This window comes from Micromonospora sp. LOL_015 (assembly GCF_048060275.1).
GTDB lineage: Bacteria > Actinomycetota > Actinomycetes > Mycobacteriales > Micromonosporaceae > Micromonospora_E.
Window position 1 is genome coordinate 1 of sequence record NZ_JBHMIO010000016.1, and the last position, 111393, is coordinate 111393.

Consider the following 111393-nt stretch of genomic DNA (forward strand, 5'->3'; position numbering starts at 1 on the left):
CGGGCAGAACGTGCAGGTGGTCGCCAACCTCGCGGGACGGGTGGTCGACGTGGGTGATCCGCGTCCGGGGGGCACGCACGACCGGAAGGCATTCGACGTCTCCGGGATCGCCGCCCGGTGGGCCGGCCACCACGCCCCGGGCGGGCCCGGGATGATCGGTGACAAGGGCTACCAGGGTGCCGGCATCGCGAGTCCGTACAAGAAGCCCCGGGGTCGGGAGTTGACCGAGGTCCGACGTGCGTGCAACACCGCGCTCAACCGGCTCCGCGCCGCCGTCGAACGCACGATCGCCCACCTGAAGTGTTGGAAGGTTCTCAAGACCGGATTCCGCAGATCGCTGGAACAGTTCCCCGCCACATTACTTACGGTAACCAAGTTGGAGATCTTTCGCGTTTACGGATTACGTTAAACCGACCTGGAAATAGTTTTGGGTAGCCCTCACGGAACTCGCGCTCGACGCACTGAAGTCGGAATACCAGCTACTGTAGCCAACTCTCCATCAACCCGGGGCTTGACACCACGACAGTCAGACACCCGGCAGGAAGGCCACTGTACGGTCGTCGACGAGCACCGGCGTGCCGGACGAGTACTCCAGGCCGCCGGTGCCGGTGGCGTTCTCGACGCCGATGGTGGCACCGACGCCGCGCTCACCCGCGCTGGCCGGGTCGATCCCGGTGTAGTTGACCTGGATCACGCCCAGCTCACCGAGCACCACCTGGAACGTCATCCGCTCGTCGGGGTCGGCGGCGCGGCGTACGTCCCGCCATTCGACGACGAACTCGCGGAACGGCGCGAAGCCCCGCGTCGCCGTCACCACGCTGGCCTGCCCGTCAACGATCAGGTCGTCCCAGAACGCGGCGACCATCGCATCGGGTCCGCCGACGGTGGGGATGCCGGCCGGTGTCGGATGCGAGCCGCCGGGGTCGGCGAAGGTCAGGATCCCGTTGGTGTCCACCCAGGCCGAGTCGTAGGTCTGGCCGAAAAAGGTGACCGGGAACGGCAGTGCGGTCTCGGTGACCTCGTCGTCACCGGTGAGGGCGAGCGCCGTACCGGACACCGGCGTGAACGGCTGGGTCAGTTCCTGGCAGGAACTGCCGTCCGGGCTGGCCACCGGGGACAGGAACAGCACGACGTCGGCGATATCGGGGACGGTGACCTCCGTGCTGGCGACGGTTCCACAGTCACCACCGCCGGAGCTCGCGGTCACCGTGTACTGCCCCGGGTTGACGTCCGCGAAGCTGAAACCGCCGTCGGCGCCGGTGGATACCTGCCGACCACCCGGCTCCAGGGTGACCGTTACGCCGGCACCGACCGGCATGAAGTCCGTTCCGTACACGGTGCCGGTGACCGGCACGGGTGCGGGCAGCACCTGCAGGGTCACGCTCGTGAGCGGGCTGGTGAGGCCTTCGGCGGTCCGGCTGCCGACGAATACCGGCACGTCACCGAGTGCCGTCGGGGTGACGGACACGGTGACCGAGCCTCCGGGCACGTCCGGCACGGCGTTCTGGTTCAGAATGGCCGAGCCGACGCTGTAGCGGAACTGGGTCACGTTGGTGTCGCCGCCAGCGTCGAAGGTCACCGGGACGGAGGTGCCCAAATCGACACTGGCTCCGTCGGGCAGACTGACCTGGGGCGCGAACGGGCGGGCCTGCTCGCCGATCTCCGATGTGGAGAGCGCTCGCTGGTAGACGCGGACGTCGTCGAGCTGGCCGAAGAACTGGTCGGTGGCCGCGCCGGCCCGGAGCGCCTGCCCGACGGTCACCGGCCCGGTGGCGGCGACGCTGCCGGCGAGAGTGGCGGTCGCGTTCTGCCGAACGCCGTTGACGTGCAGCTGCATCGCGCCGGAGGGGTTGTGGTAGGTCGCCGCGAGGTGGGTCCACCGGCCGGGGACGGCTGCGGTGTCGGAGTCCACGCTGATCAGCGTGGCGGCGGCGGAGTCGCCGTCGGCCATCGTGAAGCGCCACCGGTCGGCGGTCGCGTCGTAGCCGATTGCGGCGACCGAGGTGGTGCTGCCGTCGACCGTGACGACGGTCTGTGCGGTGCCGGCCGCATCGAGTTTGGCCCACGCCGACAGGGTGAAGGTCAGGTCGGTACGCAGGGTGAGCGCGGCAGCGGTCGTCGGGTGCGGCCAGGTGACCGGTCCAGTGGTGGCCGCGTGGTCGCCGGCTGAGGTCAGTGACAGGGCGGGACTGCTCCGTCCTGGCGCGGTGGTGGCTCCGACGACGGTGAGGGGGTTACCGTTGCCGGTGTCGTCGTCGCCGACGGCACCACCGTCGTCGAAGCCCCAGTGCGCGGCCGGCGCGTTGCCGCTGGCGACCCGGAACTCATACTCCACCACCGTGGAAACCAGCCCTGCCTGGTCCTTCGACCAGACCCGCAAGGTGTTGAAGCCGTCTCTGCTCGGCTGGAGCTCGAGCGTGGCAGAGCCGTCGGCGGCGGCCGGCACCACCGGCGCGGAGCCGGGGCCGATGCCGCTGTCGAGGGTGTAGGCGTAGCCGACGATGCCGGTGGCGTCGGCCGGCGGGCTGATCGTGAAGATTCCCGGGATACCGACCCCGCCGACCGGCGGCTGGTTGGGTGCCATCGGCGGATAGTCGGCCGAGGTGACCGCCGACGGGGGCTGTGGTGCGACGACGTCCACGGTGAACCGGCACGGCGCCGACCAGCCCCCGGTCGACGTGCCGTCGCTGGTGCGCGCGCGGAGCAGGTAGGACGCGCCGTGCTCCAGCGCCGCTGCCGTCGGCACCGTAGCGGAGGCGAAGGACGGATTGCCGGTGCTCTGCTGCACCTGCTGCATGGTGTGCGGGGGCTGACCGACCCGCCGCCAGGAGAACGTGGTGGTGAGCGACTGCTGACCGGCGTCCGCGTCGCTGGCGCGGGCGGCGAACGTCGGTGTCGTCGTGAGCGTCCAGACTCTGCCGGCGCCCGGCTCGCAGGCGCGGCCGTGCACGGTGAGCTGTGTCGGGCGGTCTGGTGCCTGGTTGGCTGCGGCGACCGCTGGTGCGGCCGGCACCAGGGTGACCACCAGCAGGGTCGCCACGCCAGCAGCGAGGCGAGGCGGCCAACCCGACAGTCCCTTGAGTACCCGGTCTGCGTCGAACGTCAACTGGCGCCTGCCGTACGGCACGTCCACCCCCGCGATGTGTAAATGTGACTGCTGGAGCAGCCTAGCCACCGGACACCAGCTTCCGTCAATCCCGTTCTCCGCAGGATTTCACGTCAAGGATGACGATCGACACGCTGTGTAGTCAAGCTCGCGGTCGGCAGGTGTCCGCTCGTCAGGGTGCGCATTAGCCGTCTACGACGTCCGGTCGGGGTTCCGGTTGGGGCAGTTAGTTCGATACCATTGAACAAGAATCGGCGCGGCCCGGCGGGCGGTCCGCGCGGGGGTCACGGGAGGTCCGGTGCGCAGGTCTGATCGCGTCGTCGCCGACGGCGACGCACGCCAGGATCTGGTCGGCGCCCGGATGCGCCAGTTCCGCAAGGAGCAGGGGCTGACCCTGCGCGGTCTGGCCAGCCGCGCGAACCTGTCGATCGGGTTCCTGTCCCAGGTCGAGCGGGGTGTCTCGTCGATCGGGCTGACCGCGCTCAACAGCGTCGCCGCCGCCCTGGACCGGCCGGTCGCCGAGTTCTTCAGCGCGGAGCCGACCGAAACCGCCGAGGACCCGCAGGGCAGCCTGCCGGTGCACTTCACCCTCACCCGGGCCGACAACGGCGCCACCGAGTACGTCTCCGGTCAGCAGACCTACCGGATGCTCTCCGACCGTGGCCCCAACCTGGTGCTGGAGCCGATGCTGGTGCACATCGCGCCGGGCGGGCGCCGCGAGGAGGCGTACGGGCACTTCGGCGAGGAGTTCGCCTACGTGGTCAGCGGCGAGCTGCTGTACGAGGTCGACGGGGTGGAGCACCGGCTCTACCCGGGCGACAGTCTGCACCTGCGGTCCAGCACCCCGCACCGGTTGTACAACGACACCGACCAGGTGACCACCGTCGTGTCGGTGGTCACCCCGCGGCTGTTCTGACCGCCACACTGCCCACTGGTGGGCAACATGTTCACTGACACGTCATAATTTCGGGTCAGCTGACCGGGTCCGGCCCGTCACCGGCCCGGGACCCGGTCCAGGAAGCGGTCCACCTGCGTCATCGTCGCCTGCCAGATCGGCGCGGCCGGGTCGATCACCGAGAAGTGGTCGCCCGGCTGCTCCAGCCAGCCCGGGTCTTCACCGGCGGCCCGCGCCGCCGCCACGTACCGGCGGTTGAAGTCGATCAGGTCCAGGTCGTCGCCGGCACCCTGGACGATCAGCTGTGGCACCCCGACCGGCAGCCGGGCCATCGGATCCGAGGCGGCGTACACCTGCGGCACGGTGTCGCGGTCACCGCCGAGCGCGGCGGCTACCGCGCCGGTGCCGACCTGCCGCCGGTCCCCTTCGGCCAGGTCCAGCACCCCGGCCAGGGAGACCGCCAACGCCACCGGCACCGGACCGCCGTCGGCGGCCAGCCGCAGCGCCAACTGCCCGCCGGCGGAGTGGCCGAACACCGCGACCCGGTCCAGGTCGAGCAGACCGTCCGGCACCGCGCCACCGGTCAGCTCCGGCAGGTTGGCCAGCACCGCCAGACCGGTCGCCACGTCGGCGGTGGTGGCCGGCCAGCCGTGCCGGTCCGGCCGGCGGTACTCCAGGTTCCACGCCGCGTAACCCCGGTCGGCCAGGTCGACGGCGAGCGCGTCCATCAGGTCCGCCGCCCAGATCGACCGCCAGAAGCCGCCGTGCAGCAGCACCGCCACCGGCAGCGGCCCGGCGGACACACCAGGCGCATCGGCCGGTAGCCGCAACTCGCCCCACTGCTCCGGGTCCGGGCCGTACGCGATCCGTCGCGCCGGGCGGCGCAGCCGGTGCACGGCGTGCCGGATCGCCCAGGCCAGCCCCCACACTCCCCGGCCGGACAGGTGGACCGAGCCAGGACCGGTGGGCTGCGGGTCGGTCACCTGCGGGTCGTAGTGGACGGTGCGGCCTGCCCAGCGGCCGTCGGCGGTCAGCAGCGCCCGTACCGCCGGGTCCGGGCCGGGCAGCAGCACCACCGCGCGCCCGCCGACGCTGCCGACCTCGTCGAGCAGGCCGCGAACCTCGTCGGCGTCGGCGGCGACCACGAAGTCCCCGACCACGCCGAGGCCGGCTGCTTCGGCGACGACCAGGCCCCGCAGCAGTTCCGCATCGACGGTCAGTCCCGGGCCGGCGACGACGAGTACACCGTCGACTGTCATCGGCAAGCCTCCCTACGTAGCAGCGGCAGCACCTCGGTGCCGAGCAGCTCCACGCCACGGTCGTCGGTGAGCCCGTGCGGGGTGCCGAACTCGACCCGACGCACCCCGGCGTCGATCAGCGCCTGCGCCTGGGCGGCGACCTGCTCTGGGGTGCCGGAGAAGGCGAACCGGTCCAGCAGGTCGTCGGGCACCAGCCGGCCGGCGTCGACGTCGCGTCCGGCCGCCACCAGCGACTTGACCTGCGCCAGCAGCTCGTCCGGCACGGTGACGGTCGGATCCAGGTCGGCGACCACCGCCAGGTACATCGCCACCTCGGTGCGGGCCTTCGCCCGGGCCGCCGCGCCGTCGGTGTCCGCCACGGTCACCGCGCCGAACACGATGCCGACGTCGTCGACGGACCGACCGGCGGCGTCGGCGCCGGGACGCAGCCGGTCGCGGATCACCGGCACCATGTCCGGGTTGGCGCTGCCGCCGACCTTGATCTCGTCGGCGATCCGGCCGGCGAGCGCGGCACCCCGTGGCCCCCATGCGCCGAGCAGCAGCGGCGGGTCCGGGCGGTGCACCGCGTACCGCAGGGCGGTGTCCGGGGCCAGCCGGAACACCTTGCCGTCGAACCCGGACCGGTCGCCGCGCAGCAACCGGCGGATCACCTCGGCGGCCTCGGCGAGCACGGTCAGCGGGCGCGGCTGCTCGATGCCGACCGCGCCGAGCCAGGTGCCGCGGGCCAGCCCCAAATAGGCCCGCCCGTGCGAGGCCAGGTCGAGCGCGGCGAGCTGGCCGGCGATCTCGTACGGCGCCATCGAGTACGGGTTGAGGCAGGCGGTGCCGAGCCGGACCCGTCCGGTGGCGGCGGCCATCTCCAGCAGCGGGAAGATCGGCGGCTGGTACATCAGGTCACCGAAGACGCTCAGCACGTCGAAGCCGTGCGCCTCGGCAGCACGGGCCAGCCGGGCGTAGTCGCCGGCGCGTTTGTCGCTCTGCAGGCCGAGTCCGATTTCCACAGCCACGCGAACCTCCGATGCTTCAGGTCAGGTCGGCGGAGTTCATCCGCCGCTTGCAGGTCCGTTCGACCCGCATGACCAGGCCCTCCTCCGGGTCCGGGCAGGCGAACAGGGTGTCGCGTTCCAGCCAGTCCCCCGGCGGCATGTCGCGCTGCTTGGCGGCCAGGAACGGCAGTACCGACGCGAGCGCGTACACGCAGAAGTGTTTTCCTTCCGGGATCTTCAGGTGTGCGCTGTCGGTGAGGTCGAAGTGGTCGCCGACGGCCATCCCGCAGACCGACCGGCCGGTGATCCGGTCCACGCTGACCCGCAGGTCGTAGACCTCCATGTCGCCGCCGTCGGTCAGGTCGCCGCCGTCGGTGCCGACATTCTGATCGCTCATGACTGCTCCCTCGGGTCGATCCGGACGATGATCTTTCCGGTGGTGCGCCGGTCGGCCAGGTCGGCGAGCGCGGCCGGGGTGCCGGCCAGGTCGACGACCCGGTTCACCGGGGGCCGGACCGCGCCGGCCGCGATCAGATCGAAGATCCGCTGGTACGCCTGGGCGACCGCGTCCGGCCGGGTCCACGGGTACGTCGAGCCCCAGGAGAGCCCGATCAGAGTGTGGTTGCCGGCGATCAGCCGCATCGGGTCCACCGGTGGCGGGTTGCCGCCGGCCGCACCGACCGCGACGAGCCGGCCCTCGAACGCCAGGCAGTCCAGCGACCGGGTGAACACGTCACCGCCGACCGGGTCGACGATCACGTCCGCGCCGGCACCGCCGGTGGCGTCGCGGACCGCCGCGACGAAGTCGCCGGCCAGGTAGTCGACGGCGACGTCGGCGCCGTTGTCGCGGCACAGCGCGGTCTTCGCCGGCCCGCCGGCGGTGCAGATCACCCGGGCACCGCGGGCGGCGGCCAGCTGGGTGGCGGCGATGCCGACGCCACCGGCTCCGGCGTGCACCAGCACCGTCTCACCAGGTTGGACCGCGGCGCGGTCCAGTGCGAACCAGGCGGTCTGGTGGGTGACCGGGACGGCGGCGGCGACGACCGGGTCGATCTCCGCCGGACGCGGTACGGCGAGCGCCGCGTCGATGGTGACGGTCTCACCGAGCGCCCCGTGCGGCAGCGCCGGGCAGGCCACCACGTCGGTGTCGGCGAGCGCTTCGGCGCCGGTGCCGGTGGCCACGACCCGGCCGGCCAGTTCGACGCCGGGGGTGAACGGCGGCGCCGGGCGGACCGGGTAGCTGCCCCGGCAGAGCATCACGTCGAGGAAGTTCAGCCCGACAGCGGCGACGGCGATCCGGACCTGGCCGGGGCCGGGTGGTGGGTCGTCGGGCAGGTCGGCGACGGTGAGCACCTGGTCGGGTTCGCCGTACCCGGTGGCGACGAGGCGTCTCATGCCGGGCCGCCGGCCGGTTCGAGCGCCGGTTCGCGGGCCGGTCCCGCCGGGTGGCGGACCAGTTCGGAGTGGTGGTGCACGATCCGCCAGCCGTCGCCGGTGCGGCGCAGCACGTCGGTGACCCGGCTGTGTTCGGCCGGGCCGCCGCCGGCCGGCACCGCGACCAGCACGTAGCGGGCCACCGCGGCGTCGCCCCACACGTCGATCCGCAGGTCCTCGGGGGCCAGCCGGTCCAGCACCGGCCGGGCTCCGGCGGCGTCGCGCCGCTCCCGGTAGGCGTCCAGCTGGTCGCGGGTGCGCAGCGGGCCGGGCAGATGGGTCTCCCAGGTGGTCACGTCGGCGTGCAGGTGCCGGTCGAAGCGGACCCTGTCGCCGGCGAGGAACGCGTCGTACATGTCGCCGATCGCGGCCGCGATCTCGGCGGTCTCCTGCTCGGACATTCTGCTCCTCACGTCGTTCACCAGGCGGTCCAGCCGGCGCGGTCGTCGCGGACCACCCGGCCGCCGGACATCACCCAGCGCACCCCCCGGAACGCCGACGTGTCGGCGACCGGGTCGGCGTCCATCGCCACCAGGTCGGCGTACTTGCCGGTCTCGACGGTGCCGAGGTCGGCCTCGGCGCCGAGCCAGCGGACCGGGCCGAGAGTGCCGGCGTACAGGGCGCGGGCCGGGCCGATGCCGCTCTCCGACAGGTACTCCAGCTCCCGCACCGAGGCGTTGGTGCCCTCGAAGGACCAGAACGGCGGCATGTCGCTGCCGAGCAGTACCTCCACCCCGGCGGCCAGGGCCATCGCGTAGCTCTCCAGGTGCTGGGGTCCGGCACCGAGCGAACGGCACTGCATCCACTGCGGTACGCCGAGTTCGTCGAAGAACTCCTTGCACCGGGTGACCAACAGGGTCGGCACCAGGGCGGTTCCGCGCCGCGCCATCCGCGCGGCCACCTCCTCGGTGAGCTGGTAGCCGTGTTCGACGCAGTCCAGGCCCAGCTCGACAGCTTCACCGATGACCGGTGCCGGGCCGGCGTGCGCGGTGACCTTGCGGCCCCAGGCGTGCGCGGTGTCGATGACGGCGGCCATCTCGTCCGGGAACAGCTGCCGGGTGTGGATCGACTCGTGTTCGCCGGCGATCCCGCCGGAGATCATCACCTTGATCAGGTCGGCGCCGGCCCTGATCTGGCTGCGCACGCCGCGCCGGAACCCGTCGGCCCCGTCGCATTCCAGGGTGTCGGTGCTCTCGTGGCCGTGCCCGCCGGTGCAGACCAGCGCCCGGCCGGCGGTGAAGATCCGTGGCCCGGTGACCCGGCCGGCGGTGATCGCCCGGCGCAGCGCGAAGTCGGCATGGTCCTTCTCAGCCACGCAGCGGACCGTGGTCACCCCGCAGAGCAGGGTGCGCCGGGCCCCGTCGGCCATGTAGAGAGCCAGCTCGTGCGGGGTCAGGTCCTTGACGCTCTGCCCGCCGGCACCGGGCAGCGACAGCGACAGGTGGGTGTGCATGTTGGTCAGCCCGGGCGTAAGGTACGCACCGCCGAGGTCGACCTCGGTGACGTCGGCCTCGGCGCGGGCGGCGGCGGTCACCTCGGCGGCCGGGCCAACGGCGGCGATCCGGTCGCCGCGTACCCAGACGGCGGCGTCGGTGACCGGGCCGATGCCGTCGAGGATGCGGGCGTCGACGACGGTGCAGTTGGTCAGCACGGTGTCGACCGGTTCGCGGTGGGTGGCGGCGCTCATGCCGGCGTCCGGTCAGCGGGATTGGTCATCGCGGGCCTTTCTGCGGGTGCGGGGACGGGTACGCCGTAGACGTCGCGGGCGGCGGCCGGTGACACGTAGCCTTCGGCGACGTCTTCGCGTACCGCCTCGGGGTCGCGTCGGCGCGGGTCTCCGTGCCCGCCGCCACCGGCGGTGAGCAAGGTGACCCGGTCACCGGGGGCGACCAGCGTGCGTTTGGTGCTGACCCGCCGTTCCCGGTCGGTGCCGGGGTGGACGATCACCTGGATCGGGTCCGGCTGCCCGCCACCGGCCAACGCCCACGGCGCCGACCTGGTCTTCTTCACCACGGACAGGAATTCGCCGGCGGTGGCGAACCGGATGTCGCGGCGCAGCCCGGGTCCGCCCCGGTGCCGGCCGGCGCCGCCGGAGTCGGTGCGGATCTCCAGCCGTTCGAAGAACATCCCGGTGCGGGCCTCGAGCACCTCGACCGGGGTGTTGCGGGCCTGGGTCTGGCACAGGTGGTTGGCCGGGCCGATGCCGTCGTGGTCGGGCGAGGCGCCCCAGCCGACCGGGTCGTTGTTGCTGACCGCGTAGAGCTGCCCGGTGTCGGGGTGGGTGCCGACCATCATGAACCCGGGTACGTCGCCACCGGACGAGGCGGCCAGCCGGTCCGGCATGCCCTGGGCCAACGCCCGGTAGATCAGCTCCATCGCCACCGTGCCGGTCCACTGGGTGAACGTGGCGGCCGGGTAGACGGCGTGAAACAGGCTGCCTGGTTCGGCGACCACCCGCAGCGCGGTGAAGTGCCCGGCGTTGGTCTGCTCGGTCGGGGTGGTGAGCGCCTTGAACGCGACCCGGGCGGTGGCGATGGTCGATCCGTACGGCAGGTTCACCGGTCCGGCGACGGCGGGTGACGATCCGGTGAAGTCCACCGTGCAGGTGCCGTCGGCGATGGTGACGGTGACCTGCATCTTGATCGGCTCGTCGGTGATGCCGTCGTCGTCGAGCCAGTCGACGGCGGTCCAGCAGCCCTGCGGCAGCGCGGCGATCGCGTCGGCGGTGGATGCCTGCGCGGCGGCGATCGCGGTGTCGACGACCGTGGTCACGGTGGCCAGGCCGAACCGTTCGACCAGCTCGATCAGCCGGCGCTCACCGGTGCGCAGCGCCGCGACCTGGGCGTGCAGGTCGCCGATGACCAGTTCCGGCATCCGCGAGTTGAAGCGGATCAGCTCGATGATCTCGGGCACCGGCTCGCCCCGGCGGAACACCTTGGTGCCGGGGAAGATGACGCCTTCCTGGTGCATGTCGGTGGAGTCGAGCACGTAGCCCGGGTCCTTCGCGCCCAGGTCCATCCAGTGCGCCCGCACGCACAGGAACCCGATCAGCGTGCCGTCCCCGGCCGGCCCGTCGCCGCCGGCACCGGCCGGCTCCGGCAGGAAGACCGGGGCGAACAGGGTGGCGTCGTAGGCGTGCGCCGCGTTCCAGTACGGGTAGTTCAGCAGCACCACGTCACCGGGGTGCAGATTCTCCCGGCCGACGTACTCGACGCCCTTGCGGATCGAGTAGTCGTTGGCGCCGAGGAACCGGCTCAGCCCGGTCGACTCGGCGACCAGCCGCAGCCGGGCGTCGTAGATGGAGATGCCGAAGTCGTACACCTCGTAGATGACCGGGTTGAACGCGGTACGCACCAGCGCGGAGCGCATCTCCTCGGCGGCGGCCACCAGGTAGCTACGCACCACCTCGGTCGCCGCACCGTCCACCCTGGAAGTATCAGTCATCGACGTCGACCCCGTACACCTCACGGGCGGCGGCCGGCGACACGTAGCCTTCGGCGACGTCCTCACGGACCGCCTCGGGGTCGCGTCGGCGCGGGTCGCCGTGCCCGCCGCCACCGGCGGTCAGCAGAGTGACCCGGTCACCGGGCACCACCGGTGTCCGTTTCGTGCTGACCCGCCGCTCCCGGTCGGTGCCCGGGAAGACAACCACCTGGTTCGGGTCCGGCTGCGCGCCGCCGTCCAACGCCCACGGTGCCGACTTCGTTTTCTTGATCACCGACAGGAACTCGCCCGGGGTGACGAACCGGATGTCGCGCCGCAGTCCGGTGCCGCCCCGGTGCCGGCCGGCACCACCGGAGTCGGTGCGCATCTCCACCCGTTCGAAGAACATCCCGGTCCGGGCCTCGAGGACCTCGATCGGGGTGATCCGCCCGGTGCTGCCGGAGACGTGGGTGGCGGCGTTCATCCCGTCGTGTTCCCGGGTGCCGCCCCAGCCGACCGGGTCGTTGTTGCTGACCGCGAAGAGCTGCCCGGTGTCCGGGTGGATGCCGACCATCATGAACCCGGGCACGTCCCCACCGGACGAGGCCGGCAACCGGTCCGGCATGCCCTGGGCGAGCGCCTTGAGGATCAGCTCGACGGCGACGATGCCGGTCCACAGGGTGAACGTCGGCTGCGGGTAGACGGCGTGGAACAGGCTGCCCGGCTCGGCCTTGACCCGCAGCGGCGCGATGGTGCCGGCGTTCGACGGCTGGTCCGGCGAGGTCAACGACTTCAGGATCACCTTGCAGATCGCCTCGGTCGCCCCGTACGGCATGTTGATCGGGCCGGGCACCGCCGGCGACGAGCCGGCGAAGTCGACGGTGAAGGTGCCGTCGGCGATGGTGACGGTGACCTGCATCTTCACCGGTTTATCGGTGATGCCGTCGTCGTCGACCCAGTCGGTCGCGGTCCACGAGCCCTGCGGCAGGGCGGCGAGAGCGGCCCGACTGCGGGCCTCGCCGTCGGCGATGATCGCCTCGACGGCGGCGGCCACCGTGGGCCGGCCGAACTTCGCCAGGATCTCCAGGAACCGCCGCTCACCGGTGCGCAGCGCGGCGATCTGGGCGTGCAGGTCGCCGAGGACCTCGGCCGGCATCCGCGAGTTGAACCGGATCAGCTCGTGGATCTCGTGCACCGGCTCGCCCCGGGACACCACCTTGGTGCCGGGGAAGATCAACCCTTCCTGGTGCATGTCGGTGGAGTCGAGCACGTACCCCGGGTCCTTGGCACCCAGGTCCATCCAGTGTGCCCGCACGCAGAGGAACCCGACCAGGGTGCCGTCGGCGTCCGGGTCGGCGTCGGCCGGGTCCGGCATGAACACCGGGGCGAACAGGGTGGCGTCCGAGGCGTGCGCCGCGTTCCAGTACGGGTAGTTGAGCAGCACGATGTCGCCCCGGTGCAGGTTCTCCCGGCCGACGTACTCGACGCCCCTGGCGAGCGAGAAGTCGTTGGCGCCGAGGAAGAACGTCAACCCGGTCGCCTCGGCGATCAGCCGCAGGTCGGCGTCGTACATCGACATGCCGAAGTCGTGCACCTCGTAGATCACCGGGTTGAACGAGGTACGGATCAACGTGGCCCGCATCTCCTCGGCGGCGGAGATCAGGTAGCTGCGTACCACCTCGGCGGTGGCTCCGTCCAGCGTGGTCACTTCGCCTCCTCCAGGGTCACCAGCAGGTAGCCGTGCGGGTCGACCTCGACGCGCTGGCCGCTCGGCACCACCGTGGTGGAGGTGCCCTCGTCGACCAGGGCCGGGCCGGCGAACCGGTCCCCCGGCGCCAGCTTCGCCCGGTCGTAGACGGCGAACGACACCACCTTGCGGGTGCCGAAGTCGAACGCGTCGCGGCGGCCGAGCAGCGCCCGCGTCGGGTCGCCGTCGCCGGCCGGCGGGCGGACCAGCTCCGGGCGGGTGGTCCGACCGATACCGCGCACCCGCAGGTTGAGGATTTGCAGCCGGTTGCTCATCGCGTGGCCGTACCGGGTGCGGTGCAGCTGCTCGAACGCGGCGCGGATCGCGTCGCGGTCCAGCTCGGCGCCGACGGTGACGGTCAGGGTGTGTTCCTGACCGAGGTAGCGCAGCTCCAGTTGGCGTTCCAGCACCGCCGAGCCGGCGTCAACGCCCTGCTCCACCAGGGAGCCGACCGCCTCGGCCTCGACCTCGACGAACATCGCCTCCAACGCGGCCAGGTCGACGCTGCCCTCCGGCGCGTCGGCGTCCAGGGTGGCCAGCACGGTACGGGAGAAGTCGTCGACGATGTCGGCCGACAGCATCCCCCAGGCGGAGAAGCCGGACGGGGCGAACGGCACCACCACCTCCCGGATACCCATCTCGCGGGCCAGCAGCGGGGCCAGCAGCGGGCCGGCGCCGCCGAAGGCGAGCAGCGAGAAGACCCGGGGGTCGTGGCCGCGTTCCACGGTGATCTGCCGGACCGCGCCGACGGTGCGGGCCAGCAGCACGTCGTAGACGCCGGCCGCGGCGGCGGTCGGGCTCAGCCCGAGCGGGGTGGCGATCTGCTCGTCGAGCGCCGCCTGGGCCGCCTTGGCCTGCAGACCCATCGTGCCGGCGAGGAACCGGTCCGGGTCGACGTAGCCGAGCACCACCGAGGCGTCGGTGACGGTCGGCCGCTGCCCGCCCCGGCCGTAGCAGACCGGCCCCGGATCGGCGCCGGCGCTCTGCGGCCCCACCTTCAGCAGCCCCCGGTCCAGCCAGGCGATGGAGCCACCGCCGGCGCCGATGGTGCGGATGTCGTAGGTCGGGATCAGCAGCGGGAAGTGCTCCAGCTGCGCCTCGTACGCGGCGACCGGGCTGCCCGCCTCGATCACGCAGGCGTCCAGCGACGTCCCGCCGATGTCGAAGGTGAGCAGGTTGTCCCGGCCCAGCGCGCCAGCCAGGTAGGCGGCGCCGACGATGCCGCCGGCCGGGCCGGACAGCACGGTGTGCGTCGGCGACTTCTTGGCCGTCGTCGAGGTCATCGACCCGCCGCCGGAACGCATGATCAGGAACCGGCCGGTGAAGCCCCGGTCGGCCAGCCCGGACTCCAGTTCGTCGACGTAGCGTTCGAAGATCGGCCGGATGTACGCCTCCAGCACGGTGGTGCTGGTCCGCTCGTACTCGCGGTGTTCGCGCACGATGTCCGTCGACACCGAGACGCTGACCTGCGGGTACGCCTCGCGGATGAGCGCGGCGGCGGCGCGTTCGTGGCTGGGGTCGACAAACGAGTGCAGGAAGCAGACCGCGATCGACCCGACCCCGTGCTCCTCGACCAGGGTGCGGGCGGCCGCCTGGACACTGTCCGGGTCGAGTTCGGTCACCACCCGACCCCGGTAGTCCAGCCGGCCGGTCACCCCGGCGGTGTACCGCCGTTTGACCAGGCTCTCCGGCCGTTCGTACTGGAAGTCGTACATGTGGTCGGCGGGCACGTTGCCCCGGCCGAGCAGGAAGACGTCCCGGAAGCCCTCGTTGGTGATGATGCCGGTGGCCCCGCCCCGGCGCTCCAGCACCGCGTTGAGCCCGAGCGTGGTGCCGTGGATGAACAGCTCCACCTCGGACAGGTCGGTGCCGAGCGCGGTCACCGCGTCGAGCACCCCTTCCCAGGGGCGGGCCGGGGTGGTGGACGCCTTGCGGAACCGGACCTGGTTGGTACGGGTGTCCAGCTCCATCGCGTCGACGAAGGTGCCGCCGATGTCGACGGCGAGCCGGATGTGCGGTGCGGGCATCGTCTCAGGTCACCTTTCGGATGCGGTCAGCAGGTCGGGGATCTCCGGGGCCCGCCAGCAGGCCGCCCGGCTGCGCCCGTACGGCAGCAGCTGCTGTTCCTCTGTGCGGCACCGGCCGGTGACGAACGGGCAGCGGGCGGCGAGCGGACAGCCGGCGGCGGCGTCGGTCTCGTCGAGGTCCTTGAGCAGGTCGACCCGGCCGCCGCCGAACCCGGCGCCGAGACTCGGCGCGCTGGACAGCAACGCCCGGGTGTACGGGTGCGCCGGGCTGGTGAAGACTTCGTCGACCGGTCCTTCCTCGACGATCCGGCCCAGGTAGAGCACGATCACCCGGTCGGCGAAGCCGCGTACCGTGGCCAGGTCGTGGGAGATGAACACGCTGCCCCGGTCCCGGTCGGCGGCGACGTCGCGGATCACTTCGAGGATCTGCGCCTGCACGGTGACGTCCAGCGCCGACGTCGGCTCGTCGAAGACGATCAGGTCGGGGTCGCCGACCAGGGCACGGGCGATGCCGACCCGCTGCGCCTGCCCGCCGGAAAGTTCATGCGGGCGGCGGGCGAGGATCGACCGGTCCAGCTCCATCCGGTCCAGCGCGGCACCGACCCGTTCGGCCCGCTGCGGCGCCGGTACGCCGAGCGCGCGCAGCGGTTCGGCGATGGCGTCCGCGACGGTGCGGCGCGGGCTGAGCGCGCCGAACGGATCCTGGAACACCATCTGGGCGCGGGTCCGCAGGGTGCGCAGCGCCCGGCCGCGCAGCTCGGCCATCCGGGCGCCACCGATTTCCACGGTGCCGCTGGCCGGCTCGACCAGCCCGAGGATCAGCTTGGCCAGGGTCGACTTGCCGCAGCCGCTCTCCCCGACCACGCCGAGGGTTTCGCCGGCGGCGACGGTCAGGTCGACGCCGCGCAGCGCGTGGTGCCCGCCGCGGCCGAACCGGCTGCGGTAGACCACATGCGCGTCGTCGATGCGCAGGACCGTCCGCTCGGCGGCACCGGCCCGCTCGGCGTCGACCCGCGGTGCGGTGCCAGGCGACGCGGTGCCCACCGACGTGTCGACGACGGCCGGATCGGTGACCAACGGCCCGGTCTGCGGGTGGAAGCAGGCCAGCGTCCAACCGGCCGTACCGCCGACGGCAGTACGGTCCGACGCGACGCGGTCCGACGCTGCTGCCGGCACGGCGCCGGTCGGCGGACGCTGCGCGGCGCAGCGGTCGGTGGCATGCGCGCACCGGGAGACGAACGGGCAGTCGCCGGGCGGGGCGGTCAGCAGCGGCATCCCGCCGCCGGTGGCCCGGACCGGGCGGCCGTCCACGTCGGGCACCGAGGCGAGCAGCGCCCGGGTGTACGGGTGGGCCGGGGCCCGCAGCACCTGCGCCGCCGGCCCGCTCTCCACGACGGTGCCGGCGTAGAGCACCACCACCCGGTCGCAGACCTCGGCGATCGAGGCCAGGTCGTGCGAGATGAGCAGCACCCCGCGCCGGTCGGCGTCGGCCGCGTGGCGGAACTGGCGGAGGATCTCCCGGGCCAGGGTGACGTCCAGGCCGGTGGTCGGTTCGTCGGCGATCAGCAGGCCGGGCGCGCAGCCGGTGGCCAGGGAGATCATCACCCGCTGCGCCATCCCGCCGGACAGTTCGTGCGGGTACGCGTCGAGCCGCCGCTGCGGGCTGCGGATACCGACCGCCGCGAACAGTTCCCGGGCCGTCTGGCGGGCCTGCTGCCGGGTCATCCCCTGATGGGTGGTGAGCCGGTCGGTCAACTGCCGACCGACGGTACGGGTGGGGCTGAGCGCGCCGCGCGGGTTCTGGAAACAGATCGCCGCGCCGTGGCCGCGGTGGCGGCGCAGCTGCTCCGGGTCGAGCCGCAGCACGTCGACCGGGCCGCCGGTGTTGCCGGCACCGTCCCCCGGCCCGCCGCCGGGGTCGGCGGTGGCGTCACTGCTGACGTCGCCGCCGTGGAAGCGGACCCGGCCGGTGGCCTGCGCGCCGCCGGGCAGCAGGCCGACGATCGAGCGGGCCACCATGGACTTGCCGCCGCCGCTCTCGCCGACCAGGCCGACCACCTCGCCCCGGTCGACGTGCAGGCCGACCCCGCTGAGCGCGGCGACCTGCCGACCGGGCCGGCGGATCAGCACCGACAGGTTCTCGATGGCGAGCAGGTCCCGGGTGATCGTCGTCGGGTCCATCGCGGTCACCGCCGTTTCGCTTCCGCGCGTTCCTGCAGCCCTTCGCCGAGCAGGCTGAAGCCGAACACGCTGATCAGCAGGAACAGGCCGGGCGGCACCGAGGTCCACCAGCGGCCGGCGACCACGTCCGGTGAGCCGAGACTGATCATCGACCCCCATTCGGCGGTCGGCACCGAGATGCCCAGCCCGAGGAAGGACAGTCCGGCCAGGGTGAGCATCGCCCAGCCGCAGCCCAGCGGGGCGATCACCCGGACCGGGGTGAGGCTGTTCGGCAGCACGTGCCGCCAGAGCACGCCGAGGTGCGACGCGCCGGAGGTGACGGCGGCGTCAATGAACGGCAGTTCGCGTACCGAGCGGACCTCGGCCCGCACCAGCCGGGCGTAGCCGGGGGCGTTGACCAGGGCGATGGTCAGGATCAGGTTGACCGTGCCGCCGCCGAGCAGGGCGGCCACCGCCAGGGCCAGGATGAAGGTGGGAAACGCCTGGAAGATGTCGAGCAGCCGCATCAGCACGTCGTCGATCCAGCCGCCGAAGTAGCCGGCGACCAGGCCGAGGGTGGTGCCGGCGAGCACGGCGAGGGCGACCGCGGCGACCGCGATGCCCAGGTCGAGCCGGCCGGCGTGCAGCAGCCGGCTCCACACGTCCATCCCGTTGATGTCGGTGCCGAGCGGGTGGCTGCCGTCGGGCGGCAGCAGGGTGCCGGCCGGGTCGATTTCCTGCGGGCCCCAGGACGACAGCAGCGGCGCGGCGATCGCGGCCAGCGCCACCACGGCGAGGATCGTCGCGCCGACGGAGATCAGGACGGTGGCGAACCGGCCGCCCCGGGCGGTGCCGGTGGCCACCACCGGGGCGGCGGCGTCGGCGCTGTCCGCCGGTCCGCCGGCCGCGCGCAGGTCAACCATCAGATCTTCACTCTCGGGTCGAGGATCGCGTGCACCACGTCGGCGATCAGGAAGACGAGGACGTAGCAGACCGCGATGAGCAGCACGGAGGCCTGCACCACCGGGAAGTCGCGGTAGAGCAGCCCGCGCAGCGCCCACTGGCCGAAGCCCTGCCACGAGTAGACGTACTCGATCAGCACGGTCGACCCGATCGCGGTGCCGAAGACCAGGGCTGCCAGCGACGGCAGCCGAACCAGGGCGGAGCGCACCAGGTAGCCGCGGCGCAGCAGCCGGTCGCGCAACCCGTGCGCGGCGGCGGCGGTGTATGCCTCGGAGTGCAGCACCTCCAGCGCGGAGGCGCGCACACTGCGCAGCAGCGGAGCGACCACCACGATCGCCAGGGTGGCCACCGGCAGCGCCAGGTGGGCCAGCGCGGAGGTGAACGCCGGTCCGTTGGCGGTCAGCGCGGCGTCGACCAGCTCGGCGCCGGTGATCGGGGTGAGGTTGGTGTCCGGGGCGACCCGGCCGCTGGGGGCCGGGAACCAGCCGAGCATGCTGTATCCGACCAGCACCAGCACCAGGCCGAGCCAGAACTCCGGCACCGAGTTGCCGATCAGCGCCAGCACCCGGATGCCGTGGTCGGCTGCCCGGTCGGCGCGGCGCGCCGACCAGATGCCGCCGACCACGGCGATGAGCACCGCCACGGCGACCGCCAGCACCACCAGTTGCAGGGTGGGACCGACTCGCAGGGCCAGCTCACCGGCGACCGCGTTGCCGCTCTGGATCGACGTGCCGAGGTCGCCGGTGAGCAGCCCGCCCAGGTAGTCCAGAAACTGTTTCCACAGTGGCTGGTCCAGCCCGTAGCGGGCGCGTGCCGCCGCGGCCTCGACCTCGGTGGCGTTCGGGCCGAGGATGGTCCGGATCGGGTCCCCGGGGAGCACCCGGACCAGGACGAAGGTCGCGACGATCACGCCGAGCAGCACCGGTACGAGCTGCAGCAGCCGGCGGGCGACGAAACGGGCGATGCGCATGAGGGGTGGGTGCCGGGGTCGGTCAGGCCGAGGCGTGGAGGTAGCGCAGCCGGGCCAGTCCGTCCATGGGCTGGACCCAGCCGGCGACGTCCTCGCGTACCGGCAGGTTGAAGTTGGGTTGGCAGAGGATCGCCCAGGGCACGTCGGCGGCGAGGATCTCCTGCACCCGCAGCCAGAGTTCGTTGCGCTCGGCCGGGTCGACGACGGTGTGCGACCGCTCGTAGATTTCCTCCAGCTCCGGGTTGACGTAGTTGGAGTAGTTGAGGTTGGCACCCTCGACGAAGCTGGTGGCCAGCATGTACTCGACGTCGTTGACCCACAGCTGGCCGGCGGTGATCTGCAGCGGGATGTTCTTCTGCTGCCGCCGCTCGGCGAGGGTGGCCGGGTCCAGCGGGACCAGTTCCAGCTCGATGCCGACCTTGCGGGCCTCGCTCTGCACCAGGACCGCAATCTGCTGCTGGGTGTCGTTGTCGGTTGCGTAGACCAGCTCGGAGCTGATCTGGTCGACCCCGGCGGCGGCGAGCGCGGCGCGGGCGGCGTCCGGGTCGTAGCCGTACGGGTAGCCGCGCTCGTCGTAGCCGGGCATGTCCAGCGGCACCAGGCTCTTCGTCGGGCGGGCGTCGCCGCCGTACACGTTGTTGATGATCTGGTCGTACGGCACCGCGTGGGCGAGGGCCTTGCGAACGTCGACGTTGTCGAACGGCGCGGTGGTCACCGACATCTGGATGGCGACCTGCTCGTTGCTGGCCGCGGAGATGACCTTGACGCCGTCGGTGTTCTTCAGATCGGCGATGTCACGCTGGCCGATGCCCAGCGCCACGTCGATGTCGCCGGCTTCCAGCTGGAGCCGCTGGTTGGCGGCGGCCGGGACCACCGAGATCCGGATGGTCGTGGTCTGCGCCGGGTCGGGGCCCGGGTAGCCCTCGTTGGCGGTCAGCACGATCTCCTGGCCCTGCACGGCCCGCTCGACGTTGAAGTAGCCGCCGGTCGGGGCGTTGTTGGTGAACCACTCGGTGGCCCACGGGTCGGCGTCGGTGGCGTGCTTCTTCGCTTCCTCGGAGTCGAAGACGTACAGCGAGATCGCCTGGATCTGCCGGGTCAGCGCGCTGGGGAACGCCTGGGTGAACTGCACGGTGTAGTCGTCGACCACGGTGACCTGGTCCGGCTCGGTCAGGCCGATGGTCCGGTAGATGCCGGCGACGTTGGCCTGGGCGGCGAACGCCCGGTCCTTGGACCACTTGACGTCGGCGGCGGTCATCTCGTTGCCGCTGGCGAAGGTGACGCCCTGACGCAGCTTGAGGGTCCAGACGGTCTGGTCGGCGTTCGGCTCGAACGACTCGGCGAAGGTCGCCATGACGTTCTCGGTGTCGAGGATCCGGGAGCCGTCGACCTCGGTGACCCCGTAGTCGATCATGTACGGGAAGACGTTCTTGTACAGCATGAGCGCGACCGGGTCGAAGCCGACGAAGTCCTGGTCCCAGCTGCTCAGGTAGCTGGAGACGGCGATACGCAGGGTGTCGGCGGAGGTGCCCGGGGAGGCGTCGTCGGAGCCGTCGGTGCCCGATCCTGAGGCACAGGCGCCGGTGGCGAACAGGAACGCGCCGATGCCCCCGAACTGGAGCACCGACCGGCGGGAGAGGGCGGGCGAGGCGAAATCGCCCCGCGGAGAGGTACCAGCCATGGGAGAAGACCTCCGTCGTGAACGGCGAGGGTGACCTTGCATTCAGGTAGCTGTGCGTTCAGGTAGCGGGTCGAACGGCGAAGCGGGCCGCGAAGCACGACGCGCCCACCCCGTGTTCTATCAGGTTGAACGTTCGTGAACAAGAGGCGAAATCCGTTCACCGAGACTGTCCCGGCGTATGGCGAGGCAGAGAAGCCAAACAGCCGAGTCCACCCGCGCAACCTTGTTCACAGAGTTTCACACACCTGATACACAGCACCGCTCCGACCACCCGCGGGTGATCGACAAAAGTTGATGCTGGGCCTAAGCTGCCAGATTGACCTCTGGTAGCGCTCCCAAAGCCGTCCCCTGCCGGAGGCGCACCGAGAGGAGGAACAGTCATGCGCCGCTCTACCGCGAGCGTACTCGTCGGGGTGGCCGCCCTGACACTCGTCGCCGGCTGCACCCCGCCCCCGACGGGGTCCCCCGGCACCCCGTCGGTCCCGGGCGTCGACACGCCGACCGAGACCCGCGAGCCGATCCAGGTCAACGTCGCCGAGGCGCTCAATGTCGCTCAGCAGGAGTTCGACCTGATCGCTGGCGGCGACTGGTCGGGTGCCTGGCGGCTGTGGACCACCGAGGCCCAACAGTCGGTTCCGGAGGACGTGTTCGTCGAGACCAACGAGACGTGCCCGGTGCAGGACGGCGTCGAGTTCCAGCTGCAGGAGGTCACACCGGTCGACGAGACGGCCGTCGACCTGACCTGGCGCCGCGAGGACACCGTGGGCAACAGCTCACTGCGGCTGGTGCAGGACACCTGGCGGTTCGACCCGGGCGGCGGCGTGCTCGTCGAGTACGCCTCGGGCGCCGCCGACGCGATCGAGAAGCGCCGGGCGGCCGGCAGCTGCCCGGCCTGACCCTCGGGCCTCCGCCGGTCGTTCCCTGGGCCGGCGGGGGCCCGGCTTCGACCGGACGGTTGCCCGGTTCGGCAGCGACGGACCCAACCGCGCTGCGAACCGGGCAACCTGTCGCGGCTCGCCGCCGTTAGCGGTGCCGCTTGTTCCGGTGCAGCGCGTCCCCCGCCCGCCGCAGCAGGTTCGAGGTGCGCGACGGCCCCTTGCGGGACTCCACCACCGAGCTGAGCTTGCGCGCCCCGGCCGCCGCCAGCGGCACGGCGACCGCGACGACCGCCCAACGCTTGATCATCCTGCCGACCATGGTCGCCTCCTTCGGTCCGGCGTCGGCACCCGCACGTCGCGCCGACATCGACCCTGGCTGGTGCCGTATCAACGGTTCCGGCGCGTGCTGTCGGCAGACACATACCCAGCAGCCGGCTCCGCTAAGCCTGAGCTGGACACGATCCATCGGGTGGACCGTCCGCAGGTGGGCGGGCAGCTCGGATCAGCCGGTGGTGGGCAGGCGACGAACGGTCGCCGCCGCACCGGACCGGTCGTCATCGACCGGATCCGCCGGGTCGACGACCAGGAACAGCTCCAACTGGTTGGAGCCCGCGACGAACAGCCGCTCGTCCGGGATCAGCCCGACGAACCGGAGCTGCCCGGCACCGTCGCGCGCCGCCTGAACCACGGTGCCGACCCGCCCGTTCAGCGCGACCGCGAGCGGGGCGCCGACCGGCACCGACTCCGGCAGGGTGCCGTGCACCAGCGCCGGGATCTTGCCGCGCTCCGCCCGGACGTCCTGGTACTCGGACAGATTCGTCACGGTCGCCGGCGGGCCGGTGCCGACCACGGCCAGATCGTCGACCGCCGCGCCGATCAGGCCGGCCGCCGGCAGCGGCGGGAACACCGGCCGGGCGCTGGCACCCGCCCGTACGGCGGCGAAGTGGACCGGGCCGTCGATCGTCACCGGCTCGCCTGGTCGCGGGTCGAACCGCTTGTCGGTAGTCTCCCGTTCGCCGCGCAGCGCGGAGATGCCGTCGGTACGCCACGGCACCTGCACCCCGGCGTGGTCGGCGACGGTCGGCAGCAGGTCGACCTGCTCCCAGTTACGATCGTCAATCCGTCCAACCTGTTGGCCGGGTTCCTTGACGAACAGCGGCACCCAGGCGAGCTCGGCGGCGGCGGCGAACTGGTCGTCCATCTCCCGGCCGGCGATCCCCTCGCTGAAGCTGCCGCCGTGGTCGGAGGTCACCACGATCAGCGCGTCGTCGTAGAGGCCGTTCGCGCGCAGCGTGCGCAACGCCTCGCCGATCAGCAGATCCGTGTAGCCGACCTGCTGCAGATGCCGCTGATGGGTGAGCCGGGCCCACCAGGGTCCGTCGTACGGCAGCCCGCCCGGACCGTCGTACCGCATCCCACTCGGCAGATAGGTCCACGGCGAATGGGGCATCAGCAGGTGCAGAAAGTGCAGCGTCGGGGTGTCCCGGGGTTGCAGCGAATCGAGGAACCCGGTGAACCTGGCCGGCTGGTTCTCCTTCAACCGGCTCATCCGAAACCCGGGGCCGGCGTCCGGGGACTTGTCGTTGGCCCGAATGTCGTCGGCCACCGTCGGTTCGCGGAAACTCGCCGCCGGGTCGTCCAGCGAATCGTCCGGGGAGATCAACTGGCCGTACAGTGCCGCGGTTTCCCGCAGCATCACCGGCAGGCTGCCCCGGTCCTGCCCGGGACGTCCCCGACAGTGCTGCGGCGGGCAGAGCTGGGTGACGTTCTCCCAGGCCTCGATCTGGTAGGCCGGTCCGAGCAGGGTGAACAGGTTGTCCGGGTGCTGTGAGTAGTGCGGTGTCAACTCCCCGGTCGGGTACCGTCCGGTCAGCATCGCCGGCACCGCGTTGACGGTCTTGCCGCTCACCGTGGTGGCGTTGCGGTACCAGGTCGAGCCGGCCGCCAGCCGGGCAAAGTTCGGCACCAGCTCGGCGTCGATCTCACCCTGCTCGTCGAGCAGCGACACCAGCGGGAACTCATCGAGGATGATCATGACGACCGGCGGATGCGGACCGATGCTGCGCACCGGCGCGCCGGACGCCCCCCGGCCGAGCAGCACCGCCGACGACGGCGAGGCGAAGACGAACAGCAGCACGAACGCCAGCGGACCGACCGCGGCGACCCGCAGTACCTGCCGGGCGACCGTCGACCTGGCGAACCCCGCGAGCAACACCGTGGCGACGACGACGGCGAGCACCACCAGCAGCGGGCCCCGCACATCGATCAGCGTCTTTCCGATCTGCACGATGAACAACACGGTCAGACCGCCGAGCTGGGCCAGATGGGTCCACCGCCGGACCGTCGCCCCGGCCAGCCCGGCCAGCCAGCCGAGACCCCACAACAGCACCGGCGGAACCAGCACGATCACCGCGACCAGGGTGAGAACGGCGGCCGGTCCGGCACCGTGAAAGAAGAAGAAGTCCGGGCTGCGACCGATCACGTCGAGCAGCGGCTGGGCCACCACGAGCCCGCAGAGTGCGATCAACTCCACCAGATAGGGCCAGCCGGACGCCCGTCGGGGGCTCGGCTTCGGGTCGTCGGCACCGGTGCCGGGCTGCGTCTGGGTCACCGTGCACTCATACCACACCAGGCCATGTCGAATGCCGGCGCAGACGACCGGACGGCTGGCGCGCCGAAAAGTGTGCGCACCAAGGGAGAATTTAACATCTATGAACCTAGATTGGCCGTGTTCGTCATGGCATGATCAGCCGAACGTCGTCCTATGCTTTCAATCAGTCACTAGTCGACCCGGTGGACCCCTGCGGTCAGGTGGCGGAACGGAGATCGTGTGCAGGGTGACAGCATGACGGGTCGAACACCCCGACCGGGTGCCTCTTCCGCCCCGATGCGTCCGGTCGCGGCGCTACGCGTCCTGCCCGGGCTGGTCCGCGACCCGCTGCGGACCCTCGTCGGGCTCACCGCCGACGCCGACGGCGGCATCGTCCGGCTGTCCGCCGGACCGGCCCGGCTCTACCTGGTCAGTGATCCCGCTCAGGTGGCGCACGTGCTGCGGGACAACGCGACCAACTACCTGCGCGACGGCCGTGGCCTGCTCTGGCGGCCCATCCTGCGGTTGTTCGGCGACGGCATCCTCAGCGAAGGTCCGGTCTGGTCGGACAGCCGCCGTACGCTGCAGCCGCTGTTCACCGCACGACGGCTGGACGCCCTCACCGACGACCTGGCCACGGCGATCGCGGACGCGACCGGGCCGCTGGCCGACGCGGCCCGGCACGGACACACCGTCGACATCGGCGCCGAACTGGCCCGGCTGGTCTGCCGCGCCATCGTCCGGGTCATGTTCGCCGACCGGTTCACCACCGATCAGGCGCTGCGGATCGCCGCAGCCCAGGACACCATCGCCACCGCCGTACTGCCGAGGCTGCTCCTGCCATTCGTGCCCAACTCGGTCCCGCTGCCCCGCGACCGCGCGTTCCGTCAGGCCGTACGGACCATCGACGAGATCGTGCTGCCGGTGGTACGACAGGCCCGGGCCGACGGCGACGACACCGACGACGTCGTCGGGACCCTGGTCCGGGCCCGCGACCGTGACGGCCGGGCCTTCGACGAGGCGCAGATCCGCAACGACACGGTGGCCATGTTCGCCACCAGCACCGAAACCACCTACGGCGTACTGACCTGGCTCTGGCCGCTGCTGCACCGCCTCCCGGCGGTCGCCGACCGGCTGCAGCGGGAGATCGACGAGGTGGTCGGCGGCGGACCGGTCCGCCGCGACCACCTGCCCCGGCTGCGCTACACCCGGATGGTGCTGGACGAGTTGCTGCGGCTGTACCCGGTGGCCTGGCTGATCCCACGTACCGCGCTCGCCGCCGACGTGATCGACGGGGTCCGCATCGAGGCGGGCGCGCAACTGGTGGCGAGCCCGTACCTGACCCACCGGTTGCCCACGGTCTGGCCGGACCCGGAGCGGTTCGACCCCGACCGGTTCGACCCCGACGGTACGGAAGACCCCGGTACCGGTCCGTCGGCGGCGGCACGGCGCCGGCAGCGGTACGCTCACTTCCCGTTCGGCGGCGGGCCGCACCAGTGCCTCGGCCAGCACCTGTTCTACCTGGAGGCGTCGCTGATCGTCGCCACGGTCCTCAGCCGGTTCCGGGTGCGGGTGACGGACGGACGGCTGCCCACGCCGCAGGCCGGTGCGTCGGTACGGACCGACGCACCGGTACGGGTCCGGATGGAACCGGCCGCCCTCTCCCGGACGGTCTGATGCACTCGATGTCCTCATCGGCCGCAGCGAACCTGCACAGCGCGGCCGAGAACGGCCGGATCTGCGCGATCGCGATCCACGGTCAGCGTGACCTGGCTGAACACACCCGGGCCTACCCCGGTCTGTTCCCGGCCCGCCCGTTCGACCCGGCGGTCAGCGCCGCGATCTCGCTGGCCACCGCGTTCGCCGCGCCCTGGTGCACCCCGGAGCAGCTACGGCTGGCCAACCGGGCCGCGCTGTGGGTGTTCGCCGCCGACTGGTTGATCGACTACCGGGCCACGACTGACGACGAGATCGTCGCCCTCGTCGACCGGTGCCGTGCGGTGGCGCACGGCGCCGCGGCCGGACCCGACGACGAACTCGGCCGATTCCTCGCCGACCTCGTCGCCGAACTCGACCAGGCACCCGCCTTCGCCGCCCGACGGGACCGCTGGTGGGCCGAGCTGGACCGGACGCTCACCGCCATGCACCGGGAATGGCGGTGGAAGGCGGCCCGCCGCACCGCCCCGGCGGAAGCCGGCCCGACCTTCGCCGACTACCTCGACAACGCCGACAACTTTGGATCGACCTTCGTCAACGCGACGCACTGGCTGCGTCTGGGTGACGGCCCGACGCTCGCGCACCTGACCGAGCTGATCACCGTCAGTCGGGAGGTGCAGCGGGTGCTCCGACTGGTCAACGACCTCGCCTCGATCAGGCGGGACACCACCTGGGGTGACCTCAACGCGCTGCTGGTGACCGCCGACCGGGGTGTCGTGGAGGACCAGATCGGACATCTGGTGGACCGGTGTCGCGACCTGCTGCGGCCGTTGGAGATCCGCTGCCCCAACCAGGCCGCCTACCTGTCCCGGCAGCTGGGATACACCAGCGGCTTCTACCGGGTCACCGACTTCTGGGGCGAGCTGTGACGGTCACCGGAAGCCGGGCCGCGCCCAGTGGCGGGCCCGCCACGACCGGCCCGGTCCCAGGCCGTGCCCGATGGTACGCCGGCCCCGTCACAGACAGTTGGGACCGGGCCGCGCAGGAAGTCGTGGACCGGCTGCCCGGTCAGCCCTGGGGCCACACCGACGTCTCCGTCTACGAGACAGCCCGCCTGGTCAGCCTCGCCCCCTGGCTGACCGGGCACCGGACTCGGGTGCGACATCTGCTGGCCAGCCAGCAGCCGGACGGCAGCTGGGGCGGTCCGGGCGGCTACGCGCTGGTCCCGACGTTGAGCGCCGTCGAGGCGCTGCTCGGCGTCGCGGCCGTACCGGCGGCGGTCCGGTCCACCGCCACGCCGCTGCCCGACGCGACGATGCGGGGGCTGACCGCCGCGCACCGGATCCTCGCCGCGACGACCGGCGGGACACTGCCCGACACCCCCGCCGTCGACCTGATCGTGCCGGCGCTGGTCGACCGGATCAACCAACGGCTACGGCACCGCCCCGGCCCGCCCGCGAACGACCCGGCGCCCGACGCCCTACTACGGCTGCGGGGTGAACTCGACTCCGGCCGGCTGGACGCGGTACGCCGGCTGTCCGCCGGTGGCCGGCCGGTGCCGACAAAGCTGCTGCACGCGTACGAGACCTTCGCCCACCAGGCGGCGCCGCTGAGCCGTCCAGTGGTGGCGCCCGTGCCGGCACACCCGCTCACGGGATCCGGGACGGGCCGACGGGCCGGCACGGTCGGCGGTTCGCCGGCCGCCACCGCGGCCTGGCTCGCCACCATCGACCCGATCCGCACCGAAATCGACCCGGTGCCCGCGCGCCGCTACCTGGAAACGGTGGTACGCGAACACGACGGTCCGGTGCCGTGTGCCACGCCCGTCGCCGTGTTCGAGCGGGCTTGGGTCCTGACCACCCTGCTGCGCGCCGACGTCGCCATGCTGGTGCCGCCCGAACTGCCGGGATCCCTGCGTGCGGCGCTCACCCCGGCCGGTGCGGCGACCGGGGCGGGCCTGCCGCCGGACGCCGACACCACCGCCGTGGTCCTGCACTGTCTCGCGCTGCTCGGACAGCCAGCCGATCCGGCGGTGCTGCTCGATTTCCGGGCCGGCGACCACATTGCCACCTGGCCGGGTGAGGACGGCGCCTCGGTGACCACCAACGCGCACGCCCTCGACACCCTTCAGGCGGTCGGGGGTGGCCGGCGCGCCGCCGACCTGGATGTACTCCGCCGGTCGATCAGCACCTGGCTGTGCGACCAGCAGCAACCCGACGGCTCCTGGCAGGACCGCTGGCACGCCTCGCCGTACTACGCGACCGCCGCCTGCGCGTTGGCGTTGTCCGCCGCCGGCACCGGGGCCCGGCCGGCAGCCGCCGTGCTGCGGGCGGTGGACTGGGTGCTGCGTACCCAACGGCCGGACGGCTCCTGGGGGCGCTGGCACGGCACCGCCGAAGAGACCGCGTACGCGGTACGGATCCTGCTCGCCACCACCGACCCGCCCAGTGACCGGATGCTACGGGCCGCCCGCCGGGGTGCCGCCCATCTCGTACCGTCCACCGCCGACCAGGGGCCGGCCCTCTGGCACGACAAGGACCTCTACCAACCGATCACAGTGGTCGCGGCAGAGATCGTGGCCGCCGGCAAACTCGTTCACCGGGCACGCGTCACCGGCTCCAACAGGCACGCTTGAGCACCGGACCGCGACGCTGCTAGCGTGCGCCGTGCCCATGCGCTCATGAACAGGCGCGGCGCGGTCCGCGCATGTACGGCCAGGAGTAGCAGGCAGATGACGAGACATTCGCAGGTCAGGCCGGGGACGGTGTAATGGTGTCACGCGGATTTCACCTGCGTACCAAGATTGTCGCGCTGCTGCTGTCGCTCAGCGCGCTGTGGGCATTCGCCGCATGGGTGACCCTGCGCGACGGCCTGAATTTATTGTGGGTGCAGACCTACGACAGCCAGATCTACCAGCCGAGCGAGCCGCTGCTGCGCGGGCTGCAGTCCGAGCGGCGCCTGGCGATGGCATACCTGGCCGGGCCGACCGACGAACGCCGCAGCGAACTGGTCGAGCTGCGCGAGGCGAACGAACGGCTCGCGGACGAATTCCGGGCATCCGCCCAGCACTGGTGGGCGGACCTCGCGGCCGGCGCCGAGCTGGAACAGCAGGTCGCCGACACCGTGCAGTGGCTGACCGAGCTGCGTGTCACCCGCGACGCCGTCGAGGCACGGGAAGTCGACCGGGGCAGCGCACACGAGGACTACACCAACACGATCGCCGCGTTCTTCCAACTGTTCGGTGCGCTGGGCAATCTCGACGAACGCGACATCGCCGACGACACGGCGACCCTGACCGATCTCAACCGGAGTCAGGAACTGGTCGCCCAGCAGGATGCGCTGATCGCCGGTGTGATCGTCGCGAAGCGGTTCACCGCGGCCGAGCACACCCGGTTCGTACAGCTGGTCGGCGCACAGGAATTCCTCGTCAACGCCACCGTGGTGAACCTGCCGGAACCGGACCGGGCCCGGTACGCGGAACTGGTCGACAGCGACAGCTACAAACGTTTCCGGAACGCTCAGCAGCGGATCGTCGCGAGCGGGCCGTCCTCCTCGTCGGCACCGTTGACCGAGGCGCAGTGGCGGCCCGCGACCGACACGACCATGTCCGATCTACGCACGATCGTGCTGGCCGGCGGCGACGACCTCGTCGACCGAGCCGTGCCGGTGGCCCTGCTGGTACTGCTCCGGCTGCTACTCGCGGCCGGTCTCGGCATGCTCGCGGTCGTCGCGTCGATCATCATGTCGATCACCACCGCGCGGGCGATCGTCGCCCAGCTCGAACGGCTCCGAGACGCGGCGCACCGGCTGGCCGAGGATCGGCTGCCGGGCGTGGTCGACCGGCTCGGCCGGGGCGAGGAGGTCGACGTGGCGGCCGAGGCACCGCCGCTGGAGTTCGGCAACGACGAGATCGGGCAAGTGGGCCGCGCGTTCAACCGGGTGCAGGAAACCGCCGTGCGCACCGCCGTGGAACAGGCCGAGCTGCGGCGCAGCGTACGCGACGTGTTCCTCAGCCTGGCCCGCCGGACCCAGGCGCTGGTCCACCGGCAGCTCACCCTGCTCGACTCGATGGAACGCCGGGAGGAGGACGCGGACAAGTTGGAGGAGCTCTTCCGGGTCGACCACCTGGCCACCCGGATGCGGCGCAACGCAGAGAATCTGATCGTGCTCTCCGGCTCGACCCCCGGCCGGACCTGGCGCCGCGACGTGCCGATGGTGGACGTAGTCCGGGGTGCCATCGCCGAGGTCGAGGACTACACCCGGGTGACCGTCGCTCCGATCGGGCAGGTCTCGTTGGCCGGCCGGGCCGTCGCCGACGTGATCCACCTGCTCGCCGAACTCATCGAGAACGCGTTGTCGTTCTCCCCGCCGCACACCACCGTCCAGGTCAAGGGACAGTTCGTCGCCAACGGCTACGTGGTGGAGATCGAGGACCGCGGGCTGGGCATGAGCGACGACGAGCGAGCCGCCGCAAACGAACGGATCACCGAGCATCCGGAGTTCCGGTTGTCCAGCACGGTCCGGCTCGGCCTGTTCGTGGTCAGCCGGCTGACCGAACGCACCGGCATCCGGGTGCACCTGAAGGAGTCGCCGTACGGCGGATCCACCGCTGTCGTGCTGATCCCACGGGAACTGGTGGTGCCGGGCGACGAAGCCACCGACCCGGATCTGCGCTCCAGCGGCCGGCTCCCAGCGACGGTGCCTGCTACCTCCGACACCATCGATACGCTGCCCTTGGCGGCCGCAGCCGGCCCGGGTCGGGCCGCCGAGCGGCATTCCACCGTGCGGGCGGTCGCCCCGGTGGCCGCCACCGCCCGCTCCGAGCCCGGACCGGCACCGGACGGCGACACACCGGCGACGGCCGCACCGGCGGGACGTCCTGCCGGGCCGGTGGAGCCCGAGCCCCAGCCTGACCGCGTCCGGGCCGCCCCGCCAGCCGGGCCACACACCTCGACGTACACCCCGTCCGGGCTACCGGTCCGGGTACGCTCCGCAGCCGCCGGATCCGCCGGTGGACCGGGTGCGAACCGGCCCGACAGGTCGCAGCGGGACCGGCACCCGGACGGCGAGCCGGCCGATCCCCCTGCCCGCCCGGCCGAGCAGGTACTACGGATGATGAGCGCATACCAGAGCGGAACGAGGCAAGGTCGATCGGACGCGGCACGACTGCCCGACGCGCCGCCGCCCGAGGACTCTGCGACGGCGCCGCAAGGACAGTCACCGGCCACCGCACCGGTCAGCGACGACCGGAACCCACCATCGGCGTGAGCCTCAGCGCTAGGGCTGGCACGAACAGGAGAACCACTGATGCAGCAGACCGCCTCGATCGCGGACCTCACCTGGTTGCTCGACGATCTGGTCGGTCGGGTCAAGCAGGCCGAGCATGCGATCGTGCTTTCCGTGGACGGCCTGTTGATGGCCGCCTCGGCCGGCCTGGGACGCGACGACGGCGAGCACCTCGCAGCACTGGCCGCCGGAATCCAGAGCCTCGCCCGCGGCGCCGGCAAACGGTTCCATGGTGGACCGGTACGACAGACCATCATCGAGATGGAGTCCTCGTTCCTGTTCGTCACGGCGGCCGGGCATGGTGCCTGTCTCGCCGTACTGGCCAGCGAGGAGACCGACGTGGGACTGATCGCCTACGAGATGGCGATGCTGGTGACCAGGGCCGGCAAGTACCTGGCCTCCCGCACCCGCCCGGCCGAGAACCACACAGAGAAGTGACCCGGCGACGATGAGCCAGTCCGACGAATCCGGTGAGGACCGGTGGATCGACGACCACGCCGGGCCGGTGGTCCGGCCGTACGCGATGACCGGCGGCCGCACCCGGCCACGCCGCGGCCGGTTCGACCTCATCTCGTTGGTGCTGGCCAGGCCACGGACCCCACCGGGGGAAGCCGGTCTCGGCCCGGAGCACCTGGCGATCCTGGACCGCTGCCGCGAGCCGCTGTCGGTGGCCGAGGTCGCGGCCTACCTGGATCTGCCCCTCGGCACCGTCCGAGTCCTCCTCGGCGACCTGCTCGAACACGCACTGGTCGAGGTACAGGAACCCCGTTCGGCGTCGAACCCGACTGACGACAGCGTATTCGAGGCGGTTATCAATGGACTACGAGCGCTCTGATCCGGCCGGCACCAGGCCGATCGCGCCGACCGCGGTGAAGGTGCTCATCGCCGGCGGCTTCGGGGTGGGCAAGACGACCCTGGTCGGTTCGGTCAGCGAAACCCGGCCACTGCGCACCGAGGAACTGCTCACCGAGGTCGGGGTCGCCGTCGACGACGTCTCCGGCGTGGAGGAGAAGTCCACCACCACGGTGGCGATGGACTTCGGCCGAATCACCATCAGCGAGGACCTGGTTCTCTACCTGTTCGGCACCCCCGGCCAGGAGCGCTTCCTCTTCGTCTGGGACGAGCTCGCGACGGGCGCGCTCGGAGCAGTGGTTCTCGCCGATACCCGGCGGCTGGCCGACTGTTTTCCGTCCATCGACTACTTCGAGCAGCGGGGAACCCCGTTCATCGTCGCGGTCAACTGCTTCGACGGTGCCCGGCAGTACGCGCTCGGCGAGGTCCAGTTGGCGCTGAACCTCGATCCGGACGTGCCGGTGGTGCTCTGCGACGCCCGGCAACGGCAGTCCGGCAAGGAGGTCCTGGTGAAGCTGCTGGAACACGCCCGGGATTACTCGCGCCGGTCGGCTGCAGTCGGATAGCCGCCCCTGATAGCCGCCGGCCCGACCGACCTCCGGCACCGGCCGGCGGGACTTCCGGCCCTGCCGCCCTGCCGGGAAATCCCCTGACAATCGATGTGTCGGAGAGAGCGCCGGACACCGACACCGGTCAACGACAGGGGAGGGATCGAGATGGCAGGCACCACACACCCGGCACCAGCCACCACCGACAGGGGATTCGCCGCCACGCCAGCCGAGACCCGGTTCGGCGAGGTCGTCTGGGCAGTGACCAGACTGGCCCTCGGATTCGTCTTTCTCTGGGCTTTCCTCGACAAACTCGCCGGTCTTGGCAAGTCGACCCCCAGTGAGCGCGCCTGGATCAATGGCGGATCCCCGACCACCGGGTACCTCAGCAACGTGGAGGGCCCGTTCAGCGGATTCTTCAGCGGCATGGCCGGTCAGGCCTGGGCCGACTGGTTGTTCATGGTCGGCCTGCTCGGCATCGGCGTGGCGTTGATCCTCGGCGTCGGAATGTGGGTCGCCGCAGTATCCGGCTCGTTGTTGCTGACCCTGATGTGGCTGGCGTCGCTGCCGATCGCCACCAACCCGTTCCTGGACGACCACCTAGTCTACGGCCTGGTGCTGCTCGGTCTGGCCGCGACGGGCGCCGGTTTTCGGTACGGTCTTGCCAGCTGGTGGCGGAACCTGCCGCTGGTACGGCGCAACGCCTGGCTCCGCTGACCCACCCGGGTCGGTCGACCGTCACGGCCCCGCTGAGTGAACTCAGCGGGGCCGACCGCTGTCCGCGCAATTCGACGGCAGGGATCGCACATGAGCGCCGGCTGCGGTGATCACCGCAGCCGGCACCCACGTCCATCAAACGGCAGCTACCGAGCATCCGAACCGGATGCTCACCGCTCCTGCGGTCGTCGCCTGAACCAGGCGATCGTCACTGCTCCTCTATCCTAGAGAGCTGCCGTCGGTTCGGTAATGGATTGTGGGCCATCCCACGTGGTGTGGGCGGCCAGTGCCGGCGGACCAGATGATCAGTGACCCCGCCGGGCAGGCATTGACCCCCGCGCCCGGATGCCGGTTTTCCTCGACCGACCGCCCCCTGGCCAGCGCCAAATGGTGTCCGGATCGAGATCCGGAGCCGGCGAACGCCGACCGCCTGACCACCGACAATGGCCGAAGTGTTGCGGAATCGATGGCCAATGCGTCAGACTCAATTCCGAACACGGCCGTATCCCGAGGAGTGAGCATCTGTGGCCAAGAAAGTCATTACTCTGCTGACCGACGACCTCGACGGCAGCGAGGCCGACCGGACGGTCGAGTTCTCGCTGGACGGTGTCACTTACACCATAGATCTGTCCGAGAAGAACGCCGGCAAGCTGCGCAAAGCCCTGGACACGTACATCGCCGCCGGCACCCGGGTGAGCCGCAGCAGCGCCGGCGGCCGGGGCGGCCGCGGGAGCTACTCGGCCGCGCCGGCCCGCTCCGACCGCGAGCAGAACCGCGCCATCCGCGAATGGGCAGCTAAGAACGGCTACCCGGTCTCCGAACGCGGCCGCATCCCGGCAAACGTGATCGCCGCGTACCACAAGGGCTGACCACCCGTCGGTCACATTCCCGGCAGAGTTGCCCACGCGTCACTCGGGCAGCTAGGTTATCGGCGCCGGCGGCACCGCCGGACGATTTTGTCCAGCGGAAGGGCGGACATCCGCCGGCGCCACCGCCCCATCGGCCAGATGGCCGGGAGGCACGCGATCAGTCGAACGACACATGGTCGAACGCGAACTCGCCACTCATCTCGGCACGGCGGGACAGCAAGGCCCGCAACTCGCCGGCCAGCTCGTGACGCTTACACAACTGCGGCTCACTGAGCTCCAGTGTCGTCAACCGCTCCCCGACGGCCGCCGCCGCCAGGTCTTCAGCGAATCGTCCGGGCGCTATCCCGAAGTGCAGCCGGTGCGGCCAGATCCGTACCCTTTCGAACAGCAGCCCACCCTCGCCGGCAGTCAGCCAGGCCCAGCCCTCTGCGCCGCCGTCCTTCCATTCGAGGTGCAGGCCACGTAGGAGCGGATCGGACAGCTGCCGGCTGACGAAGGCCTCCACTGCCCGGACGCGGGCCACCGCGCCCAGATCATTGACCCGGCCGGTCCGACCGTCTGGCAACCGGCCGACGATGTCCCGGTAGCTGATTTCCCCGACGATCTCGCCGGACCACAACCCGGCCGCGCTCTGCTGGAACGTTCGTGCGTCGAGCACGTACTCCACCACCCGCCGGCCCGGACCGGTCGCCGTCAACGCCGCCGACTCGACCCGCAGCACCGCCAGGCCCACCGCTTCGCACACGGCGTCGGTCATTCGTTCGTCGCGTCGCTGCTCTGCGGTCCGGTCGGCGGGGTCGACGAAGTCGGCCACGAAGACCGGACGGTAGTCGTCGGCAGCACAGACCACGAAATCGAACCGCGCCCGAGTGGCCACACTCCATTGCCGGGTGGTAACACCCGGCGGACGTCCACCTACCAGCTGCCCGAGTCGCCGGCCCGGCACGATGACACAGCCGGCACGGTCGAACAGCTCGCCGCGCCGAACGCCCGCAGCGTGTTCCGCGAGGCTGAGAACCGGGCGCAGCCAGGGCTGCCGGACGTCGTCGTTGGTCATCAGATGCCTTCCGTGGATACTGCGGCCTTTCAGGCAGGGGAGGATACGGACTCCTGCGGAGCAGGGCAGGGAGAGTCGACTCGCCGCCGGAGCGCATCGACGTCCACGTTGCCTTTCCGGTGACGGCAGGAGATTCGACCCGTGAGAGTCGAATCTCCCCGCTTCAGCAGAGGAAGATGTCAAGGTCGTGTCCTTGGCTTGCTCGCCACGCCGCGACCGACGAGGCCTGCCCATGCTAGACGCCTGTCGACCAGGGAAGGACGGCGGCGGTACGTGTGGGTCAGCGCGGCGACAGCGGCACGCGGTCAGCGGCGCCGACGGCAGAACCGGTCAGGGTCGCCGACGCGCCGGCTGGGCGGAGGTCAACCGCAACGCGAGCTCCGGGCAGTTCGCCACGGCACGGTCGGCGTGCCGGCGCAGCTCCGCAGGCACCGCCGGCTCCCGGCTGCCGTCCCGGGAGATCGGAAAGCCCCAGTCGTCACGGATCAGCAGCTCGGGCAGCAGCTCGATGCAGAGACCCCGACCGTCACAGCGAGCCCAGTCAATCTGCAACCGTGCACCGTGCGGATCGTTCACCTGTCGTCACTCCTAACGACGTCACCCGGTGAGCCCGGGTGTGGATCCTCTTCACGCTGGCATCCTATCCGCCCTGAAGCTGAAGGACAGAGCTGCACGAGTTACACGTACCGTGTAGGTCTATGGCTGAACACGAAGGCATCCGTACCGGCAGACATTGCGTTTCGCGATGCATGCCCACTTGGTCTTCGTGACGGAGTTTCGCACGAGGTGTTCGGCGATCGGCACCCGGCCCGCATTGAGGCGATCATGCGGGACGTGTCCGGGCTCTCACCCCGCCCTGAGGGCCGGAACGCTGGCCCGCAATCCGATAGCCGTCGGAGTCACCGGACGGCGGGATGGCACCGGCCTCGGGTGGTCGCCGGGCGACGAAGTCACCATCGGCGTCAGCGTCGGGCAGCCAGCCCGGCGGGTCCGCCGGCTGGGAGACCGATCCCGGCTTGCGGTACATGTCCAGCAGGCTGGACGGTACGGAGGCGGCCCGGCCGCCTCCGTAGGAACCGACCGGGTGCTCTGCCTGACCTGCCGCCGCAGGCGGCCGGTCCCACATCGGCCCGGTCGGCTGGTACCCGGCAGGTTGGTAGCCGGCGGGTGGGTACCCGGCGAGAGCGGCAGGTGGGTACCAGACAGGCGCGCGGTCGCCTGGCGGATCGGCGGGCAGCCAGTCGGTCGGCGGGCGGACGGCTGCCTCGTCGGTTGTGGGTCCCGACCGCCGGTGCGATCCGCCGGGGGCCCGCCCCCCGGGTCGGGGAGCGTCGTCGGTGGCCCGCCGTCGCGACCGGGGCCGCACCCACAGCAGCAGGCGCCAACCGAGCGCGCCCAGCACAGCCGCCAGACATCCGGCGTTGACCGCCACCATCCAGGTCTGGCCGCTGTCCGTACCGGTTCCGACCGAGTGGCCGAGCGCCGCCGGCCAGGCGGCGTACGCCAGCCAGTGCAGCGCCCGCCACAACCGCACCTCGATCCGCCGACGCAGCAGACTGGTCACCACCAGCACCAGCATCACGTCACTGGCGAGCGTGCCCAGCCCCATGTACAGCGGACGGTACTCGGCGCCGAACGGCACGAACAGGTCGTACACCCGGAGCTTGGCGTACGGGTCGAAGAGCAATGTGACCACGTGGACCGTCAGCAGCCCAACCGCCAGCAGCGCCGCGTTGCGGTGGACCAGGCTCACCGCAAACCGGGGCAGCCCGAACACCGGCCGGCCCGACCGGCTGCCCACTCCCAGCACCACGACCACCGACAACAGGACGAGCGCCGTCACCCCGGTGCCGCGCGCGACGAACCACCCTGCCTCCGTCACTGTGTCTCCTCCTCCGCGGACCAGCCTCCGACGGTCCGCACCGTGCCGTCCCCGGCCACCAGCCGGGCCGGTGCCCCGAGACCTGCGAGCCACCGATCGGCGGCCGCACCGCGCACCAGCGCCGCGGTGCTCAGCGTGTTCGCCCGCACGCAGCTGTACGCCGCCACGGAGACGCTGCGCCACACCCGGCCCGTCGGCGTACCGGTGCGGGGGTTGACGATGTGGTGCATCGTGGCGTCTCCGGCGGTCCACTGCCGGCTCACCGTGCTCGAGGTGGCCACCGCGCCACCGGCCGGCAGACCGATCACGCACGCCGGATCCGACGGACGGTCCTGCACCCGGATCCGCCAACGCTCGTCCGGGGCCGGCCCCGCAGTGGCGATGTCGCCGCCGAGGGCGACCAGCACACCGACCCGGCACCGGCGGGCGACGTCCCGCGCACAGCGATCGGCTGCCCAGGCCTTTGCGGTCGCGCCCAGGTCCAGCTGCACCCCGTCCGGTACGGTCAGTTCGGTCCCGTCGAGCCGGACCTGACGCCAATCCGCGGCCGGCAGGACGGTCCGCGCCACGGCGGGCCGGCCATGCAGGGTCACCCAGCGCAGATCCTCGTCGTAGCCCAGCCGGCACAGCGTCGACCCGACGGTCGGGTCGACGTCGCCGTCGGTCTCGCGGGCCGCCCGCAGCGCCACCGACACCAGGCCGGCGAGCAGCGGGCTGATCCGTACCGGCGTTCCTCCGCTGCGGCATGCCCGGACCAGTTCGGAGTCGGCGCGGAACCGGCTGCAGGCGGTGTCGACGGCGGCCAGCACGTCGTCGACGATCGTTCGGGCCGCCGGCACCGCCGCAGGGTCGCTCACCACCACCCGGGCCAGCGTCCCCCACACCTGCCACTGCGCGCAGTCCGGCCCGACCGGGATGGTCTCCAGCAGCGGCATCGCCTCACGACCCGCCGGAGGTGGCCTGGCCGGGTTCGCCACCACCGCCGGTCACCGGCGGAAACTCCGCCGTCGGCGGGGCCTGGCCGACCGGCTGGTCCGGCTCGGTCGCGCCGTCCGGGGCAGGTTGTCCGTCGCCGGCCGTCGCCGCCGGATCGGTACCCGCCAGACCCGGGGCGGGTTGCCCGTCGACACCGGCCGGCTGCGGCGCGGTTTCGCCCTGCACGCTGTCCGCCGGAGTGTTCGCGTCCTGGTCCGCCGTGTGATCGGCGTGCGCCACCACAGCGACGCCGAGCGTGCCGGCGATGCTCGCCACGGCCAGCCCGCCGGTGATCATTGTTACCCGCCGCAGCCCCAGCTCCCGCTCCCCCACGTGGCCTCCCGAATCGCCGTACCCAGCGGACCGCCCGCCGTCAACCCGGGATACGGCTCCGACGGATGCCCGGTTCAACCGACCGGGCACACACCCCCGGCGGGTTCGTCAGGTTCTACCGGCGACGGATTTACAGCGCTGATAATCGATGACACTGTGTCCACAGCGGAGGGCGAACGCCCCTGCCACGGGTGGCTGACCGAACCGGCGACCACCTGTCGTCTATGGAGGGAAACTGAATGTCGACAAGGACAACGACGAGGTCCACAGCGGCAACCCTGACAGCGGCGGCGGCGGCACTACTGATGCTCGTCGCCGCGGCACCGGCCAGCCAGGCGGCGACGCCGCACTTCTCGCATCTTGATCCGGGCGGCGCGCCGGCGCTCACCGAGAAGGTTCCGGTGAACGTGGTCTTCCTCGGCTACAGCCGGACGCAGGTGGACCGGTCGGCGTACCTCGACGAACTGCCACAGCGCTACGAGCCGGTGGTCCGCTCCCGGCTGTGGTACGACCAGGTCGAGAAGCTGGGCCTGACCTACACCTACGACTACCACCTCCGGTACGCGAACAAGCGGTACGAGGACCGGTTCTTCGCCGAGTTGCAGCGGCTGGCCACGCCTGCACCGCTCACCGCCTACCAGGAGCTCTACAACGAGCAGCAGGGCAACGTCGCCACGATCACCGACAACCACCACATCGACGCACCGAGCGTGGAGCGGTGGCTGGCCCTCAACCCACCGGCCGGCGTCGACACCCGACGCAACACCATATTCTTCATCAACTGGTTCGGCCGGTCGGACTTCAAATTCCACGTCTACACCAAAACCGACGAACCTGATCCGGACACCGGGCACAACTTCGGCGCTGAGCGGGACAGCCGGAAGATCTCCGCGTGGGGCGGCACCACCGCCGACGACGAGGAGAACGGTCTCGGTTCCACCCGCCGGGTGTGGTTCCACGACCTGTCGGCCGGGCCGGAGTCGTGGACCGAGAACTGGAACGTCGACGCTCCCGATCTGGACGGCAACGGCATCGAGGACTACCGGATGCCGCCGGTCTGGGAGTACGCCGCCGCCGGCTACCGCTCCCCCGAAGCGCTCACCGGCGATCTCGCTCTGATCACCCGCTACGTGGCGATCAACCTGCTGTTCACCACGTCGCCGCTGTACCCGGCGGAGCTGCCGAGTGCCGCGCCGCCGAAGACGATCAACATCGACAGCAACGTCTACGAAGGCTGGGACGGCGTCAACGCCTCGGTCCGCTACATCGACGAGGAGCTACTGCAGCTGGAGTTGCGGGAACTGCGGTGGCGCAACGTGCTGGACTACGACGGACAGAACCTCGCGTTCGAAGGTGACGCCGAACGCTGCTACTACGCCGTGCTGCTCGACGACGAGTCCTGCTACCCGGAGCTGGGCTACCCGCCGTTCGCCAACTTCTATCTGCAGAACAGTTTTGAACTAGACCGGGTGCTCGACGATCAGAACCGGGTCGACTACGAACTACCGGTGTTCAGCTACGCGTTGCCGGCCGGCACCCCGGTGCCGGCGCTGGGCTTCGCCGACGACAACTACACCGACGGTACGCAGTCGTACGTCTTCGCGTTCGTCTCCCCGGAGATTGTCGACAGCGGCTACGGGCTGACCACCACGCTGATCCACGAGGTGGGACACCACCTGGGCATGAGTCATCCGCACGACGGTTACGACAGCGAAACTGGCATCGACTACGGCCCGGAGGACGACTTCTTCTTCGCCTGGTCCGGCGACCAGGTCAACTCGATGATGAGCTACATCGACCTGAACTGGGACTTCAGCCAGTTCGACCGGGACAACAGCGACCGGTTCCTCACCGCCACGTACAACGAGGCGGCAAACCGGCTCGCCGAGTCGGTGCTGGACGGTCCGCACCCCGGCCGGGCCCATCGGGACCTGCGGGCGGCCGACCGACTGATCGGTGCGGCCGAGCACGCGCTCGCCCGGCACGACTACCGGCGTGCGCTGGTCCTGGCCGAGCAGGCGTACGGGAAGGTCGTCGACGCTGCCGAGCGCGCCGGAGTGCCGGCGGGGACCGTGGCCGAGCGGATGTCTGCCCGGGCGCAGCAGGCCCGGACGGCGTCCGAGGTGACCGGACCGCACGAGTTCATCGACACGCTGGGCCCCGACAGCCCGCGTAGCCAGCCCTGACCAGCAGGTAACAGCAGATCAGGAGCCGGGCGGCCTGGGCCGCCCGGCTCCTGGTCTGCTCGCGGACCGCCGTTGCTCTCCCGGTGTCCGTCCGATGGGTGGGCCGGAGCCGGGCCGGGTGAACCGGCGCACTGCTGGACCATCGATTCGGAAGCCCCCGGTCAGCCAGCTCTACCCCGACGCCGGGCTCGCGTACGCCAGTTTGTCGGCCCGGCGCCGGCACCCGCCGGCCGGCCCGCAGCAGCAGTCCGACCAGCAGCCGGGTGGGTCGTCGTGGCAGGACCGTTCCTTGACGGTGACCGGAGTACGTACCGACGGCCCGGTAGGGGCCGTCGGGCTGGGCCGGTACGACGGCGCGGCCCCGGGGATGAACCCGGTCGAGGGTGGCCGGTCGCGCCGGCCACCCTCTGTCATCGGTTACGGGGGAGAGTCAGTTCACGGGCAGGGCTGCCAGGCCAGGTGGTACATCGTCTCGATGCTGCCGTCCGTCGAGTCCATGGTCAGGAAGCTAACGTCCGTCGACGATCCCTTGCTCAGGCGCAACTCGGTGTTGATGTTGAGGTTACGGATCTCGCCACACGGATGCCAGACCACGGAGGCGATCGGCACCTCGTCGCTCACCATCCAGTTGTCGTCCAGCGGAGCCGGAATCGGATGGTTGCTGAAGGTGCCCTGAGTCATTCCCTGGAAGTAGTAGTTGGCCCGCTGTGTGGCGATGGCACCCGGGCTGAGCAGCCCGTAGCCGCGGTAGTCCACCTTCACGATCGCGAAGGTGTAGCCCGCCGGCGCGTGCACCAGCACGTTGAGCTGACAGTTCCGGCGACCTTCGGTGACCGAGATACCCGGACCCGCCTGCACCAGGTAGTCGCTGTAGATGGCAGTGAAGGCGGTGTTGTCCGGCGAGACGGCGACGTCGGCGGTACCTGGCCGACAACCGGAACCCGCCATCGCGACCAGGTCGATCACGACCTGGTCATCCGGTGGGTCATCCAGGATCCCCTTGGCAGACGCGGGTGCGCCCGAGATCAACGATGAGGCGAGCAACGCAAGCACCACGCCGCCACGCGTCAGCAGTTTGCGCATGAAACCTCCTCCGATGTGTGATGCGACGATGCGTGCGCAACAATCTACGTACAAGCATTGATCGTTGTCAACGTAAATTTAATTCCCTGAAGTGGCTTCCAGAAATTGGTCGCACGCCATCTCGCCACCAACCACCGACCCAACAGACGGAGCAGGCGGCGACCGTGCCAACCGCACAAATCACCCACAACATGCCTATAGGTCGTTCAAACTGCCTCCCATGACCGGCTAGTTGATCTCACCGGAACGAACACACCACGTGCGACCTGGGCGGAATCAATATCAACATTTCGACGCTAGAAGATACTTGCATGAATCGACGCGCGTCGCTATCATCCTTTCGCAGGACGCCCCGCCGAAACACTCTGGACCCAATCCCCATGATCCAAAGGGCCCAGCAGACGAAGATCAACGGCGCGGTTGTTCCGCAAAGTCGTGTGTGCCCCAGCCGTCATAACCTGAGCCCCGAGGGGAACGGAATGAAAAGAAGCCTCACCGGCGCGAGACACGGATTGTCCGCCGCACTCGGCACGGTTCTCGCGCTGACTCTGACCGCTCCAGCCCATGCCTCCCCGGCAACGTCGAGCGCCCTGCCGGACAGCGACATCACCGTGGAGGTGGTGGCCGCCAGTGGTTCAGGCTGCGCGCCCGGCACGGCCAGGGTCGTTGCCAACCCCGACAACACCGGCTTCCGGATTCGCTACTACGACTTCCTCGCCACCGTCGGTGACGGGGCCGACCCGACGGACAGCCGGAAGAACTGCCAACTCGGTGTGCTCGTCAAGGTGCCGGCCGGCTGGACCTTCGCGGTCGCCACCGCGGACTACCGGGGTCGGGCCCGGATTCCCAGTGGAGCGACCGGCCGGCAGCGGACGAACTACTACTGGCAGGGTTCGTCCGACAACAGCCGTACCGACGCCACGTTCGGCGGACCGTACAACGGCTTCTGGGCCACTGCCGACCACGCACCAGTGCTGGTGTACGTCCCCTGTGGGCAGCAGCGGGTACTGAACATCAACACCGAACTGCGAGTGGACGCCGGCACCTCCAGCGGCCAGGCCAGCATGTCGATGACCACGACCGAAGGCAACGTCGACACCCTGTTCAACCTGGACTGGGCCAGGTGCTGACCACCTGATCCGCCAGTCAACGCCGGGCGCGGGCAGCTCGATGCCCACGCCCGGCGCTGTCGTACGCGGAACCGGGTGAGGTCGGAGACCTCCAGCCGGTCCGGGGCGAGCTCGGCGAGTAGGCGGCCTACCCGGTCCGTAACCCACCGGAGCTGCCGGTGATGAAAATCGCCAGCCGAACGATCCGCATGATGCCGTCACCATGCGGCCAGCATGGCAACCGCCGGGCGTTAGCCCGGTCAGGACCAGCCGTAACCGGCCCGCAATGCCTGGCACACCCGGTCGAACCGGCCCCGATCGAGGATGGCACCCTCACGCCGGATGCTGTCCTCCCGCATAGTGAGCACCCGGTCGAGCCGGATCCAACTCGGCCGGCTGTCGTCGCCCCAGGTGCCTAGCGACAGCCAGTGCCGCTGCCCGTCGCGGTCGGACTGGCTGGACAGCATCAGCCCGAACAGCGTGCGGCTGCGCCGGCCCACCACCAGGACTGGGCGGTCCTTGCCCTGCCGGGGGTCCTCCTCGTACGACACCCAGGTCCAGACGATCTCGCCGGGATCGGCGTGCCCGTCCAGCTCGGGTGCGTACGACAGCTGCCGCCGTTGCAACGCGGCCACCTGCCGGCGGCGGGCCAACTTGGCCGGCGTCGGGCGCCGTTGCGCCGGTACGCGTTGACTGGCCAGCCGGCCGACGGTCGCGGTCACGCCCTGCCACAGTCTTCCCACGAGCGACGACCCTACCGGTAGCCGCCACCGGCGGTGCGCGACGGGCTCGGCCCGTCGCGCACCGCCGGTCAGCTCCCGTGGTCGGCTCCCGGTCTGTCGAGTCGTGGTCAGCCGAGCATGCCGATGACTGTCCGGGCCCGGTGGGTCAGCGCGGCCGCGGCGGCCGGGTCGACACGGTCGCGCCGGTGCGGATGCGCCAGACGGTGCACGAAGCGCTGCAGGGCCTGCGTCGCCGGGCCGGTGCGCCCCCGGTCGAGGTGCCACTGTGCCTGATGCAGCGCGGCGGACAGCCGGTGGGTGATCGGTCCGGTGATCGCGCCGTCGCGCCGGAACCCGTCGTACGCGGTCCGCAGCGCGGGCAGGCTGCCCGGTGCCCAGAGGTCCGGCACCGGCACCTTTCCGAAGTCGGTGTCGGCGGCCAGGTAGAAGCCGGGGTACGACGGCTGGTTGTAGGTGGTCTGCTGGCGAGCCACCTCGGCGCGGTACTGCGGATCGTGCATCAGGGTGTACATCTTGCGATCGGTCACCTCGGTGCTCAGGTGGATCCGGATCGCGGTGCTGTCGACCGTACGCAGCAGTAGCTCCTCCCGCCAGTCGCCGAGGACGTCGGCGACCAGGCCCGGGTTGCCCTTGGTGTAGTTGTTGGTCCGGGTGCCTTCGGCGGTGAGCAGCCGACCCCGGTGCCAGTCGTCGATGGTCGGGGTCTGGTCGATCGCGCCGTCGACGATCTGGGTGGTGCCGTCGGCCGCCCACCGGATGCTCATGTTGGTGCCGGGGATCTGTGAGCCGAGCGGCTCGCCGGCGGCGGTGTGCAGGCCGAGTCCGCTGACCGCCCACGCCTCGTGGCCGGGGTGCTGCGGGTCGATGTCGCCGATCATGCCCCGGCCGGTGTCCACTCCGGAGTAGGACCCGAAGATCACTTCGCCGGTGGCGGCGTCGAGCAGTCCGTGCCCGTACGGCGCCCACCGCCCGCCCTCGAAGACCAGGTACGCCTCCAAGCCGGGGCGATGCGGGTCGATGTCGGTGACGTGCATGGCGTCGCCGTGGCCGAGCCGGGCCAAGGTGCCCGGGGCCGCGCTGCCCGGCGGCAGCTGCGCGAACGCGCTGTACAGCAGGCTGCCGTCGTCGTCGATGGTGGCGGCGCCGTAGACGATCTCGTGCCGGCCGTCGCCGTCGACGTCGGCCGCGCTGATCGAGTGCTGCCCCTGGGTGGTGATGGTGGCAAACTCGTCGTCGGTGCCGTCGCGACCGTGTGGCGAGTCGTTGAACGGGTTGGTCATCGGCGTCCAGCCGCTGTCGACGTACCACTGCTCGGTGAGCTTGCGCCCGTCCCACCCGTAAGCGACCAGGGTGGAGCGGGTGTAGTAGCCGCGGGCGAAGACCGCCGACGGACGGCGGCCGTCCAGGTAGGCCACCGCGGCGAGGAACCGGTCGACCCGGTTGCCCGGCTCGATCCGCGACATCGCGTAATCGCCCCACATCAGGCCGTCGTCGTGCCGACCGGGCTGGTAGCGGACGGTCTGCAGCTCTTGCCCGGTGGCGCCGTCGAACACGGTGAGGTACTCGGGGCCGTCGACGATGAAGCCCTCAAAGGCACGCAGGTTGTTGCGGCTGCTGCGGGCCGGGGCGTAGACGTCGATGAAGTGGTCGGCGAGGGCCTGCGCGTCGGTCCGCGACAGCGGATACTCGTACGCCGGGTCGATGCCGAACGCCGCTTCCAGGGTGGCCGGCCAGTTGCCGGCGATCACCTCCGGGTGGGCGTGCCAGCCCTGGAACATGTCGACCAGGTGGTCGTGGTAGTCGGCGGCGGACATCCGGTAGTCGTCGCGGTGCGAGTAGCCGGCCCGTCGGTCGGATTCCGGGATGGTGACGTAGCGTTCGTCGGCGACCCGGCCGTCGGGCCGGTAGCTGATCGTCCTGGTGCCGGGGGCGGTCTTCAGCATCATCTCCGAGCGGCCGTCGCCGTCGAAGTCGTAGACCAGGAACTGGGTGTAGTGGGCGCCCGCCCGGATGTTGACCCCGAGGTCGATGCGGTGCAGCAGGGTGCCGTCCAGCCGGTACGTGTCGAGGTAGACCGGTCCGGTGTAGCCGACCTGAGAGACGTCCTTGGAGTTGGACGGATCCCACTTGACGACGAACTCGTACCGTCCGTCGCCGTCGACGTCGCCGACGCTCATGTCGTTGGCGGAGTAGGTGTACGCCTCACCGGCCGGGGTGACCCCGTCGGCGGGCCGACGCAGCGGCAGGTCGAGGTAGGCCTGCGACCACGGGTGCGCCGGACCGCTGCGGTCGACCTCGACGCCGTCGACCACGGCGGCGACCTGGTAGCCGGCGCCGGTCACGGGGTCGGTGTCCAGGTAGTTGGTGCTGTCGGTCACGGTCGCCAGTCGCCGGCCGTCCCGGTAGACGTGGAAGTCGGCACCGGTCATGCCGGTGGCACCGGATCCGGTCGCCTCGTGGCCGAGCAGTCGCCAACTGAGGAAGACGCCCTGGTGGGTGGTGGCGGCGACCAGGCCACGGTCGAGATGTTCGAGTTGGACGGCGTCGGGGCGACCACCATCGGTCGGTCCGCTGGCGGGGCCGCGGACAGGGTCGGCCCGATCGGCGGACGCGGCGCTGGCCGGTAGGCCGAGGGTCAGCGTGAGGACGCCGACGAGCAACGCCACGGCGGTGGGTGGACGGTGGGGACGGCGACGTCGGGTACGACGGTTCATCCGGAAATCTCCTCGGTCGACGGGCGGCGTGGCCGGCTCTGGCCGACCGGCCGGCCGCAGGACGGTGTCAGGCACCCGTGACAGTCGATGAAACGATACAAGAAACTGAAGGCTATGAATGTGTTTGCCAGTGTGTCAAGGCGAGCTGTCGCTGAATGAACCGTTCCATTCGGACTGTGGACCGACCCGACGTGGACCACGGTCACCTAAGGTCATCGAGTTGTGACCCCTGCGGCGATCGACTAGGGTCGGTGCACCGATCCGCAGCCAGTCGCGGCAACATCCGGCGGCACCACGCAGTTGGCGATGTGCACCAGCCCCGACGTGCACCATCCCGTCGACGCAACCCGGCCCGTCAAGCCCGTAACGGCGACAACGAGGTAGGAGACAGACGGTGAATCCCTCCCCAGCGTTCCCGCACCGGCAGCGATCCGCGCGTACCACCCGGTCGGCCGGGCGGGCGACGAGCCTCGCCGCCGCGGCGGCGCTCGCGCTGGCCAGCTGCTCGGCCGGCGAGTCCCTGGAGACCGACGACGGGACCCCCACCTCCGACGGCACCCTGGTGGTGGCCATCTCCAGCGAGCCGGACAGTTTGGACGTGCACGTCTCCACCGCGTCGCCCACCTTCCTGGTGCTGGAGAACGTCTACGACACCCTGGTGGAGCCGGCCCCCGACCTGAGTTTCCAACCCGCGCTGGCCACCGAGTGGGAGGTCAGCGAGGACCTGCTCACCTGGACCTTCCAGCTGCGCGACGGCGTCACCTGGCACAACGGGCGGGAGTTCACCGCCAGCGACGTGGTGTCCAGCTTCGAACGGATCACCGACGCGGAGACCGCCGCGAACGCCTGGCGGTTCGAGACCGTCGATGAGGTACGCGAGGTCGACGACCGTACGGTGGAGTTCGTCCTCAACCAGCCGACCCCCAACCTGCTGGCCAACATCGGCGGGTTCAAGGGGATGGCGATCGTCGCCCCCGAGCTGATCGACGGCGACGGGCTGACCACCGACGCGATCGGCACCGGGCCGTTCCGGTTCGTCAGCTACACCCCCGGTGACCGGATCGTGCTGGAAGCCAACCCGGACTACTGGGGCACCGGTCCGTACGTCGACCGGGTCGAGTTCCGGTTCGTCTCCGAGCCGACCACCGCACTGACCAATCTGCGCACCGGTGCCGTGCACCTGACCAACAACGTGCCGGCCCAGGAGATCGCCACCCTGCGCGACGACCCCGACGTCGAGCTCGGCCAGCAGGCCAGCAACGACTACTGGTACTTCACCTGCAACTTCGACCGGCCGCCGTTCGACGACATCGACGTACGCCGGGCGCTGTCGTTCGCCATCGACCGCGAACAGGTGGCCCAGGCCGCCTTCTTCGACGCCGCGACGCCGGTGCAGTCGGCGATGCCGCCGGGCAACTTCTGGGCCACCGACTACGCCCCGTTCAGCCACGATCCGGACCAGGCCCGCGAGCTGCTCGCCGACGCCGGCGTCACCGACCTCACCGTCGACCTGATGCTGACCAACGAGTACCCGCACACCCTGGCCGCCGCCGAGGTGATCGCCAGCCAGTGGGGCGACGTCGGCGTCAACGTTGAGATCCGTACCCTTGACTTCGCCAGCTGGCTCGACGAGCAGGGCAACGGCAGCTACGACTGCTACGTCCTCGGCTGGCTGAACAACCTCGACGGCGAGTACGCCTACTACGCCCAGCACCACTCCGCCGGCTCGTTCAACTTCCACGGCTACGCCAACCCGCAGGTCGACCAGTACCTCGACCAGGCTCGGGCCAGCGTCGAGGACACCGAACGGCGCGACCTCTACCACCAGGCGGCCGGGCTGATCATCGACGAGGTCAGCTACGGCTACCTGTACAGCCCGCAGGCCACGCTGGCCTGGGCGCCGCAGGTGTCCGGCGTGGAGATGCACCCGGACGGCAAGACCCGGCTGCGGACCGTACGGTTGACCGACTGAGCCGTCGCGATGGCGCGTTTCCTACTGTGGCGGGCGCTGCAGACGGTCGTCGCGATGCTCGGGGTCAGCGTCGCGGTCTTCCTGATCGTCCAGCTGGTGCCCGGCGACCCGATCCGGCTGGCCCTGGGCACCCGCTTCGATGAGGAGCTGTACCAGGCGATGCGGGCCCGCGCCGGGCTGGACCAGCCGCTGTTGACCCAGTACGGCGGCTGGCTGGCCCGCGCGGTCACCGGCGACCTGGGGGTCAGCTTCCGCAGCGGTGAGCCGGTCACCCGACTGCTGCTGGCCCGGCTCGGCCCGACCAGCCTGCTCGCCGGCGCGGCGCTCGCCGTCGCGCTGGCGATCGCGCTGCCGTTGGGCATCGTCTCCGCGGTGCGCTCCGGGTCACTGGTGGACCGGATCGCCACCGGGTTCAGCCAGCTGTGGATCTCGGTGCCGGACTTCTGGAGCGGGATCATGTACATCCTGCTCTTCGCGCTGCTGCTGGGTTGGCTGCCGGCCTCCGGTTACGTGTCGCCGTTGGACGATCCGGCCCGGGCGGCCCACCACCTGGTGCTGCCGGCGATGACCGTGGGGCTGATCTCCGGTTCGGTGCTGACCCGGTTCGTCCGCTCGGCGGTGCTGGAGGCGCTGCACCAGGACTACGCCCGTACCGCCCGGGCCAAGGGGCTGTCCCGCTGGCAGACGGTCCGCCGGCACGTGCTGCCCAACGCCTGGATCTCCATCGTGACCGCCGTCGGTCTGCAGCTCGGATTCCTGCTCGGCGGGGTGGTGATCGTCGAGGTGATCTTCGAGTGGCCCGGTCTGGGTCGGCTGGCGTACGACGCGGTCGTCCGGCGTGACTACAGCCTGCTGCAGGGCGCGGTGCTGGCCATCGCGTTGATGTTCCTGGTGGTCAACTTCCTGGTGGACCTGCTGTACGGCTACCTCGACCCGCGGGTACGGCGCCGATGACCCGCCGCCTGTTCCTGTTGCTACTGGGCAACCGGCTGGCCCTGGCCGGGCTGCTGGTGCTGGCCGTGCTGGCGGCGGTCGCCGTGGTCGGGCCGTGGCTGGCCCCGTACGACCCGAACGCGGTCGACGTGCCGGGCCGGCTCGCGGGCCCGTCGTGGGCGCACCCGTTCGGCACCGACAATCTCGGCCGGGACGTGCTCAGCCGGGTGCTGGTCGGCGCCCGGGTGTCGCTGCAGGTCGGGTTCGTCGCGGTGGGCATCTCGCTGACCGCCGGGCTGCTGATCGGGCTGGTCGCCGGCTTCTACTCCGGCGCGACGGACGCGCTGCTGATGCGCACCATGGACGTGCTGTTCGCGTTCCCGGCGATCCTGCTCGCGATCGCGGTGCTGGCCATCCTCGGCCCGGGCATCACCAACGCGATGATCGCCATCGGCATCGTCTACACGCCGATCTTCGCCCGGATCGTGCGGGCCGCGACGCTCGTGGTCTCGGCCCAGCTGTACGTCCGGGCCGCCCGCGCCGTCGGCGCCGGCGACCTGCGGATCCTGCTCCGCCACGTGCTGCCGAACATCGCCGCGCCGGTGATCGTGCAGACGTCGCTGAGCCTGGCGTTCGCGATCCTGGCCGAGGCGGCGCTGTCGTTCCTGGGTCTGGGCGTGCAGCGACCCGATCCGGCCTGGGGCCGGATGCTCGCCGAGGGCCGCGACTTCGTCAGTCAGGCACCGTGGATGGGCGTCTTCCCCGGTCTGGCGATCTTCGCGACCGTGCTGGCGTTCAACGTCGTCGGCGACGGGCTGCGCGACGCGCTCGACCCACGGCAGCGGTCGGTCATCGAGTCGAGGGGGCAGGGCTGATGGCCGGCGACCCGGTGCTGTCGGTACGGGACCTGACGGTGCGCATCGGCACCCGGCGAGGGGTGGCGAGGGTGGTCAACGGGGTCAGCTACGACGTGCGCCCGGGTGAGACGCTGGCCATCGTCGGCGAGTCGGGGTCCGGCAAGTCCGTCGGCGCGCTGGCGGTCCTCGGCCTGCTCGACGAGGCGGCCACCGCCACCGGGCAGGTGCTGCTGGACGGTGTGGACCTGCTGGCCGCCGGTGAGCGCCAGCTGCGGCGGATCCGTGGCAACGAGATCGCGATGGTCTTCCAGGACCCGATGACCTCCCTCAACCCGGTCAAGACGATCGGGTCGCAGTTGGTCGAGCCGATTGAGCTGCACGGCGTGGCCACCGGCACGGCGGCCCGCGACCGGGCAGTGGAATTGCTCGAACAGGTCGGGCTGCCGGACGCCCGCGAGCGGCTCGGCGACTACCCGCACCGGTTCTCCGGCGGGATGCGCCAGCGGGTCATGATCGCGATGGCGCTGGCCTGTGAGCCGAAGGTGCTGCTCGCCGACGAGGCGACCACCGCGCTGGATGTCACCACCCAGGCGCAGATCCTCGAAGTGGTCGCCGGGCTGCAACGACGGCTGGGTCTCGCGGTCGTCTGGATCACCCACGATCTGGGGGTGGTGGCCGGGATCGCCGACCGGGTGGCGGTCATGTACGCCGGACGGATCCTGGAACAGGCACCGGTCGACGAGCTGTACGCCGCGCCCCGGCACCCGTACACGATGGGATTGTTGGCGGCGGTGCCCCGGGTCGGCGCCGATCGGCCGCGCCGGCTGACGACGATCCCCGGCCAGCCGCCGGATCCGACGGCGCTGCCGCCGGGCTGCGCGTTCCATCCGCGCTGCGGCTACCGGCACGACCCACGGGCGGCCACCGAGGTGCCGCCGCTGCGCACGGTCGGCCCGGACCACCGGGTGGCCTGCTTCTACGACGTCGTCGGTGGCACCGCCACCGGTACGGACGGTGGGGATGACTGAGCAGCCGCTGTTGAGCGTGACCGACCTGCGGGTGCACTTCCCGGTCGCCGGTGGCGGGCTCCGCCGCCGGCAGAATGCGGTGGTCCGGGCGGTCGACGGGGTGAGCTTCACTGTCGCGGCCGGCGAGACGTTGGGGCTGGTCGGCGAGTCGGGGTGCGGCAAGAGCACCACCGGGCTGGGCCTGCTGCGACTGGTCGAACCCACCGGTGGGCGGGTCAGCGTGCGGGGCACCGAGGTCACCGCGCTGCGCCGACGCGACCTGCGGGCGATGCGCCGGCACCTTACGATGATCTTCCAGGATCCGTACGCGTCGCTGGACCCCCGGATGACGATCGGTTCGGTCGTCGCCGAGCCGTTGGCGGTGCACGGCCTGCACCGGGGGTCGCGGGCCCGCCGGCACCGCGTCGGTGAACTGCTGGAACTCGTCGGCCTCGACCCGGACCACGCGCACCGGCACCCGCACGAGTTCTCCGGCGGGCAGCGCCAGCGGGTGGGCATCGCCCGCGCGCTGGCCTGCGAGCCCGAGCTGATCGTCGCGGACGAGCCGATCGCCGCCCTCGATGTGTCTATCCAGGCGCAGGTCATCAACCTGTTGGAGGACCTGCGCGACGAGCTCGGGCTGGCGTACCTGTTCATCGCCCACGACCTGGCCGCGGTCGGGCACCTCAGTGACCGGATCGCGGTGATGTATCTCGGCCGCATCGTGGAGGTGGCCGACCGGGCGACGCTGTTCGCCCGGCCGGCGCACCCCTACACCCGGGCGTTGCTGTCCGCGGTGCCGCTGCCCGACCCGGTCGCCGAGCGGGCCCGGGAACGGATCATCCTGCGGGGTTCGGTGCCGTCTCCCGCCGACCCGCCGAGTGGCTGCAACTTCCGGACCCGCTGCCCGGCGGCGTTCGACCGGTGCGCCGTCGACGATCCGGTGCTGACCGCACGCGGCGACGGCCACCTGGCCGCCTGCCACCTACCGCAGGATCACCCCGGCTGAGTGCCAGGCGGGACGGCGCCGTCGGCCGCTCGGTCCCGGTACGGATCCCGCCACTGAATCGCCCGGCCTTGACGGAGCTGGGCGATCGGATTACCGGCCCGGTCGTGCAGCGTCGACTCGTCGACACAGAAGCCGGCCGTCGACCAGACCGTCCGGTTGGTCACGTGGTGCCATTGGCCGGCGACGTCACCGAGGTCGGGTGCGAAGTGGATGGTGAAGTCCACCGACGGCACGAAATGCGGCGGCTGGGACAGGGCGAACAGCCCCGGCGGCAGCGCGTCGAGGTAGATCGAGGCGACGGCGTGCGGGCCGAGCGTCCCACCCAGATCGGTCTGCGGCGAGATGCGGACCCAGGCGGCGGTGCCGTCGGTGAGGCTCGGCGGCCCGGCTGCCCGCACGTCCAGTTGGGCGCTGTAGGCCAGCGGCCGGTGCCGGGGCGCGTACGCCGGCAACTGCTCGGGGTCGCCCCACGCTGCCGGATCCTCGCGGCGACGCCAGCTGAACTTCTGCCCGACCGGCACCAGGGACGCCATCGCGTGTACCCGGGCCCGACCCTGCTGGGCCAGGGTGATCCGCAGGCTGGTGGTGGACCGCCCCCGGTGCAGCGTCTCGGTGGTCAGCTCCACCGGACCGGGTCGGACGCCGGCCACGAAGTGCATGGTTACGGCCTGTGGGGCGAAGCCGTCGACGCTGTCGGCGACGTCGACGATCCGGCCGAGGACGAAGCCGCCGAAGATGCCCTGCATGCCGAGCCACCGCTGGGTGAAGACCGGAGCGCCCATCCGGCTACTTCTCCACGCGGACGTAGTCGCCCGGCCGTGGCGCCGGTCCGGCACCGAGCCGCCGCCAGCCGGACAGGTCGGCGCTGACCACGTCTCCGGCGGCCCCGCCGGGGACCTGGTCGCCGGGCGCCCAGGTGGCACCGGGCAGGTCCGGCAGCGCGGCGTCCGGTCCGAGATGAACGGTTTCGGCGACCGGGGCGGCACCGGCCGGCAGCTGGTCCGCAGGATGGAACACCGCCGGGCCGCCGAACCAGGCGAGCACGGTGGCACCGCTGGGCGCCCACATCCGGGTCCGGACCGCGCCGGCGGGGATGAACGTCAGGTCGCCGCGCCGGTAGGTGGCGTCACCGAGGTGCAGCTCCCCGGCGAGCACGACGAACTCCTCGTCGACGAGGTAGCCGCCAGCGACGTCGCGGGCAAAACCGGGCGGGAAGTGGCCGTGCACGACGAACGCCCCCGACCGGGAGGCCAGCCGGGTGAGGTGGAAACCGAGGTTGGCACCGGGCATCGGCACCTCCTGCCACGGATGCCGTGCCGCGGTCAGGTCGACCTGCTCCGGCCGTGGAGCGCGTGGGGCACGGTTGCCGCCGCTCATCCCAGGCCCGCCCGTTCGGCCAGGGTCAGCGTACGGCGGGCGCCGCGCAGCACCGCCGCGTCGACGAGCCGGCCGGCCGTGTCCAGCACCACGCCGGTGCCGGCGGCGGTGGCCGTCTCGAGCAGGGCGATGGTGTCACTGGCCGCCCGGACCTCGGCGGCCGTCGGCGTGTAGACCTGATGCACCACCGGCAGCTGGTTCGGGTGAATGCAGGCCCGGCCGACGAAGCCCTGCCGGCGCAGCCGCCGGGTCGACGCGTCCAGTGCGGCGTCGTCGGCGGTGATCCGCGACACCGGGCCGACCGGCGGATGGATGCCACCGGCCGCGCTGGCCACCACGACCTGGCTGCGGGTCGGGACGAACTCGGCGTCGTCGGCGCCCGGTTCCAGGCCGAGTTCGCCGGCCAGGTCGACCTCACCGAGCTGCAGCTGGTACACCCGGGGTTGCCGGGCGATGGCGGCGATGTCGAGCAGCGCGGCGGCGGTCTCCACCATCGGCATCAGCAGCGTGTCGTGGTCAGCGGCGTCGGCGAGCACCCGGGCGGCGTCAGCGACCTCGCTGGCAGTGCCGACCTTGGCCAGTACCACGCCGGTGAGCGCCGGCTGGCCGGCGACGGCCCGCAGGTCCGTGTCGCGCAGCGGGCCGGAGTTGACCCGTACCCAGATCGGCAGGTCGCCGGGTCCGGCGGCGAGCCAGCCGACGACGGCCTCGCGGGCAGCGGCCTTGCCGGCCAGCGGCACCGCGTCCTCCAGGTCGACGATCAGCGCGTCGGCGCCGCGCCGGGCCGCCTTGGCCAGCTTGTCGGCGGCGTGGCCGGGCACGTACAGGTAGGACCGGGGTGGCACCGGGTCGCCCATCAGACGGTCACCTCGCCACGTACGAGGGCCTTCGCCACGACGGTACGCAGCACATCGTTGGTGCCTTCGCCGATGCTCATCAGGATCGCGTCGCGGTACAGCCGCTCCACTTCGAACTCGGTCGAGTAGCCGTAACCTCCGTGGATCTTCATCGCGTCGATGGCGGCCTCCAGGGCGACCTCCGAGCAGAAGATCTTCGCCATGCCGGTCTGCGCGTCGGCGCGACCCTGGCGGACCGCGTCGGCCGACCAGTACGCCATCAGCCGGGCCGCCTGCACCTGGGTCGCGATGGTGGCGAGCTTGAGCTGGATGGCCTGGAACTCGGCGATGTGCTTGCCGAACGCCTTACGTTGGCGGGCGTAACCCAGGGCCTCCTCGTGGGCCCGCTGGGCGATGCCGACCGACCGGGCGGCGATGTTGACCCGGCCCCACTCCAGGGCGGACAGCGCCTGCTTGAGACCGATCCCTTCGACTCCGCCGAGCAGCCGGTCGGCGGGCACCCGGACGTCGTCGAGCAGGATCTCGCAGGACTCGGTGCCCTTGTAGCCGAGTTTGGGGATGTCCTTGGTGACGGTGAAGCCGGGCAGGTCGGCGTCGATCAGCAGGATGCTCATGCCCTTGTGTGCCGGGCTGGCCTGCGGGTCGGTCTTGACCAGGACCGGCAGCGGGTCGGCGTACCGGGCATTGGTGATCCAGATCTTGGTGCCGTTGACCACGTAGTGGTCGCCGTCGCGGCGGGCCGTGGTGCGGATGCCCTGCAGGTCGGTGCCGGCGTCGGGTTCGGTCAGCCCGATGCCGGTGCGCCGTTCACCGCTGGCCAGAGCGGGCAGGTACGCCTGCTTCTGCTCCTCGGTGCCGTGCATGACGATCATGCGGCAGGCCAGCGAGTGGCTGCCGAGGATGCCGGCGATGCCCATCCATCCCCGGGATATCTCCTCGAAGACCAGGGCGAATGACACCGGGTCGAGGTCGAGGCCGCCGTAGGACTCGGGGACGGTGACGCCGAACAGGCCCATGTCGGCCATGCCTTTGACGATCTCCGTCGGATAGCGGCCGGTCTGCTCCCATGCCCGGGCCACCGGGATGATCTCGCGGTCCACGAAGGAGCGCAGCAGCTGCTGGAACTCGCGCTGTTCCTCGGTGAGGGTGAAGTCCATCGGGGCCTCCTGGGTGGTCGGCGGGCTCAGCGAAAAGCGGGCTCAGCGGGGATCGGCCGGCGTGGGTCGGCGTGGCGTGGGTCGGCGGAAGACCGGCAGGGCGCGGCCGTCGGGCAGGTCGACCCAGTCGACGGTGACCGGGTCGCCGATCCGCCAGCCGGCATCGTCGGCGTCATCGTCCGGTTCGGTGCCGGGGCTGAGGCCGTCGAGGCGGGTGAGTAGCAGCGGGCCTTCGGCGAGCCGGACCCGGGCGATGGTGTACGGCACCGCCAGGTCGCGGCGCGGCGCCCGGTGCACGACGGTGAACGTGTCGACGGTGCCGTCGCCGCTGGCTTCGGTGAAGCCGAGCCGCGTGGTGTCGCCGCAGCGGACGCAGACCGCGCGGGGCGGATGCTGATGGTGCCCGCAGCCGGTGCAGGTCTGCAGCACGAGGCGGTGTTCACAGGTCGCCTGCCACCAGTCGGCGGTCAGGTCGTCGGCGGGTGGTACCTCGGGCAGCGGGTTCATCACGACACCCCCAGCACGACGGTGGCGTGGGTGGACAGGATCGCGCCGGTGCCGTGCGCGACGGCGATCCGCGCGCCCGGCACCTGCCGGGCACCGGCCTCGCCGCGCAGCTGGCGGACCGCCTCGACCAGCAGCAGCACCCCGAACTGGCCGGGGTGGCAGTACGACAACCCGCCGCCGGAGGTGTCCAGCGGCAGGTCACCACCGGGGCGGATCCGGCCGCCGGCGATGTAGTCGAGCACCTCGCCTTCGCCGCAGAAACCGAGAGCTTCGACGCTGAGCGCGGCGGTGATGGTGAACGAGTCGTACACCTGCAGCACGTCGACGTCGGCGGCGGTGATCCCGGCCCGGGCGAACGCCTCCGCGCCGGCCTCGCGGGCCCCGGTGTCCAGGATGTCGTCGGCGGCGGTCATCGACGTGTTGGTGGAGCGTTCGCCGTAGCCGAGCACCGCGACCGGCACCCGGCGCAGGTCACGGGCCCGGTCCGCGCTGGTCAGCACGATCGCGCCGCCGCCGTCGGTGACCAGGCAGCAGTCGGCGACGGTCAGCGGGGTGCAGACCGTCGAGGCGGCCCGCACCTCGTCGACGGTCAGCGGCGGCGCACCGTAACGGTAGGCGGCCGGGTTGAGCCGGGCCCATTCGCGGGCGGCGACGGCGATCTCGGCCAGCTGCTCCGGGCTGCCGGCGTAGCGGTGCAGGTACGCCTGGGCGGCCATCGCGTAGTAGGAGATCGGGAACAGCGGCGCGTACGGCGTCTCGAACTGCGCCTCCGGGGTGTGCTCCTCGATCACCCCGGCCAGGCTGCGCGACCGTGCCGACCGCTGGTTGGAGGCAAAGCTGACCGCCACGACGCTGGCCTGGCCGGCGTCGATGGCCTGCACGGCGCGGGCCACCATCATCTCGGCGGCGCTGCCGCCGACGAAGCTGGCGTCGACCCAGCGGGGCCGCAGCCCGAGGTGGTCGGCGAGCGCGGTGGTCGAGAAGCGGGAGATGCCGGTGGTGGCCAGCCCGTCGACGTCGGCGAGGGTGAGCCCGGCGTCGGCCAACGCCCGGGTGACCGCCTGGGTCTGCAGGGTCAGCGTCGACGCGGTGGTGACCCCGAGGTCGGATTCGGCCGCCCCGACGATCGCCACCGCCGCCCGGTCCCGCCCGGTCACGGCACACCGTCGGCGGTGCCCGCGCCTGGTCCGTCGGCGGTGCCGAGCAGGACGACAGCCCGGGCCGGCCGGGCCGCCGGACGTTCGGGGCCGTAGTCGCTGGCGGCGATGACGGCGGCCAGTTCGACCTCGATCCGGTCGCCGTCGACCTTGACCACCGTGCCTGTGCAACGCACCGTCTCACCGGCGAACATCAGGTTGCGGAAGGTGAAGGAGAGCTGCCGCACGAAGCAGTACGGCCCAAAGGCGTCCTGTACCAGTTCGACGAAGAGCGCGCCGAAGACCTGGCCGTCGACGACCGGGCCGGGCACCTTGGCGGCCGCCACGAACTCCGGGTCGTAGTGCAACCGGTACCAGTCCCAGGTGGCGCCGGCGTAGGCGACCATGTCGGCCAGGGCGATGGTGCGTTCCAGCCCCGGCAGGGTGTCACCGACCTGCGCGATCACGTCGGATCACCGCCCATCGCGACCAGGATGATGGTTTCCTCGTTGACCGTCAGTAGTTCGCCGTGCTGGTTGGTGTAGGTGGCCCGGGAGCCGACGACCAGCATGTCGTCGCCGCCCCGGGTGCGTTTCTCGGTCAGGTCGTGGATCTCCCAGGTCGCGGTGATCACGTCGTCTGGGCGGACCCGCCGGTGGAAGGTGTACGTGTTGCCGCCGCGTACCTGCCGGGTGCCGGGCACGTCCAGGTGCCAGGAGTGGCCGGCGTAGCCGTCGGAGGCCATCGGCAGCCCGGTGTACTGGCCGGTCTCGCAGATCAGCGTCGGCGGGGCGGTCACCCCGGGCAGGCCGTGCGCCCGGGCGTAGTCGCCGTCGCGGTAGATCGGATTGTCGTCGCCGACCGCCATCGCGAAGTAGCGCCCGGCGGCAGCACCGAGCGCCTCCGGCGCGGTGTAGACCTTGCGGGTGCCGAGCAGCGCCCGCAGCTCGTCGGTGAGCAGGCCCATCAGCTACCTCCAGCGGTGCTCGGCCCGTCGGCGGGCTCGACCCGGTCGACGGCCAGCTCGGCCGGTTCGTCGGCGGGCTCGGGGTAGACGGCGGTCGGGAAGACCTCCAGCAGGAACTCGGGGCGCAGCAGCGCCGCGCAGATCGCCCCGGTCGACGCCGGCCAGGGCGGGCTGAGTAGCCGCTCGCGTACCCCGGCGACCGCCCGGTAGTCGCCGATCGCCGAGGCGACGCAGAATTCGGTGGTCTCCACCAGGTCCTGCGGGCCGAGCCCGGCGTGGTCGAGCAGTTCGCGGATCGCTCCGTAGGTCACCTCGGCCTGCGCGCCGATGTCGTCGGGGTGCAGCGCCTGCTGGGTCCGCATGTCCAGGGCGGCGAAACCGGACATGTACAGGGTCCGGCCGGCCTTCACCCCGGGGGCGTAGGTCAGCGAGTCGTACCGCGACCAGCCGGGGTTGACCAGTTCCAGCGGATGCCGCGACGCGGTGACGTCGATCGCGACCAGCGCATCGGGATGGTGCAGCCGGCTCATCAGGATGCCACCGGCTCCCGGGTAGACGCCGGCACCGCCGAGCCGTTCGGCGCGGACCCGGTGGGTCCTGCGGTACACCTCTCGGGTCGCCGGGGTGGAGTAGTCGTAGGTGGTGACAGCGGCGTCGAGCGACAGACCGGCGGCGACGAGCAGGTCCTGCGCCCGGTCCAGGCAGTACGCGTACTGGCTGACGAAGTCGCCCGGGTGGACCACCTCGCCGGTGGCGTCGACCGGCAGCATGGTCGGCAGGTAGACGGCACCGTCGTGGCCGCCGCGCACCGGTGAGGGCACCCAGCTGCCGGCGGCTCGCGGTTCGCTGGCGACAAGCAACTGGCCGCCGCCGCCGACGGCGTGCAGTTCGATCTCGATCAGCGCGGCCCGGCGGACCAGCCGCTCGACCACGACGGTACGGACCACCGGCTGGTGCTCGCCGAACACCTCGGCGCGCGCAGCGGCCGCGGCGGCGTAGTCGTCGAGGCCGGCCACGGTGACGTTCTCGGTGACCCGGGTGACGTCGGCCGGTCCGTAGCCGGCGGCTTCCAGGATGGTCAGCACCTTGCGGTACGCGGTGGCGGTCTGGGTGGCCAGGTCACCGCCGACGGTCATCTTGCCGAGCGTGGTGTCGAGCGCGGCGGCGGTGTGCCCGGAGGTCCAGGCGGCGTCGCCGTCGGCCAGCCCGAGGCAGAAGGTGAACCCGTCGTACGGGAACCAGGGAAAGTCGGCGGGTCGGATCGCGGCGGGCGGCACGGGCGTCTCCCTGGTCAGTCACCGGCGGCGGCCAGCGCCGCCATGATCGGGTCGAGGTCGTCGAGGTCGTCGAGGCGGCGCAGCAGGTCGACGACGGGCGCGCCGGCCGGGCCGGCGTTGCCGAGGAACTTGGCGGCCAGCTCGTCGTCGGTCAGCGGGGTGTCCGGGCCGCCGCCGCTGCGCGGCACCACGCCGCGTACGGTCGTGCCGTCGGCCAGGGTGACCACGACGGAGCCGGGGGCGTCGGCGGCATGCCCGCCGGTGGCGACGATCCGCCAGTGCAGCCGGGCCGCGAGGGCGGTCACGTCGGCGCGGTCGATGGCGTCGGGCCGGTAGCTGGCGGTGGTCAGGTCGCCGTCGAGCAGTGTCGCGGCGACGCTCCACGGCAGCGAGAACTTCGCCGCGTACGGGGTGGCCGGCCGGGTCAGGTCCCGGCCGGGCCCGCAGACCGTGGGTGCCGAGTCGGGGTGCACGTCGACGTCGATCCGGGCGATCGCGGCCGGGTCGGCGGGGAAACCGGGCTGGCGGCGGGCGGCGCGGGCGGCGTCGATCGCGGCGTGCGACAGCTGGCAGGCCGGGTAGGGCTTGATGCCGATCCGGAGGGTTTCCCAGCGTTGGCCGAGGCCGGCGATGATCGACGCTGGGTCGACGGGGCCGGCGGCCAGGGCGTCGAAGACGCCGTGCGGGCCGTCGAAGACGTTCGCCGGGCCGGCCGCGCCGGCGGCGGCGAGCCGGGCGGCGAGGATGCCGGCGTGCGAGGCGAAGCCGGGGTGCAGTTGTTTGGTGGCCGCCCCGGTGTGCAGGAAGGCGAGCAGCCCGCCGGCCTGGCTGCCGGCGATGCCGAGCGCGTCGGTGGCGCGGGCGGTGTCCAGCCGCAGCAGCCGGGCGGTGACCAGCGCGCTGGAGAAGACCCCGGCGACCATGGTGGCGTGCAGGCCGCGGGCGTGGAAGCCGTGCGGGGCGGCGGCGGCGACCCGGCAGACCGTCTCGTACCCGGCGATGGCGGCGTGCAGTACGTCGCGGCCGCTGGCACCGACCTGCTCGCCGACGGCGAAGGCCGCGGGCAGCACCACGGCGGTGGCGTGCACCAGGCCGGCGGCGTGGGTGTCGTCGAAGTCGAGCGCGTGCACCATGGCGCCAGCGGCCAGCGCGGCGGCGGGGGCACCGATCGTGTCCCGGCCACCGAGCAGGGTGGCTTCCGGTGGGCCGCCGAGGTCGCGGGCGACGTGCAGCGCCGGGTCGACGGTGCCGCCGCGCCGGCCGGCCAGGGCGGTGCCGAGGCCGTCGAGCAGGTGCCGTAGCGCGGCCCGCCGGACCGCCGCCGGCGGGTCGAGCGGTCCGGTCGCCCAGTCGGCGAGGGCTGCGGCGATCATCGCGGGCCGGGTCATCGTGCGGTGTCCTCGGAGCCGGCGGCGGCTGGGCCGGGGCTACGGGGAGTGCCGAACGCGCCGGCTGCGGTCAACTCGGCCAGGGTCTGCGGGTCGAGCCCGAGGATGTCGCCGGTGACGGTCGCGAAGTCCTCGTTGCGTTGCGGCGCGCGGCGGTACGCGGGCGGTTCGGCGCCGACCCGCACCGGGCTGGCGAGCTGCGCCACGGTGCCGAACCGGGGGTGTTCGGTGGTGACCAAGAGGTCCCGGGCGGCGGTGTGCTCCTCGGCCAGCGCCGCCGGCACGTCGTTGATCGGCCCGCAGGGGATCGCGGCGGCGTACAGCTGGGTCAGCCACTCCTCGACGGTGCGCTGCCGGAAGATCTGCTCCAGTTCGGCGAGCAGCTCGTCGCGGTTGTCGCGGCGGGTGCCGAAGGTCCCGTACGGCGATCCGGCGGCGGCCCATTCGGGGTGGCCGACGACGTCGGCGAGCCTTCCCCAGAACTTCTCCTTGGCGCAGCCAACCACCATCCAGCCGTCCTTGGCCTGGAAGACCTGGAACGGCACCAGCGACGGGTGCGCCGAGTGATGGGTACGGGTCGGCTGGAAGCCGGCGTTGAGATGCCAGGTGGCCGGGTAGGTGAGCATCGAGATCGCGGTGTCGTAGAGGCTGACGTCGCAGTCCATGCCGACGCCGTCGCGGCGGGCGGCGTGCACCCCGGCGAGCAGCGAGATGGCGGCGACGAACCCGCCAGAGTAGTCGACCAGGGACAGTCCGGACTTGGTCGGTGGTCCGTCGGGTTCACCGGTGAGCTCCATCCAGCCGGCGAGTCCCTGCAGGATGTAGTCGTAGCCGGGTTCGGCCCGACGCGGGCCGGTCATCCCGAAGCCGGTCAGCGAGACGCAGACGATCCGCGGGTTGATGTGCTTGAGGTCGTCGTAGCGAATTCGCATTTTCTCCGGCACGTCGCCACGCAGGTTGGAGAAGACGACGTCGGCGACGGCGACGAGCTTCTCGAACACCTCGCGGCCGGCGTCGGTGGTCAGGTCCAGTGACAGGCTGCGTTTGTTGCGGTTGAACGTCTCGAAGAACAGCGAGTCCTCGTCCTTGGCGTACGGCGGCACGTAGCGGCCGACGTCGCCGCCGGCCCGTGGATCCTCGATCTTGATCACTTCGGCGCCGAGGTCGGCCAGGTGTACGGTGCCGAACGGGCCGGCGCCGTACTGCTCCACGGCGATGATCCGGATGTCGGCCAGCGGCGTCATGCTGCGGCTCCCGTCAGCTCGGCGATCAGCGCGATGATCTCGTCCTGGGCGGCGCGGGTCTCGGCGGCGGGCAGCCCGTGGGTGGGTGGACTCAACTTGACCGAGTCGGCGATGCCCGCGTACCCGGCGATCCGCTCGGCAACCTCGGCGCGGTCACCCGCCAGGGTCAGCGTGTCGACCATCCGGTCGCTGACGGAGTCGGCGAGGTGGTCGGCGCCGGCGCCGGCCCGGAACGCGTCGATCACCTGTTGCTGGTCGTCGGCGAGGCCGTGGAAGGCGAAAAAGTCGGCGTAGGTGCGCACGGTGGCGTAGAAGCCGACCAGGCCGGCGGCGCGGCGGCGGGCCAACGCCCGGTCGTCGGCGACCGAGCAGCAGGCGGAGACGACGACGTCGAGGTCGGCGCGGGTCCGGCCGGCCCGATCGATGCCGGCGGTCAGGTCGGGCAGGATCTGCCCGGCCAGGTACGCCGGAGAGCAGAGTTCGTGGCTGATCCAGCCATCGCCGATCTGCCCGGCCAGCCGGGTCATCAGCGGCCCCATCGCGGCCAGGTAGACCGGGATGCCGGCCGGCGGCACCGGGAACGGGCGTTCGTAGCCGCGGATGCGCATCGGCTCGTGCTCGCCGTCGAGCATCATCGGTTCGCCGGTGGCGCAGTTGGCCCAGAAGTGCCGGATGTTACGGACGGTCTCCCGCAGGTGGGCGACGGGTTTGCCGAAGTCGACGTGGTGCCAGTCCTCGTTGAGTCGCCGGACGCCGGTGCCGAGGCCGAGGATGAACCGTCCATCGGAGAGCTCGTCGAGGTCGAGCGCCTCCAGCGCGGTGATCATCGGGCTGCGGGTGAAGGCCAGCACGATCGAGGTGCCGATCCGGGCGGTCGTGGTGGTGCCGGCCAGCGCGGCGGCGGTGCCGGTGGCACTACGGTGCAGTTCGGAGACCCAGAGCACCTCGGCGCCGGCCTGCTCGGCGCGACGGCCGGCGGCGGCGAGTTCGGCGAGGGTCTCTCCCCAGGGCTGGTAGGTCAGGCGCAGGCTCATCCGGTCGCCTCGTTCTCCAGCGACAGCGGGGTGGCGGCGGCCGGGAAGATCCCCTCGACCTGCTTGGCGCCACGCTTGTAGACGTAGAAGGTACGTTTGAAGGCGCAGACCTGTGCGCCGTCCTGGTTGAGGGTGCGGGTGCGGACCGTCACGATCCCGGCGTACGGGCGAGACCCGGATTCACGCTTGTCGAGCACTAACGATTCACTGTAGAGGGTGTCGCCGGCGAACACCGGGTGCGGCAGGACGATCTCGTTCCAGCCGAGGTTGGCAAAGGCGTTCTGAGTGAGGTCGGTGACGCTCTGCCCGACCGCGATGGCCAGGGTCAGGGTGGAGACGACCAGTGGCCGCTCGAACTCCGACCGGGCGGCGTACTCGGTGTTGAAGTGCATCTGGCTGGTGTTCATCGTCAGCAGGGTGAACCAGGTGTTGTCCGCCTCGGACACGGTGCGCCCGAGGGGATGCTGATAGACGTCGCCGACGCCGAAGTCTTCAAAGAAGCGTCCGGTCCACCCCTGCCGTACCGACATCGACCGATCCTCTCGCCCGCCCGTGAACTGCCACCAGTTTATTTGTCTGACTTTTACGAGTCAAGGGTGAGCGACTCAACCACGCCAACGAAAACGTCCTGCTCAGGTTGAGCAGCATGGCGCAGTTCCGAAACATCAGGTCTTTAGTTGTGAGCGTGCCTTCAGAGCCCGTCGTACGCCCTGCGTACGGTGCTCAGGTGGGCACGCATCGCCGCCTGGGCGCCCTCGGCGTCGCCGGCCTCGACATAGCCGCAGATCTCGGTGTGTTCGGCGTCGATCTGGCTCCAGTACTCCGCCGGCATGTCCCGGTCCGCGGTCCGCGCCTGCAGCACCCTGAAGACCGGCTCGGCCATCACCCCGAGCAGCTGGTTGCCGGTCGCCTCGACCAGCACCCCGTGGAAGGTGCGGTGCTCACGGAACTTTCGGCCCCGGGCCCGGGTCGACTTCTCCCGCTCCACCGCTTGACGCATCAGCACCAGATGTCCGTCGCCGCGGCGCGACGCGGCGAGTCCGGCCGCCGGCACCTCCAGGCACTCCCTCGCCTCCAGCAGATTGTCCAACGTGATGTCCCGGGCCCCGGACATCAGCCCGAAGCTCATCTCCAGATACTCGCTGACCTGATCGAACTGCACCCGGGCCACGAAGGTGCCGCCGGTGGTTCCCCGGGTGGTACGGATCAGGTCCTTTGACGCCAGCACCCGCAACGCCTCCCGGATCGTGCTACGGCTGACCCCGAAGATCTCCGACAGCTCGACCTCAGTCGGCAGCCGGTCCCCCGCGGTCAGCGAGCCGTCCAGGATCCGCTCCCGCAACTGGTCGGCGACCTGCTGGTACGCGGGTTGGACCCGGGTCACCCCGAGCACCCCGGGATCCCGGCGGTGTCCCGGGATCTCCTTATCCGACCGGCTCGTCTGATCGTGCGTCACGTCCTTGGCCATGGTCACTTCGGCTCCGCATCCTTTCGGACCCGCACACCGGAGTGCGGATTCGTCGCGAACCACCACGGTAGGGCATGGCGGACGCCGATCCGCGTCACTGTCGGCCATCCCCAGGCGTCCGGGTGCTCCCGGCGAGCTCGCCGATCAGCGCCCGGGACGCCGCCCGTTCGTCCGGGCTGCCATAGAACTGGGCCGCGAAGGTGGTCGCCCCTGCTCGGCCGTAACGGTCGATCTCGGCCCGCACCTCATCGGCATCGCCGACGATCGCCATCTGGTTGGCCCGCTGCAACCCCTCGCGGTCGAGCATCGTCCGGTAGGACGGCTTGTCGTCGTACCAGCCGAGCACCGGGTCGATCGCCGCGCGGGCCCGGGCCGGGTCGTCGGTGACGCAGACTGCGGCGGTCACCACGATCTCGGGGGGAGGGCGGCCGGCCGTCCGCGCGGCGGCGGTGATCGCCGGTACGGTCAACTCGGTCAGCGTACGCGGGCCGACCATCCAGGTGATCGTGCCGGCGGCAAGGGCACCGGTCAGCTCCAGCATCTTCGGGCCCAGCGCGGAGACCATCACTGCCGGTGCCGGCGGGTCGCCGCTGATCGTCAGGTCGCCCCGGGCGGTGATCACCTCCCCGGAGTAGCGGACCCGCTGGGTCAGCGCGCCGGTCAGCGCGGTCAGGTACTCGCGCATGTAGCGCGCCGGCCGGTCGTAGGACATTCCCCAGCAGGGCCCGACCACCTGCGGATGCGACGGCCCGACCCCGAGTACCAACCGGCCGCCGAGCAGCATGTTGGTGGTCAGCGCCTGCTGGGCCAGGGCCATCGGGTGACGCGGATAGACGGGTACCACGGCTGTACCGATCCGCAGCCTGGTCAGGTGTCGACCGTACGCGCCGATCACGGTCAGCGCGTCGTGCCCGAAGCCCTGGGTCAGCCAGTAGCTGGCGATCCCGTCGGCGTCGGCGGCCCGGAGGTCACGCTCGAGGTCGTCGAGCCGTTCAATGTGGCTGAAGATCCCGTAGTCCATCGTGCCCCTCAGTGCCGGAATTCCCGCATGGACTCGCCGCGCCGGGCGGTCGAGGCGTCGGAGCGGGCCAGCATCGCCAACCCGAACGCCTCGGCTGCGGACCGCTGCGCCTGCACCGCCGTCCACACCGTCTCCACCGTGGTGGTCAGCACGTCGAGCGGATGCTGGGCGATCTCGGTGGCGATGGCCAACGCCCGGTCCACCAGATCGGCCGGAGCGGTCACCTCGGTCACCAGACCGAGCTCCAGCGCCCGGCGGGCGTCGATGCGATACGCGCGCCCGGTCAGCACCATCCGCATCAGCTCGCCGAGCGGCAGCCGCCCCAGCGCGCCGACCGCCTCAACCGGGTTGGCCAGGCCCACGTCGTGGTGGGTGTCGAAGAAGGTCGCCGTCTCGGTGCAGAGCACCACGTCGGCGTCGTTGACGAAGTGCCAGCCACCGGCGCAGCAGTGCCCGTTGACCGCCGTCACCACCGGCTTGTAGACGCTCAGGTCACGGGCGGTCAACGCGACCCGGCCGGCGTGGTCCAGCGACGGACTGGTGACCCCGACGTCGAGGGTGTCGTCGACGTCGAAGCCGGTGCAGAAGCCGCGCTCGCCGGCTCCGGTCAGCACGGCGACGTGCAGGCCGTCGTCGGCACCGAACCAGCGCCAGGTACGCCGCAGTTCGTCGACCATCGCCCGGTCGTAGGCGTTGAGCCGGTGCGGCCGGTCCAGGGTGACCAGCAGCACCCGCCCGTGCCGGGCCAGCGTGAGGGTGCTGGTCGGCGGCGGTTTCACGGCTGCTCCGGGTTTGCCGCGCCGACGCCCGGCGCAGAATCGGGCTCCGGCTCGGGCAGTGGGCGCAGCAGGTAGGAACGCGTCATCCGCAGGACGGTCTCGTCCCGCTGGTTGCGTACGTCGTCGTGCACCACGCCCACGTACATCCGCCCGCCCGGGGTCGGCTCCAACCGCGTCACCTCGATACTCACCCGTAGCGTGTCACCGGCGAACACCGGCCCGGTGTAACGGATCTCGTCGATGCCGAGCGCGGCGTGACAGTCCAGGCCGGCGGCATACCAGGCGGCGTACATGGTCGTCGAGGTGAGCCCGGCGGCGAGCGCGATCAGGCACGGCCCGCCCAGGATCGGCCGGCCGAACCCGGTGCCGCGCATGTACTCGGCGTCGGTGTGCAGCGGGCCATTCTCCCAGGAGACGTTGACGATCGCGGCGAAGTCTCCGTCGGTCAGCGTCCGGGCCGGCGTGAGCAGCACCGCCCCGGCCGCGAACGCGGTCGGCAGCCGGGATCGCAACGCGCCGGTCACGACGCACCCGGCCCGGCGAGTCGGGTGTGTGCCTCGTCGACGACGAGACCACCGTCGTCGGTGGCGGTCATCGTCGAGATGATCTCGTGAGTGAGTTCGCGGCTGACGTCGAACAGCCGGGGATCGTCGTAGCTGCGCGGCAACGGCACCTCGACGTCGACCACCCGGCGTACGGTCGACGGCCGGTTGGACATCAGCACCACCCGGTCGGAGAGCACCGCGGCCTCGAACACGTTGTGGGTGACGAAGACGAACGCCTTGCCCGCCGTCTGGGTACGCAGCTCCAGCAGCAGCTGACGCAGGCTGCGGGCGGTGAACTCGTCCAGCCCGCTGAACGGCTCGTCCATCAGCATCACCGGCGCGTCCAGGACGAACGCCCGGGCCAGCGCGGTGCGCTGCTGCATGCCGCCGGAGATCTGGTGCGGATAGTGGTTCTCGAAGCCGGCCAATCCGACCCGACGCAGCACCGGCATCACCCGGTCGGACCACTGCGCCCGGTCCACCCCGGTCGCCTTCAGGGCGAACTCAACGTTCTGCCGGACTGTCTTCCAGGGCAGCAGCCGCGGCTCCTGGAACACGTAGCTGAACTGCACCCCCGGCGCCCCGCTGCGGATCTCGGCTGTGCCGGTGAAATCGGTGTCCAGCCCGCTGAGCATGTTCAGCACGGTCGACTTGCCGCAGCCGGACGGTCCGACCAGCGCGACGAACTCGCCGTCGGCGATCTCCAGGTTCATCCGCTCGATGACCGTGATGAAGCCGTTGCGGGTGTGGAAGCCCTTGACCAGGTCGGATATGACGATCCGGGCGTCGGCGCTCATCGGGCCCCCTCCGGACGCCAGCGGAACAGCTTGGCCTCGATCGGTTTGAACACCGCCAACTCCAGCACCACCATCAGGATCGAGAAGAACAGCGTGAGTGCGAAGACCTGTTCCATCCGGAAGAGCTGGAACCAGTAGTTGAGCCGGTAGCCGATGCCGTCGGTACGGCCGAGCAACTCGGCGAGGACGACGACCTTCCACACGATGCCGAACCCGAACCGGGCCGAGGCCATCACCGCCGGCAGCACCTGGGGCAGGGTCACCTCCCGGGTACGCAGGCCCCGCGACGCGCCGAGAGTGCGGGCCATCTGGCCGAGCCGGGGGTCGATCGCCTTGACCCCGGACCACATGTTGATCGCGATGATCGGAAAGGACGTCAGGGTGATCGCCACGACGGTGGCGGTGTCGTTGAGGCCGAACATGATGAACGCGACGATCACCCAGCAGAGGCTGGGGATGGTCTGGCCGACGGCGATCCAGATGTCCAGCAGCCCTTCGGCGATCCGGGACAGCCCCATCACCAGACCGACCAGCACACCGAGCACCATGGAGGCGGCGAAGCCGATCAGGATCCGGACCATGGTGACCTGCAGGTCGGTCCAGAAGACCGTCTCCTGCACGCTGGTCACCAACGCCGACGCGGTGGTCCACGGGGTCGGCAGGATCCGCTCCCCGACGGCCAGTGAACCCAGCCACCAGATGACGATCAGCATGAACACGGAGGCGATCCGCAGCGAGACGCCGTGCCGCAGGAAGCGGTGGGCGCCACCGCGCCCACCGCCACCACGGCCCCCCGCCGCGCCACGATCCGCCGCGCCGGCTGTCGCGAGCGCCGGTTGGGTGGTTTCGGACAGGGTCATCGTGCGTCTCCTCGCGAGGCGGGGTGGTCGAGGTCAGACGAACAGTCCGTCGGGCACCTCGGGCAGGAATTCCGGCTCACCGTTCTCGCTCAGGAAGGTGAGCAGCTCGGCGGCCTGCTGCTTCTCCTGCTCGCCCCACTGCTCGACGAGTCGGCCGCGCTGGTTCTCCCAGATCACGTCGAGCACCGCCTGGTCGTCGATGTCGTACAGCTCCCGCAGGGCGGCGTCCCACAGCGACTGGTCGCTGTTGAACCGGGTCTGGTATTCGAGGTTCACATCGACGAAGGCCTGCACGGCCTCCTGGTTGGCGTCGATGAAGTCGGTGGCGAAGTCCCAGCCGGCGGTGAACGCCTGCAGCCCGGTGGCCTCCTCCAGCAGCACGCCGAGGTCGCCCAGCGACCGGTACTCGCCGCTGACCACTCGGTCCGCGCCGGCCGGGTCGATCACCAGCGCCATGTCCACGTCGCCCTCGCCGAGCAGTTCAGCCATCAGGTTCGGGGCGCCGTACTGCACCTCGCAATCGGTGGTGGGGTTGAAGCCGTGGTACTCGCGGCAGAGCGCGAAGAACTGGTTGGTGGAGGAACCGATGGCACTGCCGAACAGTCCGAGCTTGCGCCCGCGCAGGTCGGCGAGGGACTGGATGTCGCTGTCGGCGCGCACCAGGATTCCGTTGGTGGTGCGCTGCAGCGCGAAGACCACCTTGCGGTCGACGCCGGTGGCGACCAGGTTGGCGGTGGACGGGATCCCGCCGAGGCCACCGTCGACCTCGTTGGCCCGGTACGCGGTGTAAACGGCGGCCGCCTCGGCGTACTCCTCGTACTGGATGTCGAGGCCGGCGGCCTCGAAGGCACCGTCGGACATGGCGAGCTTGAACGCGGCGAGCGCCGAGGCCGGTAGTCCGGCGAGTCGGATCGTGGTGAGGCCGCCGTCGGCGGCCCCGGTGGAGTCGGAGTCGGAGTCGCCACTACCGCAGGCGGTCAGCAGTACGCCGCCCATGAACGCGCCGCCGAGACCGGCGAGCACGGAGCGACGGGAGAGGGCGGCACCGGAACTATTGAAGTGGGACACGATGGCCTCCTGATCACGAAGTCCGTGCGGCCGACGGGTGAGCCGCGAGCCGCATCGGGACCTTGGTGCGGATGACACTAACGGCCCCTGAGCAGCCAGTCCACTAAAAGTCAGAGTTTTACCGTACTGACATACTCGCCACTGCTAGCAGCAGCCAACGAGCGGCAGGCACCACGTCCCACAGCGGAACGACGGCGAGAACCGCCACTTACCGGAATTGGTCAGACATTAAAAGTAGAGGCACGCAATCAACCCTTTCCAGGTTGACTGACGTACTCGTCACGGATCGTCCGCTTGAGGATCTTTCCACTCGGGTTGCGCGGCAACTGATCGACCAAGTGCCATTCCCGGGGGACCTTGTACCGAGCCACGTGCTCCCGTACGTAGCCGTCCAGCGCGGAGACGTCGATCTGCTGGCCGTAACGGCTTACCACGAACGCGGCGATCCGCTCTCCGTACACCTCGTCCGGAACGCCGACCACCGCGACCTCGTCCACCGGCCCGTGCCGCGCGATGACCTCCTCGATCTCGCGGGGGAAGATGTTCACCCCACCCGCGATGATCATGTCCTTCTTTCGGTCGACGATCGAGATGAAGCCTTCCTCGTCACGGACCGCTATGTCGCCGACCGAGAAGAACCCGTCGGCGTCGTACCCGGCCCGGGTGGCCTCCTCGTCGTTGAGATAGCCGGTCAGCAACAGCGGCGAACGCGCGTACAGCTCGCCGGGCTCGCCGGGACCGACCTGCGCCCCGTCCTCGTCGACCAGGCGTACCTCGTTCCAGAACCACGGATGGCCCACGCTGCCCGCCCGGTCCAGCGCGAACTCCGGCCGCAGGTTGGTCACGATCGAACACTCCGTCGACCCGTAGAGTTCGTGCACCTCCACGCCGGGGAACGCCTCGATCACCCACTCCTTGAGCGCGACCGGCAACGCGGCGGCGTTGAAGTAGAGGGTCTTCAGCGCCGACAGGTCGTAGCGGGCCACCGGCTCCGGGCAGAACCGGCGGATGTGCTGGGCGTGCGTGGGCACCAGGAAGACCGTCTCCGCCCGGCTGCTCACCATCAGATCGAGCAGCCGCTCCGGATCCCAGGTCGGCAGCACGGTGCAGGAGCCGCCGAGCATCGGTGCCGCGTACGCGAACTCGAAGCCGGCGCCGTGGTACATCGGGGCCACCGCGATCGTGCTGCGGTTCGGGCCCAACCCGTAGTCCAGCCCCACCCCGAACGCGGTCAACACCCGGCCCCGGTGGGTGAGCAGCACACCCTTGGGCCGTCCCGTGGTGCCGGAGGTGTACGTGACACAGAACGGGTCCAGCTCGTCGACCGGCACCTGTGGGTCGACCGCCCGCCCACCGTCGAGGAACCTCCCGTAGTGCTCGCCCACCCCGCCGTCGAAGCTGAGCACCAGCCGCAGGCCGTCGAGCAGCCCGTCGACCCGATCGGCGAGGTCGTCGGCCAGAATGATCCCCTGGACGGCCGAGTGGGCCAGGATGTACGCGTTGTCGGTCACGTTGTTGCGCGGGTTCAACGGCACCGTCGGGATGCCGGCCTTGGCCATCGCCGCGGAGATCTCGAAGTACTCGTACCGGTTGTTGCTCAGCACCGCGATCCGCTCTCCGGGCGCCAACCCCCGGTCCAGGGTCGCACTGGCCAGCTGGCTCGACCGCTGGTGCAGGGCACCGAAGGTGACCTCACGGTCGCCGTCGACCACCGCGACCCGGCGTGGCGTGGCGCGGCCGAACTCCCGGATCCCGGCCGCCATGTTGAGCTGCACACCCGTCACCTTTGGTCCGCCTTTCCCGATTCGTTCATCAGCATGACGGCTTCGGCCTCGGCCACGGGCGCACCGTCGGCGTCAACGGCGGTCCACCGCAGCTCGGCCACGACCTTGCCGCTGGAGGTGCTCCGGCTGGCGAGGCGCTCAATCCGCACCCGCAGCGTGGCGCCGGCCCGGACCAGCTGATGGAACCGCATCCGGCGCAGCTCCAGCAGCGCGATCGCGTCGTCGAGCTGCCCGGACTGCTCGGCCAGGCCGCCCATCAGTAGCAGCACCGCCTGGCCGGGCAGCGGCGGGCCACCGCCACTGCCCGGGTCCGGCGGGTTGAACAACGGATGGGTGTAGCCGCCCCGACTGATCAGGGTGTCGACCAGCTCCGCGGTGACGGTGACCAACGGCGGATCCGCCGACGGCGAGGGCGGGGCCGACGGTTCAGGCAAGGCCGCGGACATCGACGTCCCCCCAGACCGGCTCGCGCTTGTCGACGAACGCCCGGTAGCCCTCGGCCGCCTCGGGCACCTCCTCGTGCAGCCGGGAGAACATCTCGCGCTCGTAGCGCAGGCCCTCCTCCAGCGTCATGGTGTGCACCGAGTTGAGCAGCCGCTTGGTGATCGCCATCGCCGGACGGGACCGGCCGCGCAGCGACGACAGCAGCTTGCCGACCTCGTCGTCCAGCTGCGCCCGGGGTGCGCTGGCCAACGCGACACCCCACTGCACCAGCTCCGGCCCACGCAGCCACAGCGGGGTGAGCATCAGCGCCTTGGCCCGCTGGTCGCCGAGCTTGCGCGGCGCGCGCTGGCTGGAGCCGGCACCGGGCGGCATGCCGAACTCCAGGTGGATGTCGCCGACCTTCGCCTCGTCGGCGGCGATCACGAAATCACAGGCCAGGATCAGCTCGAAGCCACCGGCTCGGGCGAGGCCGTTGACCCGGGCGACGACCGGTACGCCGAGCTGCTCGATGCGACGCAGCACCGCATGGTACGAGCGCAGGAACGGCAGGAAGATCCGTTGTGGGTCGTCGAAGCAGGATTCCAGGAAGTCGATGTCCATCCCGACGCTGAACGCCCGGTCCCCCACTCCGGTGATCACCACGGCCCGCAGGGTGTGATCGACCTCGGCGGCGGCCAGGGCGGCGTCCAGTCCGGCGATCGCCGCCGGCGTCAGGCTGTTCATCGAATCCGGGCCGTCGAGGACGATCGTCATCACCTGGTCGTCGGTGGCGAACCGTACGTCGGTCACGTCGTCGCCTCCCCCACCTTGACGAACAGTTCGACGTCGGTGTCGGCGACGAACGTGGGTGCCGGTGCCCCGGCCGGTACGTGCACCAGCGAGCAGGCGGTCAGGGTCCACCCGGCGACCGTCGCCGTCCCGCTGGTGGTGACGAGGAACCGTTCCCGGTCGACCGGTTGCGGCGTGCCGGTGTACCCGGCCGGTAACCGGACCAACGCACTGCACGCCCCGGTGGCCACGTTGCGGCTCAGCGGCTTGCCGACTGGCACGGTCGGTGACGCGACGCCCGCCGGGCCGGCGGCCGGCGGGGGCGGCCGCACCGCTGCGGCCGCCCCCGCCGGCAGACCGAGTACGCCGGGGTCGAGGCCTGACCAGTTGGCGTCGATCGGTGCCCAGGGCAGATGCCGCGACTCGACCCGGCGCAGGTAGCCGCGCGGTCCGACGCCGCCGGCGGGCGAGCCGGTCTCTCCTACCAGGGCGGCGAGGGCCTGCTCTCCGGCCTGGTGGTCCGGGCAGACCACCCGGGTCACCCGGTCGCTGCCCTCACTGGCGACCGCACCCTCCATGCAGAGGATGTTCTCGAATCCCTCGTCGCTCCAAGCCTTGTGCACCCAACCCGGCGGACGCCAAAAGTAGTCTCCGGCGATCAGCCGCCCCTCGGCGCTGAGTTCGGCGGCACCGTCGAGAAAGTACGCCTCCTCGACGCTGTCGTGGTACGCCTCGCTGAGATCGCGGTAGCCCGCGACCGCCCGGATGTGATCGATCCGTCGGGTGCTGTCACGGTCCAGCCACAACGACCGCATCCAGTACCGGGACAGCAGTTCACGCACCTGGTCGGGGTCGCCGCCGAAGTTGTCGCGGAAGGCGGGCTCCATCGAGTCGTACACCTGCTCGCCGTTGACCCACGGCACGTCCTCGGCGTCGACGATCGTGACTGTCATCCGGGTACCTCCACCTCCCGCCGCCACCAGCGAGTGCGCCCACGGTCTCAGCCTAATATGTCTGACGTTAGTCGGGTAGATATCGGCGTCGGACATCCGAAGCCGGCTCTGTTTCCACCTGGTAGACCAGGAACCGCCAACACATCAGCACTTCCCGACCACACTCTGCCGGCGGGAGACTCGGTCTGGCAAGACCTTGACAGCCGCCATCCTTATTCATCAGACTTTTGCCCGGAAGGCGGTGGCCGGTGTCGACCTCTCCGCTGGAGGAACCCCCACGGCGCGGCGACGCGACCGACAGCCCGGTCATCGTCGACCGGCGGGCCCCGACGACCGGATCGGCGTACCTACCGTCCGCGCGGATGGCCGCCGCCGCCGGCGCGCTGATCCTCGTCGCCGTACTGGGCAGCTTCGCCGCCTCACCGCTGTTCCCGATCTACGCCGACCGCTGGCAGCTGACCCCGGCGCAGATCGCTCTAGCGTTCGCCGGCTATCCCGTCGGGGTGGTCCTGGTCGTCACGCTGCTCGGCGGCCTGTCCGACCGGATCGGCCGGCGGGCGGCGATGCTCGGCGGCGTCGCGCTGGTGCTGGCGGCGTGCCTGGTGACCGCGACCGCGACGTCGCTCCCGGCGCTGGTCGCCGGGCGGATCGTGCAGGGGATGGCGACCGGGATGGTCAGCGCCACCACCGCCGCCGCCCTGCTGGACTTCCACCCCCGGGGCACCCGGGCGGGCACCCTGACCCACGCGGTCTGCACCACCCTCGGTATGGGGCTCGCACCGTTGATGTCCGGGCTGCTGGCCGACCATACCCGGTACCCGCTGGTGCTACCGTTCGTCGTCATCGGCGCGGCCGCTCTGGTGCCGCTGGTCCTGCTGTTCCGCACGCCGGCCGACCGCCGGACGACGCAGCGGGTCCGACTGGTCCGGGCGGTCCGGGTCCCCCGCGACATCCTGCTGCCGTTCAGCATCGCCGCCTGCTCGCTGATGACCCTCAACGGCTGCATGGCGCTGTTCGGTACCTTCGGCTCCCGCATCCTCGCCGAAGGCGCCGGCGTCACCGCCGCCGGTGGCGCCGGCGGACTGCTCACCCTGCTGATCGGCATGACCCTGCTGTCCCAACTGCTGCTGAACCGACTCGACGCCATCCGGTCGGTCTGCTTCGGCGTCGTGGCGATCACGACCGGTGCCGGCGCCACCGCGCTGGCCCTGCACCTGGGCAGCCCGGCGGTCACCGTCACCGGGGCCGCGCTAATCGGCTTCGGTGGCGGACTGACGCTACTCGGCGCCACCCGACTGATCGGCGAGTCGGCGCCGACCCACCGGCGGGCGGAGATCTTCGCGGCGTGGATGGTGGCCGCCTTCGCGACGCTCGGCGGCAGCTCGCTGCTCAGCGGCCTCGCGTTGACCGGGGCCTTGCTGCCGGCGGTGCTGACCGTCGCGACCGGCGTCATCGCCCTACTCTGCGCGTACACGCTGGTCGCCGGCGCGGTCCACGCCCGTCGCGGGCGCGCACCACGCTGAGCCACGGCACGTCAGTCGCTGGCGCGGACGCCGATGTCGTCGCTGGTGTCGTCGGAGTCGGCCAGGGCGGTGAGATCGCCGACCGCGTCGGCCATGCCGGTACGCAGGTCGTCCAGCACACTGGCGACGGAACGCACCCGGTCCACCAGACCGACCGCCTGACCCGCCGCCGAACCCATCACCGGCGTGACCTGGTGCTCGAAGGAGCTGACCACGGCGTCGCGGGCCAGCACTTGCTGCACCGGGGAGGCCAGTGGCGCCGGAGCGTCCGGTTGCCGCCAGGCCTGGGTCCACGCGGTGGTCAGCTGCCGGGTCGGCTTGCCGGTGTACGCCGTGGTCTTCGCGGTGTCGGTGGCCGCCGCCGTCACGATCTTGTCCTTGACGACCGGGTCGAGATCGCTCTCGGCGGTGGCGAGCCAGATCGAGCCCGTCCACACCGCCTGGGCACCCAGTGCCAGCGCGGCCACCACCTGACGGCCGGTGGCGATGCCACCGGCGGCGACCACCGGCACGTCGCCGGCGGCAGCCACCACCTGCGGCACCAGCACCATCGAGGTGATCTCACCGGTGTGTCCGGCCGCCTCGTAGCCCTGGGCGACGATCACGTCGACGCCGGCGGCCAGCTGGTGGCGTACGTGTCGTGGGTCGCCGACCAGGCCGGCGACCAGCATGTCCAGTCTCGTCGCGGCGGCCCGCACCTGGGCGGGAGGCGGCCCGAGCGCGCTGGCCACCAGCCGCACCGGGTGGGCCCGCACGACCTCCCACAGCGCGAACGCGTTCGCGTGGGTCATCAGGTGGTCGATCTCGGTCGGCATCCCGCCGAGCCGGGTCCGGCCAGGTTCACTGCGGCGCAGCGGAATCCCGAGCCGGGTCTGCAGCCCGGCGACGAAGTCCTGGTGCCCGGCCGGGATCTGGGCGAGCAGGTCGGTCGGGTCGTCACCAGCGGACCTGGCGGGAAAGAGCAGGTCGACGCCGTACGGGCGACGCCCGCACTCGCGATCAAGCCAGGCGAGATCCTGTTCGAGGTCGTCGGGGGACATCGAGGCCGCGCCGAGTACCCCGAGCCCACCACCCCGGCTGACCGCCGCCACCACGTCGCGGCAGTGGCTGAAGGCGATCACCGGCAGGTCGATGCCGATCCGTCGACACAGCGGGGTCACGACGACGTGCCCAGGGTCACCGCGCAGACCTCGCAGCCGTCGTCCTCGACGGTGCAGTTCGAGCCCGACTGCGCCGCGACGCCCAGGTAGGCGTCGACCAGCGCGCTGACCGCGCCGAGCCGGCCGGTCGGCGGTGCCGGTCGGGTCGCGGCGAGGGCCGCGGCGTGCCCGGCGGCCAGTCCGACGACCGACGGGTCGCCGATCTCGATGCCGACCCGGCCGGCCACCTCGGCGGCCACCGGGGTCATGCAGGTGCAGCCGAAGAGGATCAGGTCAGTGCCGTCCCGGTCGGCGGCCCGCAGACACGCGGCGGAGATGGCGTCGACGACGTCGGTCTCGCCCCGGGCCATCCGTGCCTTGACCCCGGCGTCGGTGCCGACCCGGTGCAGTTCCGTCTCGTCGGACAGGTAGTGCACCCCGGCGGCGAGGGCACCGCCGGCGCAGCTGCTCAGCCGCTCGGCGTAGAGATAGTCCATCGAGGCGGGCCAGACGGTGACGATGCTGAACCGCCGACCGAGCTGGCCCGCCCAGGCCAGGGAGGCCTCGCCGGCACCGACGATCGGCACCGAGGTGGCGGCGCGCAGCCGGCCCACGCCGTAGTCGCCGAACGTATCGATGTAAACGGCGTCGCAGCCGGCGACGATCGCCGCCTCGGCGACGTCGACCGTGCCGACCTCGGTGAGTAGATGCTCGTACGGGGTACGGGCGAATCGGCGCAGCCGTGGTTCGACGAGTTCGGTGACGAGGCCGGGTGGATCGGGCAGCACCGGGGCCCGCTTCGCGTCGGAGTTGATGACCGCCAATCGTCGCAGCTCACTCATGTCGACCTCCCGCCAAAAGTCTGACCTATGAATGTCAGGGGTGTCAACGACTCCGTCCACTCCGGCTTCTAGCTTGCTGGGCTGCTTGCAAGTAAAAGTCATACCTTTGACAGCCAGATGGTCAGTCCGCTACAGTGGCCGCCGCCTCGGCGGCAGTGAGCCGACGCCGTAGATGTTCCCGATCCGGTTCGGTGCCGGCCAGGCCCACCGCCTGCCGGTAGGCGTCGGCCGCGTCGGCGTACCGGCCGAGCCGGTGCAGCAGATCGGCCCGGGCGGCCGGCAACGGGTGGTACGACCGCAGGCGCGGATCGGCGACCAGCTCGTCGAGCAGGGCCAGACCGGCTGCCGGGCCGTCCCGCATGGCCACCGCCACCGCCCGGTTCAACGCCACCACCGGCGACGGTGCCGCCCTCAGCAGTACGTCGTAGAGGGCGACGATCTGCGGCCAGTCGGTGCCGGCGACGTCGGGCGCCTCGTCGTGCAGCGCGGCGATGGCGGCCTGCAGCCCGTACGGGCCCGGTGGGCCGCCGGTCAACGCCGTGCGGGCCAACGCACAGCCTTCCCCGATCATTGGACGGTCCCACCGACGCCGGTCCTGCTCGTCGAGGAGTACCGGCACCCCGTCCGGTCCGGTCCGGGTGTGACGGCGGGCGTGCACCAGCAGCAGCAGGCCGAGCAGTCCGGCGGTCTCCCGTTGCGCGGGCAGCAGCCGGTGCAGGATGCGGGCCAGCCGGATGGCCTCCTCGGCCAGGTCCAGGCGTTGCAGGCGGGGGCCGGAGCTGGCCGCGTACCCCTCGGTAAAGATCGAGTACACCGCCTGCAGGACACCGGGAAGCCGCTGCGGCAACTCGTCGGCACCGGGCACTCGGAACGGGATACGCGCGTCGCGGATCTTGCGTTTCGCCCGGACGATCCGCTGGGCCATGGTCGCCTCCGGCATCAGGAAGGCCCGGGCCACCTCGGCGGTGGTCAACCCGCCGAGGCAGCGCAGGGTCAACGCCACCCGGTCCTCGGCGGTCAGCGCCGGGTGGGCGCAGGTGAAGAACAGGGCGAGCCGGTCGTCGGGCAGGTCCCGGTCGACGTCCGCCGCCTGAGCCGGGTCGGCCCGGTCCGCCTCGGTCTGCAGCACCGCGATCCGCAGGGCCAACGTCCGGTCGCGGCGGATGCGGTCGACGGCCCGGCGGCGCGCGGTGGTCAGCAGCCACGCGCCGGGCCGGGTCGGCACCCCGGAGACCGGCCAGTGCGTCAGCGCCGCCTCGATGGCCTCGGCGGCTGCCTCCTCGGCCAGGTGCAGGTCACCGAAGCGGCGTACCAGGGTGGCGAGCAGCCGGCCGTGTTCCTCGCGGAACACGGCCGCCACCGATGCGTGTACCGCCGCCGGGTCCGTTTCCGGGGCCCGGGCGGCCGGGTGGTTCTGCGGCTCGCCGCCGATCATCCGGTGTCAGAGCCCGAACTCGGCGATCGGACGCACCTGCACCGATCCCCCGTCCCGAGCGCCGGGCGAGCGGGCCGCCCAGTCCAGCGCGACGTCCAGGTCCGGTACGTCGATGACGTCGTACCCGCCAAGCACCTCCCGGCTCTCGGCGAACGGACCGTCGGTGACGATTCGTTGTCCGTCGACGTCGACCTTGACCGAGGTGCAGGTGGTCAGGTCGGCCAGGGCGTTGCCGCTGACCCAGATGCCGGCGTCCTTCATCTGCTTGTCGTAGGCCATCCAGTCCTCGACGGTGCACTGCGCCCCGGGCTGGTCCGGGCCGTCGGTCGGCGGGCTGACGAACAACAGCATGTACTTCATGTCGGGCTCCTCGCAGGTGGTGGTGTTGTCGTACGCCTTGACGACGATCGGCGGACCGCCGTTTCGACAGCTGATCCCTGCGAATCCTGCCGGGACCTACTCGGAGTCGGCCAGGATGGCGTACAGCTTGCGGCGGGTCTCGTCGAGTACGGCCAGGGCCCGCTCCCGCTGCTCGGGGGTGCCGTTCATCATCACGTGGCGCAGCGCGTGCAACGTCTGCATACCGGATTCGCGCACGTCATGCCAGCTCTCCACGGTTTCCGGGGCGAACTGCGTCCACGGCGCCTGCTCGGCGGCCTGCTCGGCCTCGGGGCGGCCGGCGTCGGTCAACGCGTACTGCCGGCGGCTGCCGCCGGCCGCGTCCACGGTCCCGACGACCAGCCCTTCGTCCTCGAGCAGTTGCAGGGTGGGGTAGATCGATCCCGGGCTCGGTCGCCAGGCACCGCCGGTGCGGGAGTCGAGTTCCCGGATCATCTCGTACCCGTGCATCGGTCCTTCGACGAGCAGGGCGAGCACGGCGGCACGCACGTTCGGCCGGCGGCTGCGGCCGCCGCCCCGGCCCCGCCGCGGGCCGCCGCCCGGCCCTGCGCCGAAGCCGGGGCCTGGGCCGGGACCGAACCCGAGGCCGGGGCCGAACGGCGGGACTCCGAATCCGCCCCGCATCCATGCCTGCCGTCCGCCGTGGAACCGGTGGTGGAACTTCATGTCTGCCTCCAAATGCGTTGTCGATACTTTGACGATATATCGCCGACCAGTCATCGACAACACGAATGCGCCTGACGGGGCGTACAGGCCCGTCAGGCGCATCGGGATGCAGTGGAACTTTGTGGTAAGAACCGCTAATTGTCGCTTTCGTGGTCAGCTGCGGGCCCCAAGGTTCGGGTAGCTGCGTGGTTGCAGGAAGGCAGAGCTCCGGATCCCGCCGTCTGTGTCGCGCGGTCCGATCAGCACCGACGGATCCGTGCTGAGCAGATCCGAGTTGCTCCAGGAACTCTTGATGTTCCACGAGTTCCTGGTCGCCGTGGAATTGCCCAGCGACACCCCCGCCCCGTTGCCGACCGCGAGGTTCGCGGTCAACCGCGAGGTCGAGTTCGCAAACTTGTACCCGCTGCCGCCGTTGTTCCAGGCCGTGGTGCGGTCCACCGTGATGGTGCCCGGGTTGCCGTTGTCGATGAACCCGCTCACCGCGTTGCTGAACGAGAAGCTGTTACGGATGGTGTGGTTCGCGGCCGGGTCGGGGTCACCGCCGCCCATCTTGAACCCGTTGCCGTCGCCGGTGTAGTTGGGCAGATCCCACCGGTTGAAGCCGTTGCCCCAGGCCGCAGAGTCCTCGACGAGGATCGGAGAGGCGAACTCCCAGGCGTCGAAACCGTCGTCGGAGTTGTTCCACAGCCGGACTCCGCGTACCACGTTGCCGGTGCCGGAGCCCTCCTTGATGGCCAGGCCGTCGGCGCTCTCGCCGTTCTTGCGTGGGTCCCGGTTGCCGTACGAGTCGAGGTCGATCACCTGGTTGTTGCTCGCGGCGCCCTGGATCTGCAGGCCGGACTCGTAGTTGTCGCGGGTGACGAGGCGTTCGAAGACGTTGTTGCTGCAGTCGCGGCAGAAGATGGCGTACGGCCCGTGAATGATCTCCAGGTCACGTACCCGCCAGTAGTCGGCCTCCATGTGCAGCACGCCACGCTCGAGGTTGGGGATGCTGCCACCGACCGGCGCCGGGGTGTGCGGCAGGTCCTCACCGTCGAGAACCACCCGCTCCCGGTTGTAGCTGGTGATCGTGTAAGGGTTGGCCGCAGTGCCGTCCTTCATGATCCGCACGTTGGTGCTGAACTGGTAGGTGCCGCCCCGCATGGCGATCGTCGTGCCGGGGGAAGCCAAGGTCACCGCCCGAGCCAGGGTCGCCAGCGGAGCCCCGACTGTGCCAGGGTTCGCGTCGTTTCCGTTGGTCGCGACGATAAGCGTGTTGCCCGGTGGCGGCACGGTCGGCGGCGGCACGGTCGTCGGCGGCACGGTCGTCGGCGGCGGGCTGGTGGGAGCGGGTCCGTTGCAGACCGTGCCGTTCAGAGTGAAAGTGGTCGGCACTGGGTTCGACAAGTTGTTCCAGGTGCCGTTGAATCCCCCGGTCACAGTGCCGCCGGTAGGGATCGACGCGTTGTAGCTGACGTTTCGCACGACGACGGTGCCACTTGCCGGGTCGGCAGTAAATCCCCAGGACTGGGTGATGGCCTGGTCGGCAGCAAAAGTCCAGCTCAGCGTCCAGCCGTTGATCGGCGCACCGTGGTTGGTAATGGCGAGGTTGGCGCCGAAGCCACCCGGCCATTGCGCGGCGACGGTGTACGTGACCTGGCAGCCACTGGCAGCGCTGGCCGACAGGGTGGTCACCGCGGTCATTCCCGCAGTGAGAGCCACGGTGGCCACAGCCGCCACCGGCCACGCCGGCCGTTGGAGGTGTCGAGTCATGAGTTCTCCTGATGGTCGGTCCAGCGGTCACCGGCGGGCGGCACGCCCCACTGACGACCGGGATCACTGGTGAGTGAGGTTCGACGACGAGCAAGCCGACGGGCCGGTGCCGACCGGCCGGCCGAGTCACCTCCTGGACTTCGACGGCCTGCGGTGAGGTGCGTGAAAGCGCTTTCCACACATCATATTGATAGATGTCATCCCGTCAACAGCCGGGAGCCAGCTGCCCGACAGCGTCGACCGGGTGGGCCCTTGCTCGCTCACACCAGGGCTGGGACCGCGCAACCACGACCGGGCCGGGCCCGGCTGGGTGAAGGCCCGCGACGCGTCAACGGAACGTGGGATGGATCAGGACGAAGCCGGTCACGCTGGCCATCAGCGCGGCGCCGATCAGCACCGGAAGCGGCACCCAGACGGCGTACAGCGCTGTACTGGCGGTCGGCGCGAGCACGAAGGTGAGCCCATTGGTGGCGCCGATCACTCCGGCCAGCCCGCCCTGCTCGTCGCGGCGGACCGCCAGCGTCGGACCGGCGACGTAGCCGGGCATCGCGATACCGAGACCGAGTCCGATCATGGCCATCGCGGCGACCAGGAACCCGATGTGCGTGTCCGGCACCAGCAGAACGAACCCGACCAGCCCGACGGCCCCACCGACCCGCAGCAGCCTCGCCGGCCGCCAGCCGCTGCGCGGCACCACGACGGTCTGCGCGAACGCCATCCCGACACCGGCGGCAAGCAGCGCCGCACCGGTGACCAGACCGGTGGCCTCCGCGTCCAACCCGAACCGGTCCTGGACCAGGAACCCGCTGACCACCTGGACGAAACCGAGCGCGGTGAACATGCCGAACCCGGCGAGCAGGTACGGCCACACCCGGGCGTCGAACGGGCTGACCCGGACCGGCTTCTCGATCAACTCGGTACGGCTCTCCCGGCGCAGCCGCACCGCGACGACGGCCAGCCCGACGGCGAGCAGCACCGGCACCACCACCAGCGGAGCCATCAGCCCGAAACCGGCGAGCAGGCCACCGACCAACGCGCCAGCGACCATTGCCCCGCCCTGCACCGCCCCGATCCCGGCCATCCCTCTGACCCGGGCGGACTGGTCGACCGTGACGTCGGCGATGTACGCCTGCGCGGTCGGTGGCACAGCAGCCATCGCGGTGCCGAACCCGACGCCCCGGAACACCACGAACAGCAGGAACATGGTGGTGCCGGTGACGACGCCCCGCATGCCGAGGTCGGCGAGCAGCGCGAACAGCGCCATCGTCAAAGTGGCCAGGGTAAACGCGGCGACCAGCACCGGCTTGCGACCCCACGACTGGGACCGACGTCCCCACAGCTGGCTGGTCGCCACCACCATCAACGCGGAGATGCTGATGGTCACCCCGACCTGCCACTCGGCGAGACCGATCTCGCGGGCCAACGGGGCGATGATCGGACTCATCGACATCTGGCCGAGAAAGACCAGGAAGACCGCGCCGAGCAGCAGCGGGATCTGCGGCCGCGGGACCCCGGCCGGCCTGTCGACGGGGACCGCGCCGGGTGAGACCATCCGGCCACGCTAACCACCGGTGATCATCTGTACCAAGGACGCCCGTCACACCTGCCACCCCGGCTGTGACCTGCCCGGACACCAGTGGTATTCAGATCTGGCAAGCCACATCCGGTTCGTAGTCGAACCAGTCGAAGCGGACCGTACCGGCGGCGGCGTACATGCCGATCACCCGGCCGGTGAAGCCTCCGGCGACCTCGGTCGACAGGTAACGGCCGTCGAGCTCGGCCAGTACGGCGAACTCACCGTCGGCGGTTTCGAAGCCGAGCCGAAGCACGTCCGGCCCCTGCCGGGGATGCCAGGTCGGCGACGGGACGGCGTCGACCCGTAGCACCACCGGCCCGGCTGGTACCGGCTGGAAGTCCAGCACCGGCCGCAGCGGGCCGATCCGGGCCGCGGCCCGCACCTCGCCACCGCCGGCCTCGACCGTGTAGTGGTGGTTCTCGTCCATCCGCACCGCCAGGCCGCCCCGGCCGGCACCCGGGTCGATCAGGGTCCGGACCCGGCAGGACAGGTGCTGCTGGCGGCGGCCGACGAAGGTGACGTCGGCGTCGCCGAGCGACGCACCGCGCGCCTGCAGGGTCAGCCAGCCCGGCGGCCGGGTCGTCGACCACACGTCGTCAGGCCGGGACCGCACCGACAGCCACCGTGGGTGCAGCCGGTCGGCGTCGAAGTCGTCCCGGGTCGGCGGTGGCGTCACCGGTGCCGCAGGCCAGCGCGGTGCGGTCATTCGCCCGGTGAGCGCGCCGACGACCGGCCAGCCGTCGACCCAGTCGACCGGGGCGAGGAACGTCTCCCGGCCGAGCACGTGCCAGCCGGGGGTGCCGCCGCGCGGCCGGACCCCGAGCAGCACCAGCCACCAGGAGCCGTCCGGTGCCTGAACCAGGTCGCCGTGGCCGGTGTTCTGGATCGGCCGGTCGGTACCGCGGTGGGTGAGGATCGGGTTCGCCGGGCACGGCTCGAACGGGCCGCCCGGCGCCGGGCCCCGGGCGACGGAGATGCCGTGGCCGCGTTCGGTACCGCCCTCGGCGATCAGCAGGTACCAGTAGGCACCGATCCGGTACAGGTGCGGGGCCTCCGGCGCCTGGGCGCCGGGGGTGCCGGACCACAACCGGCGGGTCGGCCCGAGCGTGGCACCGGTCCGCGGGTCGATCCGCACCTGGTGGACTCCGGCCGTAGTGCACCAGCAGTGACCGTCGTCGTCCCAGGCCAGGTCGGGGTCGATGCCGGCCACGCCGGCCAGGCGCACCGGGTCGGACCACGGCCCGGCCGGGTCGGCGGCGGTGACCAGCAGGTTGCCGCCGCCGTTGGCCACGTTGGTGGTGATCAGCCAGAACCGGCCGTCGTGGTGGCGCAGGGTGGGTGCATACACCCCGCCGGACGACAGGGTCGACGCGGGGATGGCCAACTGCCCGGGGCGGTCCAGCACGTTGCCGATCTGGGCCCAGTTGGCCAGGTCGCGGCTGTGGTAGATCGGTACGCCGGGGAAGTACTCGAAGCTGGAGCAGGCGAGGTAGTAGTCGTCGCCGACCCGGCAGACACTCGGGTCCGGATGGAAGCCGGGCAGTACCGGGTTGGTGAACCCGCCGTCGACCCATCCGTCCACTGTCATGTCGGCCTCCCCGGTCCGGTGTGCGGTGGATGCACCGTACCCGGACCGGGGTCGGACCTGTGTCGGGTCAGCCGTCGTCGTCCCCGCCTGCGGTGGCACCGCGGGCCGGCAGCGCCACGGTACGCGGCAGCAACTGCGCGGTGAGCAGGGTGGACAGTGCCGAGACGTCGCCGCCGCCGGTACCGTCGGTGCGTACCACCACCGGCTGCGGGGCCTTGCCGGCGAGCGCCGCGCCCACCTCGAGCCGGCGCAGCGCCAGCTCGTACTGCAGCACCGCCCGGTTGTCCCGGTACGACTGGGCCAGCCGGCGTTGCGCCTTGGCCTCGTTCTCGGCGGCGATCAGCCCGCTGCGGCCCCGGGTCTCGATCTCGAACCGGACCCGCTGCGCGTTGGTTTCCTGCTCCTCCAGCAGCTGCGCGACCTGCTCACGAGCCTTGTTCAGGGCCGCCTTGACCTCGACGAACCGGGCGTCTCGCACCTTCTTGGCCCGCTCGATGTCCATCTGCAGGCTGTCGATGCGCCGTTTGCGGGTCAGCCCCCACTCCTGCTCGTACGCGGCGTGCTCCTTGGCGACCCGTTCCCGGGTGGCCAGGTGCTGCTGATACTGGGTGGGCAGCTGCACGTCGGGAATGTTGCAGCCGGTGATCCGCACCCCGTAGCGGGACAGCTGCCGGTTGAGCAGGTCCTGCATGTCGGCCACGTCGGAGCCACGCAGGTCGTACGCCCGTTCGGTCTGCACCTGGCGGGCCCGCTGCCGGATGGCGTCCTGCACGGCGCTGGACAGCACCAGGTCGAAGTTGCCGGCGCCGATGGTCCGCACGAACAGCACCGCGTCGGTGATCCGCAGCTTCATGAAGAACTCGATCGACCGCAGCGGCACGTTCTCCCGGGTCGGGCAGGCCATCACCGGCGCCGAGTACGGGATCTCGGTGGCGACGTCGACGACGAAGTCGACCCGTGACCAGGGGTGCCACAGGTAGTGCCGGCCCGGCTCCAGGGTGCGGGTGACCGCGCCGTAGCGGGTGAGCACCCCGTGGGTGCCCTGCTCGATCTCCACGATGGACGAGCGCCACCACCAGAGCGCACCGATCAGCAGCAGTACCACCCCGGCCAGGTAGCTGGCACCGGCGAGGGCCCCGTACGCGGCGCCGATCAGCCCGTCGACACCGTTCAGGGTGAACATCACGCCGGACAGCAGGGCGAGCAGACCGAGCCAGAGCGGCACCATCCAGCCGAGCCGTCGCCGGTGCTTGGGAATCACCACCGGTACGAGGCTGCCCGCGTCACCGCCGCGCAGCAGCTGGGCGAGCTCGCTCCACGGCGCTACCGCCTCGGAGATGACCGACCTGCCGCCACTGAGTTTGCTCATCACCACTGTGCCTCCGGGTCGTCGTCGGTCGGCTCCGGCGCACCGGGGGCCAGGGAAACGCCGGCATCGGTGCCCGGCACGGTCGGCTGGTCGGCCGCACGGAGCGCGGCGATCTCCGGCTCACGTCCGGCGATCCGGGCGGCGACCTCGGCCAGCCGGGTGCGCATCGCGGCCATGTCGGTCTCGCTGAACAGGTCGGCACCCCGCTCGCCGACCAGTTCACGGGCCAGCTTGAGCAGGTCCACCCCGACCGCACCGTTCGGGTCGGTGGAGCCGCCGATGCGCACCAGCCGGGGCAGGTGGTCGGCGACCTCCTCCAGGGTGTCCAGCACCTCCCGCTGGTAGCGGTAGTCGAGGATCTCCGGCGCTTCGGCGGCGGTGACCGCCCGGATGTCCAGGGCCTGCGCCTCCAGCAGGGCGGCGTTGGCCCGTGCCTCGGACTCGGCCAGCACGTACCGCTGGCGGGCCAGTGCCTCGGCGCGGTTGGTCTCCCGCTCCACCGCAGTGTCCATTTGCGCCTGGTACTGGGCGATCTCGGCCTGGATGCCGGACAGGGTCTCGTGCAGGGTGGCCAGCTCCTTGGCCAGGTCGCCCTCGTCCTGCTCCTTGCGTAGCTGCAGCGCGTACTGGTGGGTGTAGGCGTCCTTGGCGACCCGCACCATCTCGGGCGCGGCGAGGTCCATCCGGTACTCCCGGTCGGCCGGCTCGGCGTGGGTGATATTGGCGTTGGTCAGCTCGACAGCCGGCAGGAACTGCTGGTTGAGCTGCTCCAGCAGGCGACCGGTGTCCTCGCCGACCATGTTGTAGATGTCGGCGGCCTGCTGTTCGTAGATCAGGCTACGGATGGTCTCGCTGACCGCGTTGCTGAGCTTCTCCTCGAAACCGCGGACCGCGCCGAGGGTGTAGACGAACTCCACCGGGTCACTGATCCGGAACTGGATGAACAGGTCGATGGACGCCTTCACGCCGCCCTTGGTCGGGGCCTCACGCACCGGTGCGTTGAACGGGTACTCGCGGGTGGTGTTGACGATGTACGACACCCGCTTCCACGGGTTCAGCAGGACCACCCGGCCGGGGCCGACGACCTGCTCCAGCTTGCCGAACCGGGTGATCAACGCGGCGCAGCCGTCCGGCACCATGACCATGCCCTGGCGCCACCAGACGAAACCGACGGCGAACAGCGACAGCACCCAGTAGTGGATTCCGAACAGCGGGTTGAGTAACAGGTTGCCACCGCCGACCGAGACCACCGCGGAGCCGAGTACGCCGAGCACCAGCAGCAGCGACACCGGCAGCATGGTGACCAGCGAACGACCGCGCGGAATCACCATCGGGCAGATGACGTGCACCGCCCCGCCCTCGCCGCGCCGCTGCTCGCTGCGGTTGAGCACCTCACCCGCGTCGTCAAGCGGCACCCGGCGCTGCTCCATGACGGTGTCGATGCTGCCGCCGAGGTCGCGGGCAGCCGGAAAGTCGACCGGATCCATCCCGTCCTCGACCGACTGACCTCCACCGGCCCCACCGGTCACGACACCGCCACGGCGGCCCAGTTCGGCCATGGCCAGCTGGCGAGGATCATTACCTTCAGCGATCGCAGAGGCAGCCTTGCGTATACCCTGTTGGACCCGTGACACGGTTCCCCTTCCGTAGATCTCGGTCGGCGCCCGGCTCGGGCAACTCGGCGCACCGGTCCGGCGAAATGCTAGCCACCCAGGTCAACCAGGTGACAGCTACGCCGGGTCGGGGACCGACGTGGGCATCGAAGCCGCCGAGCTGGTGCACGGCGAGCCCTTCGTGCTGGGCTGGGTGCCCAGCGTGCGGCTTCCAGCAGCGCGGTCAGCTGCCGGTCGGTGAGCCGGTGCTCGGGGTCGAAGGCGCGCGGGCTCCACCGGTCGGCGAGCAGCGGGTGCAGCGGCTCGGAGGTGGTCGCGGTCTTCGCGAGATCGGACACCAGGTGCTCCTGCCAAGCTCGAGGTCAAGTGTCGAGTGTCGAGTGTCGGCGGTCGGTACGACCGTACGACGATCCGCAGGTGACCGGCGACCCAGCATATCGATTTACGTCGCTTCTATGCCTAGTCTGAGTCGACATACGTGGTGTCGTACGTCCGCGACACCAGACCCGGCCACCTGAAGGAGGCACCCGATGCCTGCCGCACCCCGCACCCGGCGACACCCCCACCGACGGCGTCTGGTCAGCACCGCCTGCGCCGCTCTGTCCGTCCCGCCCATGCTGGTCGCCGCGCTCGCGCTGGCTGCCCCGCCGGCCGCCGCCGCACCGGTCACCGTCACCAATGCCACCCAGTTCACCGACACCACCGGCGCCGGCGTCCACGCCCACGGCGGCGGCATGATCAAGGTGGGCGGGTACTACTACTGGTTCGGTGAGAACCGCCACGACGACCACACCTTCCGGTACGTCTCCGTCTACCGGTCAACCGATCTGCGCACCTGGGAGTTGCGCAACCACGTGCTGCGGCAGAACAGCAGCCCGGAGCTCGCTGTCGCCAACATCGAGCGTCCCAAGATCCTCTACAACCCGGCCACCGGCAAGTACGTGCTCTGGATGCACTGGGAGAACGGCGTCGACTACGGCCAGGCCCGGGTGGCGGTGGCCACCTCCGACACCGTCGACGGCAACTACACGTACCTGGGCAGTTTCCGGCCGCTCGGCTACGACTCACGGGACATGACCGTGTTCCGCGACGACGACGGCACCGCGTACCTGATCTCCTCGACCCGGGTCAACGCGGACCTGAACATCTACCGGCTGACCCCCGACTACACCGGCGTCGCCGGCCTGGTGCAGACCCTGTGGCCGGGCAACTACCGGGAGGCGCCGGCCATGTTCAAACGTAACGGCGTCTACTTCCTGGTCACCTCCGGCGCCACCGGCTGGCAGCCCAACCAGGCCCGGTACGCCACCGCCTACAGCATCACCGGCACCTGGACCGCGCCGACCGCGTTCGCTGACAGCATCACCTACGGCTCCCAGCCGGCCTACGTCCTGCCGGTGCAGGGCACCGCCACCACCTCATACCTGTACCTTGGTGACCGCTGGGCCAGCGCCTGGGGCGGCCGGGTCAACGAGTCCCGCTACGTCTGGCTGCCGTTGACCTTCCCGTCGAACACGTCGCTGAGCATGAGCTGGCACCCACAGATCAGCATCGACACCGCGACCGGGCAGGTCACTGGCGTCGGCGGCGGGTACGCCTACGAGACGCTACGGGCCCGGCACAGCGGCAAGTGCCTCGATGTGCTCAACGAGTCCACTACGGATGGTGCCGGCGTCGCCCAGTACGGCTGCCACAACGGCGGCAACCAGCACTGGCAACTGCGTGACCTGGGCACCGGCTACCACCAGCTGGTGGCCCGGCACAGCGACCGCTGCCTGACCGTGTCGAACGGCTCCACCGCCGACCACACCGCCGTTGCCCAGTACGCCTGCCAGCCGGGACGCACCGACCAGCAGTGGCAGCGGGTCGACGCCGGCTCCGGCTACCAGCGGATCGTGGCCCGGCACAGCGGTAAGTGCCTCGACGTCGCCGGGTACTCCACCGCCGACAGCGCCCGGGTGATCCAGTACACCTGCGGTACCGGCGGCAACCAGCAGTGGCAGCGGGTCGGAGTCTCCTGAGACCGGTGCCGGCCAGGCCGCGGGACCGGGCGGCGTGGCATCGCCGCCCCGTCCCGCAACGTCACAGGTCGGCCCCCGCAGCAGGTACGGATCAGTCCCGCAGCGGGTACGGGATGAAGGTGCTGCGGTTCTCGTCGACGTCGAGCCGCCGGCTGATCGGCGGAGCGGCCCGCTGCGGGCAGGTCATCCGTTCGCAGGTCTTGCAGCCGGGGCCGATCGGGGTGGCGGCGTCGGCGGCGTGCAGGTCCATCCCGGCCGAGTAGACCAGCCGACCGGCATGGCGGGTCTGGCAGCCGAGACCGATCGCGTACACCTTGCCGGGTTGACCGTAGCCACCGTGGTGGCGGATGACGGTCCGGGCGATCCACAGGTAGCGCTGGCCGTCTGGCATCGCGGCGACCTGGGTGACCACCCGGCCCGGCGAGCCGAACGCCTCGTAGACGTTCCACAGCGGGCAGGTGCCGCCGGTACGGGAGAACGGGAACCCGGTCGCCGACTGACGCTTGGACATGTTGCCGGCCCGGTCGACCCGGACGAACGAGAACGGCACCCCGCGCGAACGGGGCCGCTGCAGGGTGCTCAACCGGTGGCAGACCGTCTCCCAGCCCATCGCGAAGTGCTCGGTGAGCAGGTCGATGTCGTAGCGGCGAGTCTCGGCGGTGGAGAGGAACCGCTCGTACGGCAGAATCAGCGCGGCGGCGAAGTAGTTCGCCAGGCCGACCCGGGTGAGGATCTGGGTCTGGACATCGTCGAACCCTTCCTCCTCGATGATCTCGTCGATCACGTCGGCGTACTCCAGCAGGGCGATCTGCGCGGCCATCCGGATCGCCTCCTGCCCGGGGCGCAGCGAGGTGGACAGGTGCAGGGTGCGGGTCTGCGGCCGGTAGCGGTGCAGCTCGCCGCCGAGGGAGTCGGCGTCGTCGCGGGAGATCCGTACGCCGTGTCGCTGCGCCAGCCGGTCCTGCAGCGCCGCCCGCGCCTCGCCCCGGCGGATCCCGATCTGATCGGACAGCCGCTCGGCGGCCTCGTCGACCGCCGGAACGTAGTTTTGTCGCCGGTAGAAGAACTCAGTGACCTGGTCGTGCGGGCTGTGGCCGATCCGCTCCCGGTCGCCGACCAGTTCGGACAGCTGCTCGTCGGCCTGCTGGTAACGACGGTGCAGGTCGAGCACGGCCTCGGCCACCTCCGGCAGCCGGGAAGCGAACTCGGTCAGGTCGCCGATGCCGGTGCGGGAGCCGAGCGCCTCGCGCAGCCCGGCGACGAGTCGCGGGGTGTCGTGCGGGGCGAAGCTGGTCGGGTCGACGCCGAAGACCTCGGTGATCCGCATCAGCACCGCGACGGTCAACGGCCGGGAGTCGTGCTCGATCTGGTTGAGATAGCTCGCTGAAATGTTGAGCTGCCGGGCCAACTCGGTCTGACTGATCCCCCGGTCCTCACGCATCCGGCGCAGTCTGGCACCGGCGAAGGTCTTGGCGATCGCCCTCACCTCCACGCTCGTTCCAGCTGTGATCCGCCAACGTTAACACGCGATCGGCCTGCATTAGCAGGGCTGCGAATCGCTGCTTTCACAAGTTGGCAGAATGGGCCGGAGACTTTTCAATAATTGGCTACTTCCGTCTCTCGACCAGTCGCCGGCGTCATGTGACCGTTGGTCGCACGCCACCCGAAGGAGACGACGATGCACACCGCAGTAGAGACCGTGCAGAGCGCAGTGGATCAGTTGCGACACGAATGGGACACCGATCCGCGCTGGCACGGGGTGCGGCGCAGCTACCGCCCCGAAGACGTGGTGCGGCTGCGCGGCGCCATCACCGAGGAACACACCCTGGCCCGGCACGGAGCTCGGCGGCTGTGGCAGCTGCTGCACAGCGAGGACTACGTCCACGCCCTCGGCGCGCTCACCGGCAACCAGGCGGTGCAGATGGTCCGGGCCGGGCTGAAGGCGATCTACCTGTCCGGCTGGCAGGTGGCCGCCGACGCCAACCTTGCCGGGCACACCTACCCCGACCAGAGCCTCTACCCGGCGAACTCGGTGCCGGCGGTGGTTCGCCGGATCAACAACGCGCTGCTACGGGCAGCGCAGATCAGCACCGCCGAGAGCGGTACGGACGGCGCCGGACCCGACAGTGCCGGGCCGGGCGGTGGGCACGGCCCGGCGACCGACTGGCTGGCCCCGATCGTCGCCGACGCCGAGGCCGGCTTCGGCGGCGTGCTCAACGCGTACGAGCTGATGACCGCGATGATCGCCGCCGGCGCGGCCGGGGTCCACTGGGAGGACCAGTTGGCCGCCGAGAAGAAGTGCGGCCACCTCGGCGGCAAGGTGCTCATCCCGACCGGCACACACCTCCGTACCCTCGAAGCCGCCCGGCTGGCCGCCGACGTGGCCGGCGTGCCGAGCGTGGTCATCGCCCGCACCGACGCGCAGGCCGCCACCCTGCTGACCACCGATATCGACGAGCGGGACCGGCCGTTCGTCACCGGCGAGCGCACCGCCGAAGGCTTCTACCGGGTGCGCAACGGCATCGAACCGTGCATCGCCCGAGGCCTGGCCTACGCGCCGCACGCCGACCTGCTGTGGATGGAGACCAGCACGCCGGACCTGGAAGTCGCCCGCCGGTACGCAGAGGCGATCAAGCGCGAGTACCCGGACCAGCTGCTGGCGTACAACTGCTCACCGTCGTTCAACTGGCGCAAGCACCTCGACGACGCGACCATCGGCAAGTTCCAGCGGGAGCTCGGCCACATGGGGTACAAGTTCCAGTTCATCACCCTGGCCGGCTTCCACGCGCTGAACTACTCGATGTTCGACCTGGCGCGCGGCTACGCCAGTGACGGGATGAGCGCCTACGTGTCGCTGCAGGAGCGCGAGTTCGCCGCCGAACCGGCCGGCTACACGGCGGTGAAACACCAGCGGGAAGTGGGTACCGGCTACTTCGACCTAGTCTCTACCGTGCTCAATCCGGCCGGCGAGACCACCGCGCTGCGCGGCTCGACCGAGGAGGAGCAGTTCGCGTGAGGTACGAGATTCTCGGCCCGATGGCCGACCGGTTCAACGAAGTGCTCACCGCCGAGGCGCTGGAGTTCCTGATCGCTCTGGACGGCGAGTTCGCCGCCCGGCGGGTGGCGCTGCTGGACACCCGCCGCGCCCGGCGGGCCCGGTACGCCTCCGGACAGCTGCCCGACTTCCTGCCGGAGACCGAACACATCCGCACCGACCCGACATGGCGGGTCGCCCCGCCCGCACCCGGGCTGGTCGACCGGCGGGTGGAAATCACCGGGCCGACCGACCGGAAGATGACCGTCAACGCGCTGAACTCGGGCGCGAAGGTGTGGCTGGCCGACTTCGAGGACGCCACCAGCCCGACCTGGCGCAACGTGATCGGCGGTCAGCTGAACCTGATGGACGCCCTCGACCGGCGGATCGACTTCACCGACGAGCGCGGCAAGCGGTACGCCCTCGGCGACGACCTCGCGACGATCGTGGTCCGCCCGCGCGGCTGGCACCTGGTGGAGAAGGGCATCGTGGTGGACGGGCGGCCGATCTCGGCCAGCCTGGTCGACTTCGGGCTGTACTTCTTCCACTGCGCCCGCCGGCAGCTCGACGCCGGTGCCGGGCCGTACTTCTACCTGCCGAAGTTGGAAAACCACCGCGAGGCGCGGCTGTGGAACGACGTGTTCGTCCTCGCCCAACGCCGGCTCGGCCTGCCGCAGGGCACCATCCGGGCGACCACGCTGATCGAGACGATCACCGCCGCGTTCGAGATGGAGGAGATTCTGTACGAGCTGCGGGAGCACTCGGCCGGGTTGAACGCCGGCCGGTGGGACTACATCTTCAGCGTGATCAAGAACTTCGGGCAGTGGCCGGACTTCGTGCTGCCGGACCGTGCCGAGGTGACGATGACGGTGCCGTTCATGCGGGCGTACACCGAACTGCTGGTGCGGACCTGTCACCGACGCGGCGCGCACGCCATCGGCGGGATGGCCGCCTTCATCCCCAGCCGGGACCCGCAGGTCAACGAGGCCGCGCTGGGCAAGGTGCGGGCGGACAAGCAACGCGAAGCCGGCGACGGCTTCGACGGCTCCTGGGTGGCCCACCCGGGCCTGGTGCCGACCTGCCGGAAGGTCTTCGACGCGGTGCTCGACGGACGTCCGCACCAGGTCGACCGGTTGCGCGACGAGGTGGCGGTGACCGCGACCGACCTGCTGGCGGTGGACAAGACGCCCGGCCAGGTGACGGCGGCCGGGGTCCGCGCCAACGTCGCGGTGGCGCTGCGGTACGTCGATGCCTGGCTCAGCGGCGCCGGCGCGGTGGCGCTGTGGAACCTGATGGAGGACGCGGCAACCGCCGAGATCGCCCGCTGTCAGCTCTGGCAGTGGCTGCACCACGGCACCCCGCTGGCCGACGGCGGGTGCGTCACCGAGGACCTGGTCCGGTCGATCCTGGCCAAGGAGCTGGTTGCGCTGGTCGACGGACGCTACGGACCGGACCGCGACCGCGCCGAGGCGGCGGCCCGAATCGTCGAGGAGACCGCGCTCGGCGAGGAACTGCCGGCGTTCTTCACGACCGAAGCGTACGCCCGGCACCTGTCCCCCGCCGCGGTGACGGACCAGCGCTGACGCCGCCCCGCGGTCACTGCGGGTTGCGGACAGCCGCCAGCCACCGGCGGCGGACCGACGGCCGGTACGGGCTCAACGACGCGCCCGTACCGGCCCACCGTGCGGTCAGCGCCGGCCCTCGGCACACTCCTCGACGAGCTTGGCGCAGAACGCCGGCAGGTCGTCCGGTCTGCGGCTGGTGACCAGACCGTTGTCCGCCTGGCATTCGGTGTCCACCCAAGTCGCCCCGGCGTTGGTCAGGTCGGTACGCAGACTCGGCCAGGAGGTCAGGGTGCGGCCTCGCACCACCCGGCCTCGATCATCGTCCACGGCGCATGGCAGATCGCCCCGACCGGCTTGCCCGCGGTGAAGAACGACCGGACGAAGTCGACCGCGTCCGGGTCGGTGCGCAGAAAGTCCGGGTTCGCCACCCCGCCGGGCAGCACCAACGCGTCGTAGGCATCCGGATCCGCCTTGTCCGCGGTGACGTCCACCGGATACGTCCGGGACTTGTCCAGGTGGTTGAATGCCCGGATCTCGCCCGGCTGGACCGACACCAGTTCGACGGCGGCGCCCGCCGCCTCGACCGCTTCGCGGGGCTGGGTGTACTCGACCTCCTCCACCCCGTCGGCGGCCAGGAAGGCGACCCGTTTGCCCTGCAGTGTCGTCGCCATCTGCGGCTCCTCTCACTCGCGTACGGTGTCCAGTTGGTACATCTGCCCCAGGACCACCCGCTCAAACCCGACGTGACAGTGAAGTGCGTGACGCGCGATGTGACGGTCGAGCGACAACGGCGGTGAAACCTGGACCATCAGAGTCTTCTGCACGAAGGGGGCGCCGGATTCGTAGATCAATTCCCGGGGGTGTTCGGCATCTGCGAATACTCGCGTTTGCCGAACAGATCCGTCGACTGGCAACATCGGTAGAGTGAGTCCATCGTCGATGGTGTCGCCCGCCGGTCACGGCACCGCCGAGAAGGTCGGTTGAGATCGTGGGCGAGTCACCGGACGCCATCGAGATGCAGCCTTGGGACGCCGAGCACCCGGTGCTGAAGATCATTCGGAAACGGCGCGACTCCGGCAGTCGGCCCGGTGCCCGCGATCACGGTGACACAGCGAAGGTCGGCCTTGCGGTCGAGGGTGGCGGGATGCGGGGAGTCGTCTCGGCGTCGATGCTCGCGACGCTGGAGGACCAGGGTTTCAGCGGCGCGTTCGACGCGGTGTACGGCTGCTCGTCCGGCGCGGTGAACAGCGCCTATTTCCTCGCCGGCGGGACCTGGTACCCCGTTTCGATTTACTACGACGACCTGACCAGCCACCGGTTCATCGACTTCACCCGCGGCCTGCGTGGCGGGAACATCCTCGATCTCGACTACGCGTTCGGAGAGATCGTTGAGATCATCAAGCCGCTTGCCTATGACCGCGTTCTGGCAGCCGACCTCCCACTTCATATAGCTATCACCGATGTCGATGCAATTTCCACCCGGCTGATATCCGATTTCTCCGACCGTGCCGACCTCAAGGCAGCGCTGCTGGCCTCCGCCTGGCTGCCGATCGCCGTACGGGGGACGGCGCAGTTCCGGGGCTGGCGGGCTCTCGACGGTGGCGTGGTCACCGCGCTGCCGTTCCGGCTCGCGCTGCGCGACGGATGCACCCACGTGCTCTCCTTGAGTACCCGGCCCATGCGCAGCGGCAACGGCGGGCTCGGTCTGCAGCACCGGTACACCTACCGCTACCTGGAGAAGATGAAGGAAGGGCTGGGCGCCGCCTACCTTGCCTCGGTCCGGCAACGGCTCCGCGACCAGGTCGACCTCGCCGCCCGGCGCGGCACCGCGAGCCAGCTGCCGCCGTACGTCCTCGACCTCGCCCCGTTGCCCGAGGACACCGAGGTCAAGCGGCACGAACTGCGCTCGCATCTGCTGATCAGCGCGGCGCGCCGAGCGTACTCCCTGATGTACTGCGCGGTCGAGGGACGACCGGCGGCGCTGCTCCGTTCGGGCCGGCTGCACGCGGTGCCCCGCCTGATGGTCGTGGACCAGCGCTGATGGCTGGCCGACCCACCCTCGACCAGCTGGTCGAGGAGCTTTCCCGACCGCCCACGCCGCCCGGCCCGGAGCTCGACCGGCTGACGAAACTACTGCTGCCGGCCAGCGGTCAGGCGGCCGCCGAGCGGCGGGCGACTGCGGCGGACCGACCGACGGCTGACGAGCTGACCTCCTGGCGGGCGCTGCTGCGTGACGTCCCGTTCGACCAGCGGTCCTTCGACGATCGGTTCCGCCCGGGCAGCTGGAAAGCGGTCCTCGACAACCTGGCGCGACAGTGCGACCGGCTCGCCGATGGTGCCGCCGACCTGCCGGCACCGCGTCGGCAGACGGTCGGCTTCCTGGCGCTGCTGTTGATCACTCTGACCGGCCTGGCCGAATCGAGTGACCGCCGGACCGCCACCGCGCCGGCCCGGGCGGGTACCGCCGACGGGAGCGCACCCCTACCCGGCCACGACTGTCCCGGCGTGTGCGGGCGTCTTGTACGGCAGCGGCCGGTACGCGAGACGATCCGCGAGCTGTACCGGCCGGTCGGCGGACCGCTTTCGGACCAGGCCGGCCAGGATGCCGTCGCGGGGTCCGAGTGGACCGCCGGAGTCGACTTCGACACCCTCGAGTTCCACGAACACGGGACCACCTCGCTGATCCTGCGCGGGTCCGGCACGCGACGGGGTGGGCTGCGTCGACCCTTCGCCCTCAAGTTGATCCTCTACCCGTACCTGCGGATTCCGCGCATCGCGAGCACGACGAAGGCGTACGCCGGGCTCTACGATCTCGCCGGCGTCCCGGCGGACCATCTGGTCGCGGTCTGGGCCAGCTCGCAGAGCTGGATCCTGATGGACTTCGTCGCCGGGCGTCCGCTCCACGAGGTGTGGCGGGAGCGTGCCGCACGACGCCGCTCCGCTCGACGCGTGCGGCCCGGGCGGTCGGCGACAGCCGGCGACGACCAGGGCCTCGGCGAGACCTCGGTCGACCGGTTCGCGCTCCTGGCCGACCTGCGGGCCTACGGCACGGCCGCCTTCCTGGCGCTCGCGGAACTCGACCGGTTTCTCAACGCCGGCAACCACCCCACCGAGCCGACCAGGCGGGGGCACGGCGACCTCGCCCCGTCGAACATCATTGTGACCTACCGGGATGGCCGGCCCGTCTTCCGGCTGATCGACATCGGCGCGAACTACCTGTACACGTACGCCTTCGGTGCGCTCGAAGGCCCGGACGGACAGTTCGTCGCTCCTGAGGTCAAGGCCGACGGGACGGCCGGTGACAAGTCCGACGTCTACTCGCTGGGCAAGTTGCTGACGATGTTCGGTGGCGGGGAACCGGGTGATGTCGTTCCGGACGAGTTCTACGCCCACGCGCCGCTACTGGCCCGGTTCATCGAGGACCTCATCGACACGCACCCGGACCACCGGTTGCTGCTGTTCTCGCCGGACGCCGATCCCACCGAGCTGTGCCCCGTAGCCGGTGAAGAACATCAACCGGCACCGGACATCTCCCGGTACGCCCGACTCCACGCCGCCTTCACCGCGGAACTCGATGCCGAGGCGGCCCGGACTCCGCCGACCGACGACCGGCTGGTCCGCGGCACCTGGGAACTGTTTCAGACCCGACTCACCCTCGGACTGTTCCGGCCACTCGCCGGTGCCCCCGGTCAGCTGCGCCGCATCTACCGGACCCGCCGAGGTGAGTCGGGTGCCGCCAGCCGCGCGTCGGCCCTCGTCGCGGCCCGGCTGTTGGCCTGGTCCTGGCTCTCCTCGGTGGCCTGGGCGGTCACCTTCTCCATCACCCTCATCTGGATCGTCCGGCAGTTCGACTGGTCCTGGGGCAACCGGATGGTGGAGGCGCTGCAACGGATGCTCGGCGGCTCGGAGGACCGCTTTCCGGTCCTCGACTCGCTCCGCGCTCCGGGCTATTCCATACCGGACATCGAGACGAACGCGCCGGCCCTGTTGGTCGGTCTGACGTACGCGATGGTGTCGGCGAAGTACTACCACAACCTCTTCGCGGGCATGGATCCGCTGGCCGCCGGCTGGCGGGCCGGCGGTCTCACCGTCCGCGCCGTCCTCGCCCAGTTCACCATCCGGATACAGACGATCACCGGTGCCCTACTGGTGCTGCCGATCGTGCTCTACGACCCCAGACTCTGGCCGATCAACAGTGCCATCGGCCAGACCCTGTCGCTGTTCACGAACAGCGCGGTGCTGCTGTTTGCCCGGCGCGCTCTGGCCGACGCGCGGCGACGCGGGCTGAGCACGGTGCCGTCGAGCGACGCGAAGGCAACCGGGCTCGCGTCGTTCGCGGAGTGGACGCCGACCTCGCTTTTCTACGCGGGGATCGTCTGGACAATCGGGCTCGCGGTCTACCAGGGCGCGCTGCAGGACGTGTACGTGTACGCCTTGTCCGTGGCGTCGATCAACCTCTTCCTCTTCTACATGATCAAGTGTGGCCGGGGAGCGGCCGAGGTCAGGACCGCGCTCACTCGGGCCACCAGCGCGGCCGAACGACTGCGGTACCTCGCCCTCGCCCGCGACCTGAACCACCGCTGGCCCGGCCCCGACCCGTCCCGGGGCCGGGCCAGCGGCCCGGCGACGACGCATGAGCGGCGCTGAGCGGCGCTAGCGCTCAAGCAGGGGGGCGCAGCATCTTGATGATCTCCTCGGGTGCCTCCTCGGCTATGAAGTGCCCGGCCGAGGTGGTGCGGTGCGCGCTCTGCGCCCGCAACAGTCTGGCGACGTACGAGATCCTCGGTCATCTCGTCCGGTTGCAGGCCCGCAGCGGGGGGTCTGGCACGGCGAGGCGATCCGCTTCGACGACGACACCGGCTGGGGTCGCTACCGGCCCTGGGCGGCGAGCTGGCCGGGACCGCGCCGGACACCGGGTGGCGGCCGGCGCCGCCCGACCCGGCAGACATGATCGGCGCGGGACGGGCGGGCGGACCGGGATCAGCAGGCACCAACCCGTTTCCAGGGGCCCCACCCGGAGGCGGCAGGTTGCTGGTCCCGCGTCCACCACTGTGCGGTCCACAGCTGCCCGTCATGCTCGACGGTCTCGCCGCCGGTGTAGATCCACGACGACGTCCACTCCGGGTAGAAATCGCTGCCGCAGTGCTGGTAGGCACCGAGCTCGGCCCAGGCACCCCACTGCGTGGCACCCGGTACCTGGTTCCTCGTCCACCACTGGGCCTGGTACGCCCGGCCGGCGTGGAACACGAGATCACCCTCGGTGTACACCTGCGACGGCTCCCAGGTGGGTACCACCGGCGTCCACTGGACGTACAGCGTCGCCGCGGTTTGGGCCAGGGCCGACACCTCGGTGGCGGCGGTCACCGTGGTGCCGCTGCCGTCGGCGGCGGTGTTCCAACCGGCGAACTCGAACGCGGGCCTGCGCAGACCGGTGCCCGGCGCGTCCAGACCCGCATCGGTCCGCAACAGACCATTGCGCGCCTCGGGGGCCGTGCCGATGCCGCCGTTGACGTCGTACGACACGGAGTAGACCCCCTCGACCGCAGCGGCCCACGACAGCATCGGCGACTGGTTGTTGGTCGCCCGCAGCCGGATGGTCACCGGCCCGGCCGCGGCCAGGTCGATGTCGTAGCTCAACACCCTCGACGGCGTGGCGGTGTCGAGGGTGACCTGCGCTCCGACCTGGTGCGCGGCACCGTCATAGTCCAGGAACACGTCGTAGCCGCGACTGTTGCCGGGCCACCAGGAGTGGCTGCCCGCCACGATCGTGTGGCGACCCGCCGGCAGGGTGAAGGTGTAACTGAGGGTCGCCCCCACCTGGTTGGCCGTGTACACCCCCGTGGTGGTCGTCTTGCTGTAGTCACCAGCGACGATCCCCTTGTACCGGATGTCACGGTCGCCGGCGGCGTTGGACGCCCCGAGGCCCCAGGTCGCATCGCCTTCGAGGACCTGGTCGGGTGCGCCGTTGCGCAGATCGTCGCCCAGCAGTTCGGCGACCGCCGCGTGGGCCGGCGAGTTGTAGCCCAGGGTGCCGGCCGCGGTCCCGTTGACGTCCGCGAAGTACCTCAGCCCTGGCGGCACGACCTCGACCCAGGCGGTCGTGGTGGCACCACCGTGGCTGCCCCGGACGGCGACCGTCGTCCACGCCTGGCTGACGTCGATTCCGTCGAGATCCCAGGTCACCGCGAGATCCCGGGTGGTGCCGTCGGTGAGCGTGGCGGGCAGCGTCGCCGGCAGATCGTCCGGCGCCTGGCCGAGGAAGGTCGCCCGCCAGACCTGCGGCAGCGCGGCCACCCGATTGGCCAGCGGGTAGCTGGCCGCCTGAAGCCGGGAGACGATCTGCCGGGCGCCCTCCCCGTCGAGCCGATAGCCCACCGGGTCGGCCACCGCACGACCGGCCATCGCGATGTTGGACTGCAGCAGCGCCCAGTCCCGGTCGGTGAAGTCCTCGGTCCGCTCGATCCGCGAGGCTACCGCCAACGCCTGGCTGACAGCATCGCTCGACGCCGGCTCGGTTGCCGGCGTCCCCAGGACACCGACCGAGTCGACCACCAGCGTCCCGGCGATCACCTCAAAGGTCACAGTGTGCCGACCCCACGGCAGTCCTCGCACGGCCACGGTCTGCTGGAAGTTGGTGACGGACCTGGTCGGCAGGTTCGTCGCGACGAGTTCGCCGTCGACCCGCACGTCGAGCCGGGCGCTGCCGTCGTTGACTCCCGTGACGTCGATCCCGGAACCGGTGAACGTGTACGCGAGGGTGGCACCGGGCCCCCGACTGGTCGACGACGAGCGATGATATTCGTACATGCTGCCGCCGTTGGCGTGCCGCCAGTCTCCGCTGTAGGCGAGCCGTGCGGCCGGCGGGTCGGCCAGGTCGTTCATCTCCAGATTGTCGAGGAGTTCGCGGTAGTACGGCAGGTAGCCCGGCACCCGCTCGATCGTCAGGTTGTCGAACCGGGTGTGGTGGAAGCCGCTGGCGAGGTCGACGCGACCGGACAGGTACGGCACGTCGTCGGTCCAGCTGAACACCTGGTCGCCGTTGACGAAGCCGGTGATCTGGTGACCGGCGACCCGGATCGCCAACCGGTGCCAGGCGGTGGCGTCGAATCCGGCGACGGTCCCGCCGGAGATCGTCCTACCGGTACGGCGGAACTGCCAGGTCCCGTCGGAGGCCAGCAGCAACGCATAGGGTGTGCCGCTCAGACTGTGTGAGCTGCCACCGCCGGTCGAACGCGCGCCGATGGCTGCGTAGTTGTCCGACGCCGGGCCCCGGTCGAACCGCACGTCGACGCCCGCCTGGTAGTTGGTCCAGCGCAGATCACCGACGCCGGTGACGGGATCGGCGCTGTTCCAGGCACCGCCGACACCGGTCGTCGCCCGGTCGATCTGCTGACGCAGCACGTTGTTCCCGTCGCCGGTCCGCACCGTCTCGAAGGCACCGTTCCGGTCCCAGGTGTACAGCGGGATGGCGCCCGTGTCGCCGCCACGGGAGTCGATGAAGCTCTCGGTCTGGCTCGTGACGACGCCACCCGGACCGATCACCGGCACGGTCCGGCCGACGTAGTCGAAGTCGTCGGCCCACAGCACGCCGTGCTCCGGGTCGGCGTCGAGCACCGTGCGCTCGCCCTCGACCGGCAGCGGCGTGGCCCACTCCGGATCTGCGGTGACGTCGAGCGAGGTGACGGTGACGATGGAGTATGGTTCGACGCTGACCTGGTAGCCGCCGGTGACGCCGGGCACCGCATCGGCGACGTGGCGCTTGTAGTTGGCGTCGAACGCCTCGCCGCCGCCGGCAGCCCCGGTCTGCCAGACGGCGAGTTTCGGGTCGACCCCGAGATCGAAACCGACCGGCGTGATCTCATAGGTCCGTGCGTACTCGGAGTCGTTGACGATCACGGTCGAGAAGTCCGACCGGTCCGGCGCGGCCATGGTGAGGTAGTTGGGCTGACCGTTGCGCCCGACGACCGGGTTGGTGCCGGTGGCGGTGGAGGCGCTGGCCTGCGGGACAACCCGCCAGACCCCGGCGGTGTTGGAGTCGTTCTCCCAACCGGTCTGCGCGAAGCTGGTGAAGTGCTGCAGCACGGCGAGTCCCGCGTCGTAGTGAATCCACCCTGACCACGGGTCGCGGGCGGACACGAGCTCCTTGAAGGAGTACTGGCCGCCTTCGAAAAACGAGCCGATGGCGGGTTGGTAGACGAAGTGCGTCCGCCGCGACATCACGAAGCCCTTGACGATGGTGTTGGCCATCTCCAGCGCGCTGCCCGTGCCGCCGATGCCGGTGCCCGGCACGGTCGGGTCTGCCGTGTTGTTGTTCTGCCGGAACGACGAGTTGCTGAAGGTGGCCTGCGCCTCGCTGTTCCAGATTTCCTTGTCGAACTGCTCGGCGAGCCGGGTGAAGTTGTGCTGACCGTCGTCGTTCGTGTTGTAGTGGTAGCCGGCCACCGCGACTGCGTCGCGCAGCTCGGCGTCGCCGACCATCGCGCCGCCGAAGCTGCCGATGCCGACCTCGTCGGAGATGACGACCTTGATCTGGTGGTAGAGCTGCGCCTCGCCGGGGCGGAAGCCGGCCAGTGCGGGATCGTCGCTGACGTAGCCGGTGGTGTCGCTGCGCACCTGGTTCGCGTACTGCTTGGTCCAGGTGAGATCGGCGGTGTGCTCGTTCACCCCGGGGTTGACGTAGTCGACCATGAAGCCGTACTCGCGGTAGGCCGCCAGGATGGTGTTCTTGTACCAGGTGTAGATCTTGTCGTTGGTGTTCGCCCACGCCGGCGCGTTCCACCGCAGGATGCTGACCTTGAGGTCGGGGTTGACCTTCCTGGCGTCGGCGGCCAGTTGGAAGCCCGGGTGCCGGGCCACGTTCGCCGGCTCGGTCTCCCGGCGCATGGTGGCCGGGTCGGGTCCGGTCGAGTTGTTCCGGTCGTTGCCCATCTCGATCTTGACGTGGCTCATGACGGGTCGGTCGCCGCCGAAGAGGACCCGCAGCAGCCGCGCGTACGTCTCGGGGTGCTGGGCCTTGTAGTCCATCAGCACGGCGCTGGTGCTGTTCGCGCTCAGCACGCCGAAGCCTTTGAAGGTCAGGCCGTTGACGTTGTCAGCCGCGACGACGCTCGCGTCCACGGTGATGTCGACGGTCGCCGCAGCCGCAGGTGCAGCCGCAGCGGTAGACGTACCAGAGACCAGTTGAGCTGGGGCGATCATCCCGAGCACGAGCAGGGCTGCGACGGCCGATCCACGTCTCATGAATGTCTCCTTCTGCCGACCGCATGTTTCTGTCCGATGCACGGCTGGTCTCGCGACAGTAAATCGATCGAAAGACACCAGTCAACAACAGAAAAGAACAGAGTCGATCGCATCCGATCACAATCGACCGCACCGCACTGGCCGGGTGCGCCCTCAGGTGATCCCGGTTGGCATCGTGGTGCCAGTAACCGCAGCCAGCCGCCCTACGCGGCGGCGCAAGGTGGTCACAAAGAAACAGAACCGATCACGAAGCTTCAGTCGGCGGGAACGCGGTCGGCCAGACAGCAGGCGACGACGCGAAAAGCTTTGGCACACTACGGGCATGGACCGGCCCACGGCGCACACCACGACTCCCCGCCACCTGACCACCGCCGAGCTCACCGCCGGGCTCGCGGAGGTGGCTCGCTCCCCGCGCGGCTCCGGCACGCTGCACCTCGTGGTCCGCCGGCCGGCCGTTGCCGAGCGGGAACTGCTGGCCGAGGGGAGGCTCGACATCACCGACGGGCTGGTCGGCGACGGCTGGGCGCAGCGCGGCAGTTCGGCGACCAGTGACGGGTCTGCGCACCCGGACCGGCAGCTCACCGTGATGAACTCCCGGTTCGTCCGGCTGGTCGCCGGCGACGACCCGCAGCACTGGGGGCTGGCCGGCGACCAGCTCTTCGCCGACCTCGACCTGCACGCCGACGCGCTGCCCGCCGGCACCCGACTGGCGGTCGGCGACGAGGCGGTCATCGAGGTGACGGCCGAGCCGCACACCGGGTGCGCGAAGTTCGCCAACCGCTACGGACGCGACGCGCACAAGCTGGTCTGGAGTGAGCAGGGTCGCCAGGCCCGGCTGCGTGGCCTCTACGCCCGCGTCGTGGTCGGTGGCGTCATCCGGCCCGGCGACCAGATCCGGGTACTCGGCACGGCCGACGCCACCGAGGGAACCGCTATGGCCCTCAACCCGCCGGTTTAAGGGTCATACAGGTTCCCTCGTCACGAAACGCCGGTCGTCAGCCCGAGCGCCGTCGCCAGCCGGGCGACGCCGGCAGTGTCCGGCCCGCACCGGGCAGTCTCCGCCACGAGGGTACGGGCGGAGGGCCGGCAGCGGATCTCAGCCGGTGCGACGCGGTCCGCCTCGACCACCCACCGACCCGCCGCTTTGAAGTCGCCGACGTCGAGGTACGCCCGCGCGGAAGCTCGCCTGCCGGTAGTTCGGGCCGTCCCCGATCTGCCTGGCCACCTCAGCAGCCTGTGCGATCAGCTCGTCGACGCTGCGGGTTTCGCCGCAGCCGGCGGCGGCCAACCCGGCCTGCAGCAGCAACGTCCCGTGCACCGCGCCGCACTCGACAGACGCCGCGGCGACCCGGCCGGCGGCGGCGAACACTGGGTCATCCGCCGCCGTACCCGCCACAGCGCCACCCGACGCCCCACCGCCACACTCACCGCCGCCCACCCGCGTCGACCCACGTCCACGACACGAAACGCTCGTACAACTCGGCCGGATCGGTGATCCCCGCCTCCTCGACGGCGACCGTCAGCAGCTCACCGACGTCGACCGACAGCGCCAACGGCTCACCCACGTACGCCTCCGCCAACTGCGTCCGACCCGGCGGACACGGCCACGGCGTACCCTCCGAACAGACCGCACAGCACCACGACGGCCGCACCGGCTCATGCACCGGCCCTTTGCCGGTTCCGGGTGTCCTCATCGCAGGTAGTGCCGGCGGAATGTGCGGGGTGGTGATCCGCTGGACCGGCCCGTCCAGGTCCCAGAACACCAGCGGCACCAGCGACCGGACGTCGATGACCTCGACGTCGATGCCCCGGCCAGCGAGTTCGTCGGCGGCCTGCAGCGCCCGGGGCACCATCAGGCCGAGGGCGACGACGGTGGCGTCCCGGCCCGGCCGGCGGATCTTCGCGGTGCCGAGGGTGTCGACGATCTCCCCGTCGGGCACCTCGGCCCGCCCCGCGTACAGTCCCTTGTGTTTGAAGAACAGCACCGGGTCGTCGCTGCGGACGGCGGCGGCCATCAGGCCGATCACGTCGGTCGGGGCGGACGGGCTGACCACCTTCAGACCGGGTACGGCCATCGCCCGGTTCTCCACCGACTGCGAAAGCTGGGCACCGAACCGCAGGCTTCCGCCGTTGCCGGACTTGATCACCAGCGGCAGGCTGACCTGGCCGTTGGTCATGTACCGGGTCTTGGCGATCTGGTTGACCACGATGTCCCAGCGGACCGCGAAAAAGTCGGAGAACATGATCTCGGTGACCGGGCGCAGCCCGGTCATCGCCGCGCCCAGCACCGCACCGAGGATGGCCTGCTCGGAGATCGGGATGTCGACGACCCGGCGCGTCCCGCGTGTGTCCGGCCGGTTCCAGCGACACACCGGCCACGAGCACGCCTACATCATGGAGGGTGAGCTGACCTGCCAGGTCGGCTTCCAGGAGGTCGTGCTCGGCGCCGGGGACAGCATGGTGTTCGACTCGTCCCGCCCGCACCTGCTAAAGAACCGCAGCGACTGGCCGGCGTCGGGTGGACACCGGCATCGATCCGGTGCCGCTGGCTGTACGACGAACAGGTCGGCAACCAGGACGTGCACGCGATGTGGTTCATCGTGCGGCCGAAACCCGACTCGGGACCGTGACCGTCAACGACCCGGGGTCGGTCACGCCGCTGCGGCTTCGATCCGTGCCACCGCGCTCGCGACGCCGTCCTCGGCCGTGACGCGCCGCCCCAACCCGGCCGCCGCATCCCGAACGTCGATGTCGGTGGTGACCTGGCGGATCGCGGCGGCGAGCCGCTGCGCGGTGAGTGTGGACTGCGGCACCGGGGTGCTGCCCGCGCCGAGCGCGGCGATCCGCCGACCCCAGAAGAACTGGTCCAGGATGAACGGACAGATCACCGACGGTCTGCCGGCGCGCAGCGCGGCGGCGGTGGTGCCGGCACCGCCGTGATGCACCACGGCGGACACCCGGGGAAACAACCAGTCGTGCGGCGCCTGGGTGATGGGCAGGACATTGTCCGGCAGGTCCGCCGCGTCCAGCCCGCCCCAGCCGGTGGCGACGATGCCGCGTACGCCGGCCAGGCGCAACGCGTCGCCGACGGCCCGGGTGAGGCGCCGCGGGTCGCGCCCGGCCATGCTGCCGAAGCCGACGTACACCGGCGGGTCGCCTGCGTCGAGGAAGTCGACCAGCTCGGCCGGTGGCTGCCAGCCGGTGGCATCGTCGAGGAACCAGTATCCGGTGAGCTGGGCGTGGCCGGGCCAGTCGGCGGGGCGCGGCAGGACGTGGCCGCTGATCGCGTGCAGCACCGGGATCGGCCGCCCGTCGGGCAGCCGGGTGGCCAGGGCCGCGCCGCTGGTCCTGGCGAGCCCCAACGTCTCCTGCCGGAAGGTGTTGACCATGCCGTCGTACATCCGGTAGCCGGCACCGGCGAGCCGGTAGGTGAGCCGGTTGTACGGGCGGCCCAGCGGCAGCGACGGCATGCCGATCATCGGGAAGTCGCCGGTCGCCACGGACATCGGTACGGGCACCGCCTGCACCGCCGGCACGCCGAGTTTCTCGGCGACGTGTGGGCCGGCCAGCGCCTTGGGGTGGTAGACGATCACTTCCGGGTCGGCCTGGCGGGCCGCCTGCCAGACGTCGGCCAGCAGCCCCCGGTTGATCGGGTTCGCCTGCCGGGCCAGCCTGATGTTGGTCTTGATCGAGCCGAGAAGTCCGGTGGTGTCCTCCATCGCGGCGCGGCCCGCCGCCGAGTCGAGCAGTTGCAGGATCTCGTCGCCGAGGTGGCCGTACGTCAGGCCGTGGTCGGTGACGAAGGACCGAAATCTGGCGCAGGTGGCCAGGGTGACGTCATGGCCGGCCGCCCGCAGCCCGGTGCCGAGCGCCAGGTACGGCTGGACGTCGCCGCGCGATCCGACGGTGACGATCAGGACCCGCACCGTCACACGCTCCTTCCGGTCTGCCGGCGGAACTCCTCCATCAGCGCGGGCGTGCGTTCGATCATGAACGTGTAGAAGTCGCGGGTGTGCCGGAGCCGGTCCGCTTCGGGAGCGTCCGCGTCGCCGACGAGGTCGATGCCGCGCTGCATCAGGTCGATGAAGGTGCGCATCTTGTCTGTGGGGTCGATCGCCCGGGCGAAGGCGTCCGGGTGTATCTCGTACGCGTGGCCCCGGCCGCTGGTCGGCACCCGGCGCACCATGCCGGACTGCTCCAGGGCCCGCATCCCGGCCGAGACGGATGCCTTGGACAGCCCGACCGCCTCGCACAGTTGTGCGGTGGTCTGGCCCGGCGGGTCGCAGATCAGCAGCCAGCCCAGCAGCTTGCCGAACGCCGGGGTGGTGCCCATCTGAGCGAGGGCGACACCGACCTCTTCGGCGTACCGCCGCCCGGCGTCCGGGTCCACGCGTCATCTCCTCCGTCACCGGCGACATCCCACCACGGGACATCAGTATCACGAACGTTCAGGACTTCCCGAACGTCAACGGTAACACGGCTGCTGGTGACGCGATCCGCAGCGGTCCCACTCAGCTCAGCGGCGGGCGAGCGCCTGGTCGATCAGTTGCTCGCTGTCGGCCCAGAGCTGCTGGGCCCGAGCGACGTCGTACGACTCGGGTGAGGACGGGGCGATCTTCGGACCCTCCAGGTAGGCGCCGGTGGTGCCGTCGAACCGGGCGTCGCTGACCAGGTCGGCCAGGTGCCGGGCGGAGGCCCGGGAGCTGCGCGCGCCGGGCAGCAGCGCGCTGATCAGCGGAGCGGCCATCCGAAAGCCGGTCCGGACGAGCGTCGGATAGTCGCGGGACAGGCTGGTGTCGGGCATCAGCCCCGGGTCGTACGCGTTGACGCTGATCGGCCGCCCGTCCAGGCGGCGGGCGAGCTCGTAGACGAAGTAGATGTTTGCCAGCTTCGACGTCGAGTAGCGGACCCGGCCCGCCGTCGGGGTCGCGTCGGCGTCGGACGGGTCGACGAGCTCGCGGGCACTCGTCCAACGCGGCTCCGGAAAGCCCATGCTCTTCTCCCGCCAGTGGGTGCCGCTGCTGACAATCGCGATCCGGGCCCCGGCGGCCAGGTCATCCAGCAGCCCGGCGACGAGCAGGTGGTGACCGAGGTGGTTGGTGGCGAAGGTCAGCTCGTAGCCGTCGGCGGACCGGCGTACCCCGTCGATGATCTGAACGCCGGCGTTGCCGACGATGGCGTGCAGCGGCGGACGCTGCCCGGAGCGGCGCAGTTCCCCGGCCGCGTCCGCGACCGAGCGCAGGTCGGCCAGGTCGATCCGGAGCGGTTCGAGGCTCGCAGCGGGGGTCCGGCGACGGATCTGCCGGGCCGCCGCTTCTCCCCGGCTTTCCGCCCGGTAGCCGAGCACAACGTGCCAGCCCTGGGCGGCGAGCCGCCCGGCGACGCGCAGTCCGAGGCCGGTGGTTGCCCCGGTGATGACGACGGTCCTCATCAGAATGAACCCCTTCATGGGTTGACGTTGTCAACCTGACCTTACGTCGCCCAGGTTGACAGCGTCAACCTGATCTAGGATCGGGCGATGAGCACCCGGGACGACCTGGTCGCCGCAGCGACCGCACTGCTCGACGAGGGCGGCCCCGATCGGGTCACCCTGCGGGAGGTCGGGCGTCGGGCCGGCGTGTCACACAACGCGCCGTACAAGCACTTCACCGACAAGCAGGCCCTGCTGGAGGCCGTCGCCATCCAGGAGTTCGACCGGCTCGACCGGGTCATGACGGCGACGCCGACGCCACGGACCGAGGCCGCCGCGCCGCTGCGGCGCGTCCTGCTCGAATACGTACGCTGGGCGCAGCAGCACCCGCGACGGTTCGCGCTGGTCTACGGGTGGTCGATGAACGCCTCAGCGGACCTGCACGAGCGGGCCGGCGCCACCTGGCGGCGACTCGTCGAGCTGACCGCCGAGGCGCAGGCCGCCGCCGCCCTACCCGCCGGCGACCCGGAACGGGCCGCCGCCCTCGTCCGCGCGTTGGCGCACGGCGCCGCCGACCTGGCCATCACCGGCCACCTGGCAGCCGACGGAAAGGGCCACGCCAGCGCCGAGGACCTGGTCGAGGACCTGCTCCGGGTGCTGGGTCAGGCCGGACGGTCAACCTGATCCGGGCGTGACGCCTGCTCCAGCGCCAGATCGTGGCGCAACACGGCGACATGGATGGCCTGCCCCTCGACCCGCCGACAGGAGAGGCAATGACCGAGTTCCACGACTGGGACGACGTCCGCAGCGAACTGCACGATGGGGACGATGCCGCGCTGGCGACGGAACGCGCGCGTACCGAGGCATGGATCAGGGCCTTCCACCTCACCGAGGAACGCGGTGACGCTGCCCGGCTGACGCTGGCGAGGGAACCTGTATTGTCGTGAAACTGGCGGGTTGAGGGTCATACAGGTTCCCTCGTTACGAAACGCCGGTCGTCAGCCCGAGCGCCGTCGCCAGCCGGGCGACGCCGGCCGCGTCCGGCCCGCACCGGGCGATCTCCGCCACGACCGTACGGGCGGAAGGCCGGCAGCGGATCTCAGCCGGTACGACGCGGTCCGCCTCGACGAGCCAGCGTCCTGCCGCTACGAAGTCACCGACGTCGAGGTACGCCCGCGCGGCGTCCACCAGGTACGCCGCCCGATGCTCCGCCGGCAGTCCACGCCACGTCAGCTGCCGGGTGGCCGTTTCGTGTCGGCGTACCGCCTGCCGGGCGTCGCCCGACTCCACGGCCGCCGCGACGTGCGCCAGCTCGACGGCCGCCGGGCCGAAGCTCGCCGTACGGTAGTCCAGCCCGTCGCCGATGCGGCCAGCGACGTCAGCGGCCCGGCCGAGCAGCTCGTCGACGCTGCGGGTTTCGCCGCAGCCGGCAGCGGCCAACCCGGCCTGCAGCAGCAACGTCCCGTACACCGTGCCGCGCTCGACAGACGCCGCCGCGATGCGGTCGGCGGCGGCGACCGTCGTCGTCATCGCCAACCGGTCCTGGCCCAGCCCGCGCAGCGCCTGCCCGAGCGGCACCGCCGCCAAACCGGCCAGCACCGGATCGCTGCCGGCCACGGCCAGCGCCCGATCGGCCGCCAACCAGGCCAGCTCGGGTTCACCGACCTTGACCAGCACGAGCGCGATAATCCGGTAAGCGCGCACCAACAACTCCGCCCCAGGCGCAGGCCGGGTGGCGTGCAGCCGCCGGGCAGCGTCCAGCAACTCCGGCACCGTCCGCAGCAGCCGGGGATAGTCGCCGTGCTGGTACGTCGACCAGGCGTGCTCCACCCGCTGCGTGACCTCCTGTTCCCCTGCCGGTCCGCTGTCGGCGGCGGTGAACACCTCGTAGCTGGCCAGCGCCGCTCGGACCGCCGCCACCCCGTCGACCGCCCCACCGGCCTCCGCTGGCCGGTCCGGGCCGACCAACTCCGCCGGGTCGACCCGCAGCACCTCGGCGACCTGCCGGATCAGCGAGAACCGGTCCAACGTCCGGACACCACGCTCCACCTTCTCCACCCAGCTCTTAGACCGACCGACCCGGTCGGCGAGCACCTGCTGGGTCATCCGCCGCCGTACCCGCCACAGGGCGACCCGACGCCCCACCGCCACGCTCACGGCCGCCCACCCGCATCGATCCCGGTCCCGTCGATCCAGGTCCAAGAGACGAAGCGTTCGTGCAGCTCGGCCGGGTCGGTGATGCCGGCCTCCTCGGCGGCCAGGGTCAGCAGTTCGCCGACGTCGACCGACAACGCGACCGGCTCACCGACGTACGCCTCCGCCAACTGCGTGCGGCCCGGCGGACACGGCCACGGCGTCCCGTCCGGACAGACCGCGCAGCACCACGACGGCCGCGTCGGCTCGTGCACCGGCTCCCTGCCGGTTGCGGGTGTCCTCATGGCAGGTAGTGCCGGCCGGCGTTACCGCCCCTGGCCTGCGCCCGGTCGGTACGGGTCGCCGGCCGCCGATCCGGCGGCGGCGCCGTCCGGTCGGCGTACCGCCGCCGGCCCGGCACCGGATAGACCACGTCCATCGGTACGTCCGCACGCTGAAACCACTTCCCGAGCACGCTGCCCCCTCAACGAGTGTTGGAAGGGCGGCGACCCGAGGTGGCTCTCCACGTCGACCCCGAGCCGCCGCCCAGCAGGCGGGCCCGACGCGGGAAGGCGATCACGGGTACACGTCGGGCCCAGCTAACGCGAGGCCGCGCCGCCGCCGAACTCACCACCCCGATGTGGGAAGCGACGGCGCAACCTCTGCAAGTAGGCTGCCCGGCATGTGAAGTGTCCCGCACCGGGTTTGATGGAGACATCGAAACCTGGGAGGAACACCAGCGATGCCCGC

The 111393-nt window shown here is 70.9% G+C and carries 96 protein-coding genes and 3 pseudogenes; 29 read left to right on the forward strand and 70 right to left on the reverse strand.

Annotation, left to right across the window (positions count from 1 at the left end; translation table 11 throughout):
- A partial coding sequence (locus tag ACFHWU_RS15035) for a transposase family protein (RefSeq protein WP_416590827.1) occupies positions 1–409 on the forward strand: 409 nt, incomplete at its 5' end.
- 117 nt (positions 410–526) lie between these two features.
- Here ACFHWU_RS15035 and ACFHWU_RS15040 read toward each other — a convergent pair.
- The gene (locus ACFHWU_RS15040; protein WP_416554317.1) at positions 527–3175 is read right to left on the reverse strand and encodes a LamG-like jellyroll fold domain-containing protein; all 2649 of its coding nucleotides are present in this window, start codon (positions 3173–3175) and stop codon (positions 527–529) included.
- Positions 3176–3404: 229 nt separating this feature from the next.
- Between ACFHWU_RS15040 and ACFHWU_RS15045 the strand changes: the two genes are divergently transcribed.
- A complete protein-coding gene (locus tag ACFHWU_RS15045; RefSeq protein WP_233605752.1) occupies positions 3405–4022 on the forward strand; it encodes a helix-turn-helix domain-containing protein in 618 nt (205 codons plus the stop codon).
- 77 nt (positions 4023–4099) lie between these two features.
- Here the strand turns inward: ACFHWU_RS15045 and ACFHWU_RS15050 are convergent, their stop codons facing one another.
- Genes ACFHWU_RS15050 through ACFHWU_RS15110 form a run of 13 tightly spaced genes read right to left on the reverse strand, consistent with a single transcriptional unit; the run spans position 4100 to position 20651 of the window.
- The gene (locus ACFHWU_RS15050; protein ID WP_416590828.1) at positions 4100–5260 is read right to left on the reverse strand and encodes an alpha/beta hydrolase fold domain-containing protein; all 1161 of its coding nucleotides are present in this window, start codon (positions 5258–5260) and stop codon (positions 4100–4102) included.
- Positions 5257–6267 (reverse strand): LLM class flavin-dependent oxidoreductase, encoded by a 1011-nt coding sequence (locus tag ACFHWU_RS15055; protein ID WP_416590829.1) that lies wholly within the window; start codon positions 6265–6267, stop codon positions 5257–5259. Before ACFHWU_RS15055 ends, ACFHWU_RS15050 begins: the two co-directional genes overlap by 4 nt.
- 16 nt (positions 6268–6283) lie before the next feature.
- Positions 6284–6643, reverse strand: a complete 360-nt coding sequence (locus ACFHWU_RS15060) for a TIGR04076 family protein (protein WP_416568264.1) — start codon at positions 6641–6643, stop codon at positions 6284–6286.
- Positions 6640–7641, reverse strand: coding sequence for an NADPH:quinone oxidoreductase family protein (locus tag ACFHWU_RS15065; RefSeq protein ID WP_416590830.1), 1002 nt, complete (start codon positions 7639–7641; stop codon positions 6640–6642). The genes ACFHWU_RS15060 and ACFHWU_RS15065 overlap by 4 nt, the downstream gene beginning before the upstream one ends.
- Positions 7638–8081, reverse strand: a complete 444-nt coding sequence (locus tag ACFHWU_RS15070) for a YybH family protein (RefSeq protein ID WP_289212629.1) — start codon at positions 8079–8081, stop codon at positions 7638–7640. Before ACFHWU_RS15070 ends, ACFHWU_RS15065 begins: the two co-directional genes overlap by 4 nt.
- Positions 8082–8098: 17 nt before the next feature.
- Positions 8099–9367, reverse strand: a complete 1269-nt coding sequence (locus ACFHWU_RS15075) for an amidohydrolase family protein (protein ID WP_416590831.1) — start codon at positions 9365–9367, stop codon at positions 8099–8101.
- Positions 9364–11124 (reverse strand): hydantoinase B/oxoprolinase family protein, encoded by a 1761-nt coding sequence (locus tag ACFHWU_RS15080; RefSeq protein WP_416590832.1) that lies wholly within the window; start codon positions 11122–11124, stop codon positions 9364–9366. Before ACFHWU_RS15080 ends, ACFHWU_RS15075 begins: the two co-directional genes overlap by 4 nt.
- Positions 11117–12811: a hydantoinase B/oxoprolinase family protein gene (locus tag ACFHWU_RS15085; RefSeq protein ID WP_416590833.1), complete on the reverse strand. Its 1695-nt coding sequence runs from the start codon at positions 12809–12811 to the stop codon at positions 11117–11119. The genes ACFHWU_RS15080 and ACFHWU_RS15085 overlap by 8 nt, the downstream gene beginning before the upstream one ends.
- Positions 12808–14877 (reverse strand): hydantoinase/oxoprolinase family protein, encoded by a 2070-nt coding sequence (locus ACFHWU_RS15090; RefSeq protein ID WP_416590834.1) that lies wholly within the window; start codon positions 14875–14877, stop codon positions 12808–12810. The genes ACFHWU_RS15085 and ACFHWU_RS15090 overlap by 4 nt, the downstream gene beginning before the upstream one ends.
- 9 nt (positions 14878–14886) lie before the next feature.
- Complete coding sequence (locus ACFHWU_RS15095; protein ID WP_416590835.1) at positions 14887–17058, reverse strand: dipeptide ABC transporter ATP-binding protein; 2172 nt, start codon at positions 17056–17058, stop codon at positions 14887–14889.
- A 5-nt stretch (positions 17059–17063) separates the two neighbouring features.
- Entirely contained in the window at positions 17064–17960 is an 897-nt protein-coding gene (locus ACFHWU_RS15100) for an ABC transporter permease (RefSeq protein WP_416554297.1), read from the reverse strand.
- On the reverse strand, positions 17960–18970 hold the full coding sequence (locus ACFHWU_RS15105) for an ABC transporter permease (protein ID WP_416590836.1): 1011 nt from the start codon (positions 18968–18970) through the stop codon (positions 17960–17962). The genes ACFHWU_RS15100 and ACFHWU_RS15105 overlap by 1 nt, the downstream gene beginning before the upstream one ends.
- Before the next feature lie 22 nt (positions 18971–18992).
- Positions 18993–20651, reverse strand: coding sequence for an ABC transporter substrate-binding protein (locus ACFHWU_RS15110; RefSeq protein WP_416590837.1), 1659 nt, complete (start codon positions 20649–20651; stop codon positions 18993–18995).
- Between the two features lie 380 nt (positions 20652–21031).
- Between ACFHWU_RS15110 and ACFHWU_RS15115 the strand changes: the two genes are divergently transcribed.
- Positions 21032–21547, forward strand: coding sequence for a hypothetical protein (locus ACFHWU_RS15115; protein ID WP_416554291.1), 516 nt, complete (start codon positions 21032–21034; stop codon positions 21545–21547).
- Positions 21548–21674: 127 nt separating this feature from the next.
- Here ACFHWU_RS15115 and ACFHWU_RS15120 read toward each other — a convergent pair whose 3' ends face one another.
- Together ACFHWU_RS15120 and ACFHWU_RS15125 are read right to left on the reverse strand one after the other, a co-directional pair.
- Positions 21675–21896 (reverse strand): hypothetical protein, encoded by a 222-nt coding sequence (locus ACFHWU_RS15120; protein ID WP_416590838.1) that lies wholly within the window; start codon positions 21894–21896, stop codon positions 21675–21677.
- Between the two features lie 135 nt (positions 21897–22031).
- Positions 22032–24140: a sulfatase-like hydrolase/transferase gene (locus ACFHWU_RS15125; RefSeq protein ID WP_416590839.1), complete on the reverse strand. Its 2109-nt coding sequence runs from the start codon at positions 24138–24140 to the stop codon at positions 22032–22034.
- A gap of 234 nt (positions 24141–24374) precedes the next feature.
- On the opposite strand from ACFHWU_RS15125, the gene ACFHWU_RS15130 reads away from it, so the two are divergent.
- The 9 genes from ACFHWU_RS15130 (at position 24375) to ACFHWU_RS15170 (ending at position 34047) form a co-directional block, all read left to right on the forward strand.
- Positions 24375–25796 (forward strand): cytochrome P450, encoded by a 1422-nt coding sequence (locus ACFHWU_RS15130; protein WP_416554285.1) that lies wholly within the window; start codon positions 24375–24377, stop codon positions 25794–25796.
- A gap of 8 nt (positions 25797–25804) precedes the next feature.
- A complete protein-coding gene (locus ACFHWU_RS15135; protein ID WP_416554283.1) occupies positions 25805–26704 on the forward strand; it encodes a terpene synthase family protein in 900 nt (299 codons plus the stop codon).
- A gap of 122 nt (positions 26705–26826) precedes the next feature.
- The gene (locus ACFHWU_RS15140; protein WP_416590840.1) at positions 26827–28410 is read left to right on the forward strand and encodes a prenyltransferase/squalene oxidase repeat-containing protein; all 1584 of its coding nucleotides are present in this window, start codon (positions 26827–26829) and stop codon (positions 28408–28410) included.
- A 134-nt stretch (positions 28411–28544) separates the two neighbouring features.
- Entirely contained in the window at positions 28545–31043 is a 2499-nt protein-coding gene (locus tag ACFHWU_RS15145; RefSeq protein WP_416590841.1) for a nitrate- and nitrite sensing domain-containing protein, read from the forward strand.
- A gap of 39 nt (positions 31044–31082) precedes the next feature.
- Positions 31083–31499 (forward strand): roadblock/LC7 domain-containing protein, encoded by a 417-nt coding sequence (locus tag ACFHWU_RS15150; protein ID WP_416554277.1) that lies wholly within the window; start codon positions 31083–31085, stop codon positions 31497–31499.
- Positions 31500–31509: 10 nt separating this feature from the next.
- On the forward strand, positions 31510–31896 hold the full coding sequence (locus ACFHWU_RS15155; RefSeq protein WP_123600961.1) for a DUF742 domain-containing protein: 387 nt from the start codon (positions 31510–31512) through the stop codon (positions 31894–31896).
- Positions 31877–32479: a GTP-binding protein gene (locus tag ACFHWU_RS15160; RefSeq protein WP_416568258.1), complete on the forward strand. Its 603-nt coding sequence runs from the start codon at positions 31877–31879 to the stop codon at positions 32477–32479. Before ACFHWU_RS15155 ends, ACFHWU_RS15160 begins: the two co-directional genes overlap by 20 nt.
- Before the next feature lie 150 nt (positions 32480–32629).
- Entirely contained in the window at positions 32630–33178 is a 549-nt protein-coding gene (locus tag ACFHWU_RS15165; RefSeq protein WP_416554273.1) for a hypothetical protein, read from the forward strand.
- Between the two features lie 524 nt (positions 33179–33702).
- Entirely contained in the window at positions 33703–34047 is a 345-nt protein-coding gene (locus ACFHWU_RS15170) for a histone-like nucleoid-structuring protein Lsr2 (protein ID WP_282230225.1), read from the forward strand.
- A gap of 157 nt (positions 34048–34204) precedes the next feature.
- Here ACFHWU_RS15170 and ACFHWU_RS15175 read toward each other — a convergent pair whose 3' ends face one another.
- From ACFHWU_RS15175 to ACFHWU_RS15195, 5 genes are all read right to left on the reverse strand, one after another.
- Complete coding sequence (locus ACFHWU_RS15175) at positions 34205–35104, reverse strand: DUF2726 domain-containing protein (protein ID WP_416554271.1); 900 nt, start codon at positions 35102–35104, stop codon at positions 34205–34207.
- Positions 35105–35434: 330 nt separating this feature from the next.
- The gene (locus tag ACFHWU_RS15180; protein WP_416554269.1) at positions 35435–35680 is read right to left on the reverse strand and encodes a ferredoxin; all 246 of its coding nucleotides are present in this window, start codon (positions 35678–35680) and stop codon (positions 35435–35437) included.
- A 247-nt stretch (positions 35681–35927) separates the two neighbouring features.
- Positions 35928–36986, reverse strand: a complete 1059-nt coding sequence (locus ACFHWU_RS15185; RefSeq protein WP_416554267.1) for a ferric reductase-like transmembrane domain-containing protein — start codon at positions 36984–36986, stop codon at positions 35928–35930.
- Positions 36983–37921, reverse strand: a complete 939-nt coding sequence (locus ACFHWU_RS15190) for an FAD:protein FMN transferase (protein WP_416554265.1) — start codon at positions 37919–37921, stop codon at positions 36983–36985. Before ACFHWU_RS15190 ends, ACFHWU_RS15185 begins: the two co-directional genes overlap by 4 nt.
- Before the next feature lie 4 nt (positions 37922–37925).
- Entirely contained in the window at positions 37926–38294 is a 369-nt protein-coding gene (locus tag ACFHWU_RS15195; protein ID WP_416554263.1) for a hypothetical protein, read from the reverse strand.
- 239 nt (positions 38295–38533) lie between these two features.
- On the opposite strand from ACFHWU_RS15195, the gene ACFHWU_RS15200 reads away from it, so the two are divergent.
- Positions 38534–40480, forward strand: a complete 1947-nt coding sequence (locus ACFHWU_RS15200; RefSeq protein ID WP_416554261.1) for a hypothetical protein — start codon at positions 38534–38536, stop codon at positions 40478–40480.
- Between the two features lie 435 nt (positions 40481–40915).
- On the opposite strand, the gene ACFHWU_RS15205 is transcribed toward ACFHWU_RS15200, so the two are convergent.
- Positions 40916–41563, reverse strand: coding sequence for a DUF4360 domain-containing protein (locus ACFHWU_RS15205; protein WP_416554259.1), 648 nt, complete (start codon positions 41561–41563; stop codon positions 40916–40918).
- Positions 41564–42042: 479 nt separating this feature from the next.
- Here ACFHWU_RS15205 and ACFHWU_RS15210 point away from each other — a divergent pair, with 479 nt between their 5' ends.
- Positions 42043–42693 carry a DUF4360 domain-containing protein gene (locus ACFHWU_RS15210; protein WP_416590842.1) on the forward strand — a complete coding sequence of 217 codons (651 nt, stop codon included), beginning with the start codon at positions 42043–42045 and terminating at the stop codon, positions 42691–42693.
- Positions 42694–42932: 239 nt separating this feature from the next.
- On the opposite strand, the gene ACFHWU_RS15215 is transcribed toward ACFHWU_RS15210, so the two are convergent.
- Positions 42933–43415, reverse strand: a complete 483-nt coding sequence (locus ACFHWU_RS15215) for a type II toxin-antitoxin system PemK/MazF family toxin (RefSeq protein WP_416554255.1) — start codon at positions 43413–43415, stop codon at positions 42933–42935.
- A gap of 107 nt (positions 43416–43522) precedes the next feature.
- Positions 43523–46129: a rhamnogalacturonan lyase gene (locus tag ACFHWU_RS15220; RefSeq protein ID WP_416590843.1), complete on the reverse strand. Its 2607-nt coding sequence runs from the start codon at positions 46127–46129 to the stop codon at positions 43523–43525.
- A 394-nt stretch (positions 46130–46523) separates the two neighbouring features.
- Between ACFHWU_RS15220 and ACFHWU_RS15225 the strand changes: the two genes are divergently transcribed.
- The 5 genes from ACFHWU_RS15225 to ACFHWU_RS15245 are packed head-to-tail and all read left to right on the forward strand — an operon-like array spanning position 46524 to position 51907.
- Positions 46524–48101 (forward strand): ABC transporter substrate-binding protein, encoded by a 1578-nt coding sequence (locus ACFHWU_RS15225; protein ID WP_416554251.1) that lies wholly within the window; start codon positions 46524–46526, stop codon positions 48099–48101.
- A gap of 9 nt (positions 48102–48110) precedes the next feature.
- Positions 48111–49055 carry an ABC transporter permease gene (locus ACFHWU_RS15230; RefSeq protein WP_416554249.1) on the forward strand — a complete coding sequence of 315 codons (945 nt, stop codon included), beginning with the start codon at positions 48111–48113 and terminating at the stop codon, positions 49053–49055.
- Positions 49052–49909: an ABC transporter permease gene (locus ACFHWU_RS15235; protein ID WP_416554247.1), complete on the forward strand. Its 858-nt coding sequence runs from the start codon at positions 49052–49054 to the stop codon at positions 49907–49909. Before ACFHWU_RS15230 ends, ACFHWU_RS15235 begins: the two co-directional genes overlap by 4 nt.
- Positions 49909–50919, forward strand: coding sequence for an ABC transporter ATP-binding protein (locus ACFHWU_RS15240; RefSeq protein ID WP_416590844.1), 1011 nt, complete (start codon positions 49909–49911; stop codon positions 50917–50919). Before ACFHWU_RS15235 ends, ACFHWU_RS15240 begins: the two co-directional genes overlap by 1 nt.
- Positions 50912–51907 carry an ABC transporter ATP-binding protein gene (locus tag ACFHWU_RS15245; RefSeq protein WP_416554243.1) on the forward strand — a complete coding sequence of 332 codons (996 nt, stop codon included), beginning with the start codon at positions 50912–50914 and terminating at the stop codon, positions 51905–51907. The genes ACFHWU_RS15240 and ACFHWU_RS15245 overlap by 8 nt, the downstream gene beginning before the upstream one ends.
- On the opposite strand, the gene ACFHWU_RS15250 is transcribed toward ACFHWU_RS15245, so the two are convergent.
- From ACFHWU_RS15250 to ACFHWU_RS15365, 24 genes are all read right to left on the reverse strand, one after another.
- Positions 51895–52689 (reverse strand): thioesterase family protein, encoded by a 795-nt coding sequence (locus ACFHWU_RS15250; RefSeq protein WP_416554241.1) that lies wholly within the window; start codon positions 52687–52689, stop codon positions 51895–51897. The two genes, ACFHWU_RS15245 and ACFHWU_RS15250, sit on opposite strands and share 13 nt — an antisense overlap.
- 4 nt (positions 52690–52693) lie before the next feature.
- On the reverse strand, positions 52694–53197 hold the full coding sequence (locus ACFHWU_RS15255) for a hypothetical protein (protein ID WP_416554239.1): 504 nt from the start codon (positions 53195–53197) through the stop codon (positions 52694–52696).
- A gap of 83 nt (positions 53198–53280) precedes the next feature.
- Positions 53281–54141, reverse strand: coding sequence for an HpcH/HpaI aldolase/citrate lyase family protein (locus ACFHWU_RS15260; protein WP_416554237.1), 861 nt, complete (start codon positions 54139–54141; stop codon positions 53281–53283).
- A complete protein-coding gene (locus ACFHWU_RS15265) occupies positions 54141–55298 on the reverse strand; it encodes an acyl-CoA dehydrogenase family protein (protein ID WP_416554235.1) in 1158 nt (385 codons plus the stop codon). The genes ACFHWU_RS15260 and ACFHWU_RS15265 overlap by 1 nt, the downstream gene beginning before the upstream one ends.
- Positions 55299–55340: 42 nt before the next feature.
- On the reverse strand, positions 55341–55805 hold the full coding sequence (locus tag ACFHWU_RS15270) for a Zn-ribbon domain-containing OB-fold protein (protein ID WP_416590845.1): 465 nt from the start codon (positions 55803–55805) through the stop codon (positions 55341–55343).
- Positions 55805–56962 carry an acetyl-CoA acetyltransferase gene (locus ACFHWU_RS15275; RefSeq protein ID WP_416554231.1) on the reverse strand — a complete coding sequence of 386 codons (1158 nt, stop codon included), beginning with the start codon at positions 56960–56962 and terminating at the stop codon, positions 55805–55807. The genes ACFHWU_RS15270 and ACFHWU_RS15275 overlap by 1 nt, the downstream gene beginning before the upstream one ends.
- Complete coding sequence (locus tag ACFHWU_RS15280; RefSeq protein ID WP_281554296.1) at positions 56959–57408, reverse strand: MaoC/PaaZ C-terminal domain-containing protein; 450 nt, start codon at positions 57406–57408, stop codon at positions 56959–56961. Before ACFHWU_RS15280 ends, ACFHWU_RS15275 begins: the two co-directional genes overlap by 4 nt.
- Positions 57405–57908: an FAS1-like dehydratase domain-containing protein gene (locus ACFHWU_RS15285; RefSeq protein ID WP_416554227.1), complete on the reverse strand. Its 504-nt coding sequence runs from the start codon at positions 57906–57908 to the stop codon at positions 57405–57407. The genes ACFHWU_RS15280 and ACFHWU_RS15285 overlap by 4 nt, the downstream gene beginning before the upstream one ends.
- Entirely contained in the window at positions 57908–59185 is a 1278-nt protein-coding gene (locus ACFHWU_RS15290) for a Rid family hydrolase (protein WP_416554225.1), read from the reverse strand. The genes ACFHWU_RS15285 and ACFHWU_RS15290 overlap by 1 nt, the downstream gene beginning before the upstream one ends.
- Before the next feature lie 14 nt (positions 59186–59199).
- Entirely contained in the window at positions 59200–60573 is a 1374-nt protein-coding gene (locus tag ACFHWU_RS15295; RefSeq protein WP_416590846.1) for an MmgE/PrpD family protein, read from the reverse strand.
- Complete coding sequence (locus tag ACFHWU_RS15300) at positions 60570–61817, reverse strand: CaiB/BaiF CoA transferase family protein (RefSeq protein ID WP_416590847.1); 1248 nt, start codon at positions 61815–61817, stop codon at positions 60570–60572. Before ACFHWU_RS15300 ends, ACFHWU_RS15295 begins: the two co-directional genes overlap by 4 nt.
- Positions 61814–62851 (reverse strand): LLM class flavin-dependent oxidoreductase, encoded by a 1038-nt coding sequence (locus ACFHWU_RS15305; protein WP_416554219.1) that lies wholly within the window; start codon positions 62849–62851, stop codon positions 61814–61816. Before ACFHWU_RS15305 ends, ACFHWU_RS15300 begins: the two co-directional genes overlap by 4 nt.
- Entirely contained in the window at positions 62848–63381 is a 534-nt protein-coding gene (locus ACFHWU_RS15310; protein WP_281554290.1) for a MaoC family dehydratase, read from the reverse strand. The genes ACFHWU_RS15305 and ACFHWU_RS15310 overlap by 4 nt, the downstream gene beginning before the upstream one ends.
- A gap of 161 nt (positions 63382–63542) precedes the next feature.
- On the reverse strand, positions 63543–64319 hold the full coding sequence (locus tag ACFHWU_RS15315) for a FadR/GntR family transcriptional regulator (protein WP_416590864.1): 777 nt from the start codon (positions 64317–64319) through the stop codon (positions 63543–63545).
- A gap of 94 nt (positions 64320–64413) precedes the next feature.
- Positions 64414–65340, reverse strand: a complete 927-nt coding sequence (locus ACFHWU_RS15320; protein ID WP_416590848.1) for a TIGR03564 family F420-dependent LLM class oxidoreductase — start codon at positions 65338–65340, stop codon at positions 64414–64416.
- Positions 65341–65348: 8 nt separating this feature from the next.
- Complete coding sequence (locus ACFHWU_RS15325) at positions 65349–66119, reverse strand: enoyl-CoA hydratase/isomerase family protein (RefSeq protein ID WP_416568250.1); 771 nt, start codon at positions 66117–66119, stop codon at positions 65349–65351.
- Positions 66116–66643: a MaoC/PaaZ C-terminal domain-containing protein gene (locus tag ACFHWU_RS15330; protein ID WP_416590849.1), complete on the reverse strand. Its 528-nt coding sequence runs from the start codon at positions 66641–66643 to the stop codon at positions 66116–66118. Before ACFHWU_RS15330 ends, ACFHWU_RS15325 begins: the two co-directional genes overlap by 4 nt.
- Positions 66640–67461, reverse strand: a complete 822-nt coding sequence (locus tag ACFHWU_RS15335; RefSeq protein WP_281554286.1) for an ABC transporter ATP-binding protein — start codon at positions 67459–67461, stop codon at positions 66640–66642. Before ACFHWU_RS15335 ends, ACFHWU_RS15330 begins: the two co-directional genes overlap by 4 nt.
- Positions 67458–68321 (reverse strand): ABC transporter permease, encoded by an 864-nt coding sequence (locus ACFHWU_RS15340; protein ID WP_289206805.1) that lies wholly within the window; start codon positions 68319–68321, stop codon positions 67458–67460. Before ACFHWU_RS15340 ends, ACFHWU_RS15335 begins: the two co-directional genes overlap by 4 nt.
- Positions 68322–68354: 33 nt before the next feature.
- Positions 68355–69389, reverse strand: a complete 1035-nt coding sequence (locus ACFHWU_RS15345) for an ABC transporter substrate-binding protein (RefSeq protein ID WP_416590850.1) — start codon at positions 69387–69389, stop codon at positions 68355–68357.
- Positions 69390–69637: 248 nt separating this feature from the next.
- Positions 69638–71164 carry a class I adenylate-forming enzyme family protein gene (locus ACFHWU_RS15350; RefSeq protein ID WP_416590851.1) on the reverse strand — a complete coding sequence of 509 codons (1527 nt, stop codon included), beginning with the start codon at positions 71162–71164 and terminating at the stop codon, positions 69638–69640.
- Positions 71165–71169: 5 nt separating this feature from the next.
- On the reverse strand, positions 71170–71562 hold the full coding sequence (locus ACFHWU_RS15355; RefSeq protein ID WP_416554206.1) for a hypothetical protein: 393 nt from the start codon (positions 71560–71562) through the stop codon (positions 71170–71172).
- A gap of 37 nt (positions 71563–71599) precedes the next feature.
- Positions 71600–72406, reverse strand: coding sequence for an enoyl-CoA hydratase/isomerase family protein (locus ACFHWU_RS15360; protein ID WP_416554204.1), 807 nt, complete (start codon positions 72404–72406; stop codon positions 71600–71602).
- Positions 72403–73338, reverse strand: a complete 936-nt coding sequence (locus ACFHWU_RS15365) for a hypothetical protein (protein ID WP_416590852.1) — start codon at positions 73336–73338, stop codon at positions 72403–72405. The genes ACFHWU_RS15360 and ACFHWU_RS15365 overlap by 4 nt, the downstream gene beginning before the upstream one ends.
- Positions 73339–73586: 248 nt before the next feature.
- Between ACFHWU_RS15365 and ACFHWU_RS15370 the strand changes: the two genes are divergently transcribed.
- Positions 73587–74861 (forward strand): MFS transporter, encoded by a 1275-nt coding sequence (locus ACFHWU_RS15370; protein ID WP_416554200.1) that lies wholly within the window; start codon positions 73587–73589, stop codon positions 74859–74861.
- An 11-nt stretch (positions 74862–74872) separates the two neighbouring features.
- Here ACFHWU_RS15370 and ACFHWU_RS15375 read toward each other — a convergent pair whose 3' ends face one another.
- The 11 genes and pseudogenes from ACFHWU_RS15375 to ACFHWU_RS15425 all read right to left on the reverse strand — a co-directional run.
- Positions 74873–76021, reverse strand: a complete 1149-nt coding sequence (locus ACFHWU_RS15375; protein WP_416568244.1) for an NAD(P)H-dependent flavin oxidoreductase — start codon at positions 76019–76021, stop codon at positions 74873–74875.
- Entirely contained in the window at positions 76018–76842 is an 825-nt protein-coding gene (locus ACFHWU_RS15380) for an aspartate/glutamate racemase family protein (protein WP_416554196.1), read from the reverse strand. Before ACFHWU_RS15380 ends, ACFHWU_RS15375 begins: the two co-directional genes overlap by 4 nt.
- A 121-nt stretch (positions 76843–76963) precedes the next feature.
- Complete coding sequence (locus ACFHWU_RS15385) at positions 76964–78277, reverse strand: RNA polymerase sigma factor (protein WP_416554194.1); 1314 nt, start codon at positions 78275–78277, stop codon at positions 76964–76966.
- 6 nt (positions 78278–78283) lie between these two features.
- Positions 78284–78637, reverse strand: a complete 354-nt coding sequence (locus ACFHWU_RS15390; protein ID WP_416554192.1) for a YciI family protein — start codon at positions 78635–78637, stop codon at positions 78284–78286.
- Between the two features lie 96 nt (positions 78638–78733).
- Positions 78734–79342, reverse strand: coding sequence for a PadR family transcriptional regulator (locus tag ACFHWU_RS15395; protein WP_416554190.1), 609 nt, complete (start codon positions 79340–79342; stop codon positions 78734–78736).
- 153 nt (positions 79343–79495) lie between these two features.
- The gene (locus ACFHWU_RS15400) at positions 79496–81094 is read right to left on the reverse strand and encodes a cellulose binding domain-containing protein (RefSeq protein WP_416554189.1); all 1599 of its coding nucleotides are present in this window, start codon (positions 81092–81094) and stop codon (positions 79496–79498) included.
- Positions 81095–81422: 328 nt separating this feature from the next.
- Positions 81423–82646, reverse strand: a complete 1224-nt coding sequence (locus tag ACFHWU_RS15405) for an MFS transporter (protein WP_416554187.1) — start codon at positions 82644–82646, stop codon at positions 81423–81425.
- A gap of 91 nt (positions 82647–82737) precedes the next feature.
- Positions 82738–84258 carry a glycoside hydrolase family 43 protein gene (locus tag ACFHWU_RS15410; RefSeq protein WP_416554185.1) on the reverse strand — a complete coding sequence of 507 codons (1521 nt, stop codon included), beginning with the start codon at positions 84256–84258 and terminating at the stop codon, positions 82738–82740.
- Between the two features lie 67 nt (positions 84259–84325).
- Positions 84326–85627: an SPFH domain-containing protein gene (locus ACFHWU_RS15415; RefSeq protein ID WP_416554183.1), complete on the reverse strand. Its 1302-nt coding sequence runs from the start codon at positions 85625–85627 to the stop codon at positions 84326–84328.
- Entirely contained in the window at positions 85627–87186 is a 1560-nt protein-coding gene (locus tag ACFHWU_RS15420) for an SPFH domain-containing protein (RefSeq protein WP_416590853.1), read from the reverse strand. The genes ACFHWU_RS15415 and ACFHWU_RS15420 overlap by 1 nt, the downstream gene beginning before the upstream one ends.
- Before the next feature lie 230 nt (positions 87187–87416).
- A pseudogene (locus tag ACFHWU_RS15425) lies at positions 87417–87539 on the reverse strand (nitroreductase family protein); the annotation flags it as partial.
- Positions 87540–87770: 231 nt separating this feature from the next.
- On the opposite strand from ACFHWU_RS15425, the gene ACFHWU_RS15430 reads away from it, so the two are divergent.
- Complete coding sequence (locus ACFHWU_RS15430) at positions 87771–89261, forward strand: RICIN domain-containing protein (RefSeq protein ID WP_416590854.1); 1491 nt, start codon at positions 87771–87773, stop codon at positions 89259–89261.
- Positions 89262–89352: 91 nt separating this feature from the next.
- Here the strand turns inward: ACFHWU_RS15430 and ACFHWU_RS15435 are convergent, their stop codons facing one another.
- Complete coding sequence (locus tag ACFHWU_RS15435) at positions 89353–90747, reverse strand: short-chain fatty acyl-CoA regulator family protein (RefSeq protein ID WP_416590855.1); 1395 nt, start codon at positions 90745–90747, stop codon at positions 89353–89355.
- A 192-nt stretch (positions 90748–90939) separates the two neighbouring features.
- Between ACFHWU_RS15435 and aceA the strand changes: the two genes are divergently transcribed.
- On the forward strand, positions 90940–92277 hold the full coding sequence (aceA, locus tag ACFHWU_RS15440) for an isocitrate lyase (protein WP_416590856.1): 1338 nt from the start codon (positions 90940–90942) through the stop codon (positions 92275–92277).
- Positions 92274–93878 (forward strand): malate synthase A, encoded by a 1605-nt coding sequence (gene aceB, locus ACFHWU_RS15445; RefSeq protein ID WP_416554173.1) that lies wholly within the window; start codon positions 92274–92276, stop codon positions 93876–93878. The genes aceA and aceB overlap by 4 nt, the downstream gene beginning before the upstream one ends.
- 105 nt (positions 93879–93983) lie before the next feature.
- Here aceB and ACFHWU_RS15450 read toward each other — a convergent pair.
- A pseudogene (locus ACFHWU_RS15450) lies at positions 93984–94531 on the reverse strand (type 1 glutamine amidotransferase domain-containing protein).
- A 317-nt stretch (positions 94532–94848) separates the two neighbouring features.
- Here ACFHWU_RS15450 and ACFHWU_RS15455 point away from each other — a divergent pair.
- A complete protein-coding gene (locus ACFHWU_RS15455) occupies positions 94849–95901 on the forward strand; it encodes a patatin-like phospholipase family protein (protein ID WP_416554169.1) in 1053 nt (350 codons plus the stop codon).
- Positions 95901–98507 carry a hypothetical protein gene (locus ACFHWU_RS15460; RefSeq protein ID WP_416590857.1) on the forward strand — a complete coding sequence of 869 codons (2607 nt, stop codon included), beginning with the start codon at positions 95901–95903 and terminating at the stop codon, positions 98505–98507. Before ACFHWU_RS15455 ends, ACFHWU_RS15460 begins: the two co-directional genes overlap by 1 nt.
- A 333-nt stretch (positions 98508–98840) precedes the next feature.
- Here the strand turns inward: ACFHWU_RS15460 and ACFHWU_RS15465 are convergent, their stop codons facing one another.
- Positions 98841–103100 carry a carbohydrate-binding protein gene (locus ACFHWU_RS15465; protein ID WP_416590858.1) on the reverse strand — a complete coding sequence of 1420 codons (4260 nt, stop codon included), beginning with the start codon at positions 103098–103100 and terminating at the stop codon, positions 98841–98843.
- 322 nt (positions 103101–103422) lie between these two features.
- Here ACFHWU_RS15465 and ACFHWU_RS15470 point away from each other — a divergent pair, with 322 nt between their 5' ends.
- Positions 103423–104058, forward strand: coding sequence for an MOSC domain-containing protein (locus ACFHWU_RS15470; protein ID WP_416554161.1), 636 nt, complete (start codon positions 103423–103425; stop codon positions 104056–104058).
- 138 nt (positions 104059–104196) lie between these two features.
- On the opposite strand, the gene ACFHWU_RS15475 is transcribed toward ACFHWU_RS15470, so the two are convergent.
- Together ACFHWU_RS15475 and ACFHWU_RS15480 are read right to left on the reverse strand one after the other, a co-directional pair.
- The gene (locus ACFHWU_RS15475; RefSeq protein ID WP_416554159.1) at positions 104197–104496 is read right to left on the reverse strand and encodes a hypothetical protein; all 300 of its coding nucleotides are present in this window, start codon (positions 104494–104496) and stop codon (positions 104197–104199) included.
- 28 nt (positions 104497–104524) lie between these two features.
- Positions 104525–105472, reverse strand: a complete 948-nt coding sequence (locus tag ACFHWU_RS15480; RefSeq protein WP_416568239.1) for an alpha-ketoacid dehydrogenase subunit beta — start codon at positions 105470–105472, stop codon at positions 104525–104527.
- A gap of 22 nt (positions 105473–105494) precedes the next feature.
- Here ACFHWU_RS15480 and ACFHWU_RS15485 point away from each other — a divergent pair.
- A pseudogene (locus ACFHWU_RS15485) lies at positions 105495–105554 on the forward strand (hypothetical protein); the annotation flags it as partial.
- Between the two features lie 197 nt (positions 105555–105751).
- On the opposite strand, the gene ACFHWU_RS15490 reads toward ACFHWU_RS15485, so the two are convergent.
- From ACFHWU_RS15490 to ACFHWU_RS15500, 3 genes are all read right to left on the reverse strand, one after another.
- Complete coding sequence (locus ACFHWU_RS15490; RefSeq protein ID WP_416568238.1) at positions 105752–107032, reverse strand: glycosyltransferase; 1281 nt, start codon at positions 107030–107032, stop codon at positions 105752–105754.
- Positions 107029–107490 (reverse strand): GbsR/MarR family transcriptional regulator, encoded by a 462-nt coding sequence (locus ACFHWU_RS15495; RefSeq protein WP_416554153.1) that lies wholly within the window; start codon positions 107488–107490, stop codon positions 107029–107031. The genes ACFHWU_RS15490 and ACFHWU_RS15495 overlap by 4 nt, the downstream gene beginning before the upstream one ends.
- Before the next feature lie 126 nt (positions 107491–107616).
- Positions 107617–108531 (reverse strand): SDR family NAD(P)-dependent oxidoreductase, encoded by a 915-nt coding sequence (locus tag ACFHWU_RS15500; RefSeq protein ID WP_416590859.1) that lies wholly within the window; start codon positions 108529–108531, stop codon positions 107617–107619.
- A gap of 87 nt (positions 108532–108618) precedes the next feature.
- Between ACFHWU_RS15500 and ACFHWU_RS15505 the strand changes: the two genes are divergently transcribed.
- The gene (locus tag ACFHWU_RS15505; RefSeq protein ID WP_416554149.1) at positions 108619–109194 is read left to right on the forward strand and encodes a TetR/AcrR family transcriptional regulator; all 576 of its coding nucleotides are present in this window, start codon (positions 108619–108621) and stop codon (positions 109192–109194) included.
- An 89-nt stretch (positions 109195–109283) separates the two neighbouring features.
- A complete protein-coding gene (locus ACFHWU_RS15510) occupies positions 109284–109457 on the forward strand; it encodes a hypothetical protein (protein WP_416590860.1) in 174 nt (57 codons plus the stop codon).
- A 34-nt stretch (positions 109458–109491) separates the two neighbouring features.
- On the opposite strand, the gene ACFHWU_RS15515 is transcribed toward ACFHWU_RS15510, so the two are convergent.
- The 3 genes from ACFHWU_RS15515 to ACFHWU_RS15525 are packed head-to-tail and all read right to left on the reverse strand — an operon-like array spanning position 109492 to position 111082.
- Positions 109492–110667 (reverse strand): helix-turn-helix domain-containing protein, encoded by a 1176-nt coding sequence (locus ACFHWU_RS15515; protein WP_416590861.1) that lies wholly within the window; start codon positions 110665–110667, stop codon positions 109492–109494.
- On the reverse strand, positions 110664–110948 hold the full coding sequence (locus ACFHWU_RS15520) for a flavin reductase (RefSeq protein WP_416590862.1): 285 nt from the start codon (positions 110946–110948) through the stop codon (positions 110664–110666). The genes ACFHWU_RS15515 and ACFHWU_RS15520 overlap by 4 nt, the downstream gene beginning before the upstream one ends.
- Positions 110945–111082, reverse strand: a complete 138-nt coding sequence (locus ACFHWU_RS15525) for a hypothetical protein (protein WP_416590863.1) — start codon at positions 111080–111082, stop codon at positions 110945–110947. Before ACFHWU_RS15525 ends, ACFHWU_RS15520 begins: the two co-directional genes overlap by 4 nt.
- Between the last annotated feature and the right edge of the window lie 311 nt (positions 111083–111393).

Excerpts from the sequence above, each read along its gene's own strand:
- ACFHWU_RS15245 (WP_416554243.1), top strand. The coding sequence starts at position 50,912 with ATGACTGAGCAGCCGCTGTTGAGCGTGACCGACCTGCGGGTGCACTTC.
- ACFHWU_RS15065 (WP_416590830.1), bottom strand. The coding sequence starts at position 7,641 with ATGAGACGCCTCGTCGCCACCGGGTACGGCGAACCCGACCAGGTGCTC.
- ACFHWU_RS15070 (WP_289212629.1), bottom strand. The coding sequence starts at position 8,081 with ATGTCCGAGCAGGAGACCGCCGAGATCGCGGCCGCGATCGGCGACATG.
- ACFHWU_RS15165 (WP_416554273.1), top strand. The coding sequence starts at position 32,630 with ATGGCAGGCACCACACACCCGGCACCAGCCACCACCGACAGGGGATTC.
- ACFHWU_RS15060 (WP_416568264.1), bottom strand. The coding sequence starts at position 6,643 with ATGAGCGATCAGAATGTCGGCACCGACGGCGGCGACCTGACCGACGGC.
- ACFHWU_RS15210 (WP_416590842.1), top strand. The coding sequence starts at position 42,043 with ATGAAAAGAAGCCTCACCGGCGCGAGACACGGATTGTCCGCCGCACTC.
- ACFHWU_RS15315 (WP_416590864.1), bottom strand. The coding sequence starts at position 64,319 with ATGGCCAAGGACGTGACGCACGATCAGACGAGCCGGTCGGATAAGGAG.
- ACFHWU_RS15510 (WP_416590860.1), top strand. The coding sequence starts at position 109,284 with ATGACCGAGTTCCACGACTGGGACGACGTCCGCAGCGAACTGCACGAT.
- ACFHWU_RS15145 (WP_416590841.1), top strand. The coding sequence starts at position 28,545 with ATGGTGTCACGCGGATTTCACCTGCGTACCAAGATTGTCGCGCTGCTG.
- ACFHWU_RS15265 (WP_416554235.1), bottom strand. The coding sequence starts at position 55,298 with ATGGACTTCACCCTCACCGAGGAACAGCGCGAGTTCCAGCAGCTGCTG.
- ACFHWU_RS15120 (WP_416590838.1), bottom strand. The coding sequence starts at position 21,896 with ATGTCGGCGCGACGTGCGGGTGCCGACGCCGGACCGAAGGAGGCGACC.
- ACFHWU_RS15410 (WP_416554185.1), bottom strand. The coding sequence starts at position 84,258 with ATGACAGTGGACGGATGGGTCGACGGCGGGTTCACCAACCCGGTACTG.
- ACFHWU_RS15310 (WP_281554290.1), bottom strand. The coding sequence starts at position 63,381 with ATGTCGGTACGGCAGGGGTGGACCGGACGCTTCTTTGAAGACTTCGGC.
- ACFHWU_RS15115 (WP_416554291.1), top strand. The coding sequence starts at position 21,032 with ATGCGCCGCTCTACCGCGAGCGTACTCGTCGGGGTGGCCGCCCTGACA.
- ACFHWU_RS15075 (WP_416590831.1), bottom strand. The coding sequence starts at position 9,367 with ATGAGCGCCGCCACCCACCGCGAACCGGTCGACACCGTGCTGACCAAC.
- ACFHWU_RS15155 (WP_123600961.1), top strand. The coding sequence starts at position 31,510 with ATGAGCCAGTCCGACGAATCCGGTGAGGACCGGTGGATCGACGACCAC.
- ACFHWU_RS15460 (WP_416590857.1), top strand. The coding sequence starts at position 95,901 with ATGGCTGGCCGACCCACCCTCGACCAGCTGGTCGAGGAGCTTTCCCGA.
- ACFHWU_RS15430 (WP_416590854.1), top strand. The coding sequence starts at position 87,771 with ATGCCTGCCGCACCCCGCACCCGGCGACACCCCCACCGACGGCGTCTG.
- ACFHWU_RS15300 (WP_416590847.1), bottom strand. The coding sequence starts at position 61,817 with ATGACGCCGCTGGCCGACATCCGGATCATCGCCGTGGAGCAGTACGGC.
- ACFHWU_RS15105 (WP_416590836.1), bottom strand. The coding sequence starts at position 18,970 with ATGCGCATCGCCCGTTTCGTCGCCCGCCGGCTGCTGCAGCTCGTACCG.
- ACFHWU_RS15190 (WP_416554265.1), bottom strand. The coding sequence starts at position 37,921 with ATGCCGCTGCTGGAGACCATCCCGGTCGGGCCGGACTGCGCGCAGTGG.
- ACFHWU_RS15090 (WP_416590834.1), bottom strand. The coding sequence starts at position 14,877 with ATGCCCGCACCGCACATCCGGCTCGCCGTCGACATCGGCGGCACCTTC.
- aceA (WP_416590856.1), top strand. The coding sequence starts at position 90,940 with ATGCACACCGCAGTAGAGACCGTGCAGAGCGCAGTGGATCAGTTGCGA.
- ACFHWU_RS15415 (WP_416554183.1), bottom strand. The coding sequence starts at position 85,627 with ATGAGCAAACTCAGTGGCGGCAGGTCGGTCATCTCCGAGGCGGTAGCG.
- ACFHWU_RS15395 (WP_416554190.1), bottom strand. The coding sequence starts at position 79,342 with ATGAAGTTCCACCACCGGTTCCACGGCGGACGGCAGGCATGGATGCGG.
- ACFHWU_RS15240 (WP_416590844.1), top strand. The coding sequence starts at position 49,909 with ATGGCCGGCGACCCGGTGCTGTCGGTACGGGACCTGACGGTGCGCATC.
- ACFHWU_RS15340 (WP_289206805.1), bottom strand. The coding sequence starts at position 68,321 with ATGACCCTGTCCGAAACCACCCAACCGGCGCTCGCGACAGCCGGCGCG.
- ACFHWU_RS15465 (WP_416590858.1), bottom strand. The coding sequence starts at position 103,100 with ATGAGACGTGGATCGGCCGTCGCAGCCCTGCTCGTGCTCGGGATGATC.
- ACFHWU_RS15285 (WP_416554227.1), bottom strand. The coding sequence starts at position 57,908 with ATGGGCCTGCTCACCGACGAGCTGCGGGCGCTGCTCGGCACCCGCAAG.
- ACFHWU_RS15390 (WP_416554192.1), bottom strand. The coding sequence starts at position 78,637 with ATGAAGTACATGCTGTTGTTCGTCAGCCCGCCGACCGACGGCCCGGAC.
- ACFHWU_RS15050 (WP_416590828.1), bottom strand. The coding sequence starts at position 5,260 with ATGACAGTCGACGGTGTACTCGTCGTCGCCGGCCCGGGACTGACCGTC.
- ACFHWU_RS15400 (WP_416554189.1), bottom strand. The coding sequence starts at position 81,094 with ATGACTCGACACCTCCAACGGCCGGCGTGGCCGGTGGCGGCTGTGGCC.
- ACFHWU_RS15080 (WP_416590832.1), bottom strand. The coding sequence starts at position 11,124 with ATGACTGATACTTCCAGGGTGGACGGTGCGGCGACCGAGGTGGTGCGT.
- ACFHWU_RS15525 (WP_416590863.1), bottom strand. The coding sequence starts at position 111,082 with ATGGACGTGGTCTATCCGGTGCCGGGCCGGCGGCGGTACGCCGACCGG.
- ACFHWU_RS15295 (WP_416590846.1), bottom strand. The coding sequence starts at position 60,573 with ATGACCCGGCCCGCGATGATCGCCGCAGCCCTCGCCGACTGGGCGACC.
- ACFHWU_RS15135 (WP_416554283.1), top strand. The coding sequence starts at position 25,805 with ATGTCCTCATCGGCCGCAGCGAACCTGCACAGCGCGGCCGAGAACGGC.
- ACFHWU_RS15365 (WP_416590852.1), bottom strand. The coding sequence starts at position 73,338 with ATGACAGTCACGATCGTCGACGCCGAGGACGTGCCGTGGGTCAACGGC.
- ACFHWU_RS15270 (WP_416590845.1), bottom strand. The coding sequence starts at position 55,805 with ATGAACCCGCTGCCCGAGGTACCACCCGCCGACGACCTGACCGCCGAC.
- ACFHWU_RS15305 (WP_416554219.1), bottom strand. The coding sequence starts at position 62,851 with ATGAGCCTGCGCCTGACCTACCAGCCCTGGGGAGAGACCCTCGCCGAA.
- ACFHWU_RS15250 (WP_416554241.1), bottom strand. The coding sequence starts at position 52,689 with ATGGGCGCTCCGGTCTTCACCCAGCGGTGGCTCGGCATGCAGGGCATC.
- ACFHWU_RS15110 (WP_416590837.1), bottom strand. The coding sequence starts at position 20,651 with ATGGCTGGTACCTCTCCGCGGGGCGATTTCGCCTCGCCCGCCCTCTCC.
- ACFHWU_RS15420 (WP_416590853.1), bottom strand. The coding sequence starts at position 87,186 with ATGGCCGAACTGGGCCGCCGTGGCGGTGTCGTGACCGGTGGGGCCGGT.
- ACFHWU_RS15405 (WP_416554187.1), bottom strand. The coding sequence starts at position 82,646 with ATGGTCTCACCCGGCGCGGTCCCCGTCGACAGGCCGGCCGGGGTCCCG.
- ACFHWU_RS15520 (WP_416590862.1), bottom strand. The coding sequence starts at position 110,948 with ATGAGGACACCCGCAACCGGCAGGGAGCCGGTGCACGAGCCGACGCGG.
- ACFHWU_RS15235 (WP_416554247.1), top strand. The coding sequence starts at position 49,052 with ATGACCCGCCGCCTGTTCCTGTTGCTACTGGGCAACCGGCTGGCCCTG.
- ACFHWU_RS15230 (WP_416554249.1), top strand. The coding sequence starts at position 48,111 with ATGGCGCGTTTCCTACTGTGGCGGGCGCTGCAGACGGTCGTCGCGATG.
- ACFHWU_RS15220 (WP_416590843.1), bottom strand. The coding sequence starts at position 46,129 with ATGAACCGTCGTACCCGACGTCGCCGTCCCCACCGTCCACCCACCGCC.
- ACFHWU_RS15150 (WP_416554277.1), top strand. The coding sequence starts at position 31,083 with ATGCAGCAGACCGCCTCGATCGCGGACCTCACCTGGTTGCTCGACGAT.
- ACFHWU_RS15335 (WP_281554286.1), bottom strand. The coding sequence starts at position 67,461 with ATGAGCGCCGACGCCCGGATCGTCATATCCGACCTGGTCAAGGGCTTC.
- ACFHWU_RS15320 (WP_416590848.1), bottom strand. The coding sequence starts at position 65,340 with ATGGACTACGGGATCTTCAGCCACATTGAACGGCTCGACGACCTCGAG.
- ACFHWU_RS15095 (WP_416590835.1), bottom strand. The coding sequence starts at position 17,058 with ATGGACCCGACGACGATCACCCGGGACCTGCTCGCCATCGAGAACCTG.
- ACFHWU_RS15200 (WP_416554261.1), top strand. The coding sequence starts at position 38,534 with ATGTCGACAAGGACAACGACGAGGTCCACAGCGGCAACCCTGACAGCG.
- ACFHWU_RS15260 (WP_416554237.1), bottom strand. The coding sequence starts at position 54,141 with ATGGGCGACCCGGTGCCACCCCGGTCCTACCTGTACGTGCCCGGCCAC.
- ACFHWU_RS15255 (WP_416554239.1), bottom strand. The coding sequence starts at position 53,197 with ATGCCCGGTGCCAACCTCGGTTTCCACCTCACCCGGCTGGCCTCCCGG.
- ACFHWU_RS15380 (WP_416554196.1), bottom strand. The coding sequence starts at position 76,842 with ATGAGTGAGCTGCGACGATTGGCGGTCATCAACTCCGACGCGAAGCGG.
- ACFHWU_RS15500 (WP_416590859.1), bottom strand. The coding sequence starts at position 108,531 with ATGAGGACCGTCGTCATCACCGGGGCAACCACCGGCCTCGGACTGCGC.
- ACFHWU_RS15205 (WP_416554259.1), bottom strand. The coding sequence starts at position 41,563 with ATGCGCAAACTGCTGACGCGTGGCGGCGTGGTGCTTGCGTTGCTCGCC.
- ACFHWU_RS15160 (WP_416568258.1), top strand. The coding sequence starts at position 31,877 with ATGGACTACGAGCGCTCTGATCCGGCCGGCACCAGGCCGATCGCGCCG.
- ACFHWU_RS15175 (WP_416554271.1), bottom strand. The coding sequence starts at position 35,104 with ATGACCAACGACGACGTCCGGCAGCCCTGGCTGCGCCCGGTTCTCAGC.
- ACFHWU_RS15100 (WP_416554297.1), bottom strand. The coding sequence starts at position 17,960 with ATGGTTGACCTGCGCGCGGCCGGCGGACCGGCGGACAGCGCCGACGCC.
- ACFHWU_RS15505 (WP_416554149.1), top strand. The coding sequence starts at position 108,619 with ATGAGCACCCGGGACGACCTGGTCGCCGCAGCGACCGCACTGCTCGAC.
- ACFHWU_RS15130 (WP_416554285.1), top strand. The coding sequence starts at position 24,375 with ATGACGGGTCGAACACCCCGACCGGGTGCCTCTTCCGCCCCGATGCGT.
- ACFHWU_RS15385 (WP_416554194.1), bottom strand. The coding sequence starts at position 78,277 with ATGATCGGCGGCGAGCCGCAGAACCACCCGGCCGCCCGGGCCCCGGAA.
- ACFHWU_RS15470 (WP_416554161.1), top strand. The coding sequence starts at position 103,423 with ATGGACCGGCCCACGGCGCACACCACGACTCCCCGCCACCTGACCACC.